Genomic DNA, 113,755 nt, shown 5'->3' on the forward strand with positions numbered 1-113,755 from the left:
ACCGCAATCCCTACTACAACCAGCAGTACAAGGGGTCGCGCAATGCCGGCATCATCCGCGGCGCGTACCACTTCGCCGTCCCGGACAGGTCGTCCGGGAAGAAGCAGGCCTCGCACTTCGTGCGCAACGGAGGCCAGTGGCGGGCCGACGGCCGGACGCTGCCGCCGGCCGTCGACCTGGAGCACAACCCGTACGGCAGGAACAAGTGCTACGGGCTGAGCAGGCCGAAGATGGTCTCCTGGATCAGATCCTTCAGCGACGAGGTCAAGCGCCGGACGGGCCGCAGGCCGGTCATCTACACCACCACGCTGTGGTGGAACGAGTGCACCGGCAAGAGCCGGGCGTTCGGTTCGAATCATGCACTGTGGCTCGCCCGCTACAACGCGTCACCGGGTCCGCTGCCCGCGGGCTGGTCGTACTGGACGATGTGGAGTTCGACAACGGCAGCGGCAGCCTGCCGGGTGATCAGAATCTCTTCAATGGGTCGATGGCCCAGCTCAAGAGGTTCACAGGGGGCTGACGGCCCAGGAAATCGCCGCCGTTCCGGCCACAACCGGAACGGCGGCGCCGCTTTGAGACACCGCACCGCCCGCCCCAGTTCACCTTCCGTTCATCCAGGTTGCCTACGTTCCACGAGCCACTGACGTCAAACGATTGCCTGGGTAAATGGAACACATCACCTTGCTGCTCGCGATTGTGATCGTGACAGCTCTAGTGTTCGATTTCACGAACGGTTTCCACGACACCGCCAACGCGATGGCCACGACCATCTCGACCGGTGCTCTGAAGCCCAAGACGGCGGTGGCCATGTCCGCCGTGCTCAACCTTGTCGGCGCGTTCTTGTCCGTGGAGGTCGCCAAGACGATCTCCAGCGGGATCGTGACCGAAGCAGGCATCACTCCCGAGGTCATATTCGCGGCGCTCGTCGGCGCCATCCTCTGGAACCTCATGACCTGGCTGATCGGCCTGCCGTCCAGCTCCTCGCACGCCCTCATGGGCGGCCTGATCGGCGCCACCATCGCCTCGGTCGGCATCAGCGGCGTCAACGGCGGCACCGTCGTCACCAAGGTGCTCATCCCCGCGATCGCCGCGCCGCTGGTCGCCGGCCTCGCCGCGTACCTCGCCTCCCGGCTGACGTACAGGATCGGCAGGAACGCCGACCCGAAGGCCACGGCGAAGGGCTACCGCGCCGGCCAGATCACCTCGGCGGGCCTGGTCTCCCTGGCCCACGGCACCAACGACGCGCAGAAGACCATGGGCATCATCACGCTGGCACTCGTCGCCGGCGGTGTGCTCTCCCCCGGCTCCAACCCCCCGATGTGGGTCATCCTCTCCGCCGGTCTCGCGATCGCGCTCGGGACCTACCTCGGCGGCTGGCGCATCATCCGCACCATGGGCAAGGGCCTCACCGACCTCCAGCCGCAGCAGGGCTTCGCCGCCCAGACCAGCGCGGCCAGCGTCATCCTCGCCTCGTCCAACCTCGGCTTCTCGCTGTCGACCACGCACTCGTGCTCCGGTGCCGTGATGGGCGCGGGCCTCGGTCGCAAGGGCGGTGTGGTCCGCTGGTCCACCGCCACCCGGATGTTCGTCGCCTGGGGTCTGACGCTGCCGGCGGCCGGTCTGGTCGCCGCGGGTTCGGAGTTCGTCACCAAGCAGGGCGACTGGGGCGTCGCGGCCATCGCGGTCTTCCTCGTCTCCGCCTGCACCGCGATCTGGTTCATCTCCCGCCGCCAGGTGGTCGACCACACCAACGTCAATGACGTGGACGCCGACACCGAGCCGGCCGGCGTCGTCACCACCGCCATGGCAGCCGTCACCGTGCCGCCCACGGCCGGTGCCGCTGCCGCCGCCGAGGACCTCAAAACCACCATCCCGGCCCCGGCCGGCAGCTCCGCCGAGCCGGCCAGCCCGGCCGCGGTGTAAGGACAGATCGCATGAACATCGACTGGGCAGCTCTCGGCTCCGTATTCGGCGTCAGCCTCCTGGCCACCGTCTCGCTGGTGGGCCTGTTCACCCTCGGCATCGTGGGTCTCTCCAAGCAGGAGAGCGCATCGGGCCAGGGTGGCGGCTCCGCCGTCATGGCGCGCACCGGCGCGTACGCCTGCTTCGCGCTGTGCGCGGCAGCAGTGGCGTACGGCATCTCCCTGATCGTCTTCTGACGCCGGTCACGCACCACCCGGGGACCACTTCCGCACCACGCGCAACAGTCCCGGAAACCGTCCCGCGCCCCGCCTTTCACGGCCGGGCGCGGGACGGTTTCTGTGTGCCCCAACACACTCTCCCTTCGCAGGTCAACAGCAAGTTGACGGGGTTCGCGGAGCGTGGTGGACTGCCCGAGCCAATACGGCGGCAGGAGAGGAAGTCCGGTGCGAATCCGGCGCGGTCCCGCCACTGTCACCGGGGAACACAGCCAGCACAGCCCCGGGAGCCAGGAACTCTCGCCGCCGGTCACGTCGAACCAGGGCGCGGACCCTGAGTGAGGACATACCGCCATGCCCGGCTGCCGTTCAGTCATCCCTGCGAGTACGAGTACGACAGTCCTTCGAGGCGCATCGGCCTGCTGAGCCATGCGTGCCGATCGCATCTTCGCGTACGGCGCCACCGCCGGCCTGATCGGCGACCTCGTGCTCGGCGACCCTCGCCGGGCACACCCGGTCGCCGCGTTCGGGCGGGCCGCGGGCGCCGTCGAGTCCCTGCTGTGGCGTGACCACCGCGGGTGGGGCGCGGTGCACACCTTGCTGTGCGCCGGAGGCGCCGCGGGTGCCGCCGCGCTGGCTTCCCGTGCCGTACGCCGCTCCCCCGCCGCCGCTGTAGCGCTGACCGCCGCAGCCACCTGGGCCGTCGTCGGCGGGACGTCGCTGGGCCGCGAGGCGCGGGCCGTCGGGGGCGCCCTGGAGGCCGGGGACATCGACGTGGCCCGCGAACGCCTTCCCCATCTGTGCGGGCGCGACCCGCAGTCGCTGGACGCGCAGCAGATCGCCCGCGCCGTCGCTGAGTCCGTCGCCGAGAACACCTCGGACGCGGTCGTCGGCGCGCTGGTGTGGGGCGCCGTGGGCGGCGTACCCGGGCTCGTGGCCTTCCGCGCGATCAACACTCTCGACGCCATGGTGGGGCACAAATCAGCCAAATACCTGCGTTACGGCTGGGCTTCGGCCCGCCTCGACGACGTCGCCGGATGGCCCGGAGCCCGGCTCACGGCCGCCCTCGCCGTGGTCGCGGGCGGCAACCCGCGCGGTGCGGTGCGGGCCTGGCGTACGGACGCGGCGAAACACCCGAGCCCCAACGCCGGCCCGGTGGAAGCCTCGTTCGCGGGCGCGCTCGGCGTACGGCTTGGCGGGACGCTCTCGTACGCGGGGCGCGTCGAGTACCGGCCCGTACTCAATGCCACGGGACGGCCCGTCGGCGTACCGGACATCGAGCGGGCCGTGCGGCTGTCGCGCCGTGTCGGGGCGCTGGCTCTGGGGACGGCTGTCGCCGGGCGACTTGCTTTCGGCGCGCTGCGTCGCGCCGCCACTGGGGGGAGAAACGCATGAGCAGCTCATTGGGCGGGGCATTGGGCGGTGGCGCGCTGGGCGGTGGCCTGCTTGTCGCGGGGACCACGTCCGACGCGGGGAAGAGCGTGGTGACGGCGGGGATCTGCCGGTGGCTGGTGCGGCAGGGGGTCAAGGTCGCGCCGTTCAAGGCGCAGAACATGTCGCTGAATTCGTTCGTGACCCGCGAGGGCGCGGAGATCGGGCGCGCGCAGGCCATGCAGGCGCAGGCGGCCCGCGTGGAGCCGACCGCGCTCATGAACCCCGTCCTCCTCAAGCCGGGCAGTGACCGCAGCAGCCAGGTGGTGCTGATGGGCAAGCCGGTGGGAGAGATGAGTGCCCGTGGCTACCACGGGGGAAGGCAAGAAGCGCTGTTGGGGACGGTGACGGACTGTCTGCGGGAATTGCGGGGCACGTATGACGCCGTGATCTGCGAGGGGGCCGGCAGTCCGGCCGAGATCAACCTGCGGCGTACGGACATCGTCAACATGGGCATCGCACGGGCGGCCCGCTTCCCGGTGGTCGTCGTCGGCGACATCGACCGGGGCGGTGTTTTCGCTTCCTTCTTCGGTACGACGGCCCTGTTGAGCGCCGAGGACCAGTCGCTCGTGGCGGGCTATCTGGTGAACAAGTTCCGGGGTGACGTGTCGCTCCTCGAACCCGGGCTCGACATGCTGGAGGGCCTGACGGGGCGGCGTACGTACGGCGTACTGCCCTTCGCGCACGGCCTCGGCATCGACGAGGAGGACGGCCTTCGGGTGTCCTTGCGCGGCGCCGTACGGGAGCACGTCGTCGCGCCGCCGGTCGGGGAGGACGTGCTGCGCGTCGCCGTGTGCGCCGTGCCGCTCATGTCGAACTTCACGGATGTGGACGCGCTCGCCGCCGAACCGGGCGTCGTCGTGCGGTTCGTGGACCGGGCCGAAGAGCTCGCCGACGCGGACCTCGTGATCGTGCCGGGGACGCGCGGCACGGTGAAGGCCCTGGAGTGGCTCCGCGAGCGCGGGCTCGCCGGCGCGCTGGCCCGGCGAGCGGCGGAAGGCCGGCCCGTACTCGGCATCTGCGGCGGCTACCAGGTGCTGGGCGAGCGCATCGAGGACGACGTCGAGTCGAAGGCCGGGACCGTGGACGGGCTCGGACTGCTGCCGGTGCGCGTGCGGTTCGCCGTCGAGAAGACGCTGGCGCGGCCGGTCGGCAGCGCGCTGGGCGAGCCCGTCGAGGGATACGAGATCCATCACGGGGTCGCCGAAGTGCTGGGGGGGACACCGTTCATCTCTGATGACAATGGACACAGCCTGGACGGGTGCCGCGCCGGCTCGGTCTGGGGCACCCACTGGCACGGCTCGCTGGAGAGCGACTCCTTCCGGCGCGCGTTCCTGCGCGAGGTCGCCGCCGCCGCGGGGCGCCGCTACGTACCGGCACCGGACACCTCGTTCGAGGCGCTGCGCGAGGAGCAGCTCGACCGCCTCGGCGACCTCATCGAAGAACACGCGGATACAGATGCGCTGCTGCGGCTGATCGAGTCGGGCGCGCCGTCAGGACTTCCCTTCATCGCACCTGGAGCGCCCGCATGAACACTGTGCTTTTGCTGTCCACCGCCGATACGGATCTGCTGGCGGCCCGCGCCTCCGGCGCCCCGTACCGCATCGGCAACCCCACCCGTATCGACGCGGCCGGGGAACTGCCCGCGCTGATCGAGGGGGCGTCGGTCGCCGTCGTACGGCTGCTCGGCGGCAAGCGCGCCTGGGAGGACGGGCTCGCCGTCCTCAAGGCCTCCGGGATTCCGACCGTCCTGCTGGGCGGTGAGACCGTGCCGGACGCCGAGCTGATGGCCGAGTCGTCCGTACCTGCGGGCGTCGTCGCCGAGGCGCTGCGCTACCTCGTCGAGGGCGGGCCGGGGAACCTGGTCGAGCTGGCCCGGTTCCTCTCCGACACCGTGCTGCTGACCGGTGTCGGCTTCGCCGAGCCGCAGAAGATGCCCGAGTGGGGCGTGCACGGTGAGCGCGCGTACACCGAGGGGCGCCCGACGGTCGGCGTGCTCTTCTACCGGGCGCACGAGCTCTCCGGGAACACGTCGTTCGTCGACGTGCTGTGCGACCAGATCGAGGCGAAGGGCGCCAACGCCCTCCCCGTCTACTGCGGCTCACTGCGCAGCGCCGACCCGGAGCTGTACGAGGAGCTGGGCAAGGCCGACGCGCTGATCGCCACGGTCCTCGCGGCGGGCGGCACCCGGGCCAGCGACGCCTCGGCCGGCGGTGACGACGAGGCGTGGGACATCGGCGCGCTCGCCGACCTCAACGTGCCCGTGCTGCAGGGCCTTTGCCTTACGTCGTCACGCGCGACGTGGGACGAGTCCGATGCGGCGCTCTCGCCGATGGACGCGGCCATGCAGGTCGCCATCCCCGAATTCGACGGCCGGCTCATCACCGTGCCCTTCTCCTTCAAGGAGCAGGGCGAGGGAGATGTCCCGGTGTACGTCGCCGATCCCGAGCGGGCCGCGCGCGTGGCGGGTATCGCCGTACGGCACGCCAGGCTGGCGCACAAGCCGAACGGTGAGAAGCGCCTCGCGCTCGTCTTCACGGCGTACCCGACGAAGCACTCACGCGTGGGCAATGCGGTGGGTCTCGACACGCCCGCTTCCGCGATCCGGGTCCTCGACGCCCTGCGCGACGCCGGATACGGCGTCGAAGGGCACCCCGACAACGGCGACGAGCTGATCCACCGGCTCATCAACGCCGGCGGGCACGACGTGGAGTGGCTGACCGAGGAGCAGCTCGCCGCGGCCCCCGCGCGGGTGCCGCTCGCCGACTACCAGGCGTGGTTCGACAAGCTGGAGCCCGAGCTGCGCGACGGCATGCTGGAGCACTGGGGCGAGGCACCGGGCCAGCTGTACGTCGACGGTGACGAGATCGTGCTGGCGTCCCTGCAGTTCGGCAATGTCGTCGTGATGATCCAGCCGCCGCGCGGCTTCGGCGAGAACCCGATCGCGATCTACCACGACCCGGACATGCCGCCCTCGCACCACTACATGGCGGCGTACCGGTGGCTCGAAAACAGCTTCGGTGCGGACGCGATCATCCACATGGGCAAGCACGGCACGATGGAGTGGCTGCCGGGGAAGGGCCTCGGGCTGTCGGCCGGTTGCGGTCCCGACGCCGTGATGGGTGAGCTGCCGCTGATCTACCCGTTCATCGTCAACGACCCGGGCGAGGGCACGCAGGCCAAGCGGCGCGGGCACGCGACGGTCGTGGACCACCTGGTGCCGCCGATGGCGCGTGCGGACACGTACGGGGACCTGGCGAAGCTCGAACAGCTGCTGGACGAGTACGCGCTGGTCAGCGACCTCGACCCGGCCAAGGCCCCTGCGGTGCGGGCACAGATCTGGACGCTGGTGACGGCGGCCCAGCTCCACCACGACCTGCACCTCGACGAGCAGCCGGACGACGACGACTTCGACGAGTTCGTCATGCACATCGACGGCTACCTGTGCGAAATCAAGGACGTCCAGATCCGCGACGGCCTGCATGTGCTGGGCGGTGGCCCCGAGTCCGAGGCCCGGGTCAACCTGGTGCTGGCCGTACTCCGCGCCTCCCAGGTGTGGGGCGGCAAGGCCAACGCGCTGCCCGGCCTGCGGGCGTGTCTCGCCGAGCACTTCGGTCTGGTCGAGAAGGAGCTGCTGGGCGAGCCCGGTGCGGCCGTGAAGGTGGCGGACGGGCTGACCGCGCTGGTCGACGGCCCGGCGCGGACCGGCGCCGACGCGATCGACCTGCTGGAGCAGCTGTGCCGGCGGCTCGCCGAGGGCATGGAGGAGCGCCGCTGGGACGTCACGGAGGCCGCCGGCCTGGTGGACGAGGTGCTGGGCGTCGAACTGCCGGACGCGGTGGCCGTGTTGCGGTTCGCGTGCGACGAGGTCGTGCCGAGGCTTGCCCGTACGACCGACGAGATCGGCAACATCCTGCACGCGCTGGACGGCGGCTATGTGCCGGCCGGACCCTCGGGTTCGCCGACGCGTGGTCTCGTGAATGTGCTGCCGACCGGGCGCAACTTCTACTCCGTCGACCCGAAGGCGATCCCGTCGCGGCTGTCGTGGGAGGTCGGGCAGGCACTGGCCGACTCGCTGGTGGCCCGGTACCTGACGGACACCGGCGAGTACCCGAAGTCGGTCGGCCTGACGGTGTGGGGTACGTCCGCGATGCGCACCCAGGGCGACGACATCGCCGAGATCCTGGCGCTGCTCGGGTGCCGGCCGGTGTGGGACGACGCTTCGCGACGGGTGACGGGGTTCGAGGTCGTGCCGCTGGAGGAGCTGGGGCGGCCTCGCATCGACGTGACGGTGCGCATTTCCGGATTCTTCCGGGATGCGTTCCCGCATGTGGTGGGGCTCATCGACGATGCCGTGCGGACCGTGGCCGAACTGGATGAGCCGGGTGACCGCAACTTCGTGCGCGCGCACGCGGACGAGGACACCGCCGAGCACGGTGACCGTCGGCGCGCTACGGCTCGTATCTTCGGCTCGAAGCCTGGGGCTTATGGGGCGGGGCTGCTGCCGCTGATCGATGCGCGGAACTGGCGCTCGGATGCGGATCTGGCCGAGGTGTACGCGGTGTGGGGCGGTTACGCGTACGGGCGCGGGCTTGAGGGGCGAGCAGCCCGGGGGGACATGGAGACGGCGTTCCGGCGGATCGCTGTGGCCGCGAAGAATGTCGATACGCGCGAACATGATCTGGTCGATGCCGACGACTACTTCCAGTACCACGGCGGCATGGTCGCCATGGTGCGTCACCTGACGGGTGAGTCGCCCGAGGCGTATGTGGGTGACAGCGCGACGCCCGACCAGGTGAAGACGCGGACGCTGGGCGAGGAGACACACCGGGTGTTCCGGGCGCGGGTGGTCAATCCGCGGTGGATGGCGGCGATGCGGAGGCACGGTTACAAGGGCGCCTTCGAGATGGCGGCCACCGTCGACTACCTCTTCGGGTACGACGCGACGGCGGGCGTCGTCGACGACTGGATGTACGAGAAGTTGTCGAGCGAGTACGTCTTCGATCCGGAAAACCAGGACTTCATGAAGAAGTCCAACCCCTGGGCGCTGCGCGGGATCACGGAGCGGCTTCTTGAGGCCGCCGAGCGTGGGCTGTGGGCGGAGCCGGACGCGGAGACGCTGGAGCGGCTGCGGGCGACGTATCTGGAGCTTGAGGGCGACCTGGAAGGTGACGCGTGAGGGGGCCTGCGGCGGGCTTCTTTCCCCACCCCGCCCCTTCCCGACCGTGTCAATTTGCGGCTCCGCCGCGGAGGGGGCTCTGCCCCCAGACCCCCGGTCCTCAAACGCCGGACGGGCTGGATTTCGGCCCGAACAAGCTTGATCTGGAGGCTTCCTCGTGAGTACGCCTTATCCCTTTACCGCCATCGTCGGACAGGACGATCTGCGGCTCGGTCTCCTGCTGAACGCCGTCTCGCCCGCAGTCGGTGGCGTGCTCGTGCGAGGTGAGAAGGGGACCGCCAAGTCGACTGCGGTACGTGCCCTTTCGGCGCTTATGCCGCAAGTTGCCGTTGTCGCCGGGTGCCGGTTCTCTTGTGCGCCCGGGGCGCCCGACCCGGCGTGTCCCGACGGGCCGCACGAGGTCGCGAGCGGCGTGTCGCGGGCTGCTCGGATGGTTGAGCTGCCCGTCGGCGCGTCCGAGGACCGGCTCGTCGGTGCGCTCGACATCGAGCGGGCGCTGGCCGAGGGTGTCAAGGCCTTCGAGCCGGGGCTGCTCGCCGACGCGCATCGCGGGATTCTGTACGTCGACGAGGTCAACCTGCTGCACGATCACCTGGTCGACCTGCTGCTGGACGCCGCCGCCATGGGCGCGTCGTACGTCGAGCGTGAAGGTGTTTCCGTACGGCACGCCTCCCGCTTCCTGCTCGTCGGGACGATGAACCCCGAAGAGGGCGAGCTGCGGCCTCAGTTGCTCGACCGGTTCGGGCTGACCGTGGAGGTGGCCGCCTCCCGGGAGACCGATCAGCGGGTGGAGGTCGTACGGCGCAGGCTTGCGTACGACGATGATCCGGCCGCGTTTGCCGCGAAGTGGGCCGGTGAAGAGGCCGCGCTGCGGGCGCGGATCGTGGCTGCGCGGGCGTTGCTGCCAGACGTACGGCTGGGCGACGGTGCGTTGCGGCAGATAGCCGCCACCTGCGCGGCCTTCGAGGTCGACGGTATGCGGGCCGACATTGTGATGGCCCGGACTGCTACGGCTCTGGCCGCTTGGGCGGGGCGCACCGACGTAATGGCCGAGGATGTGCGGCAGGCCGCGCTGCTGGCGCTTCCGCACCGGCGTCGGCGTAATCCGTTCGACGCGCCTGGGCTCGACGAGGACAAGCTCGACGACACGCTGGAGCAGAACAGCGGATCCGAGGACGACGATCCTGATCCCGACGGGCCAGGTGGGGGCGGGCAGCCGCCGCAGGGTGATGGCGGTGCTGACGACGGCTCGTCCGACTCGCCTGATCAGCCCGGTGAGGCCGAGCCCGAGGCCGGGGAGGGGCAGCAGGCTCCCGCCGGGTCCGGTGGCGAGCAGGCTGCCGCCAGGGCGGGTGAGCCGTTCCGTACGAAGGTCCTGAGCGTGCCCGGTCTGGGCGAGGGTGCTGCGGGGCGCCGGTCCCGTGCGCGTACCGAGCACGGTCGTACGACGGGCGCCCGGCGGCCTCAAGGGGCGCTCACGAAGCTGCACTTGGCGGCCACCGTGCAGGCCGCCGCGCCGCATCAGCGGGCGCGGGGGCGCAGTGGGCGCGGTCTTGTGGTGCGCCGCGACGATCTGCGGCAGGCGACGCGGGAGGGGCGTGAGGGGAACCTCGTGCTGTTCGTCGTGGACGCGTCCGGGTCGATGGCTGCCCGGCAGCGGATGAGCGCGGTCAAGGGGGCTGTTCTTTCGCTGCTGCTCGATGCCTATCAGCGGCGGGACAAAGTGGGGCTGGTGACGTTCCGGGGGAAGGACGCGGAGCTTGTGCTTCCGCCTACGTCGTCCGTGGATGCGGCCGCCGCACGGCTGGAGATCCTGCCCACGGGCGGGCGTACGCCGCTGTCGGCGGGGCTGCTGAAGGCGCACGACGTGCTGCGCGTGGAGCGGTTGCGGGATCCGTCGCGGCGTCCGCTGCTGGTCGTCGTGACCGACGGGCGGGCGACCGGCGGGCCGGAGCCGGTGGCTCTGGCCGCGCGGGCCGCCCGGCTGCACGAGATCGAGGGTGTCGCCTCCGTGGTCGTGGACTGCGAGTCCGGGCCCGTACGGCTCGGTCTGGCCGGTGATCTGGCGCGTGAACTGGGCGGCAACGCCGTCACGCTCGAGGAGCTGCGGGCCGACAGCATTGCCGGGCTCGTCAAGGACGTACAGGGAACGAACAGGAGGGCAGCCTGATGCCGCAGGGACAGCCGAGCGTCGTACCGGAAGACGGGCTCACCACGCGTCAGCGGCGCAACCGGCCGCTCGTCGTCGTGCACACGGGGATCGGGAAGGGCAAGTCGACCGCGGCCTTCGGGCTTGCGCTGCGGGCCTGGAACCAGGGGTGGCCGATCGGGGTGTTCCAGTTCGTCAAGTCGGCGAAGTGGAAGGTCGGCGAGGAGAACGCGCTGAAGGTGCTGGGCGCGAGCGGCGAGGGCGGGTCCGTCGCCTGGCACAAGATGGGCGAGGGCTGGTCGTGGGTGCAGCGCGACTCGCAGCTCGACAACGAGGCGGCGGCGCGTGAGGGGTGGGAGCAGGTCAAGCGGGACCTGGCCGCCGAGACGTACAAGCTCTATGTGCTGGACGAGTTTGCTTACCCGATGCACTGGGGGTGGGTGGACGTCGACGAGGTGGTCGCGGTGCTGCGGGACCGGCCCGGGACGCAGCATGTCGTGATCACCGGGCGCAACGCTCCCGAGAAGCTGGTCGAGGCCGCCGACCTGGTGACCGACATGTCCAAGGTCAAACACCCCATGGACGCGGGCCAGAAGGGGCAGCGGGGCATCGAGTGGTAGCACGTCTTGTTGTCGCCGCGCCGTCGTCGGGGAGTGGGAAGACCACTGTCGCGACCGGGCTGATGGCTGCCTTCGCGGCGCGGGGGCTGTGCGTCTCGCCGCACAAGGTGGGGCCCGATTACATCGACCCCGGGTATCACGCACTGGCCACTGGGCGGCCCGGGCGCAACCTTGATGCGTACCTGTGCGGGACCGATTTGGTCGCGCCGTTGTTCGCTCATGGGGCTGCCGGGTGCGATGTGGCGGTCGTCGAGGGCGTGATGGGGTTGTACGACGGGGCGTCGGGGCAGGGCGAACTCGCGTCCACGGCGCAGATTTCCAAGCTGCTGCGGGCGCCGGTGGTGCTGGTCGTCGACGCGTCTTCGCAGTCGCGGTCGGTGGCGGCGCTGGTGCACGGCTTCGCGTCGTGGGATCCGGAGGTGCGGATCGGCGGCGTGATCCTGAACAAGGTGGGCTCGGAGCGGCACGAGGAGTTGCTGCGGGAAGCGCTGGACGCGTCCGGGGTGCCGGTGCTGGGGGCTCTGCGGCGGGGGAAGCAGGTGCGGACGCCTTCGCGGCACCTTGGGCTGGTGCCGGTCGCCGAGCGGCGGGCGGATGCGGTGGAGGCGGTTGCTGCGCTGGCGGAGCAGGTGCGGGCGGGGTGCGACCTGGATGCGGTGCTCGCCCTGGCCCGGAGTGCGCCGGAGCTCGGCGTGACTGCGTGGGAGCCCGGGGTTGCGCGGGCCGCGGACGGGCCGAGTTCGTCCGCACGGCCTGTTGTGGCCGTCGCCTCCGGGGCCGCGTTCACGTTCTCGTACGCCGAGCATGCGGAGTTGCTCTCTGCCGCCGGGGCCGAGGTCGTGCCGTTCGATCCCTTGCGGGACGAGCGGCTGCCCGACGGGACCCGGGGGCTCGTCATCGGCGGCGGCTTCCCCGAGGTGTACGCCCCGGAGCTGTCCGGCAATGAGCCGTTGCGCAAGGCCGTTGCCGAGCTGGCGTTGTCCGGGGCGCCCGTTGCCGCCGAGTGTGCCGGGTTGCTCTATCTGTCGCGGTCTCTCGACGGGCAGCCCATGTGCGGGGTGCTCGATGCGGAGGCGCGGATGTCGGAGCGGCTGACGCTGGGGTATCGGGAAGCGGTTGCGGTTTCCGACAGTTCGCTTGCCGCCGTCGGGGCTCGGATGCGCGGGCACGAGTTTCACCGGACGGTGATCGAGCCCGGGGCCGGTGCGGCTCCCGCATGGGGGATGCATCTTCCCGAGCGGCGGGTCGAGGGGTTCGTACAACAGGGTGTGCATGCCAGCTATCTGCATACCCACTGGGCTGCCGATCCCGGCATGGCCAAGAGATTTGTCGAGAGGTGTGCGGGATGAGCGGCATGAGCGGCATGATCACAAAGCTGACCGGTGTCGGCGTCGGGCCCGGCGATCCTGAACTGGTGACCGTGAAGGGCGTCAATGCCCTTCGGGACGCGGCCGTCGTGGTCGTACCGGTAATGGCTGCGGCCGATGGAACAGATGTCGGCGAACCCGGCCGGGCCGAGGCGACCGTGCTGCATTACGTCGATGCGGCAAAGGTCGTCCGGGTCGTCTTCGCGCTCAATGAGCGCGAAGACCGCGCGCGGCGCGAAGCCGCTTGGGACGCGGCAGGGGCGCGGGTCGCCGAACTGCTGCGTGCGCACGGCACGGTGGCGTTCGCGACGATCGGTGATCCCAACGTCTACTCGACGTTCACGTATCTCGCGCAGACGATCCTCGGTCTGGTGCCCGGTACGGAGGTGGTGACCGTGCCCGGCATCACCGCCATGCAGGATCTGGCGGCCCGTAGCGGTGCCGTCCTGACCGAAGGCACGGAGCCGCTGACCCTCGTGCCCGTGACGGCCGGTTCGGCTGTGCTGAAGGAGGCCCTTGAGGGGCCCGGGACGGTCGTGGCGTACAAGTTCGGGCGGCTGGCCGGCGAGGTGGCGACCGCGCTGCGCGAGACCGGACGTACCGAGGACGCGGTGTGGGGATCCGCGCTCGGGCTGGCCGAGGAATCGATTCGGCCTGCGTCGGAGCTCGCCGACGGCGGATCGCTTCCGTATCTCTCGACTCTCATCGCGCCGGCGCGGCGCGAGGGCGGGCGCGGGGGCAAGTTGTGAGATCAGCCCGCCACGCCCACCATCAGCCAGATGAAGGCCACTCCCGCGACCGTGCACAGCAGCGTGGAGCGGGCCGGGTGTTCGTGGTGGGCTTCGGGGAGGATTTCGACGGCCGCGAGGTAGAGCAGGGCGCCGCCGAAGAAGCCCAGATAGCTTCCGAGGAGTTCCTCCGGAAGGGTGAACAGCGAGGTGGACGCCGCGCCGATCACGGGCGCCAGGGCGTCCGCGATCAGCATCGTCACGGCCTTGCCGCGCTTGTTTCCGTACAGGCTCGTGAGCGTGTAGGTGTTGAATCCGTCCGCGAAATCGTGGGTGACGACGGCGAGCGCGACGGTCGTGCCCATGCCGTCGCCGACCTGGAATGCCGCGCCGATCGCGATGCCGTCCATCAGGCTGTGGCCGACCATGGCCGCCGCTGCCGTCAGCCCGACCTGGGGGGTGCGTTTTTCGCTCGCGCCGTGTGCCGCCCGGCGTACGGCGAGCAGGCGTTCCACCAGGTGGGCCGTCAGAAAGCCGCCGACGAACAGCAGCAGAGCCTGTGGCACCCCGTAAAGATCGTCGCCCGCGGCCTCCATCGCCTCCGGCAGCAGGTCCAGGCCGACGACGCCCAGCATCAGCCCGCCCGCCAGGCCCAGCACCAAGTGGCGGCGGTCGGTGACGCGCTGGGCGACCCACCCGCCGAACAGCGTCATGAGGAACGCGCCGAGCGCGACGAAGACCGCCATGTGCTCTTGCTAGCCGATTGACCCGCCGCTTCGCACATCCAACTTCCGCCCCGTTACATCCGATTCGCCTGATTCACCCCGTTTCGAGAGGACCTCACTCATGGCCGATGCCCCCACCGGCAAGGTGACCTTCGTCGGCGCCGGCCCTGGCGCCGCCGACCTGCTGACCTTCCGCGCCGCGCGAGCCATCGCCAAAGCCGACGTCGTGATCTGGGCGGCCAGCCTGGTGCAGGCCGAAATCCTGGAGCACGCGCGCGAGGGCGCCGAAATCCTGGACTCGGCGGCGATGTCCCTGGAGGACGTGGTCGCGGTGTACGAGCGGGCTCTGCGGGACGGTCTGAAGGTCGCCCGTGTGCACTCCGGCGACCCCGCCCTGTGGGGCGGCACGCAGGAGCAGGTCGACCGGTGCGACGAGCTCGGTCTGGCCGTCGAGATCGTGCCGGGCGTCTCGTCCTTCTCGGCGGTCGCCGCGATCGCGCAGCGCGAGCTGACGATTCCCGAGGTCGCGCAGTCCGTGATCCTGACCCGTCTCGGCGGCGGCAAGACGCCGATGCCGCCCGGTGAGGAGGTGCGGGAGTTCGCGCGGCACGGCACGACGATGGCCGTGTTCCTGTCGGCGGCCCGGTCGGGGCAGCTGACGGCGGAGCTGCTGGAGGGCGGCTACCCGACGGACACCCCGGTCGTCATCGCATACCAGGTCACCTGGCCGGAGGAGTTGGTGCTGCGGTGCACCATCGCGACGCTGGAGGAGACGGTGAAGGAGCACAAGCTCTGGAAGCACACGCTCTTCCTGGTGGGGCCCGCGCTGGCCGCGTCCGGCACGCGCTCGCACCTCTACCACCCGGGGCACTTCCACGGCTTCCGGCGGGCCGACCGGGCGGCGCGGGCCGCGCTGCGCGCGGCGCAGAAGTCCGCAGAGGTGAATACGGAGAAGTCCGGGTCATGATCACTGTTGTGGGTACGGGGACGGGCGCCCCGCTCTCCCCCGACGCCCGTGCGGCGCTCGACGCCGCCGGTCTTGTCGTCGGCGGGCGGCGCCACCTGGACGCCGCCGGGCTGCCCGACGGCACGGCCCGGGTGGTGCTCGGGCCGCTCGCGCCCGCACTGGACGCGGTCGCGGAGCATCTGGCCAAGCACGCGGGCAGCGCTGGCAGCGGGGCTGTGGTGCTGGCCTCCGGCGATCCCGGGTTCTTCGGGATCGTACGGGCGCTGGCCGAGCGCTTCGGCGCGGACGCTCTGGATGTACGGCCCGGGGCACCCTCCGTCGCGGTCGCCTTCGCACGGCTCGGGCTGCCGTGGGACGACGCGGTCGTCGTCAGTGCGCACGGGCGGGCGCTGCGGACCGCCGTGAACGTGTGCCGGGCGCACCCGAAGACGGCCGTCCTGACCGGCCCCGGCGCCGGGCCCGCCGAACTGGGCGCCGCGCTCGCCCGTACCGGCATTCCGCGCACCCTCGTCGTCGCTTCCGCCCTCGGCGACCCGGCGGGCGAGAGCGTCGAGCACCTCTCCCCCGCCGAAGCCGCGGCGCGCGACTGGCCGGGGGCGGTCAGCGTCGTCGTATGCCTGGACGAGGCGCGGGCGCTGGCGCCGGTGCAGCGGACGGTCGCCGGGCGCGGTGCGGGGCCGGGCGGATGGGCCCTGCCCGAGGATGCGTTCGAGCACCGCGATTCGATGATCACCAAGTACGAGGTACGGGCCCTGGCGCTGGCCAGGCTCGGCCCCCGTCTCGGCGACCTGGTGTGGGACATCGGCGCCGGGTCGGGATCCGTTGCCGTGGAGTGCGCGCGGCTCGGTGCGGCCGCGGTCGCCGTGGAGAAGACCCACGACGGCGTCGAGCGCGTACGGGCGAACGCCGCCGCGCACGGCGTGGACGTACAGACGGTGCACGGCGCCGCGCCCACGGTGCTGTCCCAGCTGCCCGAGCCCGACGCGGTGTTCGTCGGCGGCGGCGGGCGCGAACTGCCCGCCATCGTCGCGGCGTGCGCCCGGCGTGCACGGCGCACGGTCGTGGTCGCCCTGGCGGCGCTCGACAGGGTGCCCGCGGTACGCGCCGCTCTGTCGGCCGCCGGCTTCGAACCCGAGGGCGTACTGCTGCAGTCGTCCCGCCTCGCGCCGCTGCCCGGGGACGTGACCCGGCTCGCGGCGGCCAACCCCGTCTTCCTGCTGTGGGGTCATCGCCCCGCAGAACCCGTAGCAGAACCCGTAATTGAAGGAGCAGTTCAGTGATCGGCCTCATCTCAGCCACGGCGGCAGGCGCCGTGGCCCGCGACCGGCTGGCCGCGGCCTGGCCCGGGCGTACCCGCGTGTACGAGGGCCCGGTACGGGAGGCTGTCGGGCGTGCCTTCGCGGAGTGCGAGCAGTTGGTGTGCTTCCTCGCGACGGGCGCGGTCGTACGGCTGATCGCCCCGCTCCTCGCCGACAAGGCGTCGGACCCGGGCGTGGTGTGCGTCGACGAGGCGCAGCGCCACGCGGTGTCCCTGCTCGGCGGCCACGGCGGCGGCGCGAACGAGCTGGCGCTCGCGGTGTCCGAGGTGCTGGCCTGCGCCCCCGTCGTCACGACGGCGACGGACGCCACGGACGTCCCGGGCCTGGACACGCTGGGCTGGCCCGTCGAGGGCGCGACAGCGACGGTGACCCGCGCGATCCTGGACGGCACCCCGGTGACGCTGGAGGCGGACGCGGTGTGGCCGCTGCCGCCGCTGCCGGGGAATGTGACGCGGGCGGGTACGGGACCGGCGGCGGACGCCGTGCTGCGCGTGACCGACCGCGTGGTCGAGATCGGCGAGCGGGAGGTCGTGCTGCGGCCGCCGTCGCTGGTCGTCGGCGTGGGGGCCAGCAAGGGGGCTTCCGTCGACGAGGTGTTCGGGCTCGTCGAGGAGACGCTGGCGGGCGCCGGACTCTCGGCGCGTTCCGTCGCCGCGCTCGCCACCGTCGACGCCAAGGCCGACGAGGCCGGGATCGTGGGGGCCGCCGCTCGGCTCGGGGTGCCCCTGACGACATACGCCGCCGAAGAGCTCGCCCGTATCGACGTACCGAATCCCTCGGGGGCTCCGCTCGCCGCTGTCGGGACGCCGTCCGTCGCGGAGGCCGCCGCGCTCGTCGGCGGGGGTGAACTCCTCGTGCCGAAGCGGAAATCGGCCCCCGAGGGGCGTGCCGCGATGGCCACCTGTGCCGTCGTACGCAAGGAGCCGCGCGGGCGGCTCGCGGTCGTCGGACTCGGGCCCGGCGCACGCGATCTGCTGACGCCGCGCGCCCGGGAGGAGATCCGGCGGGCGTCGGTGCTCGTCGGGCTCGACCAGTACGTCGACCAGATCAGGGACCTGCTGCGGCCGGGAACGCGCGTCCTGGAGTCGGGGCTCGGCGCCGAGAAGGAGCGGGCCCGTACCGCTGTCGCCGAGGCCCGCGCAGGACATGCCGTCGCGCTCATCGGGTCCGGTGACGCGGGCGTGTACGCCATGGCGTCGCCCGCCCTGGCCGAGGCGAGCGACGACATCGACGTCGTCGGCGTACCGGGCGTGACGGCGGCGCTCGCCGCCGCCGCGATCCTGGGGGCGCCGCTCGGCCACGACCACGTCTCGATCAGCCTGTCCGACCTGCACACGCCGTGGGAGGTCATCGAGCGGCGCGTACGGGCCGCGGCGGAGGCCGACATCGTCGTCACGTTCTACAACCCGCGCAGCCGGGGCCGCGACTGGCAGCTCCCCAAGGCGCTGTCGATCCTCGCGGAACACCGCGAGCCCACGACGCCCGTGGGTGTCGTACGGAACGCCTCGCGACCGGACGGAACAAGCCGCCTCACCACGATCGCCGCACTCGACCCGGCGACCGTCGACATGATGACCGTCGTGGTCGTCGGCAACACCGCCGCCCGCGAGATCGCCGGCCGCATGGTGACACCGCGCGGCTACCGCTGGCAGACGGAGGGTTCGTAATGCAGAGGGTTGTGCATCCCATCGAGCAGGAGTCCTTCCGGCGCCTGCGCTCCCGCCTCGACACCTCGCATTTCGCACCGCTGACGCGGGCCGTCGTCGAGCGCGTCATCCACTCCGCGGCCGATCTGGAGTACGCCACCGACCTGGTCTGCGACGAGCGCTCCCTCGAAGCCGCGCACGCCGCCCTGCACGCCGGTGCGCCGGTCGTCGTGGATGTGGAGATGGTCGCGGCGGGCATCACGCGGCGCGAGACCGTATGCCGGCTGAAGGACGCGAAGGCGGGGCCGGACCTGACCCGCAGCGCCCATGCGATCAGGCTGGCGTACGAGCAGGTGGGGCCCGGCGCCCTGTGGGTGATCGGCTGCGCTCCGACCGCCCTGGAGGAGCTGCTGCTCCTCGACGCCGCGCCCGCGCTCGTCATCGGCCTGCCCGTCGGCTTCGTCGGGGCCGCCGAGTCCAAGGCGGCGCTGCGCGAGAGCGGGCTGCCCGCCGTCAGCAATGTTTCGGAGAAGGGCGGTTCGGCGGTCGCAGCGGCGGCACTGAACGCCCTGCTCTACACCCCCCTCACCCCCCTCACCAAGGAGAACGCGTGACCACCGCGCCCGCACTGCTCATCGCCGGCCACGGCACCCGCGACGAGGCGGGTGCCGGAGCCTTCCGCAGCTTCGTCGAGGAGCTGGGCAGGCGGCACCCCGAACTGCCCGTCGCCGGCGGCTTCATCGAGCTGTCCCCGCCGCCGCTCGGCGACGCCGTCACCGACCTCGTGGAGCGCGGCGTCAAACGCTTCGCGGCCGTCCCGCTGATGCTGGTCTCGGCCGGTCACGCCAAGGGTGACATCCCGGCGGCGCTGACCCGCGAGAAGGAGCGCCACCCGGGCATCTCGTACACCTACGGCCGTCCGCTGGGCCCGCACCCGGGTCTGCTGGCCGTCCTGGAGCGTCGGGTCGACGAGGTCCTCGGCGACACGGACCGCTCCGAGGTGACCGTGCTGCTCGTGGGCCGCGGCTCGACCGACCCGGACGCCAACGCCGAGGTGTACAAGGCGGCACGACTGTTCTGGGAGGGACGTGGGTACGCGGGTGTGGAAACCGCCTTCGTCTCGCTCGCCGCTCCCGACGTGCCGAGCGGACTCGACCGCTGCACGAAGCTCGGGGCCAAGCACATAGTGGTCCTGCCGTACTTCCTCTTCACCGGGATCCTGCCGGACCGGGTGCGGCAGCAGACTCAGGACTGGGCCGAGGCGCACCCGGAGACCGGGGTGCGTTCGGCCGATGTCATCGGCCCCGCCGAGGAGTTGATGGACCTCGTGATGGAGCGCTACCGGGAGGCCGTCAAGGGCGACCTGCGCATGAACTGCGACTCGTGCGTCTACCGGATCGCGCTGCCCGGCTTCGAGGACAAGGTGGGGGCGCCGCAGCAGCCGCACTTCCACCCCGACGACGACGGGCACAGCCACGGGCACGGACACCACCACCATGCGCACGCGCACTGACACCACGCACGATCTGCGTCACCACGGGGACGCAGAGGTGCGGGAGGGTGATCTCACCGATCTGGCGGTGAACGTACGGGCCGACACTCCCCCGGCCTGGCTCAAGGCCCGCATAGCCGCGTCCCTCGACACGCTCGCGGCCTACCCTGACGGGCGGGCCGCGCGCGCGGCGGTCGCGGCGCGGCACGGGCTGCCTGTCGAGCGGGTGCTGCTGACGGCGGGTGCGGCGGAGGCGTTCGTACTGCTGGCCCGCGCTCTCGCGGTACGCCGCCCCGTCGTTGTACACCCTCAGTTCACGGAGCCGGAGGCGGCGTTGCGGGACGCGGGCCACGAGGTCGGCCGTGTCCTGCTGCGCGAGGAGGACGGCTTCCGGCTCGCTCCGGCGGCTGTCCCCGAGGACGCCGACCTGGTCGTGATCGGCAACCCGACGAACCCCACGTCCGTCCTCCACCCCGCCTCCGCCATCGCCGGGCTGGCCCGCCCGGGGCGGACGCTGGTGGTCGACGAGGCGTTCATGGACGCGGTGCCGGACGAGCCGGAGGCCCTGGCGGGGCGTACGGACGTACCCGGCCTGGTCGTGCTGCGCAGCCTGACCAAGACATGGGGTCTGGCCGGGCTGCGCATCGGATACGTCCTGGCGGAGCCGGAGACGATCGCGGCGCTGGAGCGGGCGCAGCCGCTGTGGCCGGTGTCCACGCTCGCGCTGACGGCCGCGGAGGCGTGCGTGGAGCCCGCGGCACTCGCGGAGGCCACCCGCGCCGCGCACAAGGTGGCCGCCGACCGGGCGCATCTGCTGGCCGGGCTGGCGGAGTTCGACGAGGTACGGGTGGTGGAGGCGGCGGAGGGTCCGTTCGTACTGGTACGGATGAAGCGCGCGGAGCAGGTACGGGAACGCCTGCGCGGCCTCGGCTTCGCGGTGCGGCGGGGGGACACGTTCCCGGGGCTCGGCACGGAGTGGCTGCGCCTGGCCGTACGGGACCGGTCCACGACGGGCCGCTTCCTCCAGGCGCTGGACCAGTCGCTGACGCTGGTGGCCGACTAGTCGTTCCCCTCCCCGCCGCTCCCGGGGCGGGGCCCCAGGGGCGGGGAGGGGAACTGCGCCGCAGGCACCCGTACCCGCACCTCCTGGCTCACCCCCTCTACACCTCAAGCCCGGCTACGAGCCCGCGTACGCACCAGCACCAGTGCCCCGCTCCCCACAGCAAGCAGCGCAACCGCACCACCCACCAGGTACGGCGTCGTCGAACTGCTCCCGGTCTCCGCAAGGTCCGCCCCGGGCTGCCGGGGTTCAGTCGCCGTCTGCACCTCCACATCACGCGCTCGCGGCGACTCGCACGTCGCCGCCGCGAGCGTGACCGTGCCCTCGACCTCCGCGACGTTCAGCTTGAGCGGGTTCACGGACACCTTGAGCTCAAGTGCCGTCGCTGCCGCCGTACGCGAAGTGGTATGCGTCTTCGACAGGTCGAGCGTCACTTCACCAACCGCCGGCACCTCCACCCGCGTCGGTCCGCTCGCCGACAGCGTGACCTTCTTGCCGAGCACCGTCACCGCACCCAGCACATTCGACTCCGCGACGGGCTGCTTGCCCGCCTCGCAGAGCGCCTTCGAGGTGACCTTCTCGACCTCGATGAGCGAGAGCAGCGGCAGCCCCGGCACATGCACCTTCGCGTGCGCGAGGTTGGTGTAGCCCTCCGCCTTGTGCGCGTCGGCCGTCGCCTTCGCCGTGGCGACGTCCGCGCGCAGCACGCTCACCGGGTTGCCCTGTTCGACGCCGTCCAACTGGACCGTCAGGGCGGTCTTTTCGGCGCTGGCCGGGGCCTTGACCTCGTTGAGCGTGGTCGTGAGCGGCACGTCGACGGTCTTGTTGAGCAGCGAGACGTCGAGCCCGGTACGGAGCACGACGGCGCCGGCTTTTCCGTCGCGGCCACCGCCACCGCCGCCACCAGTGGCGTGCGCGGAAGCCGCAGCAGGACCTAAGGCGAGTGCCAGAGCCGCCGCGGCGGCCGCCGAACGGTGTGCGGGCATGCTGAAGAGAGAGCTGTTCACGGTGGTGGAACCCCCACAAGTGACTTGGCGTCGCCCGGCGCACACCACGGGGACATCATGGGCGCCGACGACTGGGACACCGGAATCTTTACGCACTGAGAGTGAACGGTCAGCAACCTGACGTGACTTCACCCCAAAGTGGGGTTTCCGCCCTCGCGTTCGAATCTGGCGGCGCAGGCTTCCCGTGCGCCCCTCCCGCAACAGAAAGGCCGCACTCCTAGCCGACGACCCGCCCGTCGAGCACGATCACGCGCGGCGCCGCCAGCACCCGTACGTCCGCCCGCGGATCCTCGTCGTACACCACAAAGTCCGCGGGGGCGCCCTCCTCCAGCCCGGGCCGCCCGAGCCATTCCCGCGCGCCCCACGCGGTCGCCGAGAGCGCGTCCAGGGCCGGGATGCCGGCCTTCACCAGTTCGGCGACCTCGGCCGCCACCAGGCCGTGGGCCAGTGAGCCGCCCGCGTCGGTGCCGACGAAGACAGGGATGCCCGCGTCGTACGCCGAACGCACCGTGTCGTACCGGCGCTTGTGGAGGTCCCGCATATGGGCCGACCAGCGCGGGAACTTCGCCTCGCCGCCGTCCGCGAGATGCGGGAAGGTCGCGATGTTGACCAGCGTCGGGACAATCGCGACGCCGCGCTCCGCGAAGAGCGGGATGGTGTCCTCGGTGAGCCCGGTGGCGTGCTCGATGCAGTCGATTCCGGCCTCGACGAGGTCGCGCAGGGAATCCTCGGCGAAGCAGTGGGCGGTGACCCTGGCGCCCAGCCGGTGCGCCTCGGCTATGGCCGCCTCGACCTCGCCGCGCGGCCAGCACGCGCCCAGGTCGCCCGTCTCGCGGTCGAGCCAGTCGCCGACGAGCTTGACCCAGCCGTCGCCGCGCCGCGCCTCCCGCGCGACGTAGGCCACCAGGTCCCCGGGCTCGATCTCGTGCGCGTAATTGCGGATGTAGCGGCGGGTACGGGCGATGTGGCGGCCCGCCCTGATGATCTTCGGCAGGTCGGCGCGGTCGTCGATCCAGCGGGTGTCGGACGGCGATCCCGCGTCGCGGATCAGCAGCGTGCCCGCCTCCCGGTCGGTGAGGGCCTGCTTCTCACTGGTGGTTTCGTCGACCGGGCCGTGCCGGTCGAGTCCGACATGGCAGTGCGCGTCGACGAGCCCGGGCAGCACCCAGCCTTCGACGGTCGGCACGTCCCGTACGGCGTCCCGTACACCGGCGGGCCGTTCGTAGGTGATCCGCCCGCCGACGGCCCACAGCTCGTCCCGTACGTCGTCGGGTCCTGCGAGCACCCGTCCCCTCACGCGCAGCACCATCTGATCGCTCATGCACAGCACTCTACGAGGGGGCGGACGGGATGTGCCCCCAGGTGTGGACCTGTGCGCGATCGGCACGCAGAAGGCGATGGGCGGCCCGGCCGGCGTGTCGGCGGTGTCGGTGAGTGCGCGCGCCTGGGAGGGGTCGATGCCACGCGGGGTGCGGTCCTTTCGTCACTCGCCGCACTGGGTGCGGCACTGAGCGAGTTCGGCTGCCACGTCGACCTCGAAGCTGCCCGGACTGCAGTTTCGGAAACCTGGCCCAGCGAATAGATTCTTTTAATTCAATGAATTTATGATGACGGGAAGCTGCTTTATTCGGAGCAGCTTCCCGTTTTCTTCTGCCCGCTTTCTCCGACCCTAAACGCTAAGATTTCGGCAGGGGATCGAGGCAGTTACAGGCATGTGACCGACCCCACACGCAAGACGATTTGCCCGGTAATTTCCGGGCAAATCACCCGGATTTGCAGTCTGCTCGCGCGAAGTGCGCGCCCGCGCGATAACACAAAGAGGGCTCTCGCCCAACCCCATCCGACGATGCACTTTTTGAATTTGCTCGGTAAATTCCCTCTGCATGACTGCCGCACAAGCAGACCTTGCACGTGCCCGAAGCGAATTCCTGCAGATCGAAGCGCCACGAGTGGAGGACGGAGCCGCGATCTGGCGCATTGCCCGCGACTCCAAGGTCCTGGACCTGAACTCCTCGTACAGCTATCTGCTGTGGTGCCGCGACTTCGCGGCGACCTCCGTCGTGGCCCGGGACAGCCCCGGAGGCGAACCGATCGCCTTCATCACGGGCTACGTACGCCCCGACCGCCCCGAGACGCTGGTCGTCTGGCAGGTGGCCGTCGACCACGCCCACCGCGGCCGCGGGCTGGCCGGCACTCTCCTGGACGCGCTGACCGAACAGGTCGCCGCGCATCAGGGGGTCAGATCGATCGAGACGACCATCACCCCGGACAACACCGCCTCCGACCGGCTTTTCACGTCGTACGCCGAGCGCCGCGGGGCGTCCCTGGAACGCGAGGTGCTCTTCGACGGCGGGCTGTTCCCCGAGGGAACACACCTGCCGGAAGTGCTGTACCGCATCGGCCCGATCGCGTCCTGACCCGAGCCCCCCGGCTCCCCCCTCGACTTTCCACCCCCCTCTCTCCCCAGGAGACAGCTGTGACCATCACTCCTCCCGCCCTGAGCGTCTTCGAGACCCTGGAATCGGAAGTACGCAGCTACTGCCGCAGCTGGCCGGCCGTGTTCGACCGCGCGCAGGGCAGCTACCTCCACGACGAGGACGGCCACACCTATCTGGACTTCTTCGCCGGAGCCGGATCGCTCAACTACGGCCACAACAACCCGGTGCTGAAACGCGCGCTGATCGACTACATCGAGCGCGACGGCATCACCCACGGCCTCGACATGGCGACCACCGCCAAGCGCGCCTTCCTCGAAGCCTTCGAGAACGTGGTCCTGCGGCCGCGCGACCTGCCGTACAAGGTGATGTTCCCGGGCCCGACCGGCACCAACGCCGTCGAGTCCGCGCTCAAGCTGGCCCGCAAGGTCAAGGGCCGCGAGTCGGTCGTGTCCTTCACCAACGCCTTCCACGGCATGTCGCTGGGCTCGCTCGCTGTCACCGGCAACGCCTTCAAGCGGGCCGGCGCCGGTATCCCGCTGGTGCACGGCACGCCGATGCCGTTCGACAACTACTTCGACGGCCAGGTCCCGGACTTCCTGTGGTTCGAGCGGCTGCTGCAGGACCAGGGCTCGGGCCTCAACAAGCCCGCCGCCGTGATCGTCGAGACCGTGCAGGGCGAGGGCGGCATCAATGTGGCCCGCGCCGAGTGGCTGCGCGCGCTCCAGGCGCTGTGCCACCGCCAGGACATGCTGCTGATCGTCGACGACATCCAGATGGGCTGCGGCCGCACCGGCGGCTTCTTCTCCTTCGAGGAGGCCGGCATCACGCCGGACATCGTCACCCTGTCGAAGTCCATCAGCGGCTACGGCATGCCCATGTCGCTGTGCCTGTTCAAGGCGGAGCTGGACATCTGGGAGCCGGGCGAGCACAACGGCACCTTCCGCGGCAACAACCCGGCGTTCGTCACCGCCACCGCCGCGCTCAACACCTACTGGGCCGACGGCCAGATGGAGAAGCAGACCCTGGCCCGCGGCGAGCAGGTCGAGCGGGCGCTGCTGGCCATCGCCGACGAGAACTCCGAAGCCGGCGTGAGCTTCCGGGGCCGCGGCCTGGTCTGGGGCATGGAGTTCACCGACAAGGCGCGCGCCACGGCGGTCTGCCGCCGCGCCTTCGAACTCGGGATGCTGCTGGAGACCTCGGGTCCTGAGAGCGAGGTCGTGAAGCTGCTCCCCGCGCTGACGATCTCCCCCGAGGAACTGGACGAGGGCCTGCGCATTCTGGCCCGGTCCGTACGAGAGACCGCCTGACCACCGTATTAGAGAAGGGCTCAACTCACCGTGATTGTCCGATCGTTCAAGGACATTGAAGGCACAGATCGCCATGTGAAGGCCGCATCGGGCACCTGGGAGAGCAAGCGCATCGTGCTCGCCAAGGAGAAGGTCGGCTTCTCGCTCCACGAGACCGTGCTGTACGCGGGCACGGAGACGTCGATGTGGTACGCGAACCACATCGAGGCCGTGCTGTGCACGGAGGGCGAGGCCGAGCTCACCAACGACGAGACCGGCGAGACCCACTGGATCTCGCCCGGCACGATGTACCTCCTGGACGGCCACGAGCGGCACACCATGCGGCCCAAGACCGATTTCCGCTGTGTCTGTGTCTTCAATCCTCCCGTGACCGGACGGGAGGACCACGACGAGAACGGCGTCTACCCGCTGCTGACCGAGGAGGTCTGAACCATGGGTCTGCACCCCGACCTGTACCCCACGCGTGGCGCCGCCGAGGTGACCGTTCCCCGCCAGGACCCGGTCGTCTGGTCCGCGCCCGGCGCGGAGGGCCCCATCGACGCCGCCACGCTCCAGGGCTTCGAGCGGGACGGTTTCCTCACCGTCGACCAGCTGATCACTCCGGACGAAGTGCCCCTCTACCGGGCCGAGCTGGACCGGCTGGTCACCGACCCGGCCGTGCGGGCGGACGAGCGCTCGATCGTCGAGCCGAAGTCCCAGGACGTGCGCTCGGTCTTCGAGGTGCACCGGCTCAGCGAGGTCTTCGCCGAGCTGGTGCGCGACCCGCGGGTGGTGGACCGGGCCCGGCAGATCCTCGGTTCCGATGTGTACGTCCACCAGTCCCGGATCAACGTCAAGCCGGGCTTCGGGGCTTCGGGCTTCTACTGGCACTCGGACTTCGAGACCTGGCACGCCGAGGACGGTCTGGCGAACATGCGGACGGTGTCCGTCTCGATCGCGCTGACCGAGAACTTCGACACCAACGGCGGCTTGATGATCATGCCGGGGTCGCACAAGGAGTTCCTGGGCTGCGCGGGCAGGACGCCCAAGGACAACTACAAGCGGTCCCTCCAGATGCAGGACGCGGGCACGCCCTCGGACGCCGCCCTGACGCGGATGGCGGACCGGCACGGGATCAGGCTGTTCACGGGCAAGGCCGGTTCGGCGACCTGGTTCGACTGCAATGCGATGCACGGCTCGGGGGACAACATCACGCCGTACGCGCGCAGCAACGTCTTCATCGTCTTCAACAGCGTGGAGAACGCGGCGGTCGACCCGTTCGCGGCGCCGGTGCCGAGGCCCTCGTTCATCGGGGCGCGGGACTTCACGCCGGTGAAGTGAGGCGGACGAGACACGTGGGCGGGGCCGGTTCGTATCGAACCGGCCCCGCCCGCTGCTGCCGTCAGCTCACGGCCAGCGCCGGGTAGTCGGTGTAGCCCTTGTGGTCGCCGCCGAAGAAGGAGGCCTGGTCCGGGGTGTTGTACGGGCCTTCGGTCCGCAGGCGGGCCGGCAGGTCCGGGTTGGCGAGGAAGAGGGCGCCGTACGCGATCACGTCGGCGACGCCCTCCTCGACCAGCGGGAGCGAGCCGTGGTCGGTCGGGCCCTCGGTCGCCGGGTTGAGGATGAAGGTGCCGGAGAACTTCGCGCGCAGCGCCAGCAGCAGCTCCCGCTGCTCCGCGGAGACCTCGACGGCGTGCAGGTACGCGAGGCCGAGCGGTTCGAGGGCCTCGACCAGCGCCGCGTACACGGCCTCGGTGTCCGTCTCGGCCATGTCGTTGTACGGGTTGGCGGGCGAGATGCGCAGGCCGGTCCTGTCGGCGCCGATCGCCTCCGCGACCGCCTGGGTGACCTCGACGGCGAAGCGGATGCGGTTCTCGACGGAGCCGCCCCACTCGTCGGTGCGCAGGTTGGTGTTGGCGGAGAGGAACTGGTGGATCAGGTAGCCGTTGGCACCGTGCAGCTCGATGCCGTCGAAGCCGGCGTCGATGGCGTTGCGGGCGGCGGACGCGAAGTCGGCGACGGTCTCCCGTATCCCGGCGGCGGTCAGCTCGCGCGGGGCAACGAAGTCCTTCATGCCGTCGCCGGTGTAGAGCTGCCCGGCAGGGGTGACGGCGGAGGGTGCGACCGGGGTCAGCCCGTCGGGGAGCAGGGACGGGTGGCCGATGCGGCCGGCGTGCATGAGCTGGGCATAGATCCGGCCGCCCGCGGCGTGCACGGCGTCGGTGACCTTGCGCCAGCCGGCGGTCTGCTCCTCGCTGTGCAGGCCCGGGGTGAAGGGATAGCCCTGGCCAACGACGGAAGGCTGGATGCCCTCGGTGACTATCAGTCCCGCCGAGGCGCGCTGGGCGTAGTACTCGACGGTGAGTTCCGTGGGTACGCCGCCCTCGGCGGCCCGGCTGCGGGTCATCGGGGCCATCGCGATGCGGTTGGCGAGCGGCGTACCTGAGAGGTCGATGGGGTCGAACGCTGTGGTCATGGCAAAGCTCCCGAGGAGATAGGTGGTCGGCCAAGTAATCCGACGGGAGCCACTGTAACGCATTACTTGGCCGACCAAGGTAAAGTTGTCCATGAGACTGTGAGAGTCGAAGAAGGAGTTCCGATGAAGGCCGACCCGGCTGCCCCCGCCTGTCCCGAGCCGCCGAGCGCGGCGGTCGGCGCCCCCGTCAGCCTCGCGATCTCACAGACCGCACGGCTCCACCGCATCGCCGCGGGCAGGCTGCTGCGCGACCTCGGCCTCTATCCGGGGCAGGAATTCGTGATGATGCACCTCTGGGACGCGGGTGCGGTGCGGCAGTCCGAGCTCATCAAGGCGGTCGGCCTCGATCCGTCGACGGTGACGAAGATGCTCCAGCGCCTGGAGCAGTCCGGCCATGTACGCCGCTCCCCCGACCCCGCGGACCGCCGCGCCTCACTGGTCGAGGCGACCGATGCGAGCTGCGCGCTGAAGACGCAGGTGGAGCAGGCGTGGGAGCGGCTGGAGGAGGCGACGCTGGCCGGGCTCGACGAGCCGGAGCGGGAAGAACTCCACCGCCTGCTCGGCCTGGTCGAGGCGAACCTGTGCCCGCAGGCGAGGGAGGCGGTGGAGCAGTTGTGTCAGGAGGAAGGGGCGTGCGAGGGGTAGGCGGTGCTGTTCCCGACCCACCCCTCCCCCTACTGACGGACCTCAGCCGGCGAGCACGTCCAGCACCCGGTCCACGTCGGCGGTCGAGTTGTAGAGGTGGAACGACGCTCGCAGGTTGCCCGCGCGGACGGAGACGACGATGTCCTCCGCCGTCAGCGCGTCGAGCTTGTCGGTGAGTCCCGCGGTGCTGACGATCGGGGACTCGCCGGGCACCGGGCTGTGGCCGAGGCGCACGAGCCCTTCACGGAAGCGGGCGGCGAGCGCGGTGTTGTGGGCGCGCACGTTCTCGATGCCGACCTCCTCCAGGAGTGCGAGGGAGTGCTCGGCGCCGGCGTACGACAGGAAGGGCGGCGGCTCGTCGAACCGGCGGGCGCTGCGCGCGAGTTGCTGCACCGGACCGTAGGTGCTGTTCCAGATGTCCTCGCCGGAGAGCCACCCCGCGTGAATCGGCGTGAGGGACTCCTGCGCCTCTTCCGTGACGGTGAGGAAGGACGTGCCGCGCGGCGCCATCAGGTACTTGTAGCCGCCGGTGACGGTGTAGTCGAAGAGCCCGGCGTCGAACGGCAACCAGCCGGCCGCCTGGGTGGCGTCGACGAGCGTACGGGCACCGTGGGCGGCGGCAGCGGCTCGTACGGCGGCCAGGTCGGCCGTACGCCCGTCGGCGGACTGCACCGCCGAGCACGCCACCAGGGCAGTCCCGGGACGCACGGACTCGGCCAGAGACTCCAGCGGCACGTACCGCATCTTGAGGTCGCCGCGCACTGCGAACGGGTTGACCACCGAGGCGAAGTCGCCCTCGGGACACAGGACTTCGGCTCCGGCGGGCAGTGAGGCCGCGATCAGCCCGACATGCACGGACACGGCGGTGCCGACGGCAACCCGCTCCTCGGCGACGCCGACGATCCGGGCGAAGGAGGAACGGGCGGCGAAGACGCAGTCGAAGGCGTCCGCGCCGCCCTGGCCCGTGGCGCTCTGCTCCGCCGTGGCCTTGACGGTCTCGACGGTGCGTCGGGGCAGCAGCCCGATGGAGGAGGTGTTGAGGTACGTCGTCTCCGGCGCGAACTCCGCCGCCACCACGTCAGTGAGAGTAAGAGGCTTCATGCCCCCACTCTGCTACGTCCCCAACTCCCCGTCCATTGCGCATTTTTGCCGACCCTCTCCAAGCAACGCTTATACGTCGCACACCCCGTCGGCGTCACATCCCACACCCGCGCCCACACCCGCACCCGCGCCCCCGATCGTGGCGAGCGGCTCGGCCGTGCGGCTCTGCCAGGCCTGCTCCAGTGCCTGGGTGAAGACCTCGGCGGGCTGGCCGCCGGAGATCCCGGCGTTTGATCCTCCGGTAATCCCGCCGGACCCACGATCGGCCGCGTAGCTCGTATGTGCGCGGGGCTTGCTCTCCCATTGCCGCCGACAAACGGGAGTCAACGGAACGGCAGCCGGGTCAGGCTCAGTCGTTGACGCAGGTGTTGCCGAATGCCGGGTTCAGCAGCCCGATGATGTCGATGCTGTTACCGCAGACGTTGACAGGAAGATGGGTCGGAATCTGGATGGTCTTGCCCGCGATGACGCCCGGTGAGTTCTGAGCGGCACCACCGGACCCGGCGTCGGCAATAGCAGGCGCGGCCAGGACTCCAAGAAAAGCGGCGGTTCCGAGGGCGACAGCAGCGATGCGGCGCATGGAATTCCCTTCGTAGCAAGCAAATTGGTGGTGACTCGGCGGCTGGTTCGAGTCTTCCGAGGGCTGCCCAAGCCAATGCACAGACATGCCCTGTTCACCCGAACGGGGTGACGAAATGATCCCCCACCCTGCGAGGAGCCCCATGCCCCGAAAGCCCCGCCCCCTTGCTCAGTCCCCGGATGCTCTGAACTCACAACGGGCGGACGCTGCACGGCCCGGGTCGCCACCATCGCGGGGCAGTACCGCACGCAGCTCGCCCGATACATCCGTGAACTCGGACTGTCGCCGAGTGCCCGCACCAGCATCACCCTGCCGGAATCCGAGGAAGACGACTCGGACGTGTGGGACTGGCCCGGACGCCAGCCACACCACAGAGCCCCCGTGTTCGTCTCCTTCGCTGGGGGCGGGTGCGGGGGCTTTCTGCGTGTTGCCGAGGATGCGAATAATCGAGAATCACCCCGGACAGACGCCCCTTCGGATCATCATGCTTGCGCTGTTGTGTCCGACGACGAGGGGAACAGCCATGGCAAGGCGACTGCGGGTCCTCGGGAGCACATCCGGAGTGGGCGACTGCCCGACTCTGTATGAGGACCTGGACACTGGGGAAGTGATCGTGCAGGGGGACTCGGTGACCGATCCCGCGGACGTGGTGCAGCTCAAGTACGTCAAGGAAGGGGAAGCGTTCGTGGTCGTGCCTCGGGCGCTGCTGGCGAACTTCTCCCCGAGGGAGGTCACGCACGTGCCCGAGTTCGTGCCGCAACAGAAGATCAGCGAGTTCATCAACGACGGATTCGAGCACACCGCATGGCGGCTGGAGACCCGAAGCGGGTACGCGTCCGACCAGGCGATGCCGTCCTATCAAGAGTTCCTGCGGACCGGTGACACCGCCGGGGAGGTCGGGCACCCGTGGTTCGCCAATGTGCGCCGCATGGTGGACGGCGGCAAGCGGTTCGAGCGGGTACGGATCGTGGACAACCCGCCGACCACTGGTCAGCGGTACCTGCTCGCCTGTGCTCGGACGAACGTTGCAGCAGGCGAGGACATCCGCCACCTGTGGCGTGACGATGCCGAGCACTACGGCGTGAATCTCTCGGACTTCTGGCTGTTCGACTCCCGCACCGTGGCGCGCTTCCATTTCGAGGGTGAGCGCACCATCGGCATGGAGCTGATCACTGATCCGGCGGAAGTGCTGCGGGCCTGTCAGGTGCGGGATGCCGCATGGCACCACGCAGTCCCGTACAGGGAGTTCACAGCTCAGGTACCGTCCGCTGAGTGAGTACGGACTTTCAGCAAGGCCGGGTGTCCCTCGGTGCGCGCCTGCGGGAGCTGCGCACCGAGGGCGGGCTTACGGGCCGCGAACTGGCCGACCGGCTTGAGTGGGGGCAGTCCAAGGTCAGCAAGCTGGAGAACGGCAAACAGACACCGACCGTCGCCGATCTCAAGGCATGGGCCGAGGGGACCGGGAACCGGGGGGCAACAGGCGAACTTGTCGGGCGCCTGCGCGGACTGGAAACGCAGTACCGATCATGGCGTAGGCAGTTGGCGGGTGGTTATCGCGCCGTGCAGGAAGCGCACTGGGCGCAAGCTCAGAAGACGCACTCTCGGCGTAGTTTCGATCCCGCGTTGGTACCCGGGCTCTTGCAGACCGCCGACTATGCACGCGCGGTCCTCACTCGATACTCCGCGATTCACACCGCCCCCAGGGACATCGAGGCCGCCGTGCAGGCGCGCATGGGGCGTCAAGACATCCTCACGGACCAGAGCCGGACGTTTCACTTCCTCGTCTGGGAAGGGGCTCTACGGGCCCGCCCTTGCTCGCCCCCCGTGCTCTCAGGGCAGCTTGACCAAATCGTGGGGCGGCTCGGCCCGGGGAACGTGAGAGTAGGAATCGTGCCGTTCGAAGCGGACATGAACGTTCCCGCTGGGGTCGGATTCTCCGTCCATGACGACAACCTCGTGATCACCGAGACGTGGCACGCCGAAATGTGGTTGGACGATCCGGAGGACGTCGCCCTGCACGTTCGTGCGTGGAAGGCGCTGGAGAGGAACGCCCTCTTTGGCGCCGAGGCGCACCGCGTGCTCATGCGGGCAAAGCAGTCTTTGAGCCCGCGAGAATAAGCGCGAATACGTCCCGTACGCCTCTCCCCGGTTTGCCTAGCGTTCTGACTCACAGAGCCAGAGGCGAAGGGCGGGGCGGTGAGCCGAGAGAGTACGAACACCACCAGGCGTAGTGCCATGACGCTGCGCGTATCTCGGGACAGCGGGAAGACGTACGGTCCCGAGATCATCGTCCCGAGCGATCCACGGAACCCGCTGCCCGTCAGCACCGCCGAGCCCCGCTGTTCCTGCCGGCGATGCGAGGACGTGTGATGAGCACGCGAGTGGTACTGCGGTATGTCAGGTACGTCATGCGTCGCCACCCTTCCGCCGAGACGACCGCGACGGCGCGGTGCCTGAACCCTGAGTGCGACTGGACTGCGGAGCCGACCGCGAACGCAGACGTGTGCACCGACAAGTGCATGCAGCACACCGGCCGGACCGGCCACATGACCTTCCTCCGGGAGTTCTCGGAAGTCGCCGTGGTGGAGCGCGTCCAGTGACCGAAGACAACAAGAAAGGGTGCCCATGGAAACAGCCGATCGTGCACGGCTCGACACGTACTTTGGCAAAGTCGCCGAAGCGTTCACGCCAGCCGAGCGTCCGTCCTCGCTGTTGATCACTCATCTGCTGCCCGAGCGACCCGCGTTCGTCGGTGCGGTGGGCAAGGTGTCGCACCTGCGTGCCGTTCTGCCCAAGCCCAAGTCCATCCACGCGAGCGCTCGCCGAGAGATTGAACGGACCGTGGCGTGCGACGAACTGTCCCGCGACATGTTCAGCGACCCCGACACCGCCGTGACGTACCTGGAAACCAGGGCAGCCGGCGAAAGCGTCGTTCTGCTCGACGTGGGCGGGTACTTCGCTCCCTCGCTGGACGCGCTGTGTGAACGGTTCTCGGGAACCATCCTCGGAGTGGTTGAGGACACCGAGAACGGACACAAACGCTACGCCGAACGGGACAAGCTGCCGTGCCCGGTCGTGTCCGTTGCCCGGTCGCCGCTCAAGGACCCGGAAGACTTCCTGGTCGGGCAGAGCGTGGTGTTTTCCGCCGAAGCGTTGTTGCGGCAGCGCGGGGACATCCTGCACGGGCGCCCGGCCCTGGTCCTCGGGTTCGGCAAGCTCGGGTCCAGCATTGCCCGGCTGCTGCACGTCAAGGGCGTTCGGGTGATCGTCTACGACATCGACCCCGTGCGACGGGCACAGGCTATGTCCCAGGGTTTCGAAGTGGCCCGGGACCGAGACCAGGCCATAGCCACGGCCGGACTCGTTCTCTGTGCAACGGGGGCACTGTCTCTCCGCGGCGAGGACTTCCCGCAGCTCAAGAACGGGGCCTATGTGGCGACGGTGACCAGCTCGGAAGACGAGTTGGAGTTGAGCGGCTTGCCCTCGGGCTACACCCGCGACAGCGCCGGCAAGCACGTGAGCCGCTACAGCACGACCGGGCACTACTTCTATCTGCTGAACGGGGGCGAGGCGGTCAACTTCATCCACGGCGCGAGCGTTGGACCGTTCATCTTCCTCGTTCAGGCCGAAATCCTCGCGGGCGCGGCCATGCTGGCTCGCGGGGGGGCTGGATGCCGCCATGTACGAGGTGCCCACCGCCGACCGGGAAGCCATCGCGGCTACCTGGCTCCACTACTACAACAGGTGAGCGAATGCCCATCACGGCAGACCACATCCGTACGACCCTCGCCGAGTACACCGACGCGCACCCGGCGGAAAAGACCGCCCTGGCGATCGTTCACGAGCTCATCGACCAGGGGGCCGACGTGACCAGCCGGAAGGAGTTCCGGGGCCATGCCACAGCGGGGGCCGTGATCGTCAACAGCGAGGGTCAGGCGCTGTTCATTCGGCACGTGGCACTCGGCAAGTGGCTGACCCCGGGCGGACACCTTGAGCCCGAGGACGCGGACCTGTTGGGTTCCGCCCTCCGTGAGCTGATCGAAGAGACCGGCATCACCCTCAGCGTCTCTCCGGTCCACGCGGTCCCGGTCCACATCGACGTGCACCCGATTCCGGCGAACGAGAGCAAGGGGGAGCCTGCGCACCAGCACTTCGACTTCCGCTATCTCTTCCGGCTGGAGGGTGACCAGGAGGTGACGCTGCAGGAGGAAGAAGTGAGCGGGTACGCGTGGCGCAGCGTGGACACGATCACTGATGAGACGCTGCGGTCGCGAGTGCTCGCGTCGCTTCGCTAGACGCGCTCCACACCCTGAGTCGGCCCCGCCGGGTCATTCCCCGCCTCGTGCCCTGTGCTCGCTCACTGGTCGCGGCGGTGCACGCTGGTCACGGTGAGCGTCATTGCCGCACGGGCGGTGCGGGCGGTACGTCGAGGAGCAGCACCAGGTGGGCGCCCACGCGCGGTGTCTCCGGGTCGGGGTGCCAGCCGTGGCGGGCGTAGAAGGTCTGGGCGCGCAGGTTGTGTTCGTAGACCTCCAGGCGTGCCTGGCGGGTGCCGGTGCGCTGCCAGGTCTCGACGCAGGCGGTGTGCAGGGCGGTGCCGAGGCCGCGGCTCCAGTGGGTCGGGGCGACGTGGAGCTGGGTGAGGGTCATGATGCCCTCGCGGACACGGAAGGCTGCGGTGCCCGCGACCGTGCCTTCGTCTTCGGCGCAGAGCACGTTGGCGTCGTCGCGGGCGATGGCGGCGGCCCATCCCTCGCGTGTTCTGGCGAGTTCGGCCGGGCCGGAGAAGTCTTCTTCGGGGATGTGGCTGCGGTAGTACGTGGCACGGGCGGCCGTGTGCAGTGCGGCGATCGCGTCGAGGTCGGCGGGGGTTGCGTTTCTGATCATGAGGGACGAGACGCGGAAGCTCGTTGGCCGGTTGCGGTGGCGACCCGTGCCCTACCCCAGCCGGTCGTTCACCCTCCGCGGCAGGCCCTCCGGGTTCGCGTCGCGCAGCTCCGGGGGAAGCAGCGGGTCCGGGGTCGACTGGTACGTGATCGGGCGCAGCCAGCGTTCGATGGCCGTGGTGCCCACCGACGTCGACGTGGAGGTTGACGCCGGGTACGGGCCGCCGTGGTGCTGCGCGGGGGCCACCGCAACCCCCGTCGGCCAGCCGTTGACCAGGACTCGCCCGGCGACCCGCGTCAGCTCGGCCAGCAGCCGGGCTCCGGTGCCGGCACCGGAGTCGGTGTCGTCCGTCAGCTCCTCCTCGGCCAGGTGGAGCGTGGCCGTCAGGTTGCCGGGGAGGCGTGACAGTACGGCGGCGATCTGCGTCGGGTCCTCGTAGCGCGCGACCACCGTGACCGGGCCGAAGCACTCCTCCAGGAGCAGGTCGTGCGGGCCCGCAGTGGCCAGCGCCTGCGCCGGGACGGTCAGGAAACCCGCGCTCACCGTGTGCTCGCCCCCCGCGCCCGGGGTCACCGGCGCTTCGGTGTCCGGGAGGGCGGCCCGTTCCCGTACACCCGCGACGAACGCGTCCCGCATCCGGTGGTCCAGCATCACGCCGGGCTCGGTGTCGCTGACGGCCGCCGCCAGAGACTTCAGCAGCCGGTCGCCGGCCGCGCCCGCCGGGGCCAGCACGAAGCCGGGCTTGGTGCAGAACTGGCCCTCCCCCAGCGTCATCGAACCCGCGAGGCCCGCCCCGATCTGCTCGGCGCGTTCCTCCGCCGCTGCTTCGGTGATCACGACGGGGTTGAGCGAGCCGAGTTCGCCGTGGAAGGGAATGGGGGCGGGACGGGCGGCCGCTGCGTCGAAGAGCGCCCGTCCGCCGCGCACCGATCCGGTGAAGCCCGCCGCCGCGACGAGGGGGTGCCTGACCAGTTCGATGCCCGCGTCGAAGCCGTGGACGAGGACGACCACGTCCTCCGGGAGGCCCACCTGCGCGGCGGCCCTGCGCAGCACCGAGGCGCAGAGCTCGGAGGTGGCGGGGTGGTCGGGGTGTGCCTTGACGACGACCGGGCAGCCCGCGGCGAGCGCGCTCGCGGTGTCGCCGCCGGGGACGGAGAAGGCCAGCGGGAAGTTGCTCGCGGCGTAGACGGCCACGACGCCCAGGGGGATCTTGTAGCGGCGCAGGTCGGGCCAGGGCGGTGTCCTGGTGGCGTCCTCGTGGTCGATCCTGATGTCGAGGAAGGCGCCCTCGTCGACGGCGTCCGCGAAGGCCCTCAACTGGGCGGTGGTACGGGCCAGTTCGCCGGTGAGCCGGGTCGGCCCGAGCGCCGTCTCGGCGTCGGCTGCCTCGACGACGTACCGGCCCGCCTCGTCGAGAAGTCCGGCGGCGGTACGGAGCATGGCGGCCCGTACCGCACGGTCGGCGAGCGCGGGGCGGGCGGCGTGCGCGGCCCGTACCGCACAGTCGACCTCCTCGGCAGTGGCCTCCACCGCAACCTGCTCACGCGGCTTCCCGGTTCGGGGGTCGACACTCCAGACTGGTGCTGCTGCCACCGTGGCGTCCTTCCAGCTGTTCGATATTCTGAACAGAGTTCCTGATGCTGAATATGCTGGGACTCTATTAACGGGTAATCGAAGGGGTCAAGGGCAATGTCGACTGCCGATTCGGGTGGGGCACAGGTCAAATCCGCGGTGCGGACCGTGGAGTTGCTCGAATACTTCGCGGGAAGTCCCGGTATGCACTCTCTCGCCTCCGTCCAGGAGGCTGTCGGCTACCCCAAGTCCAGCCTGTACATGCTGCTGCGCACGCTCGTGGAGCTCGGCTGGGTGGAGACCGACGCGACGGGCACGCGGTACGGCATCGGCGTACGGGCGCTGCTCGTCGGTACGTCGTACATCGACGGCGACGAGGTCGTCGCCTCCGCCCGCCCCACGCTCGACCGGCTCTCCGACGACACGACGGAGACGATCCACCTGGCCAGGCTCGACGGTACGAACGTCGTATACCTCGCGACCCGCCAGTCCCAGCACTATCTGCGGCCCTTCACCCGCGTCGGCCGCCGGCTGCCCGCGCACTCGACCTCCCTTGGCAAGGCGCTGCTCGCGACGCACACCGACGAGCAGGTCCGCAAGCTGCTGCCGGAGACGCTGCCCGCGCTGACCGAGCACACCATCACCGACCGCGAGAAGCTCATCGAGGAGCTGCACGCCGTCCGCGAGCAGGGGTACGCCGTGGACCGCGAGGAGAACACCCTCGGTCTGCGCTGCTTCGGTGTCGCCATCCCGTACCGCACCCCGGCCCGCGACGCCATCAGCTGCTCGGTGCCGGTCGCCCGGCTCACACCGGCGCACGAGCAGATGGTCAAGGACGCGCTGTTCGACGCGCGGGACCGTCTCACGCTCGCCACCCGGAGGCTCTGAATGGCCCGTTCCGAGAGGGATGTGACGATGGATGTATCGCTGCGCGAGGTCGTCGACAGTGACGTGCCCGTCTTCTTCTCCCACATGAGCGACCCCGAGGCGATTCAGGTCGCCGCCTTCGTCGCGAAGAACCCACCGGACCGGGCAGCCTTCAACGCCCACTGGGCCAGGATGCGTGCCTCGGACGAGATCTTCGTGCGCACCGTGGTCGTCGACGGCGCGGTGGCCGGCCATGCGGCGGTGTACGGACCTGCCGAGGAGCGCGAGGTGACGTACTGGGTCGACCGCGCGTACTGGGGACGCGGCGTGGCCACCGCCGCTCTGCGCGGGCTTCTCGCACTCGTACCCGAGCGGCCGCTGTACGCCCGAGCCGCGGCCGACAACACCGGTTCGGCCCGCGTCCTGCAAAAGTGCGGATTTGTTGTCATCGGCCACGACCGGGGCTTCGCGAACGGCCGCGGGGCGGAGGTCGACGAACTGGTTCTCACCCTCACCGGGTGATCCCGGGTGATCCCGGGTGAGGGGGTCCTCCGCCGCGCGGCGGAGACGGATCGTCGGTGCGCAGGACGCGCGGCGGCGGTCCGCCCGGGAGCGTGGGGGGCATGACAGAAACCGCGCTCGTCCCCACTCCTCAAGGCCTCCGCACGGCCCCCGCGGGCCCGCTGCGCAAGACACTGCGCGCCGCCGCCATCGCCTCCTGCGTCCCGTACCTCGGCCTCAAGCTCGCCTGGATCGCGGGCAGCCGCACCGGCATCCCCGAGGGAAGCGTCCTCCTCGATCACCCGGGCACGATGGCCGTCGTCAACGCCGTCACGGTCGTCATGGACTCCGCCGTGATCGTGCTGGCGCTACTGCTCACCCAGGGCTGGGGGCGGCGCGTCCCCGCCCGGCTGCTCGTCCTGCCCATGTGGGCGGCGACCGGGCTGCTGACGCCGATCGTGACCGGATATCCGCTCCAGCTGCTGGCCAAGGTGTTCACCGGCGCCGAGAGCGCACCGGCCGAGAGCGAAGCCTTCCTCGACGAATGGGTCTTCGGCGTCGTCTACACCGGCTTCATCGTCCAGGGCATGGCGCTGGGCACCCTCTTCGCGCTGTACGCCCGCGAGCGCTGGGGCCACCTGTGGCGGGGCACAGTGTGGGATCTGCCGAATTCGGCGGTCGGGCCCCGGCTGAGGGCCACCGCGGTGATCGCGTCCGTCCTCGCGGCGCTGTGCGCCGTACCGCATGCGATGTGGGCCGCCGGTTCGACGACCGGGCTCAACCAGGGCCGGATCGACGGACGTACGACGGCCTTCCACCTCCTCGAAGGCGTCTACGTCCTTTTCGCGGCCGTCACGGTGGCCGGCATACTGATGCTCGCCCTGCGCCTCGGCCGCGGCCTTCCCCTCAAGGCCCCGCTCGCGCTCGCCTGGCTGGGCTCGGGCGCGCTCGGCTGCTGGGGCGGCTGGCTGCTCAGCACCGCCGTGATGCCCGCCGCCGAAGCGGCCGACCGGCCCACCACGCTGATGCTGCTGACCTACGCTGTGCAGATGATCACCGGTCTCGTCGTCCTCGCAGCGGGCGCCTCCTTCCTGCGGAAGCGCGCCACGTGAGTCTTCTGTTCGGGGCGCGGGCCCGGCTGCGCTGGGTCCATCTGGTCCTCGGCGGCGCGCTGTTGATGCCGTACTTCCTCCTCGGCAGCGTCATGGTCGGCCCGTTCGCGGACGACAAGAACGTCTTCACCTCGCTCCCCATGCAGTTCGGGGCCTTCGCCGTGGCCCTGCCGATCGCCGCGATCAGCGCGCTCTTCCCGCTCGCCCGGCCCCTGTCGGTGGGGGCCGTGCGGGCGTTGTGCGCGGTGCCCGACGGGCAACTGGCGGACGGTCCGGCCCGGTCGAGGGCGGCGCGGGTGCGGACGGCCGGGTGGTTCACGCTGCATCTCGGTATCGGCGGAATCATCAGCGGCATGACGCTCGCGGTGCCTCCGATGGCGGTCCTGCTGATCATCCTCCCGGTGTTCTCCTCGCTGCGCGAGTCCCGGTTCGGGCTGCCCGAAGTCCTCGACCACGCCTGGGGGCTGGCGCTCTCCCCCGTCGCCGGGATCGCGATGCTGGTGGCTCTCGCGGCGTGCGCGGCGGCGTCCGGGGCGCTGCTGGCCCGGTGGGCGCCCGTACTCCTCGGGCCGACACCGGCCGACCGGCTGGCGGCGGCGGAGCGGCGGGCCGCGGATCTGGCCGTACGCAACCGGCTGGCCCGCGAGCTGCACGACTCGGTGGGGCACGCGCTGAGCGCGGTCACGCTCCAGGCGGGTGCGGCACGCCGGGTGCTGGACAGCGATGCGGCGAGCGATGTGGAGTTCGTACGGGAGGCGCTGACCGCGATCGAGGAGACGACCCGGCGCACGGTGGGCGAACTCGACGCGGTGCTGGGGGTGTTGCGGCAGGGTGAGGACAGCGAAGGCATCGACGATGTGTCCGGGCCGACACTGGACGCCCTGGACGATTTGCTGGCCCGCAGCGGCGTGAAGGTGGCTTGCGCGGAGGAGGGCGATCCGGTCGTACGGACCCCGGACAGGGTGTCCCGTGAGGCGTACCGCATCGTCCAGGAAGGGCTGAGCAACGCCCTGCGGCACTGCGGCGCCTCACCGGTGTCGCTACGGATCGCCCTGCGCGGCGAGGAGTTGGAGATCGTGATGGAGAACCCGCTGCCCGACAAGGCCCCGGTGGTACGCCCCGGGGGCGGCCGGGGCCTGCGCGGCGCGGCCGAACGGGCCACCCTGCTCGGCGGCCACGCCGAAGCGGGCCCGCACGGCGACGTCTGGCGCCTCACGGCCCGCCTCCCGCTGAACGGCGGCCGGCGATGAGCGCCGCGGTGAGCGCCCCGGTGAGTGCCGCGGTCAGGATCGTCCTCGCCGACGACGAGCGCATGGTCCGCACCGCTCTGCGCGTCATCCTCGACGCCGAGGACGGCCTGGAGGTCGTCGGCGAGGCGTCGACCGGCGCCGAGGCCGTGTCGGTGGTGCGTGAGCTGCGGCCCGACGTGGTGCTGATGGACGTACGGATGCCCGAGGTCGACGGCATCCGCGCCACCGAGCAGATACTGCTCGCGATGGAGGAGCCGCCGCGCATCGTCGTCGTCACCACCTTCGAGAACGACTCGTACGTGTACGACGCCCTGCGGGCCGGCGCCGCGGGCTTCCTCCTCAAGCGCGCCGCCGCCGAGGACCTGGTCCAGGCGGTCCGGCTGGTGGCGCGCAGCGACTCGCTTCTCTTCCCCTCGGCGGTGCGCGGTCTGGCCGCGGAATACGCCAGGCGCCGGCCTGCCGCCGCGCCGCCCTGGGCGGCGCGGCTCACCGACCGAGAGGCGGAGGTGCTGCGGCTGATGGCGACGGGCCTGACGAACGCGGAGATCGCGAACCGGCTGCGGGTCGGCCCGGCGACGGCGAAGAGCCATGTGGCGGCCGTGCTGGCCAAAACGGGGGCCAGGGACCGCACGCAGGCGGTGATCAGGGCGTACGAGTCGGGTTTCATCGAGCCTCGCTGACGCGGGCCGAGAGGCGGGCCGAGAGGCGGGCCGAGAGGCGGGCCGAGATGAAGATTCCCTGAGAAGCGCGACATTCCGGAACTGTCGTGGCCGCGCCGCTCGTCTCCCGTACGGGATGAACAAAACGATCAGGCGTGCGTCGGTCTTCTGCCTGCTGATGGTGCTCGCGCTGCTGGTGCGGATCACCTGGGTGCAGGCGTACCAAGGCCGGGCCCTCGCAGAAGACAAGCACAACCGGCGGAACACCATCGCGCAGTACGCGCAGCCGCTCGGGAACATCATCGTGGCCGGGTCGCCGGTCACCGGATCGAAGAAGACGGAGGGCAGTGATCTCCAGTACAAGCGCACGTACAAGAACGGCGAGCTCTACTCGGCCGTCACCGGCTACAGCTCACAGGCGTACGGCGCCACCCAGATCGAGGGCATCTACAGCAATGTCCTGGACGGGACCGACAACCGCCTGAAGAACCCGGCCGACCTCATCACCGGCAAGCAGACCGAGCCGGGCGACGTCGTGACGACCATCGACCCCGCCGTGCAGAAGGCGGCGCACAAGGCCCTGGGCGACAAGAAGGGCGCAGCCGTCGCCCTCGACCCGAAGACCGGGCAGATCCTGGGGATGGTCTCCACGCCCTCGTACGACCCGTCGAAGATCAGCGGGACGACGGACGGCGACGCCTGGCAGCAGCTGAACGGTGACAAAGACAAGCCGATGGTCAACCGGGCGCTGCGGCAGCCGCTGCCGCCCGGGTCGACATTCAAGCTGGTCGTCGCCGCAGCGGCGCTGGAGGAGGGGCTCTACGGGTCGGTCGACGAGAAGACGGACAGCCCGCTTCCGTACACCCTGCCCGGCACGCGGACGGTCCTCAAGAACGAGAACGCGTCCGCGCCCTGCGAGAACGCGACGCTGCGCACCGCGCTCAAGTACTCCTGCAACAACGTCTTCGGGAAGGTTGCCGCGGACCTCGGGCAGGACGAGGTGAAGGCGATGGCGGAGAAGTTCGGCTTCAACACCGAGAAGCAGGATGTGCCGGTCCGGGCGTCGGAGAGCGTGTACCCGTCCGGCATGGACGAGGCGCAGACCGCGCTGACGGGCATCGGCCAGTTCGACGTGACCGCCACCCCGCTCCAGATCGCCATGGTCTCGGCGGCCCTCGCCAACGGCGGAGAGCTCGTCTCGCCCCACATGGTGTCCAAGGTGACGGACGCGGACGGCAACACCCTGGAGGACCTCGGGGACGCCGGCAGCAAGCAGGTCGTTTCCTCCTCCACCGCCGAGCAGCTGCGAAGTGCGATGGTCACGGTCGTCGAGGACGGCACGGGCACGAACGCGCGGATCGCCGGAGCCGAGGTGGGCGGCAAGACGGGCACGGCGCAGCACGGCGTTGCCAACAGCAAGACGCCGTTCGCCTGGTTCACGTCGTATGCGAAGGACGAGTCGAGCGGCAAGGAGGTGGCGGTCGCGGTGCTCGTCGAGGACTCGGGGGCTGCGCGGTCGGAGGTGAGCGGCAATGGGCTGGCGGCGCCGATCGCTCAGAAGATGATGCAGGCGGCGCTCGGGCGGTAACCGGCGATCGGTAACCGCCAACCGGCGACCGGCGACCGGCGACCGGCGACCGACAAGCCGACAACCGGTGACAACGCCGGACGGGCCGGCGGCCGGCCCGTCCGGCGTTCCGAGGACCCGCTCCTACTGTCCCGCCCACCGCTTGACCGTGGCCTCGGCCTTCGCCCGGTCCTCGGGCGTCAGCTTGGAGATCAGCGCACCGTGGTTGGTGTTCGGGGCGACGTAAAGATGGGAGTCGTGCCGGCTCGGCTTGAACTGCTCCGCGCTCCACGGATCGTTCTGCCCGTACACGAACATCATCTGCTCGCCCCGGGTGGACACCCAGCGGTCGACGTCCTTCATGGTGCGGCCGTTGTACGAGGTGCGCATGTCGGCGGGCAGCACCGAGTTGGGCTGATAGATGTCCGGGTAGTTGCGGACATCGCGCAGATGCTTGAACTTCAGGTCTGCCCAGCCCAGTTGGGCCGCGGCCTGCCGGTAGTACGGGCCGCTGCCCTCGGCCCCGTTACCCTGGTCCGAGTAGATGCTCAGACCGTGGTCGAGCGACCACTTGTAGAGCTCGTCGTCGGTGGCCGCCTCGGCGTCGGGGACGGCGGGGCAGTCGGTGTAGGTGCCGCTCTGCCAGAAGTTCCACACCTGGTCGAGCACCGAGAACTCGAAGGCGCGGTCGGCCGAGCCGAGGTACTTGAAGGTGAGGCCCTTCTCCTTGGACGTCGCCTCGAAGCGCGGCAGCATCGCTTCGCGGCGTACCAGCATTTCGCGCTGTACGGCGTCCAGGGCGGCTCGGCATTCGGGCGTGCCGACGGTCTTGAAGAAGCTCTCGTAGACGCTGTCGTCGCGGTTGTTCGCGTCGTTCGGGGCGACGTACGCGACGACGGCGTCCAGGTCGTCCGGGTAGAAGCGCTCGTGGTAGACCTGCGTCATTCCGCCCTTGCTGGCGCCGGTCCCGAGCCACTTGGCCCGGTAGATGGTCTTGAGCGCCTCGACGATCGCGTGCTCGTCGCTCGCCTGCTGCCAGACGTTCAGGTCGTCCCAGTCGACGTCGTCGCCGGGGCGGGATGTGTTGAAGTAGCGGTGCTCCACGCTGACCTGGTTGGCGCCGAGCAGCGTGGTGATCTCGCGGGTGCTGGAGGACAGCCCGTATCCGCCGGTGTAGTGGACCACCGGCGCGGTCTCGCCCTTGTGCCAGAGCGTGAATCTCTGCTCGAAGGTGCTGCGGCCGGGATCGCCGTGGTCGACGGGCTGAGTCAGGGTCAGGCTGTAGAGGGGAAATCCGCCCTTGTCCGTCACAGAGACCACAGTCAGTCCGGGGATCCGCTCCAGCTTTTCGCGGATGTCGGCCGCGGCGGCGCTCTGTGCTGCGGACGGCGCGGGTTGCGCGGCGACAGCAGCGGTTCCGGTCAGCACGCTGGTGGCGGCTATGAGACCGACACAGAGCAGGGAAGGCAGGACCTTGGTGCGCACGCTGAGTCCCCTCGGTCGGAGGTGATGACATGAATACGACGGCCGCATGGTATGCGCTTTCGGTTTCTCTGCGATCACTCTGAACGAGGTTGTCCGGGTGCGCGTCTGACGCATCGTTCACTGTGACGGCCCTCACTCTGTTTCTTTGCGTCCGGTGTCAACCGGATGCGTGGCCCCGGGCGTATGCCTGATGAGACCGAAGAGATATCCAGGAGTGGTTGTTGACCGTCGAGGAGTTCGAAGAGTTCTACGCGCACACGGCCGCCCGCCTCACCGGGCAGCTGTATGTGATGCTCGGCGATCTGCACGAGGCCCAGGATGTTGTGCAGGAGGCCTTCGTCAGGGGCTGGGGGCGGCTTCGCCAGCTCGACGCGGCCGGTGAACCGGAGGCGTGGATCCGTACGGTGGCATGGCGTCTGGCGGTGAGCAGATGGCGTGTACGCCGCCGCGCGGCGGACGCCTGGCAGCGGCGCGGGAGCCCGCCCGACGTCGCGGGCCCCGGCCCCGAACAGGTCGCGCTGGTGTCGGCGCTGCGCGAACTGCCGCCCAAGCAGCGGCGGACCGTGACGCTGCACTACGTCTGCGACCTCACCATCACCCAGATCGCCGCCGAGACCGGCCTGTCCACCGGCACCGTCAAGACGCACCTGGTGCGGGGCCGGGCCGCGCTCTCCCACCTTCTGCAGGACCCACGCGCTGAGGAGGCCACCGGTGCCTGAGCCCCATGACCTGCCCCATGACCCTGCCCATGACGTTCGCCGTGACCCGTTGAGGAACGCGTTCCAGGAAGCGGCCGCCGCCGGGCAGGCGCACACGAAGCCCCTCCCGGTAGCGGTGATCTCGGCCCGCGGTACCCGTCTGCGGCGGCGGCGCCTGGCCATGGTGGCCGCCACCGCGTGCGTGGCCTTCGCCGGTACGGGTGCGGCGGCTGTGGCGGCGCTGGTGTCCGGCGGAAGTACGGGCCCCCTTGCGCCGGCCACCACGCCGTCCGAGATGCGATCGGAGGCCCCTTCCTACCTCCTCCCCTCTTCGATCCCCCCGTGGACCACGCCGCCTGCGGATCCTCCGGTGTCCAGTACGCCGTCCGACACGTCGCTCGGTACGCCGACCAGCACACCCACGAGCACCCCTGACGGCAACCCCGACGGCACCCCCACCAACACACCGTCAGGCACGCCGACCCAGCTGCCCACGACCTCGTCGCCGCCCGTGGACTGACCCGCCCCGTCCCCAGCTGACGCCTGCCGCTCTCCCCCTGCCCGCCGCTTCCGCCGTGGGGCGATCCCGTATGCCCCGATGCCCGCACCAGGAGCTCGACCATGACCATCGCGACGCCTCTGCGGCCCGGACAGCGCACCCGTACAAGCCCGTCAGGCACCGGACCGTCCGCGCGACGGCGGCTCGCGGACCGCCTGCGCCGGTTCTCGCCCGGCCCCACCGACCGGAACGTTCTGTGGCTGTACGTGCTCACCCGCACCGGAGTCTGGACCACCGCCTACTGCACGCGGTGGCTGTTCCCGGCCGACCGCAAGACCCATGACGTACAGCCGGCGCTGGCGTCGTGGGGGCAGTGGGACTGGTGGCACTACCTGCACATAGCGCAGAGCGGTTACTTCCCCGGCGGGGCCGGGCCCTGGACGGACGGCTGGGACAACAGGGAGGCCTTCTTCCCCGGATTCCCGCTCCTCCTGCGCGCCGTCCACACCGTGATCCCCGACTGGACAGTGGCAGGGCTGCTCATCTCTTTCGTGTCGGGGGCCGTCGCCGTCCTGGCCCTCGCCCGGATCGCGCGACTCCACGGCGTCACGGGGCAGCGCACTGTGCTCTTCTTCCTGCTGTCGCCGTGTGCGGTGTTCCTTGCCGCCGGTTATACCGAGGCGCTCTTCCTGGCCCTCGCCCTGCCCGCCTGGCTCGCCGCCCAGCGCCGCAACTGGCCGCTCGCGGGCGTCCTGGCGTGCCTGGCCACCGGTGTACGGGTCAGCGGGCTCTTCCTCGCGGCGGCACTGGCCGTGCACTTCGTCGTCACGGCCGAAGCCCCCAGACACTGGCGATCTCTCCCGTGGGTGGCGCTGCCGGCCCTCCCCGCCGCCCTCTACGCCTGGTTCCTGCACGCGCACACCGGTGACTGGATGGCCTGGAACCACGCCCAGGAACGCGGCTGGTACCGGAACTTCCACGCCCCCTGGGAGGCGTGGCAGAACACCTGGAAGGCGGCCTTCGCGCACACCCAGTCCACCGGTTACGCCGTCATGTTCCAGGCCGAGCTGCTGACGATGGTGGTCGGCGTCGTACTGCTCGGTGTGCTGCTGAGGCGCCGGAGGTGGCCGGAGGCCGTGTACGTAGGGCTCAGCCTGTGGGCCCTCGGGACCTCGTACTGGTACACGTCCATCCCGCGCGCCACCCTCCTGTGGTGGCCGATGTGGGTGCTGCTGGCGGGCTGGAGCGTGCGACGCCGCGGGCTGAAGGGGGCGTACATCTGCGTGGTCGCCCCGCTCTCGACGGTCCTCACCATCACGTTCATGTCCGGTCGTTGGGCGGGATGACGCGACTATCGGTCGGGGGACCAGGACGGGCTGCGGCCCGCGAGTCCGACGACGCGGTCGAGGAGCGGGGCGTCGTCCGGTACGTCGACGACCGGTCCGAAAATGAGGTCGCGGCCCGGATCACCGACCGCCGACGCCAGGAACTCGTACGACGCCCGAAGGCTGGGTTCGTCACCCGGGTACGGCTGTCCGGTGGCGCGGGCCAGGTCCCAGCCGTGCAGCACGATCTCGTTCAGCGCGACGTGCCCGGCGATCTCCCCCGGCAGGTCGACCCCGCCCGCCTGGGTCATGCCCTCCCAGGCGTCGGGGCTGCGCCAGGCGTCGACGAGCTCGTCGAGCCGGCGCGGGAGCCGGGTGCGCCAGTCGTCGTCGAGTACGGGCAGGGCTGCGCCGGGGTCGGTACCGGTGGTCGGCCCGAACTCCTTCTTCGCCGCGTCACGGAAGGCGGCGGCCAGCCCGAGGAGGTGACCCAGGAGGTGACGTACCTGGTACTTCTCGCAGGGCGTGGGCGCGGAGAGCGCGTCGTCGCTGACACCGTCGAGCAGCTGGGCGACCTGGCGGGCGGCGGGTGCGAGGTCGAGCAGTGGCTTCTGGGCAGTCATGGCGATTCCTCCGGGGTGCGATGAGGATGGCGGCGTCTGTCGTGAGTGGTGACTGCGGGGCGGGCCGGAACTCATCGGTGCGGTGCGCGTGCGGTGCGGGCCAGTTGTGTTTCCCCACCCGTTCCCGACTGTGACATTTGCGGCTGCCGCCGCGTGGGGGGCAAGCCCCCAGCCCCCGGAAGGGCTGATTTTTCAGCCGTCCGGCGATTGAGGACCGGGGTCTGGGGCGGAGCCCCAGTTTCGGGAAGGGGCCGGGGAGGGGATAGCGCCGCAGGCACCCGCAGCCGCACCCGCACCCGCACCCACGACCACTCGCACGCACCGCGCCGCGCCCAATCGCCTACCCCTGGCCCACCCAATCCCCCCGCCCCAAGAACGCCAGCCGCGCCCGCTTCTCCGGCAGGAAGACGTCCGGCAGGTCGATCTCCGGCATCACGACCTCCGCCCCGAGCGCAAACCCCACCCTCTCCAGACGCGCTATCGCCTTGCCATTGAGCGCATCGGGCTCCGCCACCAACCGCTGCCGGTCCGGGTCCGCGAACAGGTAGGCGACCAGCACCGACAGCAGGTGCGCCGTGAAGCCCCGCTCCGTGCCGCCGCCGCCCGAGGGGCTGATCAGCAGGTGGACGCCGTAGTCGCCCGGCTGGACGTCGTAGCACTCGCTCACCCGGTCCGCCTCCGGGTCGTACGTCTGGAAGAGCGCCACCGGCTCGCCGTCCCGCACAGCGAGGTAGGCGTGGTGCGTGGTCAGCGAGTCGAGGTGCTCGTAGATCTCCTGGACCTGCTCGCGGGTCGCGCCGCCCATGCCCCAGAACCGGGCCCGCTCCTCGGTGACCCAGCCGTGGAGCAGCTCCGCGTCGCGTGCGGGGTTCACGGGGACCAGGCGGACCGTTCCGAAGCCTTCGATCTTCTGTTCGTACACCGGCTCAGCGGTTACGGGGGTCGCGGGGGTCATGGTTCTCCTTGGTCAGGTGGTTCCAGTCGGTGGTCACGGGGACGAGTTCGCCCCGCAGCCACAACGGCAGTTGGTCGTGGTGGTGGGCGCTGCCGGGAACCCCGGACGCACCCAGCGGCACCACCCAGAGGCTGTCCTCGCGCCGCGCGAGGTCCCATACGTAGCGGGCGGCGGGCCCGCGCGCGCAGCGGTCGGTGACGCCGGGGACGCTCGACGTCGACAGCACGCAGTCGTGGTCGCCGGGCAGCCCGGGCCATCCCCCGGGCGGCGCCGACTCCACCGCCTGCCACGGCGTCAGGCGGTGTACGTCGCCCCAGGGCACCGGCGGCGCGTCAGAAGCCGCGGCCACCGCCTCGACGGCCGCCCTGACCTCTGCGGGCCTGTCGATGCCCGGCAGCAGGTCGGTCGTCAGCAGGGTCGCCAAAGCGAACCCGACCCGGGGGGTGAGCGCGAGCCAGGGCAGGAAGACCCCCGGGTACGAGGGGTCCGCCACCGGCTCGGTCAGCGCGGCCAGGTCCGGATGGGCCGCAAGCCGCCGCACCACTTCCGTCCGTACGGCGGCGTACACCGTTGCGTCGGTGCTGTCCGCCTCCATCCGCCGGTCCCAGCGCAGGAGTTGGTCCCGCAGGCGCTCGCCCTGCGGGCTGAGCCCGTCGAGTCCGGACAGCAACCCGAGCAGGGGGCGGGCCGAGGCGAGATGCGTGTCGGTGTGGACGGCGGCCATGTCCGGGGCCGACCAGGATTTCGACCCGTCGAGCAGCTGCTTGATGCGGTCGGCGCGGTACGGCGGTGCGAATTCGACGCCGAGCGGCGCGGCGAGTCCTCGCTGGTTCGCCATCACGGCGACGCCGCTCACGTCCGCGCGCGGCATCGGCTCGTGCACGCCGCGCCATGCGTGGCCCGGCTCCCAGGCGGGTACGACGCGCAGGCCGTTGTCCCGGTGGCGCAGCGGGACGCGGCCGGCGACGCGGTGCAGCAGGCCGCCCGCTGTGTCGGCGGCCTGTACGACGTTGACGGGCTCGACCCACTGGTCGACCGCCCGGTCCACGTCGTCGACGGTCCGCGCGCGGAGCAGTGCGGGCAGCGCGCCGAAGCCGAGGTCCTCGTACACGCGGGTCGGGCAGCGCAGGCTGACGACCATCTCGTCGCCGGGGCCGCCGATGATGACGGGGCCGCGCTCGGTCTCGATCACCTCGACCTCGACGGGGTCGCCGCCCGCGACCTCGATGGTCTCGGTGTGGGCGCCGGCGGGCCGCCAGCCGTCCGGGCCGAGGGCCTCGACCACCTCGGCCGCCGCCCCGGCTCCGTCCGTACGGCGACGCAGGCGCTCGCGGTAGAGGTCCTGGTAGTCGGCCATGGCGTTGGTGATCGCCCATGCCACGCTGTTCGTATGCCCGAAGTGGCCGATTCCGGGGATGCCGGGGACGGCGAGACCGACCACGTCGAACTCGGGACAGGCCAGCCGGATCTGCTGGTACACCCCCGGGTCCTCGATGAACCTGTGCGGGTCGCCCGCAATGAGCGGAGCCCCGGTGGCGGTGCGCTCGCCGGTGACGAGCCAGCCGTTGCTGCCGGAGGTGCCGGGGCCGTCGGTGGCGAACAGAGTGATGGCGTCGTCGCCGAGCCTGCGGGCGACCTCCTCGCGCCACAGTTTGGTCGGGAAGCCCGCGAAGAGGATGTGCGTCGACAGCCAGATGCCGAGCGGCGTCCACGACTGCCACTCGCCGGGGGCCAGCCCGGTGCCTGCGAACTCAGGGGCCCGGAGCGCACCTTCGGCGAGACCGGCGTTGACCCCGTCGACGTAACGCTCGACCCAAGCGGCCGTCTCCGCGTCGAGGCTGCGGAAACAGCGCCGGGCGGTGTCGTCGAGCCGCGACTGGCGGGCGAAGCGGTCCCAGCCGACGGCCTCGGCGCCGAGGAAGGCGGCCGTGGTGCCCTGCGACCTGTGCCGCTCGACCTCGATCTGCCAGGCGCGGTCGGTGGCCGCATTGCGGCCCTGGGCGAATGCGAGTTCATGTGCGCTGCTCGCGCGGAGATGGGGAATTCCCCAGGCGTCCCGGAAGACCTCGGTGCTCACTCTGTTCCCGTTCCCCATCTAGGTTTAGGTTAGGCTGACCTAACTTAAAGGACAGTTGTCCGGGAAACAATTCCCGGATCTGTGGGGGAGGAGTCTGCGGTGGGTCATGGCTGGGAGGGCGCGGTACTCAAACTGCTGCGCGGCAAGGACTTCACCTTCACCGTGACCGGGGCGGAGCAGGTCACGGAGGACTACCGGCGCCTGCACCTCACGGACGGCGGCCTGCTCGGCGCGGCCGGCGTGCACCCGACCATGTGGGTCCGGATGTGGTTCGAGAACGCCGGCAAGCCGCACCAGCGCGCCTACACCCTGGTCGGCCCCGACGTCGCCGCCGGGACGTTCAGCCTGGAGTTCGCCCTGCACGACGGGTGCGCGAGCGACTGGGCGCGCAAGGCGCAGCCCGGCGACACGATCGAGGCGACGCTCCAGGGCACGGGCTTCGACACGCCGGAGCCGCGGCCCTCGCGGCTGCTGGTGATCGGCGACCCGGCGTCACTTCCGGCGATCAATTCGCTGCTGGAGTCGATGCCCGAGGTCCCGGCGACGATCTGGTTCGAGACGTCGCACGCGTCGGACGCCGACCTGCCGATCCGGGTCGACCCGGTACGCCACGAGCTGCGCAGGATCCCTCGGCGGGATGCGGGTGGCCACCTGGTGGAAGAGGTGAAGGCGTCGCTGCCGTCGCTGGTGTCGGCTGCGGAGGACCCGGCCGGTGTGTACGTCTGGATAGCGTGCGACACGGCGACGACGAGGACGCTGACGTCGTATGTACGGAGGGAAGTGGGCGTGCCGAAGGGGCGGGTGCACGGGCTGGGGTACTGGCGCGCGGCGTAAGCGTGCGGGTCGCCTGCGGCGCTTCTCCCCTCACTCTCGCCGCCGCAGGTATCGCACTGTTCGCGACAGCCGTGGCCGCGCGTGCGCTGCCGTACGACGCGGTGGTGCCGGCGACCGCAGCCGCGGTCGGCCTCGGCCTGCCCTGCGTCCTCGTCGCGGCGCTGACGGCGGTCCAGCGCGAGACCCCTGACGCACTGCTCGGCCGCGCGCGACACTTGAAGGGCCGTGTGGCACTCCCTAGCGTGTCCACGCATGCGAATGCTGTCCACGTACACGCCCAAGCCCCATCGAGGAGACGCTCCGATGCCCGCACCCCGCACCGTCCTGCTCACCGGCGCCGCCGGCGGCGTCGGCACCCTGATGCGCGGGATCCTTCCGGCGTACGGCTACGAACTCCGCCTGCTCGACGCGACCCCCATCGAGGGCGAACCGGACGCGATCACCGCCGACCTGGCCGACAAGGAAGCGCTGCGCGAGGCCGTGCGGGGCGTGGACGCGGTGATCCATCTCGCGGGCATCTCGCTGGAAGCCCCGTTCGAGAAGATCCTGCGCGCCAACATCGAGGGGACGTACAACCTCTACGAGGCCGCCCGCGAAGAGGGCGTCGAGCGGATGGTCTTCGCCTCCTCCAACCACGCCGTCGGCTTCACCCCGCGCCCCGCCGACGGCGCACCGCTGATCCCCGTCTCGACGCCGCACCGGCCCGACACCTTCTACGGCCTCTCCAAGGCCTTCGGCGAGGATCTCGCCCAGCTCTACTGGGACCTGCACGGCATCGAGACCGTGTCGGTCCGGATCGGCTCCTGCTTCATGGAGCCCAGTTCGGTGCGGATGCTCTCGATCTGGATGAGCCCGGGCGACTGCGCCCGCCTCTTCCACGCCGCGCTCACGGCCGACGGGGTCGGCCACACCGTCGTCTACGGGTCCTCGGCCAACACCCGGCTGTGGTGGGATCTTTCATCCGCACGGGCCATTGGATACGAGCCGAAGGACGACTCGGAGCAGTACGCGGAGAAGCTCATCGCGGAACACGGTGAACTGGACCCAGACAACCCCGGTCACGCCAACCTGGGCGGGGAGTTCTGCACCGACCCGCCCCAGTGGAAGTACTGACCACCTCAGCGGTACAGGCGGGTCCGGCCCGGCTACGGGGGCACCGGTCCGGACCCTTCACGAGGGGAACTCGGCCACGGGCGGCCGGGACCGCCGGTGAATATCACCGACGTGTTCACTGGCGGCGCCGGAGCCCACGGACACGTACTCGCGTCCGGCACAAGGTAGTTGCGCACGCCTGGAACCACGATCCATTACGCGCGCCCACTGTCCGCATTGCGCAGCGCGGCGGCCCACCGGCCGGCCCGGCCCACTCAGCCCGACCGCAGCGTCTCCGACGGCGCCTCGCCGAAGCGCGCACGGTACGCACCGGAGAACCGCCCGAGATGGGCGAAGCCCCACCGGAAGGCCGCCTCACTCACCGTCAGTTCGCCGGGCCCGCACCGCCTCAGCTCGTCGCGCACCCGGTCCAGCCGGACTCCCCGCAGATACGCCATCGGTGACATCCCGACGTACCGGCGGAATGCCTCCTGGAGCCACCGCACACTCACCCGGGCGAGGGCGGCCAGCTCCGCCGCGCTGTACGGGTGCTCGGGACTGTCGTGGATGGCGTCCACGACGCGCTTGACCGGCGCGGGCCGCAGTGTCGCCGCCGTCGGCCTGGTCAGTTCCTCCCTGTACGGGTGGTCGACCGCGAGCAGCAGGCCGTTCAGCAGCGCCTCTTCGAGCGGCTTGGCCACCAGCGGCTCCCGTACGAGCGATCCGGCCCCGCTCGCCTCCCGAGCCGCCCACCGGACGAGCCGGCCCCAACTGCGGCCCGCGCCCTGTGTGACGTCGAGCCGGTGCGCGAAGGCGACAGGCCCGCGCGGCGCCCTGCCCAGCGCATGCGCCAGTTGGCCTTCCAGCGCCGAAGTGTCGATCTTCACCGCCAGCAGCCTGTAGTCGCCGCTCCACCGGTCCAGGAAGGTGTCGCCGGACGGCTGGAACACGGCGCCCTCCTCGGGTGTCGCCGTCGCCCCGGCCCGCGTGCCCTGATGCCAGGACAGCCTTCCTTCAAGCGGAATGTCGACGTGGTAGGCGCCCAGTTCCCCGAAGCGCATCCGCACGTCCGTGCCGCACTGGAGCTCACCCACTGTCAGCGCCCCCAGCTGGATGATGCGGAACTTCGCCGCGAAAGCTCCCTCCCGGTCGAGCCGCTCGATGGAGTTGGCGTAGAACTTCTCGCCGATCACCACGCGCGCCTCGTCCAGGTCCGCCGTACAGAACGTCTCCACAGAACTCCCCACACCCGAGTACGGTCCTCACCCCGCAGGATCCAACAAATTCGGGCGACCCGGAGACCAGGAAGCGGGCACCATGCGGTCATGCCAAAACCGCATGGATTCAGTTACGAGCAATTCGGCGACGGCAGTGTCGTCATCACTCACCAGGGCCGGGCCGCAGGCACCCTGCGCGGTGCGCGTGCGGAAAAATTCCTGGCCGAGGCCGGGGCGGGCGACAGCCAGCTCGTGATGGCGCGATGGACCGGGGCGTACAAACACGGCAACGAGCGGGCCGCCAGAAATCACCCGCGCAACAGGTGACGCAAGGGAACGGCAAAGCGGTGTCGGTCGTTAGCTCTGGCATGACCGCAATGACCCCCGGCTCGAACATTCCGCTTCCCACCGCCCGCGTGGCCGTGGACGTTGCCGCCCCGGTGCGGCTCGACGTATCGGGCCTGCTCCTCACGGCCGACGGCAAGGTGCGCTCCGACGACGACTTCATCTTCTACAACCAACCGTCGGGCCCCGGTGTCACCTACCGGTCCGGCGGCGGCACTGCTCCCGACGCGATCGTGGTGGACACGTCAGCCGTCCCGCCCGGCATCGAGAAGATCGTGGTCACGGCGAGCCCCGACGCCGCGGGCCAGACCTTCCAGGGCATCGAGCCCACCGCCACCGTGCGCGGAGCCGACGACGGCGCCATGATCGCGACGTTCACCCCGCCTCAGCTGGGCACCGAGACGGCACTGGTGATCGTGGAGATCTATCTCCGCAACGGCGCGTGGAAGGTGCGCGCGGTCGGTCAGGGTTACGCGAACGGGCTGGCCGGCATCGCCACGGACTTCGGCGTCTCGGTGGAGGAACCCGCCGCCGCGGCCGCTCCTGCCCCCGCTGCGGCCCCTGTGGCACCCCCTGCGCCCCCAGTGGCCGCCCCCGGGGTCACGGCCCCTCCGGCGGGCTCTGCGGCTCCCCCGGCCCCGCCGGAGGGGCCCGCCGCGAGCGGCAAGATCAACCTCGACAAGGGCCGGGTCAGCCTCCAGAAGAACCAGACGGTCTCGCTGGTCAAGGGCGGACGCCCGCTGCTGTCCCAGGTCAAGATGGGTCTCGGCTGGGAGCCCGCGTTCCGGGGCAAGGACATCGACCTCGACGCGTCCGTCATCGCCTACGACGGGAACCGCAAGCACCTGGACAGCTGCTACTTCGGCAAGCTGTCGATCCTGAACGGTGCGGTCAAGCACTCCGGGGACAACCTCACCGGCGAGGGTGCGGGCGACGACGAGGTGATCGTCGTCGACCTCGGCCGCATCCCCGCGGAGGCGACGGGCCTGGTCTTCACGGTGAACTCCTTCACGGGACAGAAGTTCACCGAGGTGGCCAAGGCCTACTGCCGTCTGCTGGACGCGGCGACCGGTGAGGAACTGGTCCGCTTCGACCTGACGGGCGCCGAGCCGCAGACGGGGGTAATGATGGCGAAGCTGATCAAGCAGTTCTCAGGGGAGTGGGAGATGACCGCGATGGGCGACTTCGTGAAGAGTCGCACCGTTCGCGGCATGGTCAAGCCGGCAGCCCAGGCCCTCTAGCGCTCCCGCGCCAGGGGGACTACAGCTTGGTCAGCTTGACGAAGGGGCTCAGGATGCGGCCTTGTCGCCCTGCGAAGTCGATGAGAACTGCTGCATCGCCTTCGACTGCGATGACCCTCCCGAGTCCGAACTGATCATGCGAAACCCGGTCGCCCACATCGAAAACCTCGATCGGTGGGGCGGCCGCGGCCGGGACGTTGAAGGGACTGGACGGCAGGTAGCGCCGGGCTCCGGCTGACTTTGTCATTAGTTGAGAGTATGCGCCCCGCGAGGCCGCCACGCCATGCCCGTCCATGATCACTTCACCCGGGGCCGGTCCGCACCCCTCCCCAACACCGGGTGTTCGCCGGAATTCGGCTCGTCGGACCGCCTCGCACATTGGTACGGCCTCGGTGGTGTTGGTGCCGCCGGGGCCGCCAAAGCGGCCCAGGGCATTCAGCATGCTTCACCCGTTTTCATAAACGGTCTTCCGCGAAACGAAACTTGCCCCGTCCGCCAAATTCCTGTGCGGAGGAAATGCATGCACTTCTATTTGTAGCTGTATGCGGCAACGTTGTTTTGTGTCCAGAGATCGGACTCGACGGAACCGCCCCGCAGCCGCAACCAAGCGGGGGCCGCAGGCGTCGCACATGGCGTCCGGGACACTGGATCACGATCACTGGACGGGCCGGACGACCGGTGACCGTACAACCGGGAGGACCACGGCATGGCCGAACGCGCTGAGTACCGCATCGTCTCGCTGATCGGCGAGGGCGGCACGGGCCGTGTCCATCTGGCGCGGACCGCCGCCGGGCGGCTCGTCGCGCTCAAGACCGTGCACGAAGACCTTGCCTCCGCCCCGCGCTTCCGCGAGCGGTTCCGCCGCGAGGCCGCCGCCGCCCTGCGCATCGGCGGCCCTTTCACGGCCACGGTGACCGACGCCGGCCCGGAGGACCAACACCCGTGGCTGGCAGCCGAGTTCTGCGTGGGTCCGACGATCGTGGAGACGATCTCCACGGCGGGCCCGCTCGGGCCCGACGACCTCGGCACGTTCGGCTCGGCGCTCGCCGTGGCCATGTCGGCCATCCACGGCGCCGGGCCGGCCTGCCTCGACCTCAAGCCGGCCCACGTCCTCATCACCCGCCGAGGCCCGAAGATCATCGACTTCGGTACGGCGGGGCGCTCCGCCGGCCGGGCCTCCGAATTCCTCGGCTTCCTCGCCCCCGAACAGCTGACGCCCGGCGCCCCGACAGGCCCGCCCGCCGACGTCTTCGCGCTCGGCGCGCTCCTCGTCCTCTCCAGTACGGGACGCAATCCGTTCGGGTCGGGCAGCGCCCAGCAGGTGGCCCACAGGACCCTGCACGACGCCCCCGACCTCATCGGCGTACCGGGCCCGCAGTGGACCGGGTTCCTCGCCGCCTGCCTCGCCACCGACCCCGCGGCCCGGCCCAGCATGCCCGAGGCGCTGGCCTGGTGCGCGGAGCGCGCCGCCCCCGTGCCGTGGTGGGAACAGGAACCGGTGTCCGAGCTGATCCGCGAGCACGAGAACGACGTGGCCGAGCTCCTGGCCGTGGTCAGTGGCGACGCCGCCACGGGCCAGTGATCGCGAGCATGATGCCCGGGTCCTGAATGCCGGCGTAGAGCGTCTTTCCGTCGGGCGAGAAAACGACCCCGGCGAACTCGCTGAATTCCGGTTCGGCGTCGGTCCCGATATTGCATTCATTGCGGGCGACCGGGTACGTACGGCCGCTGTCGGTGGCACCGAAAAGGTGCTGGCCCCCGTCGCCGTCCTCCGCTATGACCAGGCCGCCGTACGGCGAGACGGTGATGTTGTCCGGGCCGTCGTAGTCACCGCTCGTGCTCAGCAGCACCTTCAGCGTGAGCGTGCGGCGCCTGGGGTCGTAGAACCAGACCTGGCCGTCGTGCGGCTCGCCCGGGCTCTCGTCACGGGCGTACGAGGAGACGATGTACGTGCCGCCGTCCGCCCACCACATGCCCTCCAGCTTGCGGGCGCGGGTGATGTCCCCGTCGTCGAACTGCTCGCGCACCGGGACGGTCCTGCCGTCCCGGTCGGGCACCTCGGCCCAGTCGACGCCGTAGACCGTGCCGATCTTCGTCGCGCGCGACAGGTCGTCGACGAAGCGGCCGCCCGAGTCGAAGCACTTCGCCGCCTGGAGGGTGCCCGCGTCGTCGGCGAGCTTGCGGAGCCGGCCCCTGCCGTGCTTGAAGCCGTGCGGCGGGACCCAGCGGAAGAGGAGCCCGTTCGGGTTGGAGTCGTCCTCGGTGAGGTACGCGTGGCCGCGCTTCGGGTCGATGACGACGGCCTCGTGGTCGAAGCGGCCGAAGGCCTTGATCGGCTTCGGGTCGAGGTTGGCGCGTCGGTCGTAGGGGTCGACCTCGAAGACGTAGCCGTGGTCCTTGGTCATGCCGTTCTCGCCGGCCCGGTCGGTGTTCTCCTCGCAGGTCAGCCAGGTGCCCCAGGTCGTACGGCCGCCCGCGCAATTCGTGGAGGTGCCCGCGATGCCGACCCACTCGGCGACCTCGCCGCTGCGGTGCACCTCGACGACCGTGCAGCCGCCGGAAGCGGCCGGGTCGTACACCAGCCCCTCGGCTAGGGGCACCGGGTGCTTCCACTTGCTGCGCGGGCCCTTGAGCTCGTGATTGTTGACCAGAAGCGTCACACCGCGCGGTCCCTCGAAGGTGGCCGTGCCGTCGTGCTTGGACGGGGTGTATTCGCCGCTCTCCAGCTTGGTGACGCCGGAGTGGGTGATGATCCGGTACGTGAAGCCTGCGGGGAGGGCGACAACGCCCTCGGGGTCGGGCACGAGGGGGCCGTAGCCGGGGCCGTGCGGGGCGCCTGCGGGGTCCTCGGCGGCGTCCTCGGCACTGTCGTCGGCCGTGGCGAGGGCGCCGGGGGCGGTGGCGAGAGCGCCGACACTGCCGATGAGTGCGACTCCGGCGCCGGTGAGCGCGGACCGTCTGGCGAAGTCCCTGCGGGTGAGCGTCATTCGGACCTCCTGAGGCGGCCCCCTGCGGGGCACGTGTTTTCGGCCTCAGGCTTCCGGGCGCGTACAAACGTCGGCTGAACAACGCCCGACGTCCGGGAGGCGAGCGCCCGACCGTGACAGCCCCCGCCGTGACCGGGCGCAAGGCTCCCAGACCACCGCAGACCGCCAGTTTCAGGAAGGGGCGGGGTGGGGAATCTTCGTATGAACAGACAGTGAGACAGTGCCCTGCCAACCGGGGGCCCGCGGGAAGTCGCCGGGTGGATCCAGTACCCATTGGAGGGAGGCGAGCCATGTGGATGCCAAGCAGGCCCGCGCACTCCATGAGAGCCAACTGCTTCAGCTGCCCAATGTGACCGGCGTCGGCACCGGGAAGGACGAGGGCTCGGGCGCGGACGTGATAGTCGTCTTCGTCACCCGCAAGGTGCCCAGCGACCAGCTCCGGGCCGAGGACGTCGTGCCGGAGGAGCTCGAAGGCGTGCCCGTGCGCGTGCTCCCCATCGGCGAGAGCTGATCGGCCAGGCGCTGATCGGCGCACGCACTCCCGAGGCGCGGCGGGCGGCGTAAGCCCAGCGGCCCATGCCACCCGCCGTACCCCTCAACTCACGCTGCGCGAACGCGCCTTGAAGGCCGCCTTCCGGGCTTCCTTCGCCGCCTTCTTGTCGGGGTGCAGGCGCCCCATGGCCTCCAGGACGTCCGCCGTCGCCGGGTGATCCACCCGCCAGGCGGCATCGAAAAAGCCACTGTGCCGACCGGTCAGCCCGGCCACCAGGTCCCGGAGCTCCGCCGGTTCGCCGTCTGCGTCGAGCTGCGCGGCGATGGTGTCGATCGCGAGCCAGAAGATCATCGACTCGGGCGGCGGCGGCACGTCCGACGCGCCGCTCTCGGCGAGCCAGACCCGGGCCAGGCCGCCCAGCTCCGGGTCGTCGAGCACCTCGCGCACCGCGTCCTCCGCCTCCGGGCCGACCAGCGAGAGCGCCTGCTGGCTGCGGAGCCTGCGCAGCGGAGCGCCCCGGTCGACGCCGCGGGCGGCGGCGAGCAACTCCCGGGCGGCTGCGGCCGGTTCGCGGCGGGCGAGCCACTGCTCGGTCTCGGCGCCGGCCGACGCTTCGGGGAAGTACGCGATGCCGTCGAGCAGCGCCTCCGCTCCCTTGTCGGCGAGATCGCCGACCGCGGGCGCGTCGATCCCCGCTTCGAGCATCCGGACCCTGATGCCGTACAGACCGAGCGGGGTGAGCCCGACCATGCCGTACCGGGACACGTCCTCGTCGTCGACGGGCGGCTCGGGCTCCGATCCCTCCTCCGCCATCAGCGCCTCGTCCACCGGCTGGTAGGTGACGAGCCCGACCGGTTCGAGCACCCGGAACTGGTCGTCGAGCCGCATCATCGCGTCCGACACCTGTTCCAGTACGTCGTCGGTGGGCTCGCCCATGTCCTCGGGCACGATCATCGAAGCGGCGAGTGCGGGCAGTGGCACCGGGCCTTCCGCCGCGCCCTCGGTGACGGTCAGCAGATACAGGTTGCCGAGTACGCCTTCCAGGAACTCGGCCTCCGCGTCCGGGTCCCAGTCCAGCGAGTCGAAGTCGACCCGGCCGTCCTCGCCGACGAGCCCGGAGAGGTCGTCGAGGACGGGTGCGGTCGCGTCGGCGAAGACGGCCTCGAACGCGTCGAGCCAGATGGCGAGGACGTCCTGGGGGCTGCCGGAGGTGAGCAGTGCGAGGTTCTCACCGGCGGTGACGGTCCCGTCCGCTTCGCCCTCGCCCCCCTCCTCGGCGTCGGTGACGTCGACGAGCCCCGTGTCCACGGCGATGCGCCACGCTTCGCTCGCCTCCGCCGCGCCGTCCTCGTCGGCGGCGAGACCGAGGTGCTCGGCGGCCTCGGGCAGCTGCTCGTCGACGAGTTCGCCGCCCGCACCGACCCGGGTCGCGGGCCCTGCCCAGCGGGCGAGCCTGGCGGCGCGCGCGAAGAGCGGGGAGGCGAGCGCCTCCCGTGCCAGCTCGGCGTCGGAGTGCAGGCGCACCGGCGGCAGGGTGGGGCGTTCTCCGGACATCTGGGGGGTCTCCTTGGGCATGCGGGTCGGGCGTCCCCCAGCGTAGACGTATTTGCCCCTATGCCACCGGGTTCATGTACCCGTCAGGATTCGTACACCTGGCGACCCTTGACAACCCCCTTGTCCACACAAGAGATTGACGCGCGTAGAACCGTGCTCTACCCCTCATCCATCGCACTCGGAGCTCGTACATGACTGCCCGTTCCTCTCTCCCCAGATCCGCCGCCGTCGCAGCCGTCGTAGCCACCGCACTGGCAGGCGGCCTGCTGGCCGCCACGACCGCCGCCTCCGCCTCGGACTCCCCCGCCTCCGCTGCGGAGACCCGGATTCACGACATCCAGGGCACCACCCGAATATCCCCGCTCGTGGGGCAGCAGGTCGCCGACGTCACCGGCATCGTCACGGGCGTGCGCACGTACGGCTCGAAGGGCTTCTGGTTCCAGGACCCGCAGGCCGACGCCGACGCCGCCACCAGCGAAGGCATCTTCGTCTTCACGAGCTCGGCGCCGACGGTGGCCGTGGGCGACGCGGTGAAGGTGTCCGGCACGGTCGGCGAGTACATCCCCGGCGGTACGTCGTCCGGCAACCAGTCGCTGACCCAGATCTCCAAGCCGACGGTGACCGTGGTGTCTTCGGGCAACCCGGTGCCCGCGCCGGTCACCCTCTCCGCGAAGTCCGTTCCTTCGTCGTACGCCCCGGAGGGCGACCCGGCGGCGGGCGGCAGCATCAACGCGCTGCCGCTGAACCCGCGCAAGTACGCCCTGGACTACTACGAGTCGCTGGAGGGCAGCAACGTCCGGATCGGCACGTCGCGCGTGGTCGGCGCGACCGACCCGTACTCGGAGCTGTGGGTCACGGTGAAGCCGCACGAGCACGACAACCGCCGCGGCGGCACGGTCTACGGCTCGTACACCTCCCAGAACACCGGCCGCCTCCAGATCCAGCAGCTCGCCCCGGTCTCCCAGCAGCCGTTCCCGAAAGCGAATGTCGGTGACGTCCTGGCGGGTACGACCGAAGGCCCCCTGGACTTCAACCAGTTCGGCGGCTACACGCTGACCGCCCGCACGCTCGGCACGGTCACCGACCGCGGCCTCAAGGCGGAGTCGACGCGTCCGCAGCGCAGCGGCGAGCTCGCGGTGGCGACGTACAACGTCGAGAACCTCGACCCGACGGACCCGCAGGCCAAGTTCGACGCACTCGCCGCGGCGGTCGTCAACAACCTGGCCTCCCCCGACGTCATCGCCCTGGAGGAGATCCAGGACAACAACGGCGCCAAGAACGACGGTACGGTCGCGGCCGACGAAACGCTGAAGAAGTTCACGGCGGCGATCGCGGCGGCCGGCGGTCCGGCGTACGACTGGCGCACGATCGACCCGGCGAACAACAAGGACGGCGGCGAGCCCGGCGGCAACATCCGCCAGGTCTTCCTCTTCAACCCCGAGCGGGTTTCCTTCACCGACCGCGCGGGCGGCGACGCGGCCACCGCGACGGCCGTCGTACGGGACGGGCGCGACGCGGCCCTGACCCTCTCCCCCGGCCGGATCGACCCGGCCAACGCGGCGTGGGAGAACAGCCGCAAGCCGCTGGCCGGCGAGTTCACGTTCCGCGGCCGTACGGTCTTCGTGATCGCGAACCACTTCGGTTCGAAGGGCGGCGACGAGAGCCTGGTGTCGCACCACCAACCGCCGGTACGCAAGTCGGAGATCAAGCGACTTGAGCAGGCACAGGCGGTCAACACCTTCGTCAAGGACATCCTCAAGGTCCAGCGGAACGCAGACGTCCTGGTCCTGGGCGACATCAACGACTTCGAGTTCTCGGCGACGACGAAGGCACTGACGGCGGACGGCGCGCTCTACCCGGCGGTCAAGTCCCTGCCCCGCTCGGAGCGTTACTCGTACGTCTTCCAGGGCAACAGCCAGGTCCTGGACCAGATCCTGACGAGCCCGTCGATCGACGACTTCTCGTACGACAGCGTGCACATCAACGCGGAGTTCTCCGCCCAGAACAGCGACCACGACCCGCAGGTGCTGCGCTTCCGCCCGTAGCCACCGCCATAGCCGCCTACACGCCCGCGCTGAAGCTGAGCGCGGGCGTGTACCGCTTCACGCCGCCGCCGCTCACGCCCGGGTAGGTCCGCACTTTCGTCCACTGGGGCGTCGGCGAACCGACCCCGTCACCGGGCCCGGCGAGGGCCTCGATGTGCGCGTCGGCGCTCTCCCACTCCGCGTAGTTCAGCACCCGGGTGCCGTCCGTACTCACGTGGAAGTGCCCGGAGATTCCGCCCGGGTGGGGGTGCGGGTCCGTCCCCAGGGCCTCGAAGACGGTGTCCACCCAGTCGCGCTGCCTGGCCGGGTCGGGCCCTTCGAACTCGACGTCGACGATCACGATGCAGCCCGGCACGCGGCCGCCCACCTGCCCCAGCGGGGTGCTGCGGTAGAGCTCGTACGTGTACAGCCCGAGCCGCTCGATGCCCGGCACAGCGGCGTCGACCTCGTCGACCCGTGCCGCGCGGCCCGCGCGCAGGAAGGCTGCGTACGCCGTCTCGTCTGCCCACTGCGTGTAGTGGAGCAGGCTCTTGCCGTCCTCGCCGATGTAGACGCTGTACGAGAGGAGCCCCTCGTCCGGCCACTCCCGGCTGCCCCAGACCTTGCTGATGACCTCTACGGTCTCCCGCTGCCGCTCGGGCGTACCGACGTCCCAGACGGAGACCTTGGCGACGCCGACGCCCGAACGGGCTATCCAGGGAAGTGAGTTGACATTCTGCACGGACGACGGCGACATGACGGTACTACCTCCTGGCTCGACGCGCCGCTGTGACGCGTCCTCATGACCACCATCGTGAAACCTGAAGCGCGGTTGAGGTCAAGGCCGGTCCGTAATGCGATGGCGGTGATCGGCAATCCGGTGTTTGGATGCACCGCGTGACTTCTGAAGATCTTGAACTGCTGCTGGACCGGCTTGAGTCGTACTACGACGCGGTACCGCGCAATGGCGCCAGGGCCGAGGACTTCGGCCCACTGACGTTGTTCGTACGGGAAGGTGCGGGCTGGCCCTTCTACGCACGGCCGACCCGGGGCGGCTCCGGTGCAGTGACGGCCGCCGATGTGGCCCGAGTCCGCTCTCGCCAGCGCGAACTCGGCATCCCGGAGAGCTTCGAGTGGGTCGCCGAGTCGGCGCCGACGCTGCGGGCGGCGGCCGAGGAGGCAGGTCTGGTGGTGCGTGAGCACCCGCTGATGGTGCTCGACGCGACGGTCTCGGTGCCCGCTGCGGACAAGCTGTCCGACGGGCCGTCGATACGCACCGTCGCCCCGGACGATCCGGCACTGGCCAGCGCATTGGTCGTCCCCCACCTCGCCTTCGCGGAGCCCGGTACGGGTGTCGGCCAGGCGGGACTTCCCGAACTGGCCGAAGCTGTCCGTACCCGGGCAGGCGACGGGTCGGTGGAAAGCGCGGTGGCGCGGATCGAGGCCGGTCTCACCACGGTCGCGGCAGCGGTCGAGGACGGGACGGCGCTGTGCGCCGGCCAGCACCAGCCGGTAGGAACGGTCAGTGAAATCGTCGGCGTCGGCACCCTGCCCGCCGCACGCCGCCGAGGCCTCGGCCTCGCGGTCACGGCGGCACTGGTGGCCGACGCGCGATCGCGGGGCGTGGAGACTGTCTTCCTGTCGGCGGGCGACGAGGACGTGGCCAGGATCTACGGCCGCCTCGGCTTCCACCGGGTCGCCACCGCGCTGATCGCAGAACCGGAGTAGCGTGCGGGCCGACCGGAAGTAGTGCGCGGCGCCGAACGGGAGTCTCACGGTCCGCCAACAGCCTTGGACGGCGGGCGGAAGCAGGCAACACTTCAGTGCTGCTTGTCATTCGTCCGGAGAAAATCTAAGTAGACCTTCACCGTCCGCTGGCCCAAGACTTGCGGCATGACGCCATCGCGCCCTTCCCGCCCCTTCGGCCGCGCCCTCTGCGCGATGATCACGCCCTTCACCTCCGAGGGCGCACTGGACCTGGACGGCGCCCAGGCGCTCTCCGAGCGCCTGGTGGTCGAAGGAGGCTGCGAGGGCCTCGTGCTCAACGGCACCACCGGCGAGTCCCCGACCACCACCGACGCCGAGAAGAGCGCTCTCGTACGGGCTGTGTCCGAGGCGGTCGGCGGCCGGGCGTCGGTCCTCGCGGGCGTGGGCAGCGCCGACACCCGGCACACCGTCGAGCTCGCGAAGGCGTCCGCAGGGGCGGGCGCGGACGGCCTGTTGGTCGTCACGCCGTACTACAGCCGCCCGCCCCAGGCCGCCGTCGAGGCACACTTCCGCCGGGTCGCGGACGCGGTCGGCGTCCCGCTGATGCTCTACGACATCCCGGGCCGCACCGGCACCCGCATCGAGGTCGAGACGATGCTGCGCCTCGCGGAACACCCGCGTATCACCGCGGTCAAGGACTGCGCGAACGACCTGCTCGGCAGCGCCACGGTGATCGCCCACACCTCTCTCGCGTACTACTCGGGCAGCGAGGAGCACAACCTTCCGCTGTACTCACTCGGCGGCGCGGGCTTCGTCAGCACAGTCGCCAATTCCGCGCCCCGCGCGATGCGGGCGGTCCTCGACGCGTACGACGCGGCAGACACCGCGGCGGCGGCCCGGGCCCACCACCGCGCGCTCCCTCTGATCACCCTCACGATGGCTTCGGGCCTGCCGGGCACGGTCACCACGAAGGGCCTGCTCGGCGCGCTCGGACTGCCCGCGGGCCCGGTCAGGGAACCACTGCAGCCCGCCGACCGGGCCACGGTCGACGGGCTGCTGGCGGCGTACGAGGAGCTGGCCCAGCGCTACATGTAGGTCTTGCCGAGAACCGTCGCGTGCTCCAGCACGTCCTCCAGCGGGTCGTCGATCTGACCGGTCGAGATCAGGCTGAAGCGTGGCGCGTTGTGCGAATTCGTGTGCGTCTCGTCGGCGTGCGCCGCCCCTGCGGGCAGCCCCACCGCCAGAAGAACCGCACCGCACCCGATGAACCACCGTGTCAGTACCCGCGTCTGCTGTGCCCTCATGCCGTGTCCTCGCCCTGTTGCTCGTCCGATGTGCCGACCTGCTTATCTGCCAGAACCGCCGAAGGCGCCCGGAGGTCACGCACGTCGCGCAAGGCCATCCGTCCGAGCGGGACCGGCTTGACGGGGTTCACCATCCGGCGTAGTCCGGAATGAGAGACCAATCGGGCTTTTCCGGCATCATTTCGAGAGGAGACCGATCATGCTCGGCGATGTGCTCGGCGAGGAACAGGGAGAAATCACCGGAATGCGGGTCCTGCCCAGCGAGGACGGCCTCCCCGCGATGGAGGTCTCCTTCCAGGGTGAAGGAACGCTCCTGGGCTCGGCGGCCAAGGACTTGGGAACCTACGAGTCGTACGTCCGCCTTGACGGCACCCTCTTCGGCGACGGCCAAGGAATCATCATGACCCCGGACGGGGAGACGATCACCTGGCACGGCCAGGGCATCGGGCACTTCACCGACTCCGGCGGGGTGAACTGGCGCGGCGCCGTCTACTACCAGACCGCCGCCGCCAAGTTCGCCCGGCTCGCGGGAACAGTCGGCGTGTTCGAGTTCGACACCGACGAGAAGGGCAAGGTCACGGCCAAGGTCTACGAGTGGAAGTAGCCCCCGGCCGAGCCACTGGCAGAGCCAATGACCTGGCAGAGCCAATGACCTGGCAGAGCCAATGACGGAGCGCCCCTCCAGGGCAGTCCGGGGCCGTGGAGGGGCGCTCCAGCGCGCAGGCGGGCGCGCAGGCGGGCGCGCAGGCTGATCAGTTGTGGCTGTGCAGTACGTCGTTGAGCCCGCCCCACACCGCGTTGTTCGGGCGGGCCTCCACGGCGCCGGTCACCGAGTTGCGGCGGAAGAGGATGTTGCTCGCGCCGGACAGCTCCAGCGCCTTGACGATCTGGCCGTCGGGCATCGTGACGCGGGTGCCCGCGGTCACGTACAGGCCCGCCTCGACGATGCACTCGTCGCCGAGCGCGATGCCGACGCCCGCCTCGGCACCGACCAGGCAGCGCTCGCCGATCGAGATGATCTGCTTTCCGCCGCCGGAGAGCGTGCCCATGGTGGACGCGCCGCCGCCGATGTCGGAGCCGTCACCGATGACGACACCAGCGGAGATACGGCCCTCGATCATGGAGGTGCCGAGGGTGCCGGCGTTGAAGTTGACGAAGCCCTCGTGCATGACGGTGGTGCCGGAGGCCAGGTGCGCGCCGAGGCGGACCCGGTCCGCGTCGGCGATACGGACGCCCGCCGGGGCCACGTAGTCCGTCATCCGCGGGAACTTGTCGATCGAGGTGACCTGGAGGTTCAGGCCCTCGGCGCGGGCGTTCAGGCGCACCGTCTCGACCTGGTCCACGGCGACCGGGCCGAGCGAGGTCCAGGCGACGTTGGAGAGGAGACCGAAGACTCCGTCCAGGTTCTGGCCGTGCGGCCGGACCAGGCGGTGGCTGAGCAGGTGGAGGCGCAGGTACGCGTCGTGGGCGTCCAGCGGCTTGTCGTCGAGCGAGGCGATGACCGTACGGACGGCTACGACCTCGACACCGCGGCGGGCGTCGGGGCCGAGGGCCTTCGGCGCGGTCGCGCCGAGCAGCTCGGCGGCGCGCTCGGCGGTGAGGCGCTCGGTGCCGGCGGGGCCGGGCTCGGCGACGAGCTCGGGGGCGGGGAACCAGGTGTCGAGGACGGTGCCGTCGGCGGCGAGAGTGGCGAGTCCGGCGGCGACGGCGCCGGTGGTGCGAGTAGCAGTCGTATCGGTCATGACACGAACCTAACCGGCACTGGCCCGCGTGGGCGAACCGGTCTCGGCTGGCGGGCGCCCGTCCCGGCACTCGCCTGCGGCCTGCCCCGCAGGCTCCCCCGCGGACTCCCCCGGCGTACGCATCCGGCCCGCCGCCAGTACGGCCAGTCCGGCGGCCACCGCGAGCGCCGCGCTCAGCGGCCACAGCAGCGCGGGCGCGGCGGCGTACAGTGCGCCGCCGAGTGGCGGGGCGAGGATGACGCCGCTGACGGAGACACCGGCGTACAGGCTCTGGAAGCGGCCCTGGGCGTGCTCGGGCGCCTGGTCGGCGACGTAGGCGGTGGCCGGGGTCTTTTGAAGTGCTCTCCCGGCTGAATCCGGGAGATTCCCACCTACCTTGCGGTGGTGGGCTTGACGCGCTTCGCGCGCCTGACGACTGCCCTCCCGGCAGCCGGGATGAGCGCGAGGCCCATCCGGTACAGGTGCAAGACGTTGCGGGCTGCGTTGTGGTCGGCGTTGCCCGACCAGCCGCAGTCCGGGTTCTTGCACACGAACACGGCCTGGGACTCCCGGCTGCCAGGTGTGATGAAACCGCACGCGGAGCAGCGTTGGGAGGTGTGGGGGGCGGGGACCTTGACCAAGGTGCCGCCGTGCTGGGCGGTCTTGTACGCCAGCATGGTGACCGTCCGGCCCCACGCTTCGCCGCTGATGGAGCGGTTCAGCCCGGCTTTCTGGGCGACGTTCTTCCCCGGCTGGTCCACTGTTCCTTTGGCGGACTTGACCATGTTCGTGATGTGAAGTGCTTCCACCACGACAGTGCCGTACTTCTTGGCGATGGCGGTGGTGGTCTGGTGCTGCCAGTCCAGTGCCCGGCGCTTGGCTTTCGCGCGCAGTCCTGCGATCTGGTCATAGGTGTGCTTCAACCGGCGTGAGGTGCGCTCGCCCGGTTTGCGGTGCTGCTTGCGCTGGGCGGCACGCTGCTGAAGGCGCAGGAGCTTGGCCTGCTCCTGCTTGGTCAGCCACTCGTCGTGGTCGTACGTCTCGCCGTCGGAGAGGGCAATGGGCACGGTGACGCCCACGTCGATACCGACCTCGGGACCGGTATGAGGCTCGGGTTCGGCTTCGAGGGCCTGGACACGGAAGGCGATGTGCCAGCCGAGCGCGTCTTTGACCAACCGGGCCCCGGTGATCCGGTTGTCGGTGTTGGCGTGCTTGCCTACGGGAAGGTCTTTGGTCCACCGGAACCGGACGCGACCCACCTTGGGAATGTTGACCACGCCCCAGCGGCGGTGCACGCGGGTGATGTTCAGGTCCCGGCCCTGCGGGATGTCCACGGACATCACCGTGCGGAACCGGGCCTTGAAGTTCGGGGCATCAGCCCGGCCCTCCCAGCAGTTCTTCCACGCCTGGAAGTACGTCTTAAGTACCGCCTGCGCGGCCTGCGCGGGCAGCACGGCGAGGAAGTCGATGTCCTTACGCGCCTGCCGAATCGCGGCGTCCGCGTTCGCTAACGTCCGCTTCTCCTTCGGCACCATCTGCCACCACGCATGGAGAAGATTCCACATCGTGCGGGCGGCGTGCGCCTGATCATCAGCCTTGAGCGACAGGACGGGGGAAAGTACCAGTCGGGCGCGATGCCCGAACTGCCGCTTCCCCAACCCTCGTTCACTCATAGCGACCACCATACTACGGTCGGTTTATGTCGCCACGCTGGAACCCCAACCCGGATCTACGCACCGTCGCCACGTCGTCCACAACCTTCACGTCCACTTGGGGGGGGCGACACCTGGCTGCTGGGAGAGGGCGAGACGATGGCGACGACCGCGGAGGCTTCGCAGGAGGCCGAGCGCGTGCACGCCCTGCGCGGCACGCGCCTGCCGGAGCTTCAGCTGCCGGATTACGACGGTGAGTCGAGGGACCCGGTCGCGGCGCATACTCCGTACACCGTCCTCTACTGCTTCCCCGGCGCGTACGCCCGCCCGGACGCCTATCCGCCCGGCTGGGCCGGAATCCCGGGCGCCCCCGGCTGCACCCTCGAATCCTGCACGTACCGCGATCAGCTGGCCGAGTTCACGGCGGCGGGCGCGACCGTGCACGGCGTATCGGCACAACGCCCGGACGAGCAGCGGGCGTTCGCCGACAAGGAGCGGCTGCGCTTCCCGCTGTTGTCGGACGCGGACCTGACGCTGACGGCGGCGCTGCGGCTGCCGACGTTCCGTGTCGCAGGGATCAGCAGGCTGAAGCGGCTGACGCTGGTGGTGGACCAGGACCGTAAGATCCGCGAAGTCCTCTACCCGATCACGGACATCGGGGCGAGCGTCGAGGCGGCGCTGGCCAGTGTCAGAGCCGGCGTCAAAGCTGACGTCAAATCCGGTGTCAAGAACGGCCGGCGAGGATCCGATTGAGCATCTCCCGGGCGTACGCCGCGTCGTACTCGGCTCCGGTCAGCAGCACCTGGAGGCAGATCCCGTCCATCAGAGCGACCAGCGCCCGCGCGGTGACCGGGTCGGTGCGCCGGGCCAGTTGGTCGGCCACTCCCGCGCACCACTCGGCGGCGACGGGGCGCAGCGCGGGCCGGCGCAGTGCGGCGAGGTAGAGCTCGTACTCCAGCTCGACGCCGGTACGGTCCCCGGAGATCCACTCCCCCATCAGCGCGGCAAGCTCCTCCGCGACGTCGGCCTCGGGATCCTGGAGGGCGGCGCGCTCGTCGACGAGCTTCGCGAAGCCTTCGCTCGCCTGGCGCAGGGCGGCGACCAACAGCTCGTCGAGGGTCTTGAAGTGATACGTCGTCGAACCGAGCGGCACATCGGCCTCGGCCGCGGCGGACCGGTGGCTGAGGCCCGCTATGCCCTTGCTGCCGACCACCCGGATCGCGGCGTCGATGATGCGGCGGCGCCGTTCGGGGTCGTAACGGCGGGCCATCAGTGCGTGCCCCCGAGATTGAGCAGTACGACCCCGACGATGACGAGCCCGATGCCTGTCAGCTTGACGGCGTTCGCCGACTCGCCGAGGAAGAACATGCCGATGGCGGCGACCGCTGCCGTGCCGACGCCCGCCCAGATCGCGTAGGCGGTGCCGACCGACATGGACTTGAGGGTCTGCGCGAGCAGGCTGAAGGCCAGCAGATAGCCGACGACTGTGCCGATCGAGGGCCAGAGCTTACTGAACCCGTAGCTGTACTTCATGGCCGTGGTCCCGGCCACCTCCGCCGCAATGGCCGCGGCCAGCAGTACGTATGGCATGCGCACGAAGGTACACACCGTTGTGTACGACCGTACACATAAGCGAGGAACGCACCGCACCGCCATTCCGCCCCAGGCGCCCACCCGTTACGGTGTAGCGCCTGGTCAGGGCATGAAACGTAACGGAGTGACAGTGGCGCACGATTCGGGATGGAACGGCCCCCACGGCGGCGGACCGTACGCAGGACCCCCGCCGCCCGGCTGGGGCGGCGGATGGATGCCGCCTCCGCCCCCGCCGCCCAAGCCGGGGGTGATACCCCTCGGTCCGCTCGGCCTGGGTGACATCCTGGGCGGCACGTTCACCACCATGGGCCGTTACTGGAAGCAGCTGTTCGGCATAGCCGTGCTGATGTACGGCGGAGCGCTGCTCGTGGTGGTCGGCGCCGTCGCCATCGCCCTCTCCGCCACCCACGACACCCTGCAGACGGTCTTCGACAGCGCCAACGACGAGGACCCGCCGTGGGACGAGTTGTGGACTCTGCTGATCTCCTTCGGCGTGGTGTGGATCGTCGCCATGCTGTCGATGGTGGTAGCCACCGCGACCATCATGGCCGCCTGCCCCGCGGTGCTGCAGGACGCGGTGCTCGGCCGCCGTACGACCTTCGGCGCGGTGTGGCGCCGTGCCTGGCCGCGGGTGCCCGCCGTCATCGGCGCGATGCTGCTGCCCTGGCTGGTCGCCATGGTCACCATGGGCCTGTTCATGGTCAGTTACGTCGTGCTGATCGTGTCGTTCCTGTCGCAGGACACCAGTGGTGCCTGGGCGGCCCTGGGCTTCGTGGTGTTCCTCGCGTTCATCCCGCTGGCCGTCTGGCTCTGGGTGCGGTTCAGCCTGGCGCCTGCCGCCGTGGTCTTCGAGTCGCAGGGGCCGGTCGCGGCGCTGCGCCGCTCGTCGCAGCTGGTACAGGGCGCCTGGTGGCGGATCTTCGGCATCACCGTGCTGGCCTCGATCATGGCCATGGTCGCGGGCTACATCATCCAGCTCCCGCTCACCATGATCGGCGCGCTGACGAGCATGCCGGGCATGGCCGAGGTGGGTCCCGAGCCCGGTGTGGGCGAGGCCCTCGTCGCGATGGGCTCGTACCTCGTTTTCATCCTGCTGGGCAGCATCATCAGCCAGATCGTGGCCACCACTTTCCCCCAGCTGGTGACCGGCCTGCTGTACGTCGACCAGCGCATCCGCAAGGAGAACCTGGCCCCGGTGCTCGCCGAGGCGGCGGCGGACCGGTACTGAGCGGACCGTACTCGGACCGTACTGATACGCCGAGAGGCCCCCGGCAGTGCCGGGGGCCTCTCGGAAGTCTGGCTGGTCGGTCGGCTCGTCTCAGACGTTGAAGCCGAGCGCGCGGAGCTGCTCGCGGCCGTCGTCCGTGATCTTGTCCGGGCCCCACGGCGGCATCCAGACCCAGTTGATCTTCAGCTCGTTGACGATGCCCTCGGTCGCCGACTTCGCCTGGTCCTCGATGACGTCGGTCAGCGGGCAGGCCGCGGACGTCAGCGTCATGTCGAGCGTGGCGATGTTGGAGTCGTCGATGTGGATGCCGTAGATCAGGCCGAGGTTGACGACGTCGATGCCCAGCTCGGGGTCGACCACGTCGTACAGAGCCTCGCGGACCTCGTCCTCGGAGGCCGGCTTGGTCTTGAGGTCCTCGGTGGGTGTCGCAGCGTTGTCAGTCATGCGGTCTTCCTCTCGGCGCTCTCGCCCAGTGCCTGGGCCGTCGCGTCCTTCCATGCCATCCAGCTCAGCAGAGCACACTTCACACGCGCCGGATACTTCGAGACACCGGCGAACGCGACCGCGTCCTCCAGCACCTCTTCCATCGCGTCGTCCGGCTCGATCTGGCCCTTGGACTGCATCAGCTCCAGGAACGTGGCCTGGATCTTCTGCGCCTCGGCCAGCTCCTTGCCGACCAGCAGGTCGTTCAGCACGGAGGCACTGGCCTGGCTGATGGAACAGCCCTGGCCCTCGTACGAGACGTCGGCGATCGTGTCGCCGTCGTACTTCACGCGAAGCGTGATCTCGTCGCCACATGTCGGGTTGACGTGGTGCACCTCGGCGTCGCCGTCCCGGAGCCCGCGCCCGTGGGGGTGCTTGTAGTGGTCCAGGATGACTTCCTGGTACATCGAATCCAGCTTCACGATCCCAGTCCTCAGCCGAAGAAGTTCCGGACGTGCTCCAGGCCGTCGACCAGGGCATCGACCTCGGCCGGCGTGGAGTACAGATAGAACGACGCTCGCGTGGTCGCAGGAATTCCGTACCGCAGGCAGACGGGCCGCGCGCAGTGGTGTCCGACGCGGACCGCGATGCCCAGCTCGTCGAGGACCTGGCCCACGTCGTGGGGGTGGATGTCACCCAGTGTGAACGAGATCGTCGCCCCGCGCTCCTCGGCCGTCGTCGGGCCGATGATCCGCAGACCGGGTACCTCCAGCAGGCGCTTCACCGCGTACTCGGTGATCGCGTGCTCGTGCGCGGCGATGTTCTCCATGCCGATCGACGTGAGGTAGTCCACGGCCGCGCCGAGGCCGACGGCCTGCGCGATCGGGGGCGTACCGGCCTCGAACTTGTGCGGAGCGGGCGCGTACGTCGACGAGCTCATCGAAACAGTCTCGATCATCTCGCCGCCGCCGAGGAACGGCGGGAGGTCCTCAAGGAGCTCCTGGCGTCCCCACAGCACCCCGATGCCGGTCGGGCCGACCATCTTGTGGCCGGTGAAGGCCACGAAGTCGGCCTGCAGCGCCTGTACGTCGAGGGGCATGTGCGGCGCGGCCTGCGAGGCGTCGATGCAGACCAGCGCGCCGACCTCCTGCGCACGGCGGATGATCGTCTCGACCGGGTTGATCGTGCCCATGATGTTGGAGACCAGCGTGAAGGAGACGATCTTCGTCTTCTCGGTGATGATCTCGTCAATGTTGGACAGGTCGAGCCGGCCGTCGTCGGTGATGCCGAACCACTTCAGCTTCGCGCCCGTGCGCTGCGAGAGCAGCTGCCACGGCACGATGTTGGAGTGGTGCTCCATCTCCGTGATGACGATCTCGGTGTCGCTGTCCACGCGGTAGGGCTCGTCGGCCCAGCCCAGCATGTTGGCGACGAGGTTGAGCGACTCGGAGGCGTTCTTCGTGAAGATGACCTCGTCGCGGCTCGGCGCGTTGATGAAGGCGGCGACCTTGTCGCGGGCGCCCTCGTACAGCGCCGTGGCCTCCTCGGCGAGCACGTGCACGCCACGGTGGACGTTGGCGTTGCTCTGCTCGTAGTACGCGTTCAGCGCGTCGAGGACCTGGCGCGGCTTCTGCGAAGTCGCCGCGTTGTCCAGGTAAACGATCTTCTTGCCGTCGTGGATCGTGCGATCCAGGATCGGGAAGTCCTTACGGATCGCCTCGGTGTCGAGAAGGCCCGGCAGCTGTGTCACGCGACGTCCTCCTCTGAGTTCGCTCCGCTCACGGGGCCACCCTTCGTGTACTTCTCGTAGCCCTCGGCCTCAAGCTCGTCGGCGAGCTCCGGACCGCCGGACGCGACGATCCTGCCGTTGGCGAAGACGTGGACGAAGTCCGGCTTGATGTAGCGCAGGATGCGCGTGTAGTGCGTGATCAGCAGGGTGCCGACCTCACCGGTCGAGTGGACGCGGTTGACGCCCTCGGAGACCTGGCGCAGCGCGTCGACGTCGAGGCCGGAGTCGGTCTCGTCGAGGATCGCGATCTTCGGCTTGAGGAGCTCCAGCTGGAGGATCTCGTGGCGCTTCTTCTCACCGCCGGAGAAGCCCTCGTTGACGTTGCGCTCGGCGAAGGCCGGGTCCATCTGGAGCGTCTCCATCGCGGACTTGACCTCCTTCACCCAGGTACGCAGCTTGGGGGCCTCGCCGCGCATCGCCGTCGCCGACGTACGCAGGAAGTTGGAGACCGAGACGCCGGGGACCTCGACCGGGTACTGCATGGCCAGGAACATGCCGGCGCGGGCGCGCTCGTCGACGGTCATCTCCAGGACGTCCTCACCATCGAGGGTGACGGTGCCGCTGGTGATCGTGTACTTGGGGTGACCCGCGATCGAGTACGCGAGGGTGGACTTGCCGGAGCCGTTGGGGCCCATGATGGCGTGGGTCTCGCCCTGCTTCACGGTCAGGTCGACGCCCTTGAGGATCTCCTTCGTGGCGTTGTCGGCCTCGACGGAAACGTGCAGGTCGCGGATTTCAAGCGTTGCCATGGGTGTCTCAGGACTCCTGTGTGACGGAGACGAGCACATCGTCCCCTTCGATCTTGACGGGGTATACGGGGACGGGGCGCGTCGCGGGAAGGCCGGACGGCTTGCCGGTGCGGAGGTCGAAGCTCGAACCGTGCAGCCAGCACTCGATCATGCAGTCCTCGACTTCGCCCTCCGAGAGGGAGACGTTCGCGTGCGAGCAGATGTCGTTGATCGCGAACACCTCGCCCTCGGTGAGGACGACGGATACCGGCGTGCCGTCGAGTTCCACCCTCTTCGGGGTGTCCTCCTCCAGCTCGCTCAGCGCACAGGCTCGGGCGAAGGCCATCAGACGGATGCCTCCAGCTCCGTGTCGATCTTGTCGAGGAGGCGCTCCTCCACGTCCGGCAGACCGATCTTCTGCACCAGCTCGGCGAAGAAGCCGCGGACGACGAGGCGGCGGGCCTCTCCGGCCGGGATGCCGCGGGCCATGAGGTAGAAGAGCTGCTCGTCGTCGAAGCGGCCGGTCGCCGAGGCGTGTCCGGCGCCGACGATCTCGCCGGTCTCGATCTCCAGGTTCGGTACGGAGTCGACGCGGGCGCCGTCCGTGAGGACGAGGTTGCGGTTCATCTCGTACGTGTCCGTACCCTCGGCGGCGGCCTCGATGAGGACGTCCCCGATCCACACGGCGTGCGCGTCCTGGCCCTGGAGTGCGCCCTTGTAGGCGACGTCGGACTTGCAGTGCGGGGTGTTGTGATCGACCATCAGCCGGTGTTCCTGGTGCTGGCCGGCGTCGGTGAAGTACAGGCCGAAGAGCTCGGCCTCACCGCCGGTGCCCGCGTACTGCACGCGCGGGTGGAGACGTACGACATCGCCGCCGAAGGTCACCACGACCGACTTGAACGAGCCGTCGCGGCCGATCAGCGCGTTGTGCTGGGCGATGTGCACGGCCGTGTCGTCCCAGTCCTGGACGGACACGACGGTCAGCTTCGCGCCGTCGCCGACGACGAAGTCGACGTTGGCGGCGAGCACCGCGTCACCGGTGTGGTCGATGACGACGACAGCCTCGGCGAAGGCGCCGAGCTCGACGACCTGGTGGCCGTACGCCGTACCGCCACTGCCGTGCACGCCGATCCGGATCGGCTCGGTCAGCACCATCTCCTTGGGCACCGAGACGACCGAGGCCTTCTCGAAGGAGCTGTACGCCTGAGCGGCGACCCGGTCCACCGGGGTGCCGGCCCTGCCGAGCCGCGCGTCGCCGCGGCCCACCGTCTCGACGGTGACGCCGTCGGGGGCGCTCACCTCGACGGTGAGGACACCGCCGGCTTCGGCGGTGCCGTCGTGCAGACCGCGCAGGCGATCGAGCGGCGTGAAGCGCCACTCCTCCTCGCGGCCGTGCGGCACCGGGAAGTCCGCCACGTCGAAGGACGGCGGGGCGCTCATGCGCGTGGCGACGGTGGACTCGGCGGCCACCGCGATGGAACCGGAGGTCGTGGAGCCCACCGGAATGTTCTGAGCCTCAGCCATGGCTGTCGTAGTGCTCTCTCTCTGGGTCAGGAATCAGTCGCTGCGGGGGACGGTGGCGTCAGCCGACCGAGCCCTCCATCTGCAGCTCGATCAGCCGGTTGAGCTCAAGCGCGTACTCCATGGGCAGCTCCTTGGCGATCGGCTCGACGAAGCCGCGGACGATCATCGCCATCGCCTCGAACTCCGTCATGCCCCGGCTCATCAGGTAGAAGAGCTGGTCCTCGGAAACCTTGGAGACCGTCGCCTCGTGGCCCATGGACACGTCGTCCTCGCGGACGTCGACGTACGGGTACGTGTCGGAGCGCGAGATCGTGTCGACCAGCAGCGCGTCACAGAGCACGTTCGACTTGGAACCCGGGGCGCCCTCGCCGATCTCGACGAGACCGCGGTAGGACGTACGGCCGCCACCTCGCGCCACCGACTTGGAGACGATGTTGGAGGAGGTGTTCGGCGCCATGTGCACCATCTTGGAGCCGGCGTCCTGGTGCTGCCCCTCGCCCGCGAAGGCGATCGACAGGGTCTCGCCCTTGGCGTGCTCGCCCATCAGGTAGACGGCCGGGTACTTCATCGTGACCTTGGAGCCGATGTTGCCGTCGACCCACTCCATGGTCGCGCCCTCGTACGCCACGGCGCGCTTGGTGACCAGGTTGTAGACGTTGTTCGACCAGTTCTGGATGGTCGTGTAGCGGCAGCGGCCGCCCTTCTTCACGATGATCTCGACCACGGCGCTGTGCAGCGAGTCCGAGGAGTAGATCGGGGCGGTGCAGCCCTCGACGTAGTGGACGTACGCGTCCTCGTCGACGATGATCAGCGTCCGCTCGAACTGGCCCATGTTCTCCGTGTTGATACGGAAGTAGGCCTGGAGCGGGATGTCGACGTGGACGCCCTTGGGCACGTAGATGAACGAGCCACCGGACCACACGGCCGAGTTCAGCGAGGCGAACTTGTTGTCACCGACCGGGATGACCGTGCCGAAGTACTCCTGGAAGAGCTCCGGGTGCTGCTTCAGCGCGGTGTCGGTGTCGAGGAAGATGACGCCCTGCTCCTCCAGGTCCTCACGGATCTGGTGGTAGACGACCTCGGACTCGTACTGGGCCGCGACACCGGCGACGAGGCGCTGCTTCTCCGCCTCGGGGATGCCGAGCTTGTCGTACGTGTTCTTGATGTCCTCGGGCAGGTCCTCCCAGGACTCCGCCTGCTTCTCCGTGGAGCGCACGAAGTACTTGATGTTGTCGAAGTCGATGCCCGACAGGTCCGCGCCCCAGTTCGGCATGGGCTTCTTGCCGAACAGCTTGAGGCCCTTGAGCCGCAGCTTCAGCATCCACTCCGGCTCGCTCTTCTTCGCCGAGATGTCGCGGACGACAGCCTCGGAGAGACCGCGCTTTGCCGCAGCGCCGGCCACGTCGGAGTCGGCCCAGCCGAATTCGTACGTACCCAGACCCTCGAGTTCGGGGTGGGCAGTCTCCGTGGGGAGAGTCATGCGGGGTTCCTCCCGGGCGTGCTTGCAGATGCTGATGGGGTGGTCTGTGCGGTGCTGCGCGGAATGAACGTCGTACACACACCGTCGCCGTGGGCGATGGTGGCCAGACGTTGCACATGCGTTCCGAGCAGGCTGGAGAAGACCTCGGTCTCCGCCTCGCACAGTTGCGGGAATTGCTCGGCCGCGTGGGCGACCGGGCAGTGGTGCTGGCAGAGCTGCTCGCCGACCGGTGCGTTTCGCGCCGTAGCAGCGTACCCGTCGACCGACAAGGCCTTGGCAAGAGCCTCGGTGCGCTCTTCGGGGCCGACGGCCTCGACGGCCTTGCGGTATGCCTCTGCCTGGGCGTTCATCCGCGCCCGGGCGAAGGCGGCGACTGCCGCTTCACCCTTCTCGCCGCCGCCGGCCGCCTGGGAGATCCAGTGCAGCGCGTCGACCGCGAGCTTGTCGTAGGACTGGTCGAAGGCGTCCCGGCCGCAGTCGGTGAGTGCGAACACCTTGGCGGGCCTGCCGCGCGTGCGCTGGCCGTAGATCCGCTGTTCACGGGGCTCCACGACGTTCTCCGCGACCAGTGAGTCGAGGTGGCGGCGGACCGCGGCCTGGGTGAGGCCGAGGCGCTTCGCGAGATCGGCGGCGGTGGACGGGCCGTGGTCCAGGACGGAGCGCGCGATCCGGTTGCGCGTGGAGCGCTCACCGGTCGCGAGTTCCTCCTGCGGGACCTCGCCGACGTATTTCACAACGCCATTGTTGCGTAATTCCTCAGAGCGTGACAACCCGCGTCCTGATCAAGCGCCGGTGGGCTGCATCACTTAGGTACACCTAAGTTGACCTGCGGAAATGATCAATCCGGCCATGGTGGCCGACTATGGCCGGGACCCTCGCCGCGGTGCCCTCACCCGCCTGCCTAGACTTCCCACCATGCGCAGTGCCTTCCAGGGGGACACCCCCCGGACCTCCCGTGACCCCGTCGTCCAGGTCGTAGGACTGGTCAAGCGGTACGGAACAAAGACCGCGGTCGACGGCCTCGACCTGGAGGTCCGTGCGGGCACTGTCACCGCCGTCCTCGGTCCCAACGGAGCCGGCAAGACCACCACGATCGAGACCTGCGAGGGCTACCGCAAACCGGACGCCGGCACCGCGCGTGTCCTGGGCCTCGACCCGGTCGCCGACGCGGCGGAGCTGCGCCCCCGGATCGGGGTGATGCTCCAGTCCGGCGGCGTGTACTCGGGGGCCAGGGCCGACGAGATGCTGCGCCACAAGGCCAAACTGCACGCAGATCCGCTGGACGTCGATGGGCTGATCGAGCGACTGGGGCTCGGCAGCTGCGGCCGTACGACGTACAGGCGGCTGTCCGGCGGACAGCAGCAGCGGCTCGCACTGGCGATGGCCGTCGTCGGCCGTCCCGAACTGGTCTTCCTGGACGAGCCGACCGCGGGCCTCGACCCGCAGGCCCGCCGGTCCACCTGGGATCTCGTACGCGAGCTCCGTACGGACGGCGTCACCGTCGTCCTGACCACCCACTTCATGGACGAGGCCGAGCAGCTCGCCGACGACGTCGCGATCATCGACGCGGGCCGGGTCATCGCACAGGGCAGCCCCGCCGAACTGTGCCGGGGCGGCGCCGAGAACACCCTGCGCTTCACCGGACGCCCGGGGCTCGACGTCGCGTCCCTCCTCAAAGCACTGCCCGCGGACAGCCTGGCCGCCGAGCTGACGCCGGGGACGTACCGGATCACCGGCAAGGTCGACCCGCAGCTGCTGGCCACCGTCACCTCCTGGTGCGCACAGCACGGCGTGATGCCGGACGGCATCGCGGTCGAGCGGCACACTCTGGAGGACGTGTTCTTGGAAATGACCGGTAAGGATCTCCGTTCATGAGCGTCGGTACTTACACCCCTCGGCCCGGCGCGGCGCCGCTGCCGCGGATGATCGCGGCGCAGACGGCCTTCGAAACGAAGATGCTGCTGCGCAACGGCGAGCAGCTGCTCCTGACAGTGATCATTCCGGCGCTGCTGCTGGTGCTGTTCTCGGCCGTCGACATCGTCACTGTGCCTGTTTCACCGAATGGCGCGGGCAAGTCCGTCGACTTCCTGGCCCCCGGCATCCTCGCCCTGGCCGTCATGTCCACCGCCTTCACGGGGCAGGCCATCGCGACCGGCTTCGAGCGCCGCTACGGCGTGCTCAAACTGCTCGGCTCGTCTCCGCTGCCCCGCTGGGCATTGATGACCGCGAAGACCCTCTCGGTGCTGGTCACCGAGGTCCTCCAGGTCGCGCTGCTGACAGCGATCGCCTTCGGTCTCGGCTGGTCCCCGCACGGCAGCCCGTTCTCCGTACTCCTTCTGCTCTTCCTCGGTACGGCCGCCTTCTCCGGCCTCGGCCTGCTGATGGCCGGCACGCTCAAGGCAGAGGCCACTCTGGCCGCCGCCAATCTCGTCTTCCTCCTGCTGCTGGTGGGCGGCGGCGTGGTCGTGCCGCTCGACAAATTCCCGGACGCGGCTCAGTCGGTGCTCGGGCTGCTGCCGATCTCGGCCCTGTCGGACGGTCTGCGCGACGTACTCCAGTACGGCGCGGGAATCCCGTGGGGCAACCTCGGGATCCTTGCGGCGTGGGCGGTACTGGGCCTGGGCGCGGCCGCCCGTTTCTTCCGCTGGGAATAGAAAAACGCCTGCTCCGCACCCCCTCGTGCTGCGTTTCCCCCGGGGAGACGACTCCCCCAGACCCCCTCGTGCTGCGTTTCCCCCGGGGAGACGACTCCCCCCGACCCCCTCGTGAAAAGCTGCACAAGCCCCGCCCTACGATGGTTGCCGTGTTGACCCCCCTCGCTTTCATCGCGCAGCGCTGGACGCCCACCCCCCGTACGCTCCAGCGCGCCGCCCTCGCCGCCGTCGTGATGACCGTCGTCATCATCGTCACCGGCGGTGCGGTACGGCTGACCAGCTCCGGCCTCGGCTGCGACACCTGGCCCAAGTGCACCGACGACAGCCTCTTCGCGACGCCCGAACAGGGCCTCCACGGGGCCATCGAGTTCGGCAACCGGATGCTGACGTACGTCCTGTCGGCCGCGGTCGGCTGGGCGATCGTCTCGGCCAGGTCCACCAAGCCGTGGCGGCGCAGCCTCACCCGCCTCGGGTGGATCCAGTTCTGGGTCGTCATGGGCAACGCCGTCATCGGCGGCATCACGGTCTGGGCGGGCCTCAACCCCTGGACGGTGGCGGGGCACTTCCTCCTCGCCAACGCCCTGCTGACGGTCGCCGTGATCACCTGGCAGCGCACGCGTGAGGGCGACACCGCCCCCCGGCCGCGTGTTCCGCGTCCCGTCCGCAAGCTGTCCTGGGTGCTCGTCGTGACCGCGGGACTGCTCATCGCGCTCGGTACGACGGTGACCGGTTCGGGCAAGCACGCCGGTGACAGCAGCGACGTACCGCGCATGCCGTGGGACTGGGTCGACGCCGCGCACCTGCACGCCGTCGCCGCCTGGGTCGTCTGTGCGCTGGCCATCGCCATGTGGCTGGTCCTGCGCGTGGTGGACGCCCCCGACGACACCCGGGCCCGCGCCCGCGACCTGCTGATCGTCCTGCTCGCGCAGGGCGGCATCGGTTACGTCCAGTTCTTCACCGAGGTGCCCGAGATCCTGGTCGGCGTCCACATGCTCGGCTCCGCTCTCATGTGGATCGCGGTCCTGCGGCTGGCGCTGAGCCTGCGCGAGCGCCCGCTCGAAGCGGCGGGCACGCTGCCCGCCCGGTCCGGTTCATCGGTGTCCGCCACCGTCTGACGACCGGTCCGGCAGGCCGTAGACGCGGCGGGCATTGCCCGCCGCGATCATCCCGGCGACCCGTTCCGCGTCGACCCGTGACCACGCGCCGTCGCCGACCCAGCCGCCGAGGACGCTGCGCAGCGCCTCGCGGAACAGCCGTGCGCCCACCACATGCAGCTCCGGCAGGCCGCGCGCGCCGCTGGAGAAGAGCAGCTTGCCGAAGGGCGCGAGCTCAAGGATCTCCGCGAGTACGGCGGCGGCCCGTGCCCCGGTGTGGGCGAGTGCGGGGCCGAGGTCGGCGTACACATGCGGGAAGACGCTCGCCAGGTGCGCGGCGTGCCGGTGGTACGGATAGCCGTGCAGCAGCACCAGATCGGTGCCCAGGCCTGCCGTGGCGGCGGCGAAGTCGGTGAGCAGCATCGGGTCCGTACGGTCGATGCGCAGGCCCGGTCCCGCCGTTCCCGCGTGCAGTTGCAGCGGGAGCCCGGAGGCGACGGCGATCCACAGCAGGTGCCGCAGCAGTACGGGATCGGTGAGGCGGCCGCCGACTCCGCGTCCCGCCAGCCAGCGCCCCGCCGCCCCGCGCACCTCGCCGGGTCCCGGCGGGTCCGGGGCCAGTGCGAGTCCGTGGCGTACGCCCGCGACCGAGGTGAAGGCGACGGCGGAAGCGGCCGCGCCGTGCACGGCTTCGGCAAGGTTGGCGAGGAGGCCCTCGACGGTGCCCGAGGTGTCGGCGACCTGCTCGGCCAGCAGCTCCAGGCGCACGATCTCCCTGGCCTGCGCGTCGCCCGCGGCGGCGATCTCTCCGGGCCCTGTGAGGTCGCCCGGCAGTCCGGTGTCCACCAGATAGGTGGAAATTCCGGTGCCCCTCAGCAGCCGCCTGCCCGACTCCAGCACGCCGAGTTCCCTGCGGCGCGCGAGGTAGCGCGCGGGCGGGCAGTGCGGTTCGAGGCCGAGGAGCGGCGGGCACCATCGGCGTACCGCGAAACCGGTCTGGGTGTCGAAGAAGGTGGTGCCCGGGGCGGGGGGCGCGGGGGTCCTGCCCAGGTAGGTCTCGAAGGTGCCGAGACCGAGCTCCGTACGGAGAACTCCGTGGCAGTACTGGTCCACCAGAGAGGGCGTATCGATCATCCGGGGCTCCTGTGGTGGATGTGCTTCCACAGGCTCTAACGGGTGACCCCCGCGTCAGGTGTTGCTCGACGGTGGCTCGACGGCTTTACGACCTGTCGTTGGACGGGCCACCGATCTGGATGCCTGCCATCCGGCTCCACTCGTACGGGCCGGTGCGCACCTTGGCCGCGAAGTCGCCGTCGAAGGACTCGTGGAGCGTGATCCCGGCCTTCTCGGCCGCGCTCTGCGCGACGGCGTGGCTGGGGGCCACCAGGTCGCCCCACTCGCCGTCCTCGCCGACGAGCACGATGCGGGTGCCCATCTGTCCTATGTACGCGAGCTGGCCTTCCGCACCGCCGTGCCGCTTGGCGAAGGCGCCGATCTCCTTGGCGAGCTTCGCCACCTTGCGCTCTGCCTGCTTCGTGTCTGCCATGAACAGGATGCTACCGACGGGTAGGCCAGTGGTCCAGCGTCTGATTCAGGGCCATGGTCCAGCGCCGTCTAGCGCAGGAAGGGGTCCACCGCCACCGCTACGAAGAGCAGCGACACGTAGGTGATGGACCAGTGGAACAGCCGCATCTCCTTGAGCTTGGCGCCGGTGACCCCGGCCTTGGCCCGGGACTGCAGCCCGTGCGCCTCCTTGAGCCACCAGCCGCCGGAGACGACCGCGACCACCGTGTAGAACCAGCCGGTGTAGCCGAGGGGGGTCAGCAGCAGGGAGACGGCGACCATCACCCAGCTGTAGGCGACGATCTGGCGGGCCACCACCAGGTTGGAGGCGATGACGGGAAGCATCGGCACGCCGACGCGCGCGTAGTCCTCCTTCACCTTCATCGACAGCGGCCAGTAGTGCGGCGGCGTCCAGAAGAAGATGACGAGGAAAAGAATGACGGCGGCCCAGGACATCGAGTTGGTGACCGCGGACCAGCCGATGAGGACCGGCAGGCAGCCGGCGATGCCGCCCCAGACGATGTTCTGCGCGGTGCGCCGCTTGAGGATCATCGTGTAGACGACGACGTAGAAGAGCAGCGCGCCCAGCGACAGTGCGGCGGACAGCCAGTTGACGAGCAGGCCGAACCAGAGCGTGGAGATCACCGCGAGGCTGATGCCGAAGACCAGGCACTCGGGCGGGCTCACCATGCCGGTGACGAGCGGGCGCTGCGACGTGCGGTCCATCAGGGCGTCGATGTCGCGGTCGATGTACATGTTGAGCGCGTTCGCGCCGCCCGCGGAGAGGTAACCGCCGAGGCAGGTCGCCAGGACCAGCCACAGATCGGGCACACCCTGCTCGGCCAGGAACATCACCGGAACGGTGGTGATCAGCAGCAGTTCGATGATCCGAGGCTTGGTCAGTGCCACGAACGCCTTGACCCGGGCTCCGAATGGCCGATGGCCCGCCGGGCTGGGAGTCAAGGCGACCCCTGCGGGTCGGGACTCGACGGCCGTCACGCACACCCCTGACAGAGAAATTCCAGCAAGCTCCGGACGTGAAGGCCCGGTAAAGACTTGCGCGTACCACGCCACTGTAGACGTTGCCCATACACCGATCTCCGCCGGGGTGGGTCGTGTTGAGCAGGGCCCGGACCGGGTCCGTAATGAGGAAGGTGAACGTCAGGAGGCGAACCCCCGCACCCGCCCGCGCCCTGGTCTGTGTCCGTTTTTGTCCACGACGTGAACTCGAAATGATGCGTGTTCTCGCGGGGGTAGGCTCGACAGCGCCCGGTGCGGCTATCAGTCACCGGGATTCGACATGTGGAGAGGAGCCCTGACTCAGGGTGAGCACCAAGCCGACGAGCACAGATCTCGAGTGGACCGATCTGGACCAGCGGGCTGTCGATACCGTCCGCGTCCTGGCCATGGATTCCGTACAGAAGGTCGGCAACGGCCACCCTGGTACGGCCATGAGCCTCGCACCGGCCGCATATGTTCTTTTCCAGAAGCTGATGCGGCACGACCCGAGTGATGCGAACTGGACGGGCCGCGATCGATTCGTGCTCTCCCCCGGTCACTCCAGCCTCACGCTCTACATCCAGCTCTACATGGCCGGGTACGGCCTGGAGCTCGACGACCTCAAGGCGTTCCGCACCTGGGGCAGCCTGACGCCCGGCCACCCCGAGCACGGGCACACGGTCGGCGTGGAGACCACCACGGGTCCGCTGGGCCAGGGCATCGCCAACGCCGTGGGCATGGCGATGGCCGCACGCTACGAGCGCGGTCTGTTCGACCCGGAGGCCGCCGAGGGCGCGTGCCCGTTCGACCACACCATCTGGGCCATCGTCTCCGACGGCGACCTGGAGGAGGGCATCTCGGCCGAGGCGTCCTCGCTCGCCGGCCACCAGAAGCTCGGCAGCATCGTCGCTCTGTACGACGACAACCACATCTCGATCGAAGGCGACACCGAGACCGCCTTCTCCGAGGACGTGCTGAAGCGGTACGAGGCTTACGGCTGGCACGTCCAGCGCATCGAGCAGGACGCCAACGGCGACTTCGACGTCAAGGCGCTGTACGCGGCGCTGAAGGCGGCGCAGGAGGAGACCGAGCGCCCGTCGATCATCGCGGCGCGCACGATCATCGCCTGGCCCGCTCCCAACGCGCAGGGCACCGAGGCCTCGCACGGCTCGGCGCTGGGCGAGGACGAGATCGCGGCCACCAAGCGCGTGCTCGGCTTCGACCCCCTGCAGCACTTCCAGGTCGACGACGACGTCTTCGCGCACGTGCGCGCGGCGGCCGACCGCGGCCGTGAGGCGCACGCCGCCTGGGACAAGCAGTTCCAGGAGTGGCGCAACAACAACGCCGAACGCGCCGCCACCTTCGACCGCATCGCCGCGGGCGAGCTGCCCGAGGGCTGGGAGAAGGCCGTTCCGGTCTTCGAGCCCGGCCACGCCGTGGCGACCCGTGCCGCGTCCGGCAAGGTGCTGCAGGCGCTCGGCGCGGTCGTCCCCGAGCTGTGGGGCGGCTCCGCCGACCTCGCCGGCTCGAACAACACGACGATCGACAAGACGTCGTCGTTCCTGCCCGTAGGCAACCCGCTGCCGGAGGCCAACCCGTACGGCCGTACGGTCCACTTCGGCATCCGCGAGCACGCCATGGGCTCGACGATGAACGGCATCGCGCTGCACGGCAACACCCGCATCTACGGCGGCACCTTCCTGGTGTTCTCCGACTACATGCGCCCCGCCGTCCGCCTCGCCGCGCTGATGAAGCTGCCGGTGACGTACGTGTGGACGCACGACTCCGTCGGCCTCGGTGAGGACGGCCCGACGCACCAGCCGGTCGAGCACATGGCCGCCCTGCGCGCGATCCCGGGCCTGAACATGGTCCGCCCGGCCGACGCCAACGAGACGGCTGTCGCCTGGCGCGAGATCCTGCGGCGCAACGACGCTCCGCACGGCCTGGCGCTGACCCGCCAGGGTGTTCCGACGTACGACGTCAACGAGGATGCCGCGCGCGGCGGTTACGTGATGCTTGAGGCCGAGGGCGGCCAGCCGCAGGTCGTGCTGATCGGCACCGGCTCCGAGGTGCAGCTCGCCGTCGAGGCGCGCGAGCAGCTCCAGGCCGCCGGCGTTCCGGCGCGTGTGGTGTCGATGCCCTCGATCGAGTGGTTCGAGGAGCAGGACCAGGAGTACCGCGACAGCGTGCTGCCGCCGTCCGTCAAGGCCCGCGTCGCGGTCGAGGCGGGCATTGCCCTGACCTGGCACCGGTACGTCGGTGAGGCCGGCCGGATCGTCTCGCTGGAGCACTTCGGCGCTTCCGCGGACGCCAAGGTCCTCTTCCGTGAGTTCGGATTCACCGCGGACGCGGTTGCGGCCGCCGCGCGGGAATCTCTTGCCGCCGCAGCGCGCTGACGCCGGTATACGACAAGTAGGAGATGTAACTCTCATGACAGACGCACTCAAGCGCCTCTCCGACGAAGGCGTCGCGATCTGGCTTGACGACCTTTCGCGCCAGCGGATCACGTCCGGCAACCTCGCCGAGCTGATCGACCAGCAGCACGTCGTGGGCGTCACCACCAACCCGTCCATCTTCCAGAAGGCGATCTCGACGGGGCACGGTTACGACCAGCAGCTCACCGACCTCGCCGCCCGCAAGGTCACGGTCGAAGAAGCCATCCGCATGATCACGACGGCCGACGTGAGGGACGCCGCCGACATCCTGCGCCCGGTCTTCGACGCGACCGGCGGCCAGGACGGCCGGGTGTCCATCGAGGTCGACCCGCGCCTGGCGCACAACACCAGGGCGACGACGGCCGAGGCCAGGCAGCTCGCCTGGCTGGTGGACCGCCCGAACACCCTGATCAAGATCCCGGCCACCAAGGCGGGTCTCCCGGCGATCACCGAGACCATCGGTCTCGGCATCAGCGTCAACGTGACGCTGATCTTCTCGCTGGAGCGCTACCGCGAGGTCATGGACGCCTACCTGGCCGGTCTGGAGAAGGCGCGGGCCGCGGGCCTGGACCTCTCCAAGATCCACTCGGTGGCTTCGTTCTTCGTGTCGCGCGTGGACTCCGAGATCGACAAGCGCCTGGACGCCCTGGGCACCGACGACGCCAAGGCGCTCAAGGGCAAGGCCGCGCTGGCCAACGCCCGTCTGGCGTACGAGGCGTACGAAGAGGTCTTCTCCTCGGACCGCTGGAACGCGCTGGACAAGGCGCAGGCCAACAAGCAGCGTCCGCTGTGGGCCTCGACCGGCGTCAAGGACCCCTCGTACAAGGACACGCTGTACGTCGACGAGCTCGTCGCACCCGGCACGGTGAACACCATGCCCGAGGCGACCCTCGAAGCGACCGCCGACCACGGACAGATCACGGGCAACACGGTCGCCGGCACCTACGAGCAGGCCCGCGCCGAGCTCGACGCCATCGAGAAGCTCGGGATCTCGTACGACGACGTGGTGCAGCTGCTCGAGGACGAGGGCGTCGACAAGTTCGAGGCGTCCTGGAACGACCTGCTCAAGTCGACCGAGGCGGAGCTCAAGCGCCTTGCCCCTTCGGAGGCCTAGAAATTGTCCAGCAGCAATCCGCTGCGTGACGCACAGGACCGACGGCTCCCGCGTATCGCGGGGCCGTCGGGCCTGGTCATCTTTGGCGTCACGGGCGATTTGTCACGTAAAAAGTTGATGCCTGCGGTCTACGATCTTGCCAATCGTGGCCTGCTGCCGCCGGGCTTCTCGCTCATCGGCTTCGCCCGTCGCGACTGGGAGACCGAGGACTTCGCACAGGTCGTCCACGACGCCGTCAAGGAGCACGCCCGCACGCCGTTCCGCGAGGAAGTCTGGCAGCAGCTGATCCAGGGAATGCGTTTCGTCCAGGGCACCTTCGACGACGACGACGCCTTCGAGCAGCTGAAGGCCACGATCGAGGACCTCGACAAGAAGCAGGGCACGGGCGGCAACTTCGCCTTCTACCTGTCCGTACCGCCGAAGTTCTTCCCCAAGGTCGTCCAGCAGCTCAAGAAGCACGGGCTCGCCGACCAGCAGGAAGGCTCGTGGCGGCGTGCCGTCATCGAGAAGCCCTTCGGGCACGACCTCGCCTCCGCGCAGGAGCTCAACAAGGTCGTCCACGAGGTCTTCCCGCCCAACGAGGTCTTCCGGATCGACCACTACCTGGGCAAGGAAACGGTCCAGAACATCATGGCGCTGCGCTTCGCCAACACGATGTTCGAGCCGCTCTGGAACCGGTCGTACGTCGACCACATCCAGATCACGATGGCCGAGGACATCGGCATCGGCGGCCGCGCCGGCTACTACGACGGCATCGGCGCCGCCCGCGACGTCATCCAGAACCACCTCCTCCAGCTGCTCGCGCTGACCGCCATGGAGGAGCCCGCCTCCTTCGAGGCGGACGCGCTGGTCGCCGAGAAGACCAAGGTGCTGGGCGCCGTCAGGCTCCCCAAGGACCTCGGCCGCGACACCGTACGCGGGCAGTACGCGGCGGCCTGGCAGGGCGGCGAGAAGGCCGTCGGCTACCTCCAGGAAGACGGCATCGACCCCCGGTCGAAGACCGACACCTACGCGGCGATCAAGCTGGAGATCGACAACCGCCGCTGGGCGGGCGTCCCCTTCTATCTGCGTACGGGCAAGCGCCTGGGCCGCCGCGTCACCGAGATCGCGGTCGTCTTCCAGCGCGCCCCGCACTCGCCCTTCGACCACACGGCCACCGAGGAGCTGGGGCAGAACGCCCTGGTCATCCGCGTCCAGCCGGACGAGGGCGTCACGGTCCGCTTCGGTTCGAAGGTGCCGGGCACCTCGATGGAGGTCCGGGACGTGTCGATGGACTTCGCCTACGGCGAGTCCTTCACCGAGTCCAGCCCCGAGGCGTACGAGCGCCTGATCCTGGACGTCCTGCTCGGCGACGCCAACCTCTTCCCGCGGCTGGAAGAGGTCGAGCAGTCCTGGCGCATCCTCGACCCGATCGAGGACTACTGGGACGCGAACGGCAAGCCCGCGCAGTACCTGGCCGGTTCCTGGGGCCCGGTCGAGGCGGACGAAATGCTCGCACGAGACGGACGGAGCTGGCGTCGGCCATGAAGATCGACCTCACGGACACCACGTCCAGCAAGATCAACAAGGCGCTGGTCCAGGGCCGCCGCGCGATCGGCACTCCTGCCGTGGGCATGGTGCTGACCCTGGTCATCGTCACCGACGAGGAGAACGCCTACGACGCGCTGAGGGCGGCCAACGAGGCCTCCCGCGAGCACCCTTCGCGCACCCTCGTCGTCATCAAGCGGGTCTCGCGCTCGCCGCGCGACCGCTCGAAGGCACGCCTCGACGCCGAGGTACGGGTGGGCGCGGACGCGGGCACCGGCGAGACGGTCGTCCTGCGGCTGTACGGCGAGGTCATCAACCACGCCCAGTCGGTGGTGCTGCCGCTGCTGCTGCCCGACGCCCCCGTCGTCGTGTGGTGGGCGGTGAACGCGCCGCTCGACCCGGCGAAGGACCCGCTCGGCGCGCTGGCCCAGCGCCGCGTGACCGACACGTACGCCGCCGAGCACCCGATCGACGAGCTGTCGGCGCGCGCCGACGCCTACACCCCGGGCGACACCGACCTCTCCTGGACGCGCATCACGCCGTGGCGCTCGATGCTCGCGGCCGCGCTGGACCAGGTGGAGTGCGAGGTCACCTCGGTGGAGGTGGAGGGCGAGGAGTTCAACCCGAGCGTCGAGCTGCTCGGCATGTGGCTCGCCGACCGTCTGCACGTACCGGTGAAGCGGTCGATGTCGTCCGGGCCCGGCCTGACGGGCGTACAGATGGAGACCAACTGCGGGCCGATCAGGCTCCACCGGCCGGACGGCTCGCTGGCGTCCCTCTCCATTCAGGGGCAGCCGGACCGCGCGGTGGCGCTCAAGCGGCGGGAAACCGCCGAGCTGATCGCCGAGGAGCTGCGCAGGCTCGACCCGGACGACACGTACGCGTCGGCGCTGAAGTTCGGTGTCGAGCGGCTCGGTGAGCAGGCGAAGGCAGCACCGGCCGCGAACGAGAACGCATCGGACGAGGCGGGCGCGGCGGACGCGGCGGACGAGCCGAAGGCCAAGTCCTCCGCTGCCGCCGCCGCGAAGAAGTCCGCACCGGCCAAGAAGGCGGCGTCGAAGTGAGCGCACCACAGCTTGTCGTTCACCACGACAAGGAGCTGATGGCGCAGGCCGCGGCGGCCAGGCTGATCACGAAGGTGGTGGACGCCCAGGCCGCGCGCGGTTCGGCGTCGGTGGTGCTGACGGGCGGCCGGAACGGCAACGGCGTGCTGGCCGCGCTCGCCTCGTCCCCCGCCAGGGACGCGATCGACTGGGCCCGGCTCGACCTGTGGTGGGGCGACGAGCGCTTCCTCCCCACCGGGCACCCGGAGCGCAACTACACCCAGGCGTGCGACGCCCTGCTCGACTCGGTACCGGTGGACCCCGCCCGGGTCCACGCGATGCCGGCTTCGGACGGTGTGTACAGCAATGACGCGGACGCGGCGGCCGCTGCGTACGCCGCTGAACTGGCCGCGGCCGCCGGGCCGGAGCATTATCAATCAGCGGCTGCCGCCGCGGGTGGGCCCGTCCCGACGTTCGACGTCCTGATGCTGGGCGTCGGCCCGGACACGCACGTGGCGTCGCTCTTCCCGGAGCTGCCGGCGGTCCGGGAGACGGAGCGCACGGTGGTGGGCGTTCACGGGGCCCCGAAGCCCCCGCCGACCCGTATCTCCCTGACGCTGCCCGCGATTCGCGCGGCGCGTGAGGTGTGGCTGCTGGCGGCGGGCGAGGACAAGGCGAAGGCCGTGGCGATAGGGCTGTCGGGCGCCGGGGAGATCCAGGCCCCGGCGGCGGGCGCGTACGGGCGCAGCCGCACGCTGTGGCTACTGGACGACGCGGCGGCCTCGCAGCTGCCGCGCGCGCTCTACCCTCCGGCAACTTCCTGACAAAAAGCGCCAGTTGCGCGACTATGGCCCGGTCCGCCTTTGGGTGGACCGGGCCGTAGTCGTAGGGGGAGCGGTTATTTGACGGATCCCGCCATGACGCCCTGGACGAAGTGGCGCTGGAAGGCGAAGAAGACGGCCACCGGCACGACCAGCGAGAGAAACGCGCCGGGCGCCAGCACATCGATGTTGCTGCCGAACTGCCGTATCTGGGACTGGAGCGCCACCGTGAGCGGCTGCGACGCGCTGTCCGCGAAGAGCAGCGCCACCAGCATGTCGTTCCAGACCCACAGGAACTGGAAGATGGCCAGGCTGGCAAGGGCGGGGCGGCCCACGGGCAGGATCAGCTGGGCGAAGATCCGCCACTCGCTGCCGCCGTCCATCCGCGCCGCCTCCAGCATCTCGCGCGGGATCTCGGCGAAGTAATTGCGCAGCAGGAAGATGGCGAACGGCAGCCCGTACGCGACATGGAAGAGCACGACGCCCGGGATGGTGCCGAAGAGCCCGAGCTGTCCGAACAGCTTCGCCACCGGCAGCAGCCCGACCTGCACCGGCACCACGAGCAGTGCCACCACCACCAGGAAGAGCGAGTCCCGCCCCGGGAACTCCAGCCAGGCGAAGGCGTACGCGGCCAGGGCGGCCAGTACGACGACCAGTGTGGTGGCCGGCACGGAGATCAGAACGGTGTTCCAGAACGCCTGGGTGATGCCCGTATCGGCCAGCAGCGCCGTGTAGTTGTCGAGCGAGAGCTGTCCGGGACGGGTCAGCGCGGTCCACCAGCCGCTGCCCGCGTTGTCCCGCTCGGTGCGCAGAGAGGACAGGAAGAGCCCGGCCAGTGGCGTGATCCAGATCAGCCCCACGATGATCAGGACCGCCTGTACGACTCCGCTGCTGAGCCCGCGGGTCAGCCGGGCCGCCCAGGACGGGCGCTTGGGCGCGGGGGCGGGGGCGGGCAGCGTCCCCGGTCCGTCCGCCGGTCGGCGCTCGCCGGTCTTGGCGACGGCGGTGACGGTCATGACTGACTCCTGCGGAAGCGGCGGACGTTGAAGAGCATGGCGGGTACGACCAGCACCAGCAGGAGCACACCGAGCGCGCTGCCAAGACCCTGGTCCTGGCCGCCGCCGAAGGACACCAGCCACATCTGGGTGGCCAGTACGGTGGCCTCTTCCTGCACCGGGCCGGGCGCGATGATGTAGACGAGGTCGAAGACCTTCATCACATTGATCACCAGGGTCACGAAGACCACGGTCAGCACCGGGGCGAGCAGCGGCACCGTGATCCTCCGGAAGATCTGCCACTCGTTCGCGCCGTCCATCCGGGCCGCCTCCAGTGCCTCCCGGGGCAGGGCGGAGAGCCCTGCGCCGATGAGCACCATCGCGAAGCCCGTCCAGATCCACAGGTACGCGCCGATGACGGCCGGTGTGACCAGTGCGGGGCCCAGCCACGAGATGCCCTCGTAGGGCGGCGCGAAGTTCTGTGCGGGGAGGCGGAGTTCGTACGAGCCTGTGGGCAGGTCCGCGAAGCGGAAGGAGCCGTCGGACGCGGTGGTGGTCCGCGCCGCCACCTTGCCGCCCTGTACCGCCTCGACCGCCATCTGCGGCAGTCCGCTCTCCTTGGCGTCGACCTTGCCCTGTTCGCCGCCCCCGCCGGGGGTGAAGTCGAGGTAGACGACACCGCGCAGTTCGTCCGCGGCGGCCTCCGCGGTGGCCGCCTGCCGGGCGGGCACGGCCCCGGCGGGCAGTTCGTTCGGCCGGACGCCGACGAGTCCGAGTGCGACGGTACGTCCCGGTCCCGTCTCGTCGGTCGTACGGAACGAGCCGTCCCCGGCCTTCGCCAGTCCCTGCCCGTCGCGTGCCCGGGCAGTGGGGTAGGAAGAGGCGTCCTTGAAGGTGTCGTGGACGCCGACCGCCACCGCGTTGAGCACACCCCGGTCGGGGTCCTCCTCGTAGGCGAGCCGGAAGATGATGCCGGCGGCGAGGAAGGAGACCGCCATGGGGAGGAACAGCAGCAGCTTGAAAGCGGTCGCCCAGCGGACCTTCTCGGTGAGTACGGCGAGGATCAGCCCGAGACCGGTCAGCAGCGTGGGAGCGATGACCACCCACAGGGTGCTGTTACGGATGGCCTTGAGCGTCGCCGGGTCGCGGAACATCTCGGTGTAGTTGTCGCCGCCGACGAACCGGGTGCCCGTGGCGTCGAAGAAGCTGCGTCCTACGGAGAACAGCATCGGGTAGACGACCAGTACGCCGAGCAGCAGCAGGGCGGGGAGGGCGAACACCACGGCGACGATCCATCTGCGCCGGGTGGCGCTGCGCCGGGCACCGGCGGCGGACGAGGGGGTGGTGATGGCGGTCATGGCTGTCGCCCTCAGTTCTTGAAGGCCTTGGCAGCCGCGACTTCGAGCGCGGCCGCGGTGCCCTTCGGGTCGGCGGGGTCGCGCAGGAAGTCCTGGAGGATCTTCCACTCGCCCATGCCCTTGGTCCCGCCGAAGGCGGCCGGGGCCTGGTCGGACATGTCGAAGCGGACGGTGTCACCGGCGTCGATGAGGGACTTGGCGGTCCTGCGTGCCGTGTCGTCGCCGTAGGCGGCCGGGTCGACCTTCTTGTTGGGCGAGAGGAAGCCGCCCGCGCCGGCCCAGACCTCGGCCGCTTCCGGGGTGGCGAGGTAGTCCATGAGCGCCATGGCGGCCTTGCGGTTGCGGCCGTCCTTGAGCACCACCGCGGCGTCGCCGCCGCTGACCACCGGTGCCTTGCCTCCGTCGACCGCGGGGAAGGGGAAGAAGGTGGCGTCCTCGCCGATCTTCCTGCCGTGCTCCTCCTTGGCTATCGAGCCGACGAAGTCGCCCTCGTAGACCATCGCGGCCTCGGGGTCGGCGCCGAAGACCTGTCCGACGGAGCTGGGGAAGTCGGTGCTGAGCGCGCCCGAACGGCCGCCCGCGACGAGGTCCTTGCCGGAGAACAGTTCGCCCAGGGTGGTGAGTGCCTTGACGACACTGGCGTCGGTCCACGGCAGCTTGTGGGCGGCGAGTTGATCGTACTTCTCGGGGCCTGCCTGGGAGAGGTAGATGTTCTCGAACCAGTCGGTGAGCGTCCAGCCGTCCTCTCCGGCGACCGCGAAGGCGGGCAGTCCGGAATCGGCGACCGTGGCGGAGCTCTTGAGCATCTCCGCGTAGGTCTTCGGCGGCTTGACCCCGGCCTGTTCGAGGGCGTCCGGGCTGTACCAGACCGTCGACTTGTGGGCGGCCTTGAAGTAGAGGCCGTAGAAGTCGCCGTCGACGGTGCCGTAGTTCTTCCATACCGGCGCGAAGTTGTCCGTGACCGTCTGCTCGGTCTTCTTGTCGAGCGGCTGGAGCCAGCCCTTCTCGGCGAACTGCTTCAGCACGCCGACCTGAGGAACCATCACCACGTCGGGCGCGTTGCCGCCCTCGATCTTGCTGCCGATGACGGTGGAGACGTTGTCACCGGTGGAGATGAACTCGACCTTGGCGCCGGTCTTTTCGGAGAAGGCGTCGAGCACCTTGCGGAAGTTCTTCTGTTCCGTGCCGGACCAGACACCGGCGACGGAAACCTTCTTGCCGCTGAGGCTCTCGCCGCCACCGCCCGCGGGGGTGACGTCGCCGCCGCACGCGGTCGCGCCGAATGCGAGGGCGAGTGCCGAGGAGCAGGCGGCCATGGTCCGTCGTTGCAGTCTCATCATGGCTGTTCCTTCCGGAGAGGTTGAGCAGGAGGAATCACAGGGAGGGGTTACAGGGGGGCGTTGTCGCTGATCCACCAGGCCGCGGTGGACCCGGGCAGCACCCCGTTGGCACAGGGGCCACTGGCCAGCAGCGGGGTGCCGGCGACCGGAGCCGGCACAGGGGCGGTGCCGAAGTTGACCGCGCACACCAGGCCGTCGCCCCGGACGAAGGCGAGCACGTCGGGCGGGCTCTCCAGCCAGCGCAGGCCGCCTTCCGCGAACTGGGGCAGCCCGCGCCGCAGTTGCAGACCGTCCCGGTAGAGGTGCCAGAACGAGCGGGTGTCGGCCAGCGCCCGGTCCGTGGCGTGCTCGGCGAACCACTCGGGCTGCGGCAGCCACGGCCGGGCCCCTTCGGCGCCCGAGGTGAAACCGAACGGGGAGGCGTGGCCCGACCACGGGAGCGGGACCCGGCAGCCGTCACGGATGCGCTTGCGGCTGCCCGTACGGCGGAATATGGGGTCGGTGAGCACATCGTCGGGCAGGTCCACGACCTCGGGCAGGCCCAGCTCTTCGCCCTGGTAGATGTACGCCGATCCGGGCAGCGCCATCATCAGCAGGGCGGCGGCCCTGGCGCGCGCCGAGCCGAGGCCGCTGCCCTCGGTGCCGGATTCGCCGTAGCGGGTAACGGTGCGGACCTGGTCGTGGTTGTTGAGGACCCAGGTGACGGTGGAGCCGGTGCCCGCGATGTCCTGCATCGCGTCGGAGATGATCTTCTGGAACGCGTCGGCGTCCCAGGGGGCGCCGAGCAGGTCGAAGAAGAAGGCCTGGTGCAGCTCGTCGGGGCGTACGTACAGGGCGTGTTCGCGAGCGGTGGGTACGGAGACCTCACCGACCAGCAGCCGGTCGCGGCCGTCGCGGGCGGCGTACTCCTCGCAGACCGAGCGCCAGTGGCGCCACACGTCGTGCACCTCGGGCTGGTTCCAGGCGAGCGGGTTGACCGAGTCGCGGGTCCGCTCGTCGGCCTCCGGGTCCGGGGAGTCGGGGAGTTCGGGGTGCTTGAAGAGCCCTGCCGCCACGTCGATGCGGAAGCCGTCGACGCCTCGGTCGAGCCAGAAGCGCAGGGCTTGGTCGAAGTGGTCGGCGACCTCGGGATTGCGCCAGTTCAGGTCGGGCTGCTCGGGGGTGAACATGTGGAGGTACCACTGACCGGGAGTGCCGTCCTCCTCCGTGATGCGGGACCAGGCGGGGCCGCCGAACATCGCGCGCCAGTTGTTGGGCGGCTCCTCGCCGTCCGAGCCCCGGCCGTCGGCGAAGTGGAAGCGGGCGCGGGCCGCACTGCCGGGCGCTGCGGCCAGCGCCTCGCGGAACCAGACGTGCTCGCTGGAGCAGTGGTTGGGGACGATGTCCAGGAGCACCTTGATGCCGAGCCGCCGGGCGGCGGTAACCAGCAGGTCGAATTCGGCGAGGTCCCCGAAGACCGGGTCGACGTCGCAGTAGTCGGCGACGTCGTAGCCGTGGTCGTGCTGCGGCGAGGGGTAGAACGGACTCAGCCAGATGCCGTCGACGCCGAGCTTCTTGAGGTACGGCAGCCCCGCCCGTACGCCGGCCAGGTCACCGATGCCGTCGCCGGTGCTGTCCAGGAAGCTGCGGACATACACCTGGTAGATCACCGCATCCCGCCACCAGTGGTGCGCGATGCGAAGGGGAAGGCCGTTGTCGGCCGGGGCAGTGAGCATCACCCGTTGACCTGTTCCTACTTGAGCGTGCGGGAGTGTCCAGAGCAGGCCTCCCGTTATGCATGCATGTTAAGTAGGCGTGTCGAGTGGGTGTCAACGAGAAGGCAGAAAGCTGCCCTTGGTTGTGCACATATGTCCCACGTTTCGTTAGGCCGCAGATACCTAACGTGTAACTAGGCGGAGATTTCTCAGCCTCTGCGTGCGACGGCCCGGAGCTCCCCGGCCAGCCTGAGGACCGCCTGCTCCGGAGACTGGCGCAGCGCCATCGCGTCGTACGCCACCGCCTGCACCGCCAGGCTCACCTGGTCGTAGCGCGGACTCTTGGGCCGGGGCTCGGCCGCCAGCACACTCCTGCGCAGCGTCGGCAGGAACGGGTACGCGCGCACCAGCTCGGGATCGGCGTACAGGGCGGCCCGCACCGGCGGCAGCGAGCCCTCGGTGAGCACCTTGCGCTGTACGGGTTCGCTGGTCAGGTAGGCCATCAGGGCCTTGGCAGACTCCTGGTGGCGGGAGTGCGCGTTGACGGCGAGATTGGAGCCGCCCAGCACGCTCGCACCGGGGCCGTCGGGGCCCGGCAGCGGTGTTACGCCGAACTTCCCGGCGACCTCGGAGTCCTTGCCTCCGGCGGCGGAGTAGACGTAAGGCCAGTTGCGCAGGAAGAGCAGCCGGCCGTTCTGGAACGCCTGCCGCGACTCCTCCTCCTTGAAGCGCAGCGCCTCCTGCGGAATCCAGCCGTCCCGTACTCCCCGGGCGAGGAAGCCCAGTCCGGCGCGGGCGGCGGCGGAGTCCACGGTGACCCGCTCGCCCTCGTCACCGAGGAACGATCCACCGGCCGAGTGCACCGCCTCGGTGACATTGACGGCGAGCCCCTCGTACGGCAGGAACTGACCGGCATATCCCCCGATTCCGTACTTCGGGGCGATCGTCGACGCCTGCCGCTCCAGGTCCGCCCAAGTGCGCGGCGGCTGTTCGCCCTCACGCTGCAGGAGGTCCTTGCGGTAGTAGAGCAACCCGGCATTCGTGACATACGGGACGGCGTACAACTGTCCGTCGAAGGTGGCGGTGTCCACCACCGGCGGCAGAAAGGCGTCGAGTGGGAAGCGGCTCCGGTCGACCGGGGCGATCCAGCCCGCGCCCGCGAACTCCGAGGTCCACGCCACGTCGATATTGAGTACGTCGAACCGGCCACTGCCGGCCCGCAGTTCGGTGATCATCTGCGCCCGGGTCTCGTCGGCCGAGTCCGGCAGCTCGACGAGGGTGACCTTTTCGTCCGGATGTGTACGGTTCCAGCCGTCCAGCAGCGGACCGAGATAACCGGTGAGATCGCCGGCCGTGGCCAGCGTCATGGGCCCGCGCCCGTCCCCGCCGCCCGGCGGCCCTCCGGCCCGCACACCGGCGCCGGCATAACCGGTCATGATCACGGCGGCGACCAGGAGACCCCTACCCGCGGCTCGTATCCACCGCATAGGTTCCTCCCTGTGCACCGGCGCCATTCATCCTCGAGTGACGTCAGGGGCCATGTATACCCGTTAGGCATGGGCGATACTAGGGCCCGACGCATAACACCAGGGCGATACGGGCCACACTCCGACCACGATCCGGTCCCGCCCCCAACGAGCAGGTACGGAACGGGGAGGAGGAAGCACGCGTGCGCCTGCCCCTTCTCGCTCTCCTCGCCCGTGGTCCCGCCCACGGATACGAGCTCAAACAGGGGCTTGAGCAACTGCTGGGCGCCGCGTACCCTCAGCCGAACGTCGGCCAGATCTACATCACTCTCAGCCGGCTGGAGAAGTCGGGCCTGATCGAGGGCGAGGAAATCGCCCAGTCGAACCGGCCCAACAAGAAGATCTACCGGCTGACCGACGCCGGGCGGGAAGCGCTGAATGTCTGGTTCGAGGAGCCGACCGACGAGCCGCGCGTACGGGACGAGTTCTTCATGAAGCTCGCCCTCGCACCGGCGTCCGGCATGGCCGACCCGATCACTCTCATCAACAAACAGCGGCGTCAGTACCTCAACACCCTGCGGGACCTGTCGAAGCTCGCCGCCGCCGAAGACCGGGACAACCGGATCTCCCAGCTGCTGATCGAGGGCGCGATGCTGCACCTGCAGGCCGACCTCGACTGGCTGGAACGCTGTCAGGAGGAGCTGGAATGAGCGACGTAGCACCTCCTCCTGTCCTGTGTGCCGAAGGGCTCGTCAAGACGTACCACGGTGAAGGCGCCCCGGCCCACGCCGTGCGCGGTGTCGATCTGACCATCCGGCCGGGCGAGTTCATCGCGGTCACCGGACCGTCGGGCGCGGGGAAGTCCACCCTGCTGCATCTCCTCGGCGGTCTCCAGCGGCCGGACAGCGGAAGCATCCGGCTGGACGGCGAGTGCGTCGACTCGTACAGCGAGGCCCGCTGGGCGGTGCTGCGGCGCCGCCGTATCGGGGTCGTCTTCCAGTTCTTCAACCTCGTGTCGAATCTGACGGTCGCCGACAACATCGAGCTGCCCGCTCTGCTCGCCGGAAGCAACGCGCGCCAGGCCCGCGCCGAGCGCGAGAAGCTCCTTGCCGAGCTGGGCCTGGAAGGCACGGAGCGCAGGATGCCGGGCGAGCTGTCCGGTGGCGAACAGCAGCGCGTCGCCCTGGCGCGGGCCCTGGTCAACCACCCCGGTCTGCTGCTGGCCGACGAACCCGCCGGCAGCCTGGACAGCAAGGGCACCCGCGAGGTGATGCGGCTGCTGTCGCGCTTCCACCAGCGCGGCCAGGCCATTCTGCTCGTCACCCATGACCACCGGCTGGCCAGCGCGGCGGACCGGGTCATCAGCTTCTTCGACGGCCGGATCGCCGACGACGCGACGCTCGGCACGGGGGCAGGCCGCTCCGGCGTCTCAAGCGTCCTGGAACTGAAGGACTGACAGCGGTGCGGGCCACTCTGCGCTGGGCGCACGCCGATCTGCGCACGCATCGCGGCGAGGCGCTCTTCATCGTGCTCGCGACCGCCGGGATCATCGTCTCCCTGCTCCTGGCCGGTGCGCTGCTCAGTTACGCCGCCAACCCCTGGCAGCGCGTCTTCACGCAGTCCCGCGGCGCCCATGTATGGATCCACACCAGCCCAACCGCCGATGCGGCGGGACTGGCCCGGCTGGACGGGGTCGACGAGCTCGCCGGGCCGTACCGTACAGCCCGTACGACCGTACGGTCCCAGGGCGCGAAGGCGGCCGTCGAGCTGCGCGGCGCCACCCCGGAGCCCTCCGACGTCGGCCGCCCGCTGATCACCTCGGGGCGCTGGCTCGACCGGGCCGCACCCGGCGGCATCGTCCTGGAGAGCAGCCTGGCCGACGCCCTGTGGGCCGGCCCCGGGGACACGCTCTCGGTGCCGGGCGCCCGCGGCTCCGTGCGTACGTTGACCGTCGTCGGCGTCGCGGACAGCGCCGAGTCCCCGTACCGTCCCGGCGACCGGCCGGGCACCGGCTGGGTACTGTCCGGCGAACCCGCCCTCGCCGGGGCGCCGGGCGACCGCCTCGGACAGGTCGTCGGATTGCGGCTCGACCAGCCCGACGACACCGACTTCGCCGTGCAGCGCGCGGTCACCGCGCTCCGCGCCGACGACGTCACCGAAGTCTCCAGCTGGCATCAGGCGCGCGCCGAGGCGCAGAGCGACAACCGGCTGCTCGGCCTTCTCCTCGGCCTTTTCGGGCTCGGCGCCCTGCTGGCCGCCGCGCTGGCGGTGACCGGTGCGATCAGCACCCGGATCCGCGGTCATCTCCGGGACATCGCCGTCCTCAAGGCCATCGGCTTCACCCCTGGGCAGGTCGTACGCATCTTCCTGGCCCAGCACCTCGCCTTCGCCCTGTCCGGAGTCGTCCTGGGGACGGTGCTCGTCGAGACCCTGGGCGCCCGGACGCCGGGCCGGATCGGCGAAGCGGTCGGGGTGTGGCAGGACCTTCCCGGGCACACCGCCGCCCTGTTGTCCCTCCCCGCCGCCACCGTGCTGTTCATCGGTGCGGCGACCGGGCTTGCCGCGTGGCGTGCGGGGCGCGTCCCGCCCGTCCCCGCGCTGCGGGCGGCCGCCCCGGCCGGCGGCCGGATGTCGGCCGTGGCCCGAAGCGCGCTCGGGCTGAACGTCCCGCCCGCGCTGGTGCTCGGCTGGCGCAACGCGTTCCGGCGCCGGGCCCGCTCCCTGTCCTCGATCGCCCGGCTGGCCCTGCCGCTGCTCCTGATCACGGTCGCGCTGAGTGCGTGGTCCACGCTGGACAGCTTCCAGGGCGGTGAACTCACGGCGCGGGCGTCCGACGGTCTCAAGGACCAGGACGTACGGGCCGTGCTGGACGCGAGCCCCGAGGTCGCCGCAGCCCACCCGGGCGTGGAGGTCGCGGCGCTGGTCCCCGGCCAGACCGGCACGATCGCCCTGCGCGGCCTGGGCTCGCGCACCGACCCGTACCCCTTCTCACCCGCCGAGGGCCGGGCTCCGCACGGGCCCGACGAGGCCGTGGCGGGCCAGGGGCTGCTCGATCTGCTCGACATCGAGGTCGGCGACTGGGTGCGGATGACGGTCGGAGGCCGCCCGCAGATCCTGCACATCGTCGGCCGCAGCATCGAGCCGGAGAACGCGGGCCGGGTGATCACCACCGACCTCGACACGCTCCGCGAGCGCGACCCCGCGCTGAACCCCACCTTCTACCAGCTACGACTGCGCCCCGGCGCGGACGCACGCGACCTGGACGCCCGCCTGGAAATCAGGGAAGCGACCGCTCCGGCCGCCTGGCTCACCCCGGCACGCGGGGTGGTGGTCGGCCTGATCGCAGTGCTCGCACTGATCGGACTCACCGAACTGCTCACCATGATCGGCGCGGGAGTGCGCGAGCGGGAGCGGGACCTGCCCGCGCTGAAGGCGATGGGGCTGACCCCACGTCAGATCACGGCGATGATCGTGGCGGCCGCCGGTTTCACGGCGCTGGCGGCGGCTGTGTCCGGTACGGCGCTAGGTGTACTGGCCGGCAGCGCGCTGATCGATGCGCAGGGCCGCTCGAACGGAATCGGAGCGGGCATCGCGCGGGCGCCGGACGCGGTCGTCCTGCTGCTGGTGGTGTCGGCGGCGGTCCTGGGAGCGGTGGCGGTGGCGGCGCTACCGGCGACGCGGGCGGCCCGACGCAGGTCGGCGGACACCCTGGCCGCGGCGGTCTGAGCGGTGCCTGCGGCGCTGTTCCCCTACCCGCCCCTTTCCCGAAACTGGGGGCAAGCCCCCAGACCCCCTGACGGGCTGAAAGATTCAGCCCCTCCGGCGTTTGAGGAGCGGGGTCTGGGGCGGAGCCCCAGCTTCGGGAAGGGGCGGGTAGGGGAAACAGCGCCGCAGGCAACCCGAACCCGCACCGCCGCCCGCACCTCACCCCCGTTCCAAAAACCGCCCCAACAACCCCGGCACCGCCGCGTCCGCGAACGCCAGCCCCTCACCCTCCGCCGCGTCGTACACCGAATACGCCCCCTCCCCGGCAGCCGTAGTAGCGGTCAGCGTGACAAGCCCCGCCCGGCGCTGGAACACCGACTGCTTGACCGTCCAGCCGATCACTCCACCCCGCTGGAGCGCCACCGTCGTGCGCCGCACCGTCCCGGACCGCGCCACCAGATAGTCGCCACTGACGCCGTGCCCCAACGCGCGGTACGCGTCAAGAGCCAGCAGCACCGCCACCGGCAGCAACACGACCGCGCAGCCCCCCGCAACGCACAGCAGCAGGACGTCCGCCAACAGCGCGCCGAGCACACCGAGCACGAGCACCGGAAGCAGCGCCGCCCCCAGCGCCCACCGCAGCCGGCGCGTGCGGGCGGCGCGAGGGTGCGGGGTGAGGAGGGCCGCGCTCGTCGGCGAGGACGGCTCGCGCAGGATGTGCGCCGCGACCGCTTCCGCCGTCGCGCGCGGCGCAGGCGGCAGCAGCGTCTTGTGGTCGGCGTGCGTACCGTCGTCGTCCTCGGCGAGCCCGGTCGCGACCGCGTCCACCCGCGCCGCCCCCAGCGTCCGTACGCCGATCGGCTCGATGAGCTCCACGCCCCGCAGCCGACGCTCCTCGATGGAGATCGACCGGGTGGTGAACAGTCCGCGGCGTACACGCAGCGTGCCGCCCGGCTCCCGCTCCAGCCGGTAGTTCCACCACATCTCGACCCACAGCCCGAGCGCCCCGACAACACCCGCCGCGCATGCCCCGAAGACGAGCACCACGACCACCCACACCACCGGGGTGTCCCGGAAGCGCTCGCCCGCCCACGCGATCAACTTCCCCTGGGCACCGAACCATTCGCTGACCTGCATGAGCCCCCCGGCCGCCGCACCGCCCAGCGCCGGGGCGACGAACGAGACGGGTGCGTAGCGGATCCAGGCGGGGTCGAGGGTGGCGAGTTCGCCCTCGCGGTGGGGACCGGGCGACGCGGAGGCGGCTGCGCGGTTCAGCAGTTCCGTGCGGAGCCGTTCGCCCTCCTCGCGGGCCACCGGGTCGAATTCGAGGGTGGATTCGCCGCCGCCGGAGTGCTCGCCCGTACCGATACGGACCTTCACCAGGCCGAGGACCCGCAGCAGCACATTGGCCGTCAGGTCGACGCTGCGGATGCGTTCACGGGCCAGCGAGCGGCGCTTGACCAGCAGCAGTCCGGTGTGGAGTTCGGCGCGCTCGGGGCCGATGCGGTAGCGGGTCCTGCGCCACCGTACGTAGTCGAGCCCGGCGCCGCCCGCGATCAGCAGAAGGGATCCGGCCAGCACCCAGGCGAGCGCCTGCCACAGTGGCCTGCCGCCCGCGAGGCCGATCGTGACGGGCACTCCGGCGCCCGCCGCGATGCCCGCCATGACGAGCGCGGCGACGAGGACGGTGCGCGGATCGAGCCGCCGCCATCCGTCGTCGCCGCCGCCCCCGTCGCCGCCCCCGCGCGAGCTCACGTCGCGTCCCCCGGCGTCCCCCGCGTGATCCGCGTCAGCTGCTCGGCCAGCTCAGCCGCGAGCTCGTGGTCGAGCCCCTCGATCTTCACCGCGCCCTTGGAGGACGCCGTGGTGACTATGACCGTGGCCAGCCTGAACGCCTGCTCCAGCGGACCGCGCACGGTGTCCACGGTCTGGATCCGCGACATCGGCGCGATGCGCCACTCCTGCCAGAAGAAGCCGGTACGTACGTACACCGCGTCGTCCGTGACCTCCCAGCGGTGCACCCGGAACCACCACAGCGGCAGGAACACCGCGCAGGCCGCCCCGAGCGCCGCGAGCACCCCGGCGGACAGCAGCAGCCACGGCCGTGCGGTCGCGACGAGTGCGCCCAGCACGGCCAGTACGGCCACGGGGACCGCGGTCAGCAGCAGCCACTGCGTCCGCCACCAGTCGACGACGCGCCGGTCGAGCGTGTTGTTCGGCGGCCTGAGACGCACGGTCGCCCCGTCCGCCGCCCCGCTCGTCCCCCCGCTCACCGGAGCCGTGCCCCGGTCAGCGGCCGCGCAGCGTACGGTACTTGGCGGCCAGCGTCGCGGTCGAGCTGTCCAGCTGCTCGCCGCCGGTGCCTTCCGTCAGTACCGGCTCGATCTTCTTCGCGAGAACCTTGCCGAGCTCGACGCCCCACTGGTCGAACGAGTCGATGTTCCAGATGGCGCCCTGTACGAAGACCTTGTGCTCGTACAGCGCGATCAACTGGCCGAGCACGGACGGGCTGAGCTCCTCGGCGAGGATCGTCGTGGTCGGCCGGTTGCCCCGGAAGGTCTTGTGCGCGACCAGTTCCTCGGCCACTCCTTCCGCCCGTACCTCGTCGGGCGTCTTGCCGAAGGCCAGCGCCTGCGTCTGGGCGAAGAAGTTCGCCATGAGCAGGTCGTGCTGGGCCTCCAGGCCGGGCGTGAGGTCGGCGACCGGCCTCGCGAAGCCGATGAAGTCCGCGGGAATGAACTTGGTGCCCTGGTGCAGCAACTGGTAGTACGCGTGCTGCCCGTTGGTGCCGGGCGTGCCCCACACGACCGGGCCCGTCTGCCAGTCGACCGGGTTGCCGTCGCGGTCCACGGACTTGCCGTTGGACTCCATGTCGAGCTGCTGGAGGTACGCCGTGAACTTGCCGAGGTAGTGCGAGTACGGCAGGACCGCGTGCGACTGCGCGTCGAAGAAGCCCCCGTACCAGACGCCCAGCAGCCCGAGGAGCAGCGGCGCGTTCTCCTCGGCCGGTGCGGTGCGGAAGTGCTCGTCGACGAGGTGGAAGCCGTCGAGCATCTCGCGGAAGCGGCCGGGGCCGATGGCGATCATCAGCGAGAGGCCGATGGCCGAGTCGTACGAGTAGCGCCCGCCGACCCAGTCCCAGAACTCGAACATGTTGGCCGTGTCGATACCAAAATCTGCGACTTTTTCGGCATTTGTCGACAGCGCCACGAAGTGCTTGGCGACGGCGTCGCTGTCGGCCCGCAGGTTCGTCAGCAGCCAGTTGCGCGCGGACGTGGCGTTGGTGATGGTCTCGATCGTGGTGAAGGTCTTGGACGCGATGATGAACAGCGTCTCGGCCGGGTCCAAGTCCCGCACGGCCTCGTGCAGATCGGCCCCGTCGACGTTCGACACGAAACGGACGGTGAGGTCGCGGTCGGTGAAGGAGCGCAGCGCCTCGTACGCCATGGCGGGTCCGAGGTCGGAGCCGCCGATGCCGATGTTGACGACGGTCTTGATGCGCTTGCCGGTGTGGCCGGTCCACTCCCCCGACCTGACGCGGTCGGCGAAGGCGGCCATCTTGTCGAGCACGGCGTGCACGGCGGGGACGACATTTTCCCCGTCGACCTCGATCATGGCGTCGCGCGGCGCGCGCAGAGCGGTGTGCAGGACCGCCCGGTCCTCGGTGGTGTTGATCTTCTCGCCGCGGAACATCGCGTCCCGCAGCTCCGCGACCCCGGCCCCGGCAGCCAGCTCGCGCAGCAGCCTCAGCGTCTCGTCCGTCACCAGGTGCTTCGAGTAGTCGAGATAGAGGTCGCCGACCTTCAGGGTGTACTCGCTGCCCCGCTCGGGACCGGCGGCGAACAGTTCTCGCAGATCCGTCTCGCCCAGCTGCTCACGGTGCTTGCCCAGTGCGGTCCACTCGGGCATCCGGTTGAGCCTGGTGCGGCTTTCTGCGTTCATCTCGGACATCAGCCCACTTCTTCTCGTACCTGCGTACTTGCCCTATGCCCCCTGGCATCCCCAACCTAATTGATCTGAACGCGAAAGCGGTCCGGCCGGACACCCTGAGGCGTCCGGCCGGACCGCAATTCCTAGATCTCGCCGCGCAGTTTCGCGAGCGCCTCGGCGAGAATCGCCTCGCCGTCCGCATCGCTGCGCCGTTCCCGTACGTACGCGAGGTGCGTCTTGTACGGCTCGGTGCGCGGCGGGTCCGGCGGATTGTCCCGGTCCTGGCCGGCCGGGAACCCGCAGCGCGGGCAGTCCCAGTTGTCCGGAACCTGTGCGTCGCTGGCGAAGCTCGGCTGCGTCTCGTGCCCGTTCGAGCACCAGAAGGAGATGCGGAGGCGGGGCGCGGACTCGCCACGCTCGGCCTCACCCATCGGCCCCGCTCCGACCCGGCTTCCCCGGATCGCGTTGCCACTTGCCACGGTCGTAACTCCCTGCGTGATGGTGCTCGAAGATGCCCCAGTCTACGTAAGGCCCAACGCGCGTCCAGTGATTGGAGTTACACCCCATCCGAGAACGCGGAACGGATGACTCAGCTGTCCAGCTTCATCAGCAACGCAAGAACGACAATGCACGCAAACCACAGCAGACCGACTACCACCGTGATGCGGTCCAGGTTGCGCTCGGCGACCGAGGACCCACCGACGGACGACTGCATGCCACCGCCGAACATGTCGGAGAGACCGCCGCCCTTCCCCTTGTGCATCAGAACCAGCAGCATCAGCAGCAGGCTGAAGACGATCAGGGTGATCGAGAACCCCATAACCACGGCTGGACCAACTTCCTCGGACTTCGGACTTCGCGAAACGGACGACGGGGGCCGGACGGCTGCTGCACAGCCACCACGGCCCCCGCCAGGGTACGACGGATCGGCCCTACGGCCTACTCACTGGTCGCGGAACCGGACGATCTTGACGAACTCGTCGGCGTCCAGCGCCGCGCCGCCCACCAGGGCGCCGTCGACGTCGGGCTGCGCCATGATCGCGGCGACGTTTCCGGCCTTGACCGAGCCGCCGTACTGGATCCGGACCTTGTCGGCCAGCTCCTGCGAGTACAGCTCCGCGAGACGACCGCGGATAGCTCCGCAGACCTCCTGCGCGTCCTCGGGGGTGGCGACCTCGCCGGTGCCGATGGCCCACACCGGCTCGTACGCGATCACGATGGACTCGGCCTGCTCGGCCGGGATGTCCTTGAGGCCGCCGTCGAGCTGCGCGAGCGTGTACTCGACCTGATTGCCCGACTTGCGGATTTCGAGGCCCTCACCGACGCACAGGATCGGGGTCAGGCCGTGCCGGTACGCGGCCTTCACCTTGGCGTTGCAGAGCTCGTCGGTCTCGTTGTGGTACTGCCGGCGCTCGGAGTGCCCGACAGCGACGTACGTGCACTTGAGCTTGGCCAGCATCGTGCCCGAGATCTCGCCGGTGTACGCACCGGAGTCGTGCGCGGAGAGGTCCTGGGCGCCGTACTTGATCTTGAGCTTGTCGCCGTCGACCAGGGTCTGTACGGACCGCAGGTCGGTGAACGGCGGCAGGACCGCGACCTCGACCTCGTCGTAGTCCTTGTCGGCCAGCGCGAAGGCGAGCTTCTGGGTGTGGGCGATGGCCTCAAGGTGGTTGAGGTTCATCTTCCAGTTGCCCGCCATCAGCGGGGTGCGCCCTTGGGTAGGAGCAGTCATTGCGGGTCAGTCCTCCAGTGCGGCGAGGCCGGGAAGCGTCTTGCCCTCGAGGTATTCGAGGCTGGCGCCGCCACCGGTCGAGATGTGGCCGAATGCGTTCTCGTCGAAGCCCAGGATGCGGACGGCAGCGGCGGAGTCGCCACCGCCGACCACCGTGAAGGCGGGGCTGTCGACGAGGGCCTGGGCAACCGCCTTGGTGCCCTCGGCGTAGTCGGGGTGCTCGAAGACGCCCATCGGACCGTTCCAGAAGACGGTGGCAGCGTCGGCGAGCTTCGATGCGTACAGCTTGCGGGTCTCGGGACCGATGTCCAGACCCTCCTGGTCGGCCGGGATGGCGTCCGACGCGACGGTCGTCGGGTTGGCCGGGGCCTTCGTCTTCAGGTCCGGGAATTCCGCGGAGACCAGGACGTCGACGGGGAGCACGAACTCCACGCCCTTTTCCTTGGCGCGCTTCAGGTATTCCAGGACCGTCGGAATCTGGTCCTTCTGGAGCAGCGAGATGCCGACCTCGTGGCCCTGGGCCTTGAGGAAGGTGTACGCCATGCCGCCGCCGACCAGGATGCGGTCGGCCTTCTCCAGCAGGTGGTCGATCACGCCGAGTTTGTCGGAGACTTTGGCGCCGCCGAGGACCACGACGTACGGGCGCTCGACGTCCTCGGTGAGCTTCTTGAGGACGCCGACCTCGGTGGCGATGAGACCGCCCGCGGCGTGCGGGAGGCGGGCCGGGAGGTCGAAGACCGAGGCGTGCTTGCGGTGCACGGCGCCGAAGCCGTCGCCCACGTACACGTCGGCGAGCTCGGCCAGCTGGTCGGCGAACGCGCCGCGCTCGGCGTCGTCCTTCGAGGTCTCACCGGCGTTGAAGCGGAGGTTCTCGATGACGGCGACCTGGCCGTCGGCGAGGCCCGCGACGACGGCCTTGGCGGACTCGCCGACCGTGTCGGTCGCGAAGGCGACCTCGGCCTTGAGGAGTTCACCGAGGCGCGCGGCGGCGGGGGCGAGGGAGAAGGCCGGGTCCGGGGCGCCCTTCGGGCGGCCCAGGTGCGAGGCGACGACGACCCGGGCGCCCGCGGCGGCGAGCTTCTCGATCGTCGGCTGGACGGCGCGGATGCGGCCGTCGTCTGTGATCTTTGCGATGCCGGTGCCGTTGTCGAGCGGCACATTGAGGTCGGCGCGGACGAATACCCGCTTGCCCGCGACCCCTTCGGCGAGAAGTTCGTCGATCGTCTTCATCTTTTTACTGGACTCCTTGGAGACAAAACACGCGACAGGGCCCGGACAGCGCCACGTTGCGCTGCCCGGACCCTGTGCTCACATCGAGGTGCCTGCCGTACGGATCAGAGCTGGCTGCCGACGAAGACCGTGAGGTCGACGAGGCGGTTGGAGTAGCCCCACTCGTTGTCGTACCAGCCGATGACCTTCACCTGGGTGCCCTCGGCCATGGTCAGCGACGAGTCGAAGGTGCAGGAAGCAGGCTCGTTGACGATGTCGGAGGACACGATCGGGTCGACCGTGTACTCGACGATGCCCTTGAGCTCGCCCTCGGCGGCCTTCTGGAAGGCCGTGTTGATCTCGTCCTTGGTGACCTCGCGCTCCAGCGTGATGACCAGGTCGGTGACCGAGCCGGTCGGGACCGGGACGCGCATCGCGATGCCGTCGAGCTTGCCCTTGAGCTGCGGAAGGACCAGCGCCGTGGCCTTGGCGGCACCGGTGGTGGTCGGGATGATGTTCTCCGCGGCGGCGCGAGCGCGACGCAGGTCGGAGTGCGGGAAGTCCAGGATGCGCTGGTCGTTGGTGTACGCGTGCACCGTCGTCATCAGGCCCTTGACGATGCCGAAGTTCTCGTCGAGAACCTTGGCCATCGGCGCCACACAGTTCGTGGTGCAGGAGGCGTTGGAGATGACGTGGTGGTTCGCCGGGTCGTACTTGTCCTGGTTGACGCCCATCACGATGGTGATGTCTTCGTCCTTGGCCGGAGCCGAGATGAGGACCTTCCTGGCACCACCGGCGATGTGCTTCTCGGCATCGGCCTTCTTGGTGAAGATGCCGGTCGACTCGATCACGACGTCGACGCCGAGCTTGCCCCACGGAATGTCCGCCGGGTTGCGCTCGGACAGCACCTTGATGGTGTGTCCGTCGACAGTGATGGTGTCCGCCGTGTGCGAGACGTCGGCCTTGAGACGGCCGAGGATCGTGTCGTACTTCAGAAGGTGTGCCGTGGTCGCAGTGTCACCCAGGTCGTTGACAGCCACGATCTCGATGTCCGCACCCTGCTCCAGCAGCGCCCGGAAGTAGTTGCGCCCGATGCGGCCGAAGCCGTTGATGCCTACGCGGATCGTCACGAACCGATCTCCTCGTTGGTACGCCGGGTTTCGACGCCGGCGAGATGTATGGGATGTCCCCGACCGGTTCCGACCCTACCCCTCCGTGGAGCTCGGGGTGACATCGAGAGGGCCGTGACGCGGCCCGGCGACCCCTACTCCCCAGTAGGAGTACGGGCCGCCGGGCCTCGGGGGCCTTGCCGGCTCCAGTCACTCAGAGTCAGCGCCGGAGCGAACTCAGCGCCTTCCCGAGCAGTGCGGACCGGTCACCCGCACCCGGCACATGCTCCAGGCCGAAGCCGAACAGCACCGTGTCACGTGTGGTGACCGCTGCATAGGACTTGAACAGCTCACCCGACCGCGCCCAGTCGCCGCCGACAGCGGGACTGCCCGCCGGTGCTCCCGGGACCGTCCAGGCCCCCAGGGAGGTCTCGAAGCCCTCGCTCTCCTTGTCGGCCCCGCCGACGGTCAGGCGCGCGTCGTCGACGAAGACGCCGCGGCCGCCACTGCCCGGGTCGGTGATGGAGCTCAGCGACAGCTCGACCTTCTTGCCCGCGTAGGCGCTGAGGTCGAAGGAGACCTGCCTCCAGCCGCCGGAGGAGCCGGTGAAGCTGTTCCAGGCTCCACTGGTGCCGGTCGCTCGGCAGCCGCCCGCCTCCAGGGTGAGGTAGTGCTTCAGGAAGGGGTGGCCATTGATGAAGTAGCCCTGGTCGCACTCGGCCGGAACGGCGGTCTTGGTGGCGCCGCCGGCCTCTGGGAGGGTGGTCCAGTCCTCGGCGCCCGTGGTGTGGGCCTCCAGGACGGCGTGGTCGTAGGCGGTCTCGGTGTTCCAGTTGAGGGCGAGGCGCAGCTGCGGCTTGTCGGCCGCGCTCACGCCGGTGAGGTCGACGGTGCGGGTGAGGCGCTTCCAGTCGTTGTCCTCGTGCGAGGCAGCGGCCATCCACTGGCCCGCGTACGGAGCGTACGGATTGATGACGCCTGTGTAGCGGCCCGCCTGTGCGCTCTGGAACTGCGGGAACTGCGCGGGCGGCAGGGTGTCCGACGTGACGGTGTACGCCCCGGCCGCGTCCAGCGGGTTGCCGGGGGCGCCTGTCAAGGTGCTGTCAGCGCCTGCGAGCGGTCCGTTGCCGGTGAATCCGGTGGCGCCGGTCCCGTTCGTACGGCCGTAGGCGCCGAGGTAGTACTGGCTGAAGTCGTTGGTGGTGGCCGGTCCGACGACCGCGTTGCCGCCCGCCAGCTCACCGGCCTCGATCAGCTTTCCGCCCTCGTTGAGGAAGCCGCGTACGGCCAGCTGAGTGGGGCCTGTCGGTGCCTTGGCGCCCGTGTAGTGGACGGCCGTACGGAAGTGGGAGAGGACGCCGAGGGTGTGTGGGGCGCCCTGTGCGGCGACGTCCCAGACTGCTGCGGTACGGCCGTTCGCCTTGAGGGCGTCGACGTACGTCTGGGCGTGCTGGGCGGGTGCGCCCTCCTCGGCGATCACCAGGGTGTCGGCGCGGGGGCGCTCGGCGACGGTGTAGGTGAAGTGCTCGCTGGAGGTGCGCTTTCCTGCCTTCGTACGGCCGCTGAACCAGACTTCGACCTTGTCGCCGGGATCGGCGCCCTCGACCTCGGCGCGGTACTCGGCGAACCAGAGGCTGTCGTCGCCGCCGTAGGTCTCGCCACCCTTCCAGTGCTCCAGCCCGTCTTCGATGGAGTGCGTACGGCCGCCGTTGATGCGGTAGTTGAGCTCCTTGCCGCGGACCGACTTGCGGGCCGTGACGGCGACGCTCTGGTCACCGCCGCGTGCGTAGGACGTGGTGAAGGGGTCGACGGTGAAGTCGGGGGCCGCCATGCCGACGGACGACGACGGCTGGTCGGGGTGGGCGGCGGTCTCGGCGACGGAGAGGGCGAAGGGGATGTTCTTGGCGAACTCCGCCTGGATCAGCTTCTCGTCGTCGGGGAAGTTGAAGCCGGACTGGCAGTCCTCGGGCTTCCACTGGTCGTTCGGGTCGATGTTCGACGCCGTCCGACAGGTGGTCATCTCCGGTGTGAACATCATGATGCCGTTGATGTTGGCGGCGTGGCCGTCGGCCTCTCCGTTGGTGGTGTAGAGCTCGGAGGAGACCTGGGGGTGATAGCCGGGGACCGCGGGGTTCTCGGGTGTACCGGCGAGGGCCTTGTAGAGCACGTCGTCGGGGGTCGGGGTGGCGACCTGCCAGCCCACGCCGTAGAGGATCAGCTCGGCGGCGGAGTGGTAGTTGATGCCGTATTCGAAGCCGATGCGCTTCTGGAAACGGTCGAGGGCCTGGGTTTCGGGCTCGGACATGGGGGAAGCGCCGCGGTAGGTGGCGCTGGCGGGGTTCGGGGACGAACCCTCGTTGTCGTAGCCCCACTTGTAGGCGAAGTTGCGGTTGAGGTCGACGCCGTCGCCCGGCGTGTACTTGCCGTCGGCGTCGATGTCGCGCATGTTCTTGCGCCAGAGGCGGTCGCCGTCCGGGTCGTGGGTCCAGTCGTAGCCGTCCGGGTTGGCGGAGAGCACGAACCACAGCTCGGTGGAGTCCACGATCTTCGTGATGCGGCGGTCCTTGCCGTACTGGTCCAGATAGTGGTGCATCAGCCGCCGGGTCATCTCGGGGGTGATCCACTCGCGGGCGTGCTGGTTGGACAGGTACAGCACGGAGGGCTTGGCGCCATCCTTGGTCTTCCTGGCGCCCTTGGTGAGCTTCAGGGCGAGGATGTCCTTGCCCTGAAGCGTCTTGCCGATGGAGACGACCTTGGTGAGGCCGGGGTGCGCCTGGCCGGTCTTGACGATCTCCTCCTGGAGATTGCCCTTGCCGCTGTACGGGCGGTAGACGCCGTCGCCTGCGGCGGCGATGCGCGCCTCGGTCTTCGCCGAGACCTTGCGCTCCGTGACGTTCTTGACGCCCCTCTTCGCCAGGTCGGCGGCCTGGGCGTCGGTGAGGAAGAGCTCGACGCGCGCCGTGCCCTTCTCGGGGGCCCGCTCGCCCATTTCATGGGCGTCCTGGCCGGCCGCGAGGAGCAGGGGTATCTGCTCCTTCGTGACATCGGCGTTGAAGACTTTGACTGCTCCGGCGTCGGCGCCCGTTTCGGCGCCTGTTTCCGCACTGGCCGCGCCGGTCCCGCCCGCCCCCTCGGCCTGAGCCACCGGTGCCACAGCCACACCGCCGAGCAGCAATGCGCCCGCTGCGAGGATCGATCTCGCTCTGCGTCTCATGAGCCCCCCTTGCTGTTGTCTGCCACGTAAGTGAACAGACGCCAGGCTCATGACAGTTCATGGTCATGTCAATAGTGCGTGAGGGGTACGAAAACCGCCGCCGACGCCCCAAGGGGACGCCGACGACGGCACGTTGAGCGAGCGAGCGGACTCAGCCGACCAGGCCGTCCGCCATTTCCTCGGTGATGGTGGACTCCGTACCGGGAATGCCCAGGTCCTGCGCCCGCTTGTCGGCCATCGCCAGCAGACGGCGGATACGGCCCGCGACCGCGTCCTTCGTCAGCGGAGGATCGGCCAGCGCTCCCAGCTCCTCCAGGGAGGCCTGCTTGTGGTCCATGCGCAGGCGGCCCGCGGCGGCGAGGTGCTCGGGCACCTCCTCGCCGAGGATCTCCAGCGCGCGGCCCACCCGGGCGCCCGCGGCGACCGCGGCCCGTGCGGAGCGGCGCAGGTTCGCGTCGTCGAAGTTGGCCAGGCGGTTGGCGGTGGCACGGACTTCGCGGCGCATCCGCCGCTCCTCCCAGGCCAGTACGGACTCGTGCGCGCCGAGGCGGGTCAGCAGGGCGCCGATCGCGTCCCCGTCCCGTACGACGACACGGTCCACGCCCCGGACCTCGCGCGCCTTGGCGCCGATGGAGAGCCTGCGGGCGGCGCCGACCAGGGCGAGAGCGGCCTCGGGTCCCGGACAGGTCACCTCCAGCGAGGACGAGCGGCCCGGCTCGGTGAGCGAGCCGTGCGCGAGGAACGCACCGCGCCAGGCGGCCTCGGCGTCACACGTGGCGCCGGAGACGACCTGCGGGGGCAGACCGCGGATGGGCCGGCCCCGGCCGTCGACCAGGCCGGTCTGCCGCGCGAGCTGGTCGCCGCCCGCCACCACTCGTACGAGGTAACGGGAGCCGCGGCGCAGCCCGCTCGGCGCCATCACCACCAGCTCGGAGTGGTGTCCGAAGATTTCCAGAATGTCTTTCTTGAGCCTGCGCGCCGCGAAGCTCACATCCAGCTCCGCCTCGATCACAATCCGGCCGCTCACCAGGTGCAGCCCGCCCGCGAACCGAAGAATCGCCGAGACCTCCGCCTTCCTGCAGCAGGTCCGGGTGACGGGAAGCCGGGAGATTTCGTCCTTCACCGCTGCCGTCATCGCCATGGGCCGATCCTTCCATGCATCCGAAAAATACGGTCGTACGCGGCGGCCAACAGCTCCGGATCATGCTTCGGGAAGCCATTGGGCGCGGCGACCGGCGCCAGCTCGACCGCGGCACCGAGCCGCTTGGCGGCATCGGCGAGGGACTCGCGGTCGGGCACGGCGGCCTTGTCGGCCAGCACCACGTCCAGGGCGAGTTTAGGGGCGTGTCGTCCCAAAACCTCCAAATGACGCTGCGGAGAGAAGCC

The 113,755-nt window shown here is 70.0% G+C and carries 104 protein-coding genes, 6 pseudogenes and 1 riboswitch (2 of these 111 running past the window's edge); of the genes and pseudogenes, 60 read left to right on the top strand and 50 right to left on the bottom strand.

The annotated features are described in order from the left end of the window. The 10 genes and pseudogenes from PXH83_RS04290 to cobI form a co-directional block, all read left to right on the top strand. Positions 1-520 (top strand): annotated as a pseudogene (locus tag PXH83_RS04290) (lysozyme) (it extends 220 nt beyond the left edge of the window). A gap of 146 nt (positions 521-666) precedes the next feature. Beyond that, the gene (locus PXH83_RS04295; protein WP_274556823.1) at positions 667-1,923 is read left to right on the top strand and encodes an inorganic phosphate transporter; all 1,257 of its coding nucleotides are present in this window, start codon (positions 667-669) and stop codon (positions 1,921-1,923) included. 11 nt (positions 1,924-1,934) lie between these two features. Further along, positions 1,935-2,159 carry a hypothetical protein gene (locus tag PXH83_RS04300; RefSeq protein WP_274556826.1) on the top strand — a complete coding sequence of 75 codons (225 nt, stop codon included), beginning with the start codon at positions 1,935-1,937 and terminating at the stop codon, positions 2,157-2,159. A 196-nt stretch (positions 2,160-2,355) separates the two neighbouring features. Then, positions 2,356-2,438, top strand: a riboswitch (cobalamin riboswitch). Positions 2,439-2,567: 129 nt separating this feature from the next. Next, positions 2,568-3,533 (top strand): cobalamin biosynthesis protein, encoded by a 966-nt coding sequence (locus PXH83_RS04305; RefSeq protein WP_274556828.1) that lies wholly within the window; start codon positions 2,568-2,570, stop codon positions 3,531-3,533. 35 nt (positions 3,534-3,568) lie between these two features. Next, a complete protein-coding gene (locus PXH83_RS04310; protein ID WP_274562665.1) occupies positions 3,569-5,101 on the top strand; it encodes a cobyric acid synthase in 1,533 nt (510 codons plus the stop codon). Next, entirely contained in the window at positions 5,098-8,748 is a 3,651-nt protein-coding gene (gene cobN, locus PXH83_RS04315; RefSeq protein WP_274556830.1) for a cobaltochelatase subunit CobN, read from the top strand. The genes PXH83_RS04310 and cobN overlap by 4 nt, the downstream gene beginning before the upstream one ends. A gap of 157 nt (positions 8,749-8,905) precedes the next feature. Further along, a complete protein-coding gene (locus tag PXH83_RS04320) occupies positions 8,906-10,918 on the top strand; it encodes a putative cobaltochelatase (protein ID WP_274556833.1) in 2,013 nt (670 codons plus the stop codon). Further along, a complete protein-coding gene (gene cobO / locus PXH83_RS04325; protein ID WP_274556835.1) occupies positions 10,918-11,517 on the top strand; it encodes a cob(I)yrinic acid a,c-diamide adenosyltransferase in 600 nt (199 codons plus the stop codon). The genes PXH83_RS04320 and cobO overlap by 1 nt, the downstream gene beginning before the upstream one ends. Beyond that, positions 11,511-12,866: a cobyrinic acid a,c-diamide synthase CobB gene (locus PXH83_RS04330; RefSeq protein WP_274556837.1), complete on the top strand. Its 1,356-nt coding sequence runs from the start codon at positions 11,511-11,513 to the stop codon at positions 12,864-12,866. The genes cobO and PXH83_RS04330 overlap by 7 nt, the downstream gene beginning before the upstream one ends. A gap of 14 nt (positions 12,867-12,880) precedes the next feature. Continuing rightward, a complete protein-coding gene (gene cobI / locus PXH83_RS04335) occupies positions 12,881-13,633 on the top strand; it encodes a precorrin-2 C(20)-methyltransferase (protein WP_274562667.1) in 753 nt (250 codons plus the stop codon). Between the two features lie 2 nt (positions 13,634-13,635). Here cobI and PXH83_RS04340 read toward each other — a convergent pair whose 3' ends face one another. Then, positions 13,636-14,358 carry a ZIP family metal transporter gene (locus PXH83_RS04340; protein WP_274556840.1) on the bottom strand — a complete coding sequence of 241 codons (723 nt, stop codon included), beginning with the start codon at positions 14,356-14,358 and terminating at the stop codon, positions 13,636-13,638. Positions 14,359-14,458: 100 nt separating this feature from the next. On the opposite strand from PXH83_RS04340, the gene cobM reads away from it, so the two are divergent. From cobM to cobC, 6 genes are read left to right on the top strand one after another with little or no spacing between them, the layout of a single operon-like run. Beyond that, positions 14,459-15,304 carry a precorrin-4 C(11)-methyltransferase gene (cobM, locus tag PXH83_RS04345; protein WP_274556842.1) on the top strand — a complete coding sequence of 282 codons (846 nt, stop codon included), beginning with the start codon at positions 14,459-14,461 and terminating at the stop codon, positions 15,302-15,304. Next, positions 15,301-16,584 carry a precorrin-6y C5,15-methyltransferase (decarboxylating) subunit CbiE gene (cbiE, locus tag PXH83_RS04350; protein WP_274556845.1) on the top strand — a complete coding sequence of 428 codons (1,284 nt, stop codon included), beginning with the start codon at positions 15,301-15,303 and terminating at the stop codon, positions 16,582-16,584. The genes cobM and cbiE overlap by 4 nt, the downstream gene beginning before the upstream one ends. Beyond that, positions 16,581-18,290, top strand: coding sequence for a precorrin-3B C(17)-methyltransferase (cobJ, locus tag PXH83_RS04355; protein WP_274556847.1), 1,710 nt, complete (start codon positions 16,581-16,583; stop codon positions 18,288-18,290). Before cbiE ends, cobJ begins: the two co-directional genes overlap by 4 nt. Then, entirely contained in the window at positions 18,290-18,883 is a 594-nt protein-coding gene (locus tag PXH83_RS04360; RefSeq protein WP_274556850.1) for a precorrin-8X methylmutase, read from the top strand. Before cobJ ends, PXH83_RS04360 begins: the two co-directional genes overlap by 1 nt. Next, complete coding sequence (locus PXH83_RS04365) at positions 18,880-19,782, top strand: sirohydrochlorin chelatase (RefSeq protein ID WP_274556852.1); 903 nt, start codon at positions 18,880-18,882, stop codon at positions 19,780-19,782. The genes PXH83_RS04360 and PXH83_RS04365 overlap by 4 nt, the downstream gene beginning before the upstream one ends. Beyond that, positions 19,766-20,824: an Rv2231c family histidinol phosphate aminotransferase CobC gene (gene cobC, locus PXH83_RS04370; protein WP_274556854.1), complete on the top strand. Its 1,059-nt coding sequence runs from the start codon at positions 19,766-19,768 to the stop codon at positions 20,822-20,824. Before PXH83_RS04365 ends, cobC begins: the two co-directional genes overlap by 17 nt. A 104-nt stretch (positions 20,825-20,928) precedes the next feature. Here cobC and PXH83_RS04375 read toward each other — a convergent pair whose 3' ends face one another. Both PXH83_RS04375 and PXH83_RS04380 read right to left on the bottom strand, forming a co-directional pair. Then, complete coding sequence (locus tag PXH83_RS04375) at positions 20,929-21,807, bottom strand: SCO1860 family LAETG-anchored protein (protein ID WP_274556857.1); 879 nt, start codon at positions 21,805-21,807, stop codon at positions 20,929-20,931. Between the two features lie 238 nt (positions 21,808-22,045). Beyond that, on the bottom strand, positions 22,046-23,149 hold the full coding sequence (locus PXH83_RS04380) for an amidohydrolase family protein (protein WP_274556859.1): 1,104 nt from the start codon (positions 23,147-23,149) through the stop codon (positions 22,046-22,048). A 40-nt stretch (positions 23,150-23,189) separates the two neighbouring features. Here PXH83_RS04380 and PXH83_RS32320 point away from each other — a divergent pair. From PXH83_RS32320 to thpD, 6 genes and pseudogenes are all read left to right on the top strand, one after another. Beyond that, a pseudogene (locus tag PXH83_RS32320) lies at positions 23,190-23,279 on the top strand (pyridoxal-phosphate-dependent aminotransferase family protein); the annotation flags it as partial. After that, positions 23,279-23,410: pseudogene (locus tag PXH83_RS04385) on the top strand (alanine--glyoxylate aminotransferase family protein); the annotation flags it as partial. The pseudogenes PXH83_RS32320 and PXH83_RS04385, both read left to right, overlap by 1 nt. 301 nt (positions 23,411-23,711) lie before the next feature. Next, a complete protein-coding gene (gene ectA, locus PXH83_RS04390; RefSeq protein WP_274556862.1) occupies positions 23,712-24,245 on the top strand; it encodes a diaminobutyrate acetyltransferase in 534 nt (177 codons plus the stop codon). A gap of 59 nt (positions 24,246-24,304) precedes the next feature. Continuing rightward, positions 24,305-25,573: a diaminobutyrate--2-oxoglutarate transaminase gene (gene ectB / locus PXH83_RS04395; RefSeq protein ID WP_274556864.1), complete on the top strand. Its 1,269-nt coding sequence runs from the start codon at positions 24,305-24,307 to the stop codon at positions 25,571-25,573. A 30-nt stretch (positions 25,574-25,603) separates the two neighbouring features. Further along, on the top strand, positions 25,604-26,002 hold the full coding sequence (locus PXH83_RS04400; RefSeq protein WP_214899606.1) for an ectoine synthase: 399 nt from the start codon (positions 25,604-25,606) through the stop codon (positions 26,000-26,002). Positions 26,003-26,005: 3 nt separating this feature from the next. Continuing rightward, positions 26,006-26,893 carry an ectoine hydroxylase gene (gene thpD / locus PXH83_RS04405; protein WP_274556870.1) on the top strand — a complete coding sequence of 296 codons (888 nt, stop codon included), beginning with the start codon at positions 26,006-26,008 and terminating at the stop codon, positions 26,891-26,893. Positions 26,894-26,954: 61 nt separating this feature from the next. On the opposite strand, the gene PXH83_RS04410 is transcribed toward thpD, so the two are convergent. Further along, a complete protein-coding gene (locus tag PXH83_RS04410; RefSeq protein WP_274556872.1) occupies positions 26,955-28,028 on the bottom strand; it encodes an alkene reductase in 1,074 nt (357 codons plus the stop codon). A gap of 123 nt (positions 28,029-28,151) precedes the next feature. Between PXH83_RS04410 and PXH83_RS04415 the strand changes: the two genes are divergently transcribed. After that, complete coding sequence (locus PXH83_RS04415; RefSeq protein ID WP_274556874.1) at positions 28,152-28,673, top strand: MarR family winged helix-turn-helix transcriptional regulator; 522 nt, start codon at positions 28,152-28,154, stop codon at positions 28,671-28,673. 42 nt (positions 28,674-28,715) lie between these two features. On the opposite strand, the gene PXH83_RS04420 is transcribed toward PXH83_RS04415, so the two are convergent. Beyond that, positions 28,716-29,774 (bottom strand): aminotransferase class V-fold PLP-dependent enzyme, encoded by a 1,059-nt coding sequence (locus PXH83_RS04420; protein WP_274556876.1) that lies wholly within the window; start codon positions 29,772-29,774, stop codon positions 28,716-28,718. A 349-nt stretch (positions 29,775-30,123) separates the two neighbouring features. Further along, positions 30,124-30,354 (bottom strand): chaplin, encoded by a 231-nt coding sequence (locus PXH83_RS04425; RefSeq protein ID WP_274556878.1) that lies wholly within the window; start codon positions 30,352-30,354, stop codon positions 30,124-30,126. Between the two features lie 523 nt (positions 30,355-30,877). On the opposite strand from PXH83_RS04425, the gene PXH83_RS04430 reads away from it, so the two are divergent. From PXH83_RS04430 to PXH83_RS04450, 5 genes and pseudogenes are all read left to right on the top strand, one after another. Continuing rightward, entirely contained in the window at positions 30,878-31,630 is a 753-nt protein-coding gene (locus PXH83_RS04430; RefSeq protein WP_274556881.1) for a DUF6879 family protein, read from the top strand. After that, on the top strand, positions 31,627-32,472 hold the full coding sequence (locus PXH83_RS04435; RefSeq protein WP_274556883.1) for a helix-turn-helix domain-containing protein: 846 nt from the start codon (positions 31,627-31,629) through the stop codon (positions 32,470-32,472). Before PXH83_RS04430 ends, PXH83_RS04435 begins: the two co-directional genes overlap by 4 nt. A 251-nt stretch (positions 32,473-32,723) precedes the next feature. After that, a complete protein-coding gene (locus PXH83_RS04440; RefSeq protein ID WP_274556885.1) occupies positions 32,724-32,954 on the top strand; it encodes a DUF7848 domain-containing protein in 231 nt (76 codons plus the stop codon). A 25-nt stretch (positions 32,955-32,979) separates the two neighbouring features. After that, positions 32,980-34,102: pseudogene (locus PXH83_RS04445) on the top strand (adenosylhomocysteinase). A 4-nt stretch (positions 34,103-34,106) separates the two neighbouring features. Further along, positions 34,107-34,649 (top strand): NUDIX hydrolase, encoded by a 543-nt coding sequence (locus PXH83_RS04450; protein ID WP_274556887.1) that lies wholly within the window; start codon positions 34,107-34,109, stop codon positions 34,647-34,649. 100 nt (positions 34,650-34,749) lie between these two features. On the opposite strand, the gene PXH83_RS04455 is transcribed toward PXH83_RS04450, so the two are convergent. Both PXH83_RS04455 and PXH83_RS04460 read right to left on the bottom strand, forming a co-directional pair. After that, a complete protein-coding gene (locus PXH83_RS04455; RefSeq protein WP_274556889.1) occupies positions 34,750-35,241 on the bottom strand; it encodes a GNAT family N-acetyltransferase in 492 nt (163 codons plus the stop codon). Positions 35,242-35,292: 51 nt separating this feature from the next. Continuing rightward, positions 35,293-36,834: an aldehyde dehydrogenase family protein gene (locus tag PXH83_RS04460; protein ID WP_274556891.1), complete on the bottom strand. Its 1,542-nt coding sequence runs from the start codon at positions 36,832-36,834 to the stop codon at positions 35,293-35,295. 96 nt (positions 36,835-36,930) lie between these two features. On the opposite strand from PXH83_RS04460, the gene PXH83_RS04465 reads away from it, so the two are divergent. The 6 genes from PXH83_RS04465 to PXH83_RS04490 all read left to right on the top strand — a co-directional run bounded on the left by PXH83_RS04465 (position 36,931) and on the right by PXH83_RS04490 (position 42,790). Further along, positions 36,931-37,701, top strand: a complete 771-nt coding sequence (locus tag PXH83_RS04465; protein ID WP_274556893.1) for an IclR family transcriptional regulator — start codon at positions 36,931-36,933, stop codon at positions 37,699-37,701. A 27-nt stretch (positions 37,702-37,728) separates the two neighbouring features. Beyond that, a complete protein-coding gene (locus PXH83_RS04470; RefSeq protein ID WP_274562668.1) occupies positions 37,729-38,202 on the top strand; it encodes a GNAT family N-acetyltransferase in 474 nt (157 codons plus the stop codon). Positions 38,203-38,303: 101 nt separating this feature from the next. Beyond that, on the top strand, positions 38,304-39,293 hold the full coding sequence (locus PXH83_RS04475; protein WP_274556895.1) for a hypothetical protein: 990 nt from the start codon (positions 38,304-38,306) through the stop codon (positions 39,291-39,293). Beyond that, a complete protein-coding gene (locus PXH83_RS04480) occupies positions 39,290-40,543 on the top strand; it encodes a sensor histidine kinase (protein WP_274556897.1) in 1,254 nt (417 codons plus the stop codon). The genes PXH83_RS04475 and PXH83_RS04480 overlap by 4 nt, the downstream gene beginning before the upstream one ends. Continuing rightward, complete coding sequence (locus PXH83_RS04485) at positions 40,540-41,223, top strand: response regulator transcription factor (RefSeq protein ID WP_274556900.1); 684 nt, start codon at positions 40,540-40,542, stop codon at positions 41,221-41,223. The genes PXH83_RS04480 and PXH83_RS04485 overlap by 4 nt, the downstream gene beginning before the upstream one ends. A 115-nt stretch (positions 41,224-41,338) precedes the next feature. Further along, positions 41,339-42,790, top strand: a complete 1,452-nt coding sequence (locus PXH83_RS04490; protein ID WP_274556902.1) for a peptidoglycan D,D-transpeptidase FtsI family protein — start codon at positions 41,339-41,341, stop codon at positions 42,788-42,790. A 123-nt stretch (positions 42,791-42,913) separates the two neighbouring features. Here the strand turns inward: PXH83_RS04490 and PXH83_RS04495 are convergent, their stop codons facing one another. After that, positions 42,914-44,254, bottom strand: coding sequence for a S28 family serine protease (locus tag PXH83_RS04495; protein WP_274556904.1), 1,341 nt, complete (start codon positions 44,252-44,254; stop codon positions 42,914-42,916). A 221-nt stretch (positions 44,255-44,475) separates the two neighbouring features. On the opposite strand from PXH83_RS04495, the gene PXH83_RS04500 reads away from it, so the two are divergent. The 3 genes from PXH83_RS04500 to PXH83_RS04510 all read left to right on the top strand — a co-directional run bounded on the left by PXH83_RS04500 (position 44,476) and on the right by PXH83_RS04510 (position 46,797). Further along, positions 44,476-44,973 (top strand): SigE family RNA polymerase sigma factor, encoded by a 498-nt coding sequence (locus PXH83_RS04500; protein ID WP_274556905.1) that lies wholly within the window; start codon positions 44,476-44,478, stop codon positions 44,971-44,973. Then, positions 44,966-45,472: a hypothetical protein gene (locus tag PXH83_RS04505; RefSeq protein WP_274556906.1), complete on the top strand. Its 507-nt coding sequence runs from the start codon at positions 44,966-44,968 to the stop codon at positions 45,470-45,472. The genes PXH83_RS04500 and PXH83_RS04505 overlap by 8 nt, the downstream gene beginning before the upstream one ends. A 101-nt stretch (positions 45,473-45,573) precedes the next feature. Further along, the gene (locus tag PXH83_RS04510; protein WP_274556907.1) at positions 45,574-46,797 is read left to right on the top strand and encodes a mannosyltransferase family protein; all 1,224 of its coding nucleotides are present in this window, start codon (positions 45,574-45,576) and stop codon (positions 46,795-46,797) included. Positions 46,798-46,802: 5 nt separating this feature from the next. Here the strand turns inward: PXH83_RS04510 and PXH83_RS04515 are convergent, their stop codons facing one another. From PXH83_RS04515 to PXH83_RS04525, 3 genes are all read right to left on the bottom strand, one after another. Next, positions 46,803-47,399: a TIGR03086 family metal-binding protein gene (locus PXH83_RS04515; protein WP_274556908.1), complete on the bottom strand. Its 597-nt coding sequence runs from the start codon at positions 47,397-47,399 to the stop codon at positions 46,803-46,805. Between the two features lie 340 nt (positions 47,400-47,739). Further along, complete coding sequence (locus tag PXH83_RS04520) at positions 47,740-48,354, bottom strand: GNAT family N-acetyltransferase (protein ID WP_274556909.1); 615 nt, start codon at positions 48,352-48,354, stop codon at positions 47,740-47,742. After that, positions 48,326-50,431: a penicillin acylase family protein gene (locus PXH83_RS04525; RefSeq protein ID WP_274556910.1), complete on the bottom strand. Its 2,106-nt coding sequence runs from the start codon at positions 50,429-50,431 to the stop codon at positions 48,326-48,328. Before PXH83_RS04525 ends, PXH83_RS04520 begins: the two co-directional genes overlap by 29 nt. A 99-nt stretch (positions 50,432-50,530) precedes the next feature. Between PXH83_RS04525 and PXH83_RS04530 the strand changes: the two genes are divergently transcribed. Both PXH83_RS04530 and PXH83_RS04540 read left to right on the top strand, forming a co-directional pair. Then, on the top strand, positions 50,531-51,265 hold the full coding sequence (locus PXH83_RS04530) for a siderophore-interacting protein (protein ID WP_274556911.1): 735 nt from the start codon (positions 50,531-50,533) through the stop codon (positions 51,263-51,265). Positions 51,266-51,568: 303 nt separating this feature from the next. Then, positions 51,569-52,378, top strand: a complete 810-nt coding sequence (locus PXH83_RS04540; protein ID WP_274556912.1) for an NAD-dependent epimerase/dehydratase family protein — start codon at positions 51,569-51,571, stop codon at positions 52,376-52,378. Between the two features lie 254 nt (positions 52,379-52,632). On the opposite strand, the gene PXH83_RS04545 is transcribed toward PXH83_RS04540, so the two are convergent. After that, the gene (locus PXH83_RS04545) at positions 52,633-53,604 is read right to left on the bottom strand and encodes an AraC family transcriptional regulator (RefSeq protein WP_274556914.1); all 972 of its coding nucleotides are present in this window, start codon (positions 53,602-53,604) and stop codon (positions 52,633-52,635) included. A gap of 78 nt (positions 53,605-53,682) precedes the next feature. Here PXH83_RS04545 and PXH83_RS04550 point away from each other — a divergent pair, with 78 nt between their 5' ends. Continuing rightward, complete coding sequence (locus tag PXH83_RS04550) at positions 53,683-53,901, top strand: hypothetical protein (protein ID WP_274556917.1); 219 nt, start codon at positions 53,683-53,685, stop codon at positions 53,899-53,901. Between the two features lie 41 nt (positions 53,902-53,942). After that, the gene (locus PXH83_RS04555) at positions 53,943-55,160 is read left to right on the top strand and encodes a TerD family protein (RefSeq protein WP_274556919.1); all 1,218 of its coding nucleotides are present in this window, start codon (positions 53,943-53,945) and stop codon (positions 55,158-55,160) included. A 19-nt stretch (positions 55,161-55,179) separates the two neighbouring features. Here PXH83_RS04555 and PXH83_RS04560 read toward each other — a convergent pair whose 3' ends face one another. Then, complete coding sequence (locus tag PXH83_RS04560) at positions 55,180-55,407, bottom strand: hypothetical protein (RefSeq protein WP_214914341.1); 228 nt, start codon at positions 55,405-55,407, stop codon at positions 55,180-55,182. A 459-nt stretch (positions 55,408-55,866) separates the two neighbouring features. On the opposite strand from PXH83_RS04560, the gene PXH83_RS04565 reads away from it, so the two are divergent. Continuing rightward, positions 55,867-56,742, top strand: a complete 876-nt coding sequence (locus tag PXH83_RS04565; protein WP_274556921.1) for a serine/threonine-protein kinase — start codon at positions 55,867-55,869, stop codon at positions 56,740-56,742. On the opposite strand, the gene PXH83_RS04570 is transcribed toward PXH83_RS04565, so the two are convergent. Then, positions 56,714-58,147, bottom strand: a complete 1,434-nt coding sequence (locus PXH83_RS04570) for an alkaline phosphatase PhoX (protein WP_274556923.1) — start codon at positions 58,145-58,147, stop codon at positions 56,714-56,716. The two genes, PXH83_RS04565 and PXH83_RS04570, sit on opposite strands and share 29 nt — an antisense overlap. A gap of 292 nt (positions 58,148-58,439) precedes the next feature. Here PXH83_RS04570 and PXH83_RS04575 point away from each other — a divergent pair, with 292 nt between their 5' ends. After that, complete coding sequence (locus PXH83_RS04575) at positions 58,440-58,658, top strand: hypothetical protein (protein WP_274556926.1); 219 nt, start codon at positions 58,440-58,442, stop codon at positions 58,656-58,658. Positions 58,659-58,742: 84 nt separating this feature from the next. On the opposite strand, the gene PXH83_RS04580 is transcribed toward PXH83_RS04575, so the two are convergent. After that, positions 58,743-60,194, bottom strand: coding sequence for a hypothetical protein (locus PXH83_RS04580; protein ID WP_274556928.1), 1,452 nt, complete (start codon positions 60,192-60,194; stop codon positions 58,743-58,745). 191 nt (positions 60,195-60,385) lie between these two features. On the opposite strand from PXH83_RS04580, the gene PXH83_RS04585 reads away from it, so the two are divergent. Then, positions 60,386-62,239: an endonuclease/exonuclease/phosphatase family protein gene (locus PXH83_RS04585; protein WP_274556931.1), complete on the top strand. Its 1,854-nt coding sequence runs from the start codon at positions 60,386-60,388 to the stop codon at positions 62,237-62,239. 16 nt (positions 62,240-62,255) lie between these two features. Here the strand turns inward: PXH83_RS04585 and PXH83_RS04590 are convergent, their stop codons facing one another. Next, complete coding sequence (locus PXH83_RS04590) at positions 62,256-62,975, bottom strand: antibiotic biosynthesis monooxygenase (RefSeq protein ID WP_274556933.1); 720 nt, start codon at positions 62,973-62,975, stop codon at positions 62,256-62,258. Positions 62,976-63,115: 140 nt separating this feature from the next. Here PXH83_RS04590 and PXH83_RS04595 point away from each other — a divergent pair, with 140 nt between their 5' ends. Both PXH83_RS04595 and dapA read left to right on the top strand, forming a co-directional pair. Then, the gene (locus tag PXH83_RS04595; protein WP_420803114.1) at positions 63,116-63,946 is read left to right on the top strand and encodes a GNAT family N-acetyltransferase; all 831 of its coding nucleotides are present in this window, start codon (positions 63,116-63,118) and stop codon (positions 63,944-63,946) included. Between the two features lie 165 nt (positions 63,947-64,111). Next, the gene (dapA, locus tag PXH83_RS04600; protein WP_274556937.1) at positions 64,112-65,020 is read left to right on the top strand and encodes a 4-hydroxy-tetrahydrodipicolinate synthase; all 909 of its coding nucleotides are present in this window, start codon (positions 64,112-64,114) and stop codon (positions 65,018-65,020) included. Here the strand turns inward: dapA and PXH83_RS04605 are convergent. Beyond that, positions 65,011-65,229, bottom strand: coding sequence for a hypothetical protein (locus PXH83_RS04605; protein WP_274556939.1), 219 nt, complete (start codon positions 65,227-65,229; stop codon positions 65,011-65,013). The genes dapA and PXH83_RS04605 overlap by 10 nt on opposite strands. A gap of 199 nt (positions 65,230-65,428) precedes the next feature. On the opposite strand from PXH83_RS04605, the gene PXH83_RS04610 reads away from it, so the two are divergent. After that, on the top strand, positions 65,429-65,833 hold the full coding sequence (locus tag PXH83_RS04610; protein WP_274556941.1) for a hypothetical protein: 405 nt from the start codon (positions 65,429-65,431) through the stop codon (positions 65,831-65,833). A gap of 148 nt (positions 65,834-65,981) precedes the next feature. Here the strand turns inward: PXH83_RS04610 and dapD are convergent, their stop codons facing one another. The 3 genes and pseudogenes from dapD to PXH83_RS04625 form a co-directional block, all read right to left on the bottom strand. Beyond that, the gene (gene dapD, locus PXH83_RS04615) at positions 65,982-66,971 is read right to left on the bottom strand and encodes a 2,3,4,5-tetrahydropyridine-2,6-dicarboxylate N-succinyltransferase (RefSeq protein WP_274556944.1); all 990 of its coding nucleotides are present in this window, start codon (positions 66,969-66,971) and stop codon (positions 65,982-65,984) included. Positions 66,972-66,980: 9 nt separating this feature from the next. Continuing rightward, a pseudogene (locus PXH83_RS04620) lies at positions 66,981-67,319 on the bottom strand (MFS transporter); the annotation flags it as partial. Positions 67,320-67,342: 23 nt separating this feature from the next. After that, positions 67,343-68,623, bottom strand: coding sequence for an RNA-guided endonuclease InsQ/TnpB family protein (locus PXH83_RS04625; RefSeq protein ID WP_274556946.1), 1,281 nt, complete (start codon positions 68,621-68,623; stop codon positions 67,343-67,345). Between the two features lie 105 nt (positions 68,624-68,728). Here PXH83_RS04625 and PXH83_RS04630 point away from each other — a divergent pair. Next, a pseudogene (locus tag PXH83_RS04630) lies at positions 68,729-69,355 on the top strand (peroxiredoxin); the annotation flags it as partial. Here the strand turns inward: PXH83_RS04630 and PXH83_RS04635 are convergent. Both PXH83_RS04635 and PXH83_RS04640 read right to left on the bottom strand, forming a co-directional pair. Next, complete coding sequence (locus PXH83_RS04635; protein ID WP_274556948.1) at positions 69,327-69,872, bottom strand: TetR/AcrR family transcriptional regulator; 546 nt, start codon at positions 69,870-69,872, stop codon at positions 69,327-69,329. The pseudogene PXH83_RS04630 and the gene PXH83_RS04635 sit on opposite strands and share 29 nt — an antisense overlap. Continuing rightward, a complete protein-coding gene (locus tag PXH83_RS04640; protein WP_274556950.1) occupies positions 69,872-70,192 on the bottom strand; it encodes a DMT family transporter in 321 nt (106 codons plus the stop codon). Before PXH83_RS04640 ends, PXH83_RS04635 begins: the two co-directional genes overlap by 1 nt. Before the next feature lie 112 nt (positions 70,193-70,304). On the opposite strand from PXH83_RS04640, the gene PXH83_RS04645 reads away from it, so the two are divergent. Continuing rightward, positions 70,305-71,423, top strand: a complete 1,119-nt coding sequence (locus PXH83_RS04645; RefSeq protein WP_274556952.1) for a DUF7847 domain-containing protein — start codon at positions 70,305-70,307, stop codon at positions 71,421-71,423. Positions 71,424-71,513: 90 nt separating this feature from the next. Here PXH83_RS04645 and PXH83_RS04650 read toward each other — a convergent pair whose 3' ends face one another. From PXH83_RS04650 to PXH83_RS04685, 8 genes are read right to left on the bottom strand one after another with little or no spacing between them, the layout of a single operon-like run. Further along, positions 71,514-71,867, bottom strand: coding sequence for a metal-sulfur cluster assembly factor (locus tag PXH83_RS04650; protein WP_274556955.1), 354 nt, complete (start codon positions 71,865-71,867; stop codon positions 71,514-71,516). After that, a complete protein-coding gene (gene sufU, locus PXH83_RS04655) occupies positions 71,864-72,328 on the bottom strand; it encodes a Fe-S cluster assembly sulfur transfer protein SufU (protein ID WP_274556957.1) in 465 nt (154 codons plus the stop codon). Before sufU ends, PXH83_RS04650 begins: the two co-directional genes overlap by 4 nt. Before the next feature lie 11 nt (positions 72,329-72,339). Next, the gene (locus PXH83_RS04660) at positions 72,340-73,596 is read right to left on the bottom strand and encodes a cysteine desulfurase (RefSeq protein ID WP_274556959.1); all 1,257 of its coding nucleotides are present in this window, start codon (positions 73,594-73,596) and stop codon (positions 72,340-72,342) included. Then, on the bottom strand, positions 73,593-74,384 hold the full coding sequence (gene sufC / locus PXH83_RS04665) for a Fe-S cluster assembly ATPase SufC (RefSeq protein WP_274556961.1): 792 nt from the start codon (positions 74,382-74,384) through the stop codon (positions 73,593-73,595). Before sufC ends, PXH83_RS04660 begins: the two co-directional genes overlap by 4 nt. Before the next feature lie 7 nt (positions 74,385-74,391). Continuing rightward, complete coding sequence (locus PXH83_RS04670) at positions 74,392-74,709, bottom strand: non-heme iron oxygenase ferredoxin subunit (protein ID WP_214914398.1); 318 nt, start codon at positions 74,707-74,709, stop codon at positions 74,392-74,394. Continuing rightward, positions 74,709-75,887, bottom strand: coding sequence for a Fe-S cluster assembly protein SufD (gene sufD / locus PXH83_RS04675; protein ID WP_274556968.1), 1,179 nt, complete (start codon positions 75,885-75,887; stop codon positions 74,709-74,711). The genes PXH83_RS04670 and sufD overlap by 1 nt, the downstream gene beginning before the upstream one ends. Before the next feature lie 58 nt (positions 75,888-75,945). After that, the gene (sufB, locus tag PXH83_RS04680) at positions 75,946-77,367 is read right to left on the bottom strand and encodes a Fe-S cluster assembly protein SufB (RefSeq protein ID WP_274556970.1); all 1,422 of its coding nucleotides are present in this window, start codon (positions 77,365-77,367) and stop codon (positions 75,946-75,948) included. Next, on the bottom strand, positions 77,364-78,101 hold the full coding sequence (locus PXH83_RS04685) for a helix-turn-helix transcriptional regulator (protein ID WP_274556973.1): 738 nt from the start codon (positions 78,099-78,101) through the stop codon (positions 77,364-77,366). The genes sufB and PXH83_RS04685 overlap by 4 nt, the downstream gene beginning before the upstream one ends. Before the next feature lie 181 nt (positions 78,102-78,282). On the opposite strand from PXH83_RS04685, the gene PXH83_RS04690 reads away from it, so the two are divergent. From PXH83_RS04690 to PXH83_RS04700, 3 genes are all read left to right on the top strand, one after another. Then, a complete protein-coding gene (locus PXH83_RS04690) occupies positions 78,283-79,242 on the top strand; it encodes an ABC transporter ATP-binding protein (protein WP_274556975.1) in 960 nt (319 codons plus the stop codon). Further along, entirely contained in the window at positions 79,239-80,021 is a 783-nt protein-coding gene (locus tag PXH83_RS04695; protein WP_274556977.1) for an ABC transporter permease, read from the top strand. The genes PXH83_RS04690 and PXH83_RS04695 overlap by 4 nt, the downstream gene beginning before the upstream one ends. A 140-nt stretch (positions 80,022-80,161) precedes the next feature. Further along, positions 80,162-81,136 carry a COX15/CtaA family protein gene (locus PXH83_RS04700; RefSeq protein WP_274556979.1) on the top strand — a complete coding sequence of 325 codons (975 nt, stop codon included), beginning with the start codon at positions 80,162-80,164 and terminating at the stop codon, positions 81,134-81,136. On the opposite strand, the gene PXH83_RS04705 is transcribed toward PXH83_RS04700, so the two are convergent. The 3 genes from PXH83_RS04705 to PXH83_RS04715 form a co-directional block, all read right to left on the bottom strand. Then, positions 81,113-82,249, bottom strand: coding sequence for an amidohydrolase family protein (locus PXH83_RS04705; RefSeq protein WP_274556981.1), 1,137 nt, complete (start codon positions 82,247-82,249; stop codon positions 81,113-81,115). The genes PXH83_RS04700 and PXH83_RS04705 overlap by 24 nt on opposite strands. 85 nt (positions 82,250-82,334) lie before the next feature. Then, positions 82,335-82,661: a hypothetical protein gene (locus tag PXH83_RS04710; protein WP_274556983.1), complete on the bottom strand. Its 327-nt coding sequence runs from the start codon at positions 82,659-82,661 to the stop codon at positions 82,335-82,337. A 68-nt stretch (positions 82,662-82,729) separates the two neighbouring features. Next, entirely contained in the window at positions 82,730-83,683 is a 954-nt protein-coding gene (locus tag PXH83_RS04715; protein ID WP_274556986.1) for a heme o synthase, read from the bottom strand. Between the two features lie 320 nt (positions 83,684-84,003). Here PXH83_RS04715 and tkt point away from each other — a divergent pair, with 320 nt between their 5' ends. Genes tkt through pgl form a run of 5 tightly spaced genes read left to right on the top strand, consistent with a single transcriptional unit; the run spans position 84,004 to position 90,620 of the window. Next, positions 84,004-86,073 (top strand): transketolase, encoded by a 2,070-nt coding sequence (gene tkt / locus PXH83_RS04720; RefSeq protein WP_274556988.1) that lies wholly within the window; start codon positions 84,004-84,006, stop codon positions 86,071-86,073. Positions 86,074-86,107: 34 nt separating this feature from the next. Continuing rightward, on the top strand, positions 86,108-87,226 hold the full coding sequence (gene tal / locus PXH83_RS04725; RefSeq protein WP_274556991.1) for a transaldolase: 1,119 nt from the start codon (positions 86,108-86,110) through the stop codon (positions 87,224-87,226). Positions 87,227-87,229: 3 nt separating this feature from the next. Then, the gene (zwf, locus tag PXH83_RS04730; RefSeq protein ID WP_274556993.1) at positions 87,230-88,753 is read left to right on the top strand and encodes a glucose-6-phosphate dehydrogenase; all 1,524 of its coding nucleotides are present in this window, start codon (positions 87,230-87,232) and stop codon (positions 88,751-88,753) included. Continuing rightward, a complete protein-coding gene (gene opcA, locus PXH83_RS04735; protein ID WP_274556996.1) occupies positions 88,750-89,817 on the top strand; it encodes a glucose-6-phosphate dehydrogenase assembly protein OpcA in 1,068 nt (355 codons plus the stop codon). Before zwf ends, opcA begins: the two co-directional genes overlap by 4 nt. After that, positions 89,814-90,620, top strand: a complete 807-nt coding sequence (gene pgl / locus PXH83_RS04740) for a 6-phosphogluconolactonase (RefSeq protein WP_274556999.1) — start codon at positions 89,814-89,816, stop codon at positions 90,618-90,620. The genes opcA and pgl overlap by 4 nt, the downstream gene beginning before the upstream one ends. A gap of 74 nt (positions 90,621-90,694) precedes the next feature. Here pgl and PXH83_RS04745 read toward each other — a convergent pair whose 3' ends face one another. The 5 genes from PXH83_RS04745 to PXH83_RS04765 form a co-directional block, all read right to left on the bottom strand. Next, entirely contained in the window at positions 90,695-91,633 is a 939-nt protein-coding gene (locus tag PXH83_RS04745) for a carbohydrate ABC transporter permease (protein WP_274557001.1), read from the bottom strand. After that, positions 91,630-92,970, bottom strand: coding sequence for an ABC transporter permease subunit (locus tag PXH83_RS04750; RefSeq protein WP_274557004.1), 1,341 nt, complete (start codon positions 92,968-92,970; stop codon positions 91,630-91,632). The genes PXH83_RS04745 and PXH83_RS04750 overlap by 4 nt, the downstream gene beginning before the upstream one ends. Positions 92,971-92,981: 11 nt before the next feature. Then, on the bottom strand, positions 92,982-94,310 hold the full coding sequence (locus tag PXH83_RS04755) for an ABC transporter substrate-binding protein (RefSeq protein ID WP_274557006.1): 1,329 nt from the start codon (positions 94,308-94,310) through the stop codon (positions 92,982-92,984). A 47-nt stretch (positions 94,311-94,357) separates the two neighbouring features. Next, a complete protein-coding gene (locus tag PXH83_RS04760) occupies positions 94,358-96,025 on the bottom strand; it encodes a glycoside hydrolase family 13 protein (RefSeq protein WP_274557009.1) in 1,668 nt (555 codons plus the stop codon). Positions 96,026-96,213: 188 nt separating this feature from the next. Then, positions 96,214-97,491: an ABC transporter substrate-binding protein gene (locus PXH83_RS04765; protein ID WP_274557011.1), complete on the bottom strand. Its 1,278-nt coding sequence runs from the start codon at positions 97,489-97,491 to the stop codon at positions 96,214-96,216. Between the two features lie 182 nt (positions 97,492-97,673). Here PXH83_RS04765 and PXH83_RS04770 point away from each other — a divergent pair, with 182 nt between their 5' ends. Genes PXH83_RS04770 through PXH83_RS04780 form a run of 3 tightly spaced genes read left to right on the top strand, consistent with a single transcriptional unit; the run spans position 97,674 to position 101,196 of the window. Continuing rightward, complete coding sequence (locus tag PXH83_RS04770) at positions 97,674-98,180, top strand: PadR family transcriptional regulator (protein ID WP_274557014.1); 507 nt, start codon at positions 97,674-97,676, stop codon at positions 98,178-98,180. Continuing rightward, complete coding sequence (locus PXH83_RS04775) at positions 98,177-98,926, top strand: ABC transporter ATP-binding protein (RefSeq protein ID WP_274557016.1); 750 nt, start codon at positions 98,177-98,179, stop codon at positions 98,924-98,926. The genes PXH83_RS04770 and PXH83_RS04775 overlap by 4 nt, the downstream gene beginning before the upstream one ends. Before the next feature lie 5 nt (positions 98,927-98,931). Beyond that, the gene (locus PXH83_RS04780) at positions 98,932-101,196 is read left to right on the top strand and encodes an ABC transporter permease (RefSeq protein WP_274557019.1); all 2,265 of its coding nucleotides are present in this window, start codon (positions 98,932-98,934) and stop codon (positions 101,194-101,196) included. Positions 101,197-101,394: 198 nt separating this feature from the next. On the opposite strand, the gene PXH83_RS04785 is transcribed toward PXH83_RS04780, so the two are convergent. The 11 genes from PXH83_RS04785 to PXH83_RS04835 all read right to left on the bottom strand — a co-directional run. Next, the gene (locus PXH83_RS04785) at positions 101,395-102,930 is read right to left on the bottom strand and encodes a PH domain-containing protein (RefSeq protein ID WP_274557021.1); all 1,536 of its coding nucleotides are present in this window, start codon (positions 102,928-102,930) and stop codon (positions 101,395-101,397) included. Continuing rightward, the gene (locus PXH83_RS04790) at positions 102,927-103,409 is read right to left on the bottom strand and encodes a PH domain-containing protein (protein ID WP_274557024.1); all 483 of its coding nucleotides are present in this window, start codon (positions 103,407-103,409) and stop codon (positions 102,927-102,929) included. The genes PXH83_RS04785 and PXH83_RS04790 overlap by 4 nt, the downstream gene beginning before the upstream one ends. Before the next feature lie 55 nt (positions 103,410-103,464). Beyond that, positions 103,465-105,117 carry a glucose-6-phosphate isomerase gene (gene pgi, locus PXH83_RS04795; protein ID WP_274562669.1) on the bottom strand — a complete coding sequence of 551 codons (1,653 nt, stop codon included), beginning with the start codon at positions 105,115-105,117 and terminating at the stop codon, positions 103,465-103,467. 131 nt (positions 105,118-105,248) lie between these two features. Further along, positions 105,249-105,584, bottom strand: a complete 336-nt coding sequence (locus PXH83_RS04800) for an RNA polymerase-binding protein RbpA (protein ID WP_078947476.1) — start codon at positions 105,582-105,584, stop codon at positions 105,249-105,251. A 110-nt stretch (positions 105,585-105,694) separates the two neighbouring features. After that, positions 105,695-105,925 carry a preprotein translocase subunit SecG gene (gene secG, locus PXH83_RS04805; RefSeq protein ID WP_274557029.1) on the bottom strand — a complete coding sequence of 77 codons (231 nt, stop codon included), beginning with the start codon at positions 105,923-105,925 and terminating at the stop codon, positions 105,695-105,697. A gap of 123 nt (positions 105,926-106,048) precedes the next feature. Continuing rightward, on the bottom strand, positions 106,049-106,837 hold the full coding sequence (gene tpiA / locus PXH83_RS04810) for a triose-phosphate isomerase (protein WP_274557031.1): 789 nt from the start codon (positions 106,835-106,837) through the stop codon (positions 106,049-106,051). A 6-nt stretch (positions 106,838-106,843) separates the two neighbouring features. Then, complete coding sequence (locus tag PXH83_RS04815) at positions 106,844-108,067, bottom strand: phosphoglycerate kinase (protein ID WP_274557046.1); 1,224 nt, start codon at positions 108,065-108,067, stop codon at positions 106,844-106,846. 104 nt (positions 108,068-108,171) lie between these two features. Next, positions 108,172-109,176 carry a type I glyceraldehyde-3-phosphate dehydrogenase gene (gene gap, locus PXH83_RS04820; protein WP_274557048.1) on the bottom strand — a complete coding sequence of 335 codons (1,005 nt, stop codon included), beginning with the start codon at positions 109,174-109,176 and terminating at the stop codon, positions 108,172-108,174. 199 nt (positions 109,177-109,375) lie between these two features. Then, complete coding sequence (locus PXH83_RS04825) at positions 109,376-112,369, bottom strand: M14 family metallopeptidase (RefSeq protein ID WP_274557051.1); 2,994 nt, start codon at positions 112,367-112,369, stop codon at positions 109,376-109,378. Between the two features lie 151 nt (positions 112,370-112,520). Continuing rightward, the gene (gene whiA / locus PXH83_RS04830) at positions 112,521-113,510 is read right to left on the bottom strand and encodes a DNA-binding protein WhiA (protein WP_028813910.1); all 990 of its coding nucleotides are present in this window, start codon (positions 113,508-113,510) and stop codon (positions 112,521-112,523) included. After that, on the bottom strand, positions 113,501-113,755 hold the 3' portion of the coding sequence (locus tag PXH83_RS04835) for a gluconeogenesis factor YvcK family protein (protein WP_274557056.1). It continues 780 nt past the right edge of the window; only the last 255 of its 1,035 coding nucleotides appear in the window; its start codon lies beyond the right edge, outside the window; its stop codon occupies positions 113,501-113,503. Before PXH83_RS04835 ends, whiA begins: the two co-directional genes overlap by 10 nt.

This window comes from Streptomyces spiramyceticus (genome assembly GCF_028807635.1).
In the GTDB taxonomy this organism is placed as follows: Bacteria; Actinomycetota; Actinomycetes; order Streptomycetales; family Streptomycetaceae; genus Streptomyces; species Streptomyces spiramyceticus.

Coding starts and splice junctions, on each gene's coding strand:
- PXH83_RS04295 (WP_274556823.1), top strand. CDS start 667: ATGGAACACATCACCTTGCTGCTCGCGATTGTGATCGTGACAGCTCTA.
- PXH83_RS04300 (WP_274556826.1), top strand. CDS start 1,935: ATGAACATCGACTGGGCAGCTCTCGGCTCCGTATTCGGCGTCAGCCTC.
- PXH83_RS04305 (WP_274556828.1), top strand. CDS start 2,568: ATGCGTGCCGATCGCATCTTCGCGTACGGCGCCACCGCCGGCCTGATC.
- cobN (WP_274556830.1), top strand. CDS start 5,098: ATGAACACTGTGCTTTTGCTGTCCACCGCCGATACGGATCTGCTGGCG.
- cobO (WP_274556835.1), top strand. CDS start 10,918: ATGCCGCAGGGACAGCCGAGCGTCGTACCGGAAGACGGGCTCACCACG.
- cobI (WP_274562667.1), top strand. CDS start 12,881: ATGATCACAAAGCTGACCGGTGTCGGCGTCGGGCCCGGCGATCCTGAA.
- PXH83_RS04340 (WP_274556840.1), bottom strand. CDS start 14,358: ATGGCGGTCTTCGTCGCGCTCGGCGCGTTCCTCATGACGCTGTTCGGC.
- cobM (WP_274556842.1), top strand. CDS start 14,459: ATGGCCGATGCCCCCACCGGCAAGGTGACCTTCGTCGGCGCCGGCCCT.
- cbiE (WP_274556845.1), top strand. CDS start 15,301: ATGATCACTGTTGTGGGTACGGGGACGGGCGCCCCGCTCTCCCCCGAC.
- PXH83_RS04360 (WP_274556850.1), top strand. CDS start 18,290: ATGCAGAGGGTTGTGCATCCCATCGAGCAGGAGTCCTTCCGGCGCCTG.
- cobC (WP_274556854.1), top strand. CDS start 19,766: ATGCGCACGCGCACTGACACCACGCACGATCTGCGTCACCACGGGGAC.
- PXH83_RS04375 (WP_274556857.1), bottom strand. CDS start 21,807: ATGCCCGCACACCGTTCGGCGGCCGCCGCGGCGGCTCTGGCACTCGCC.
- PXH83_RS04380 (WP_274556859.1), bottom strand. CDS start 23,149: ATGAGCGATCAGATGGTGCTGCGCGTGAGGGGACGGGTGCTCGCAGGA.
- ectA (WP_274556862.1), top strand. CDS start 23,712: ATGACTGCCGCACAAGCAGACCTTGCACGTGCCCGAAGCGAATTCCTG.
- thpD (WP_274556870.1), top strand. CDS start 26,006: ATGGGTCTGCACCCCGACCTGTACCCCACGCGTGGCGCCGCCGAGGTG.
- PXH83_RS04410 (WP_274556872.1), bottom strand. CDS start 28,028: ATGACCACAGCGTTCGACCCCATCGACCTCTCAGGTACGCCGCTCGCC.
- PXH83_RS04415 (WP_274556874.1), top strand. CDS start 28,152: ATGAAGGCCGACCCGGCTGCCCCCGCCTGTCCCGAGCCGCCGAGCGCG.
- PXH83_RS04420 (WP_274556876.1), bottom strand. CDS start 29,774: ATGAAGCCTCTTACTCTCACTGACGTGGTGGCGGCGGAGTTCGCGCCG.
- PXH83_RS04425 (WP_274556878.1), bottom strand. CDS start 30,354: ATGCGCCGCATCGCTGCTGTCGCCCTCGGAACCGCCGCTTTTCTTGGA.
- PXH83_RS04430 (WP_274556881.1), top strand. CDS start 30,878: ATGGCAAGGCGACTGCGGGTCCTCGGGAGCACATCCGGAGTGGGCGAC.
- PXH83_RS04440 (WP_274556885.1), top strand. CDS start 32,724: ATGAGCACGCGAGTGGTACTGCGGTATGTCAGGTACGTCATGCGTCGC.
- PXH83_RS04450 (WP_274556887.1), top strand. CDS start 34,107: ATGCCCATCACGGCAGACCACATCCGTACGACCCTCGCCGAGTACACC.
- PXH83_RS04455 (WP_274556889.1), bottom strand. CDS start 35,241: ATGATCAGAAACGCAACCCCCGCCGACCTCGACGCGATCGCCGCACTG.
- PXH83_RS04465 (WP_274556893.1), top strand. CDS start 36,931: ATGTCGACTGCCGATTCGGGTGGGGCACAGGTCAAATCCGCGGTGCGG.
- PXH83_RS04470 (WP_274562668.1), top strand. CDS start 37,729: ATGGATGTATCGCTGCGCGAGGTCGTCGACAGTGACGTGCCCGTCTTC.
- PXH83_RS04475 (WP_274556895.1), top strand. CDS start 38,304: ATGACAGAAACCGCGCTCGTCCCCACTCCTCAAGGCCTCCGCACGGCC.
- PXH83_RS04485 (WP_274556900.1), top strand. CDS start 40,540: ATGAGCGCCGCGGTGAGCGCCCCGGTGAGTGCCGCGGTCAGGATCGTC.
- PXH83_RS04490 (WP_274556902.1), top strand. CDS start 41,339: ATGAACAAAACGATCAGGCGTGCGTCGGTCTTCTGCCTGCTGATGGTG.
- PXH83_RS04510 (WP_274556907.1), top strand. CDS start 45,574: ATGACCATCGCGACGCCTCTGCGGCCCGGACAGCGCACCCGTACAAGC.
- PXH83_RS04515 (WP_274556908.1), bottom strand. CDS start 47,399: ATGACTGCCCAGAAGCCACTGCTCGACCTCGCACCCGCCGCCCGCCAG.
- PXH83_RS04520 (WP_274556909.1), bottom strand. CDS start 48,354: ATGACCCCCGCGACCCCCGTAACCGCTGAGCCGGTGTACGAACAGAAG.
- PXH83_RS04540 (WP_274556912.1), top strand. CDS start 51,569: ATGCCCGCACCCCGCACCGTCCTGCTCACCGGCGCCGCCGGCGGCGTC.
- PXH83_RS04550 (WP_274556917.1), top strand. CDS start 53,683: ATGCCAAAACCGCATGGATTCAGTTACGAGCAATTCGGCGACGGCAGT.
- PXH83_RS04555 (WP_274556919.1), top strand. CDS start 53,943: ATGACCGCAATGACCCCCGGCTCGAACATTCCGCTTCCCACCGCCCGC.
- PXH83_RS04560 (WP_214914341.1), bottom strand. CDS start 55,407: ATGACAAAGTCAGCCGGAGCCCGGCGCTACCTGCCGTCCAGTCCCTTC.
- PXH83_RS04565 (WP_274556921.1), top strand. CDS start 55,867: ATGGCCGAACGCGCTGAGTACCGCATCGTCTCGCTGATCGGCGAGGGC.
- PXH83_RS04570 (WP_274556923.1), bottom strand. CDS start 58,147: ATGACGCTCACCCGCAGGGACTTCGCCAGACGGTCCGCGCTCACCGGC.
- PXH83_RS04580 (WP_274556928.1), bottom strand. CDS start 60,194: ATGTCCGGAGAACGCCCCACCCTGCCGCCGGTGCGCCTGCACTCCGAC.
- PXH83_RS04585 (WP_274556931.1), top strand. CDS start 60,386: ATGACTGCCCGTTCCTCTCTCCCCAGATCCGCCGCCGTCGCAGCCGTC.
- PXH83_RS04590 (WP_274556933.1), bottom strand. CDS start 62,975: ATGTCGCCGTCGTCCGTGCAGAATGTCAACTCACTTCCCTGGATAGCC.
- dapA (WP_274556937.1), top strand. CDS start 64,112: ATGACGCCATCGCGCCCTTCCCGCCCCTTCGGCCGCGCCCTCTGCGCG.
- PXH83_RS04605 (WP_274556939.1), bottom strand. CDS start 65,229: ATGAGGGCACAGCAGACGCGGGTACTGACACGGTGGTTCATCGGGTGC.
- PXH83_RS04610 (WP_274556941.1), top strand. CDS start 65,429: ATGCTCGGCGATGTGCTCGGCGAGGAACAGGGAGAAATCACCGGAATG.
- dapD (WP_274556944.1), bottom strand. CDS start 66,971: ATGACCGATACGACTGCTACTCGCACCACCGGCGCCGTCGCCGCCGGA.
- PXH83_RS04625 (WP_274556946.1), bottom strand. CDS start 68,623: ATGAGTGAACGAGGGTTGGGGAAGCGGCAGTTCGGGCATCGCGCCCGA.
- PXH83_RS04635 (WP_274556948.1), bottom strand. CDS start 69,872: ATGGCCCGCCGTTACGACCCCGAACGGCGCCGCCGCATCATCGACGCC.
- PXH83_RS04640 (WP_274556950.1), bottom strand. CDS start 70,192: ATGCCATACGTACTGCTGGCCGCGGCCATTGCGGCGGAGGTGGCCGGG.
- PXH83_RS04645 (WP_274556952.1), top strand. CDS start 70,305: ATGAAACGTAACGGAGTGACAGTGGCGCACGATTCGGGATGGAACGGC.
- PXH83_RS04650 (WP_274556955.1), bottom strand. CDS start 71,867: ATGACTGACAACGCTGCGACACCCACCGAGGACCTCAAGACCAAGCCG.
- sufC (WP_274556961.1), bottom strand. CDS start 74,384: ATGGCAACGCTTGAAATCCGCGACCTGCACGTTTCCGTCGAGGCCGAC.
- PXH83_RS04670 (WP_214914398.1), bottom strand. CDS start 74,709: ATGGCCTTCGCCCGAGCCTGTGCGCTGAGCGAGCTGGAGGAGGACACC.
- sufD (WP_274556968.1), bottom strand. CDS start 75,887: ATGGCTGAGGCTCAGAACATTCCGGTGGGCTCCACGACCTCCGGTTCC.
- sufB (WP_274556970.1), bottom strand. CDS start 77,367: ATGACTCTCCCCACGGAGACTGCCCACCCCGAACTCGAGGGTCTGGGT.
- PXH83_RS04690 (WP_274556975.1), top strand. CDS start 78,283: ATGCGCAGTGCCTTCCAGGGGGACACCCCCCGGACCTCCCGTGACCCC.
- PXH83_RS04695 (WP_274556977.1), top strand. CDS start 79,239: ATGAGCGTCGGTACTTACACCCCTCGGCCCGGCGCGGCGCCGCTGCCG.
- PXH83_RS04700 (WP_274556979.1), top strand. CDS start 80,162: ATGGTTGCCGTGTTGACCCCCCTCGCTTTCATCGCGCAGCGCTGGACG.
- PXH83_RS04705 (WP_274556981.1), bottom strand. CDS start 82,249: ATGATCGATACGCCCTCTCTGGTGGACCAGTACTGCCACGGAGTTCTC.
- PXH83_RS04710 (WP_274556983.1), bottom strand. CDS start 82,661: ATGGCAGACACGAAGCAGGCAGAGCGCAAGGTGGCGAAGCTCGCCAAG.
- tal (WP_274556991.1), top strand. CDS start 86,108: ATGACAGACGCACTCAAGCGCCTCTCCGACGAAGGCGTCGCGATCTGG.
- opcA (WP_274556996.1), top strand. CDS start 88,750: ATGAAGATCGACCTCACGGACACCACGTCCAGCAAGATCAACAAGGCG.
- PXH83_RS04745 (WP_274557001.1), bottom strand. CDS start 91,633: ATGACCGTCACCGCCGTCGCCAAGACCGGCGAGCGCCGACCGGCGGAC.
- PXH83_RS04750 (WP_274557004.1), bottom strand. CDS start 92,970: ATGACCGCCATCACCACCCCCTCGTCCGCCGCCGGTGCCCGGCGCAGC.
- PXH83_RS04755 (WP_274557006.1), bottom strand. CDS start 94,310: ATGATGAGACTGCAACGACGGACCATGGCCGCCTGCTCCTCGGCACTC.
- PXH83_RS04760 (WP_274557009.1), bottom strand. CDS start 96,025: ATGCTCACTGCCCCGGCCGACAACGGCCTTCCCCTTCGCATCGCGCAC.
- PXH83_RS04765 (WP_274557011.1), bottom strand. CDS start 97,491: ATGCGGTGGATACGAGCCGCGGGTAGGGGTCTCCTGGTCGCCGCCGTG.
- PXH83_RS04775 (WP_274557016.1), top strand. CDS start 98,177: ATGAGCGACGTAGCACCTCCTCCTGTCCTGTGTGCCGAAGGGCTCGTC.
- pgi (WP_274562669.1), bottom strand. CDS start 105,117: ATGAACGCAGAAAGCCGCACCAGGCTCAACCGGATGCCCGAGTGGACC.
- secG (WP_274557029.1), bottom strand. CDS start 105,925: ATGGGGTTCTCGATCACCCTGATCGTCTTCAGCCTGCTGCTGATGCTG.
- tpiA (WP_274557031.1), bottom strand. CDS start 106,837: ATGACTGCTCCTACCCAAGGGCGCACCCCGCTGATGGCGGGCAACTGG.
- PXH83_RS04815 (WP_274557046.1), bottom strand. CDS start 108,067: ATGAAGACGATCGACGAACTTCTCGCCGAAGGGGTCGCGGGCAAGCGG.
- PXH83_RS04825 (WP_274557051.1), bottom strand. CDS start 112,369: ATGAGACGCAGAGCGAGATCGATCCTCGCAGCGGGCGCATTGCTGCTC.
- whiA (WP_028813910.1), bottom strand. CDS start 113,510: ATGGCGATGACGGCAGCGGTGAAGGACGAAATCTCCCGGCTTCCCGTC.